General features: G+C 64.0%; 107 protein-coding genes, 2 tRNA genes and 1 pseudogene (1 of these 110 cut by a window edge). 47 read left to right on the top strand and 63 right to left on the bottom strand.

The window, feature by feature from the left end:
• A protein-coding gene (locus tag K0P03_RS00540) for a GcrA family cell cycle regulator (RefSeq protein WP_023511853.1) crosses the window boundary here: on the top strand, positions 1-210 show its 3' end. 327 nt of this gene lie to the left of the window's left edge; only the last 210 of its 537 coding nucleotides appear in the window; the start codon falls outside the window, past its left edge; its stop codon occupies positions 208-210.
• Between the two features lie 138 nt (positions 211-348).
• Here K0P03_RS00540 and phoB read toward each other — a convergent pair whose 3' ends face one another.
• The 7 genes from phoB to phoR all read right to left on the bottom strand — a co-directional run bounded on the left by phoB (position 349) and on the right by phoR (position 8,106).
• Complete coding sequence (gene phoB / locus K0P03_RS00535) at positions 349-1,032, bottom strand: phosphate regulon transcriptional regulator PhoB (protein ID WP_023511852.1); 684 nt, start codon at positions 1,030-1,032, stop codon at positions 349-351.
• 18 nt (positions 1,033-1,050) lie between these two features.
• Complete coding sequence (gene phoU / locus K0P03_RS00530; RefSeq protein WP_024270208.1) at positions 1,051-1,779, bottom strand: phosphate signaling complex protein PhoU; 729 nt, start codon at positions 1,777-1,779, stop codon at positions 1,051-1,053.
• Between the two features lie 51 nt (positions 1,780-1,830).
• Positions 1,831-2,646, bottom strand: a complete 816-nt coding sequence (pstB, locus tag K0P03_RS00525) for a phosphate ABC transporter ATP-binding protein PstB (protein ID WP_024270209.1) — start codon at positions 2,644-2,646, stop codon at positions 1,831-1,833.
• A gap of 13 nt (positions 2,647-2,659) precedes the next feature.
• Positions 2,660-3,988, bottom strand: coding sequence for a phosphate ABC transporter permease PstA (gene pstA / locus K0P03_RS00520; RefSeq protein ID WP_023512170.1), 1,329 nt, complete (start codon positions 3,986-3,988; stop codon positions 2,660-2,662).
• Positions 3,985-5,469 carry a phosphate ABC transporter permease subunit PstC gene (gene pstC, locus K0P03_RS00515; RefSeq protein WP_023512171.1) on the bottom strand — a complete coding sequence of 495 codons (1,485 nt, stop codon included), beginning with the start codon at positions 5,467-5,469 and terminating at the stop codon, positions 3,985-3,987. Before pstC ends, pstA begins: the two co-directional genes overlap by 4 nt.
• Before the next feature lie 120 nt (positions 5,470-5,589).
• Complete coding sequence (locus tag K0P03_RS00510; protein ID WP_023512172.1) at positions 5,590-6,624, bottom strand: substrate-binding domain-containing protein; 1,035 nt, start codon at positions 6,622-6,624, stop codon at positions 5,590-5,592.
• Between the two features lie 186 nt (positions 6,625-6,810).
• Positions 6,811-8,106 carry a phosphate regulon sensor histidine kinase PhoR gene (gene phoR, locus K0P03_RS00505; RefSeq protein WP_130516462.1) on the bottom strand — a complete coding sequence of 432 codons (1,296 nt, stop codon included), beginning with the start codon at positions 8,104-8,106 and terminating at the stop codon, positions 6,811-6,813.
• 144 nt (positions 8,107-8,250) lie between these two features.
• Here phoR and ppk2 point away from each other — a divergent pair, with 144 nt between their 5' ends.
• A complete protein-coding gene (gene ppk2 / locus K0P03_RS00500; RefSeq protein ID WP_023512174.1) occupies positions 8,251-9,132 on the top strand; it encodes a polyphosphate kinase 2 in 882 nt (293 codons plus the stop codon).
• A gap of 12 nt (positions 9,133-9,144) precedes the next feature.
• On the opposite strand, the gene K0P03_RS00495 is transcribed toward ppk2, so the two are convergent.
• Complete coding sequence (locus K0P03_RS00495) at positions 9,145-10,305, bottom strand: hypothetical protein (protein WP_050742606.1); 1,161 nt, start codon at positions 10,303-10,305, stop codon at positions 9,145-9,147.
• 367 nt (positions 10,306-10,672) lie between these two features.
• Here K0P03_RS00495 and K0P03_RS00490 point away from each other — a divergent pair, with 367 nt between their 5' ends.
• From K0P03_RS00490 to K0P03_RS00480, 3 genes are all read left to right on the top strand, one after another.
• Positions 10,673-11,644 carry an NAD(P)H-dependent flavin oxidoreductase gene (locus K0P03_RS00490; RefSeq protein ID WP_272788606.1) on the top strand — a complete coding sequence of 324 codons (972 nt, stop codon included), beginning with the start codon at positions 10,673-10,675 and terminating at the stop codon, positions 11,642-11,644.
• Positions 11,645-11,760: 116 nt separating this feature from the next.
• Positions 11,761-11,836, top strand: a tRNA-Thr gene (locus K0P03_RS00485).
• A gap of 265 nt (positions 11,837-12,101) precedes the next feature.
• A complete protein-coding gene (locus tag K0P03_RS00480; RefSeq protein ID WP_272788605.1) occupies positions 12,102-13,652 on the top strand; it encodes a putative Ig domain-containing protein in 1,551 nt (516 codons plus the stop codon).
• 101 nt (positions 13,653-13,753) lie between these two features.
• Here the strand turns inward: K0P03_RS00480 and K0P03_RS00475 are convergent, their stop codons facing one another.
• From K0P03_RS00475 to K0P03_RS00465, 3 genes are all read right to left on the bottom strand, one after another.
• Positions 13,754-14,932 carry a DUF3095 domain-containing protein gene (locus K0P03_RS00475; RefSeq protein WP_050742609.1) on the bottom strand — a complete coding sequence of 393 codons (1,179 nt, stop codon included), beginning with the start codon at positions 14,930-14,932 and terminating at the stop codon, positions 13,754-13,756.
• Between the two features lie 132 nt (positions 14,933-15,064).
• Entirely contained in the window at positions 15,065-15,301 is a 237-nt protein-coding gene (locus K0P03_RS00470; RefSeq protein WP_023512275.1) for a DUF4189 domain-containing protein, read from the bottom strand.
• 161 nt (positions 15,302-15,462) lie between these two features.
• A complete protein-coding gene (locus tag K0P03_RS00465; RefSeq protein WP_245290354.1) occupies positions 15,463-16,581 on the bottom strand; it encodes an AI-2E family transporter in 1,119 nt (372 codons plus the stop codon).
• Positions 16,582-16,954: 373 nt separating this feature from the next.
• Here K0P03_RS00465 and K0P03_RS00460 point away from each other — a divergent pair, with 373 nt between their 5' ends.
• Complete coding sequence (locus K0P03_RS00460) at positions 16,955-18,655, top strand: long-chain-fatty-acid--CoA ligase (protein ID WP_272788604.1); 1,701 nt, start codon at positions 16,955-16,957, stop codon at positions 18,653-18,655.
• Positions 18,656-18,769: 114 nt separating this feature from the next.
• The gene (pgi, locus tag K0P03_RS00455; protein ID WP_272788603.1) at positions 18,770-20,395 is read left to right on the top strand and encodes a glucose-6-phosphate isomerase; all 1,626 of its coding nucleotides are present in this window, start codon (positions 18,770-18,772) and stop codon (positions 20,393-20,395) included.
• Here the strand turns inward: pgi and K0P03_RS00450 are convergent.
• The 4 genes from K0P03_RS00450 to K0P03_RS00435 form a co-directional block, all read right to left on the bottom strand.
• A complete protein-coding gene (locus tag K0P03_RS00450; RefSeq protein WP_272788602.1) occupies positions 20,392-21,477 on the bottom strand; it encodes a glycosyltransferase family 4 protein in 1,086 nt (361 codons plus the stop codon). The two genes, pgi and K0P03_RS00450, sit on opposite strands and share 4 nt — an antisense overlap.
• Before the next feature lie 40 nt (positions 21,478-21,517).
• Entirely contained in the window at positions 21,518-22,447 is a 930-nt protein-coding gene (locus K0P03_RS00445; RefSeq protein WP_272788601.1) for a carbohydrate kinase family protein, read from the bottom strand.
• Between the two features lie 63 nt (positions 22,448-22,510).
• Positions 22,511-23,209: an orotate phosphoribosyltransferase gene (locus K0P03_RS00440; protein ID WP_024270214.1), complete on the bottom strand. Its 699-nt coding sequence runs from the start codon at positions 23,207-23,209 to the stop codon at positions 22,511-22,513.
• A gap of 147 nt (positions 23,210-23,356) precedes the next feature.
• A complete protein-coding gene (locus K0P03_RS00435) occupies positions 23,357-23,800 on the bottom strand; it encodes a DoxX family protein (protein WP_024270215.1) in 444 nt (147 codons plus the stop codon).
• Positions 23,801-23,993: 193 nt separating this feature from the next.
• Here K0P03_RS00435 and K0P03_RS00430 point away from each other — a divergent pair, with 193 nt between their 5' ends.
• The 3 genes from K0P03_RS00430 to K0P03_RS00420 all read left to right on the top strand — a co-directional run bounded on the left by K0P03_RS00430 (position 23,994) and on the right by K0P03_RS00420 (position 26,887).
• Positions 23,994-24,182, top strand: coding sequence for a hypothetical protein (locus K0P03_RS00430; protein WP_272788600.1), 189 nt, complete (start codon positions 23,994-23,996; stop codon positions 24,180-24,182).
• Positions 24,183-24,317: 135 nt separating this feature from the next.
• Positions 24,318-25,022 carry a Crp/Fnr family transcriptional regulator gene (locus tag K0P03_RS00425; protein WP_023516358.1) on the top strand — a complete coding sequence of 235 codons (705 nt, stop codon included), beginning with the start codon at positions 24,318-24,320 and terminating at the stop codon, positions 25,020-25,022.
• Positions 25,023-25,045: 23 nt separating this feature from the next.
• Positions 25,046-26,887 carry a CHASE2 domain-containing protein gene (locus K0P03_RS00420; protein WP_443020568.1) on the top strand — a complete coding sequence of 614 codons (1,842 nt, stop codon included), beginning with the start codon at positions 25,046-25,048 and terminating at the stop codon, positions 26,885-26,887.
• A 200-nt stretch (positions 26,888-27,087) separates the two neighbouring features.
• Here the strand turns inward: K0P03_RS00420 and K0P03_RS00415 are convergent, their stop codons facing one another.
• The gene (locus tag K0P03_RS00415) at positions 27,088-27,726 is read right to left on the bottom strand and encodes a FecR family protein (protein WP_272788598.1); all 639 of its coding nucleotides are present in this window, start codon (positions 27,724-27,726) and stop codon (positions 27,088-27,090) included.
• A gap of 272 nt (positions 27,727-27,998) precedes the next feature.
• Here K0P03_RS00415 and K0P03_RS00410 point away from each other — a divergent pair, with 272 nt between their 5' ends.
• On the top strand, positions 27,999-29,027 hold the full coding sequence (locus K0P03_RS00410) for a tetratricopeptide repeat protein (RefSeq protein WP_272788597.1): 1,029 nt from the start codon (positions 27,999-28,001) through the stop codon (positions 29,025-29,027).
• 9 nt (positions 29,028-29,036) lie between these two features.
• Here K0P03_RS00410 and K0P03_RS00405 read toward each other — a convergent pair whose 3' ends face one another.
• Positions 29,037-30,071 (bottom strand): proline racemase family protein, encoded by a 1,035-nt coding sequence (locus K0P03_RS00405; RefSeq protein ID WP_023516362.1) that lies wholly within the window; start codon positions 30,069-30,071, stop codon positions 29,037-29,039.
• Positions 30,072-30,226: 155 nt separating this feature from the next.
• On the opposite strand from K0P03_RS00405, the gene spdA reads away from it, so the two are divergent.
• Together spdA and K0P03_RS00395 are read left to right on the top strand one after the other, a co-directional pair.
• Positions 30,227-31,033 carry a 2', 3'cyclic nucleotide phosphodiesterase SpdA gene (spdA, locus tag K0P03_RS00400; protein ID WP_050742616.1) on the top strand — a complete coding sequence of 269 codons (807 nt, stop codon included), beginning with the start codon at positions 30,227-30,229 and terminating at the stop codon, positions 31,031-31,033.
• Positions 31,034-31,154: 121 nt separating this feature from the next.
• Positions 31,155-31,790, top strand: coding sequence for a DUF1236 domain-containing protein (locus K0P03_RS00395; protein WP_050742617.1), 636 nt, complete (start codon positions 31,155-31,157; stop codon positions 31,788-31,790).
• 48 nt (positions 31,791-31,838) lie between these two features.
• Here the strand turns inward: K0P03_RS00395 and K0P03_RS00390 are convergent, their stop codons facing one another.
• The gene (locus tag K0P03_RS00390) at positions 31,839-33,086 is read right to left on the bottom strand and encodes an alpha/beta hydrolase (protein ID WP_023516031.1); all 1,248 of its coding nucleotides are present in this window, start codon (positions 33,084-33,086) and stop codon (positions 31,839-31,841) included.
• A gap of 334 nt (positions 33,087-33,420) precedes the next feature.
• Between K0P03_RS00390 and K0P03_RS35660 the strand changes: the two are divergent.
• Together K0P03_RS35660 and K0P03_RS35655 are read left to right on the top strand one after the other, a co-directional pair.
• Positions 33,421-33,837, top strand: a pseudogene (locus K0P03_RS35660) (calcium-binding protein); the annotation flags it as partial.
• A 17-nt stretch (positions 33,838-33,854) separates the two neighbouring features.
• Entirely contained in the window at positions 33,855-34,226 is a 372-nt protein-coding gene (locus K0P03_RS35655; RefSeq protein ID WP_443020525.1) for a type I secretion C-terminal target domain-containing protein, read from the top strand.
• A gap of 325 nt (positions 34,227-34,551) precedes the next feature.
• On the opposite strand, the gene K0P03_RS00385 is transcribed toward K0P03_RS35655, so the two are convergent.
• Positions 34,552-34,968 (bottom strand): hypothetical protein, encoded by a 417-nt coding sequence (locus K0P03_RS00385; protein WP_272788596.1) that lies wholly within the window; start codon positions 34,966-34,968, stop codon positions 34,552-34,554.
• Between the two features lie 343 nt (positions 34,969-35,311).
• Here K0P03_RS00385 and K0P03_RS00380 point away from each other — a divergent pair, with 343 nt between their 5' ends.
• Positions 35,312-36,952, top strand: a complete 1,641-nt coding sequence (locus K0P03_RS00380; RefSeq protein WP_272788595.1) for a winged helix-turn-helix domain-containing protein — start codon at positions 35,312-35,314, stop codon at positions 36,950-36,952.
• A 142-nt stretch (positions 36,953-37,094) separates the two neighbouring features.
• Here K0P03_RS00380 and K0P03_RS00375 read toward each other — a convergent pair.
• The 3 genes from K0P03_RS00375 to K0P03_RS00365 all read right to left on the bottom strand — a co-directional run bounded on the left by K0P03_RS00375 (position 37,095) and on the right by K0P03_RS00365 (position 40,993).
• Positions 37,095-37,171 (bottom strand) — tRNA-Arg (locus K0P03_RS00375).
• Positions 37,172-37,304: 133 nt separating this feature from the next.
• Positions 37,305-38,777: a sensor histidine kinase gene (locus K0P03_RS00370; RefSeq protein ID WP_272788594.1), complete on the bottom strand. Its 1,473-nt coding sequence runs from the start codon at positions 38,775-38,777 to the stop codon at positions 37,305-37,307.
• A gap of 209 nt (positions 38,778-38,986) precedes the next feature.
• Complete coding sequence (locus K0P03_RS00365) at positions 38,987-40,993, bottom strand: methyl-accepting chemotaxis protein (RefSeq protein ID WP_272788593.1); 2,007 nt, start codon at positions 40,991-40,993, stop codon at positions 38,987-38,989.
• A gap of 422 nt (positions 40,994-41,415) precedes the next feature.
• On the opposite strand from K0P03_RS00365, the gene rpmH reads away from it, so the two are divergent.
• The 5 genes from rpmH to yihA all read left to right on the top strand — a co-directional run bounded on the left by rpmH (position 41,416) and on the right by yihA (position 45,612).
• A complete protein-coding gene (rpmH, locus tag K0P03_RS00360) occupies positions 41,416-41,553 on the top strand; it encodes a 50S ribosomal protein L34 (protein ID WP_037405882.1) in 138 nt (45 codons plus the stop codon).
• A gap of 33 nt (positions 41,554-41,586) precedes the next feature.
• Entirely contained in the window at positions 41,587-41,979 is a 393-nt protein-coding gene (rnpA, locus tag K0P03_RS00355) for a ribonuclease P protein component (protein ID WP_023515341.1), read from the top strand.
• Complete coding sequence (gene yidC / locus K0P03_RS00350) at positions 41,979-43,772, top strand: membrane protein insertase YidC (protein WP_024270218.1); 1,794 nt, start codon at positions 41,979-41,981, stop codon at positions 43,770-43,772. Before rnpA ends, yidC begins: the two co-directional genes overlap by 1 nt.
• 222 nt (positions 43,773-43,994) lie before the next feature.
• Positions 43,995-44,906: a DMT family transporter gene (locus tag K0P03_RS00345; RefSeq protein ID WP_272788592.1), complete on the top strand. Its 912-nt coding sequence runs from the start codon at positions 43,995-43,997 to the stop codon at positions 44,904-44,906.
• A 52-nt stretch (positions 44,907-44,958) separates the two neighbouring features.
• Complete coding sequence (yihA, locus tag K0P03_RS00340; RefSeq protein ID WP_023513934.1) at positions 44,959-45,612, top strand: ribosome biogenesis GTP-binding protein YihA/YsxC; 654 nt, start codon at positions 44,959-44,961, stop codon at positions 45,610-45,612.
• A gap of 81 nt (positions 45,613-45,693) precedes the next feature.
• Here yihA and K0P03_RS00335 read toward each other — a convergent pair whose 3' ends face one another.
• The 3 genes from K0P03_RS00335 to K0P03_RS00325 form a co-directional block, all read right to left on the bottom strand.
• Entirely contained in the window at positions 45,694-46,251 is a 558-nt protein-coding gene (locus tag K0P03_RS00335) for a fasciclin domain-containing protein (RefSeq protein ID WP_023513933.1), read from the bottom strand.
• A 188-nt stretch (positions 46,252-46,439) separates the two neighbouring features.
• A complete protein-coding gene (locus K0P03_RS00330; protein WP_050742624.1) occupies positions 46,440-47,174 on the bottom strand; it encodes an anti-sigma factor in 735 nt (244 codons plus the stop codon).
• Positions 47,171-47,710: a sigma-70 family RNA polymerase sigma factor gene (locus K0P03_RS00325; RefSeq protein ID WP_024270219.1), complete on the bottom strand. Its 540-nt coding sequence runs from the start codon at positions 47,708-47,710 to the stop codon at positions 47,171-47,173. The genes K0P03_RS00330 and K0P03_RS00325 overlap by 4 nt, the downstream gene beginning before the upstream one ends.
• A 130-nt stretch (positions 47,711-47,840) precedes the next feature.
• Between K0P03_RS00325 and argB the strand changes: the two genes are divergently transcribed.
• Entirely contained in the window at positions 47,841-48,728 is an 888-nt protein-coding gene (gene argB, locus K0P03_RS00320) for an acetylglutamate kinase (protein ID WP_023515234.1), read from the top strand.
• A gap of 18 nt (positions 48,729-48,746) precedes the next feature.
• Here argB and K0P03_RS00315 read toward each other — a convergent pair whose 3' ends face one another.
• Positions 48,747-49,664, bottom strand: coding sequence for a DMT family transporter (locus K0P03_RS00315; protein ID WP_023515235.1), 918 nt, complete (start codon positions 49,662-49,664; stop codon positions 48,747-48,749).
• Positions 49,665-49,765: 101 nt separating this feature from the next.
• On the opposite strand from K0P03_RS00315, the gene K0P03_RS00310 reads away from it, so the two are divergent.
• Both K0P03_RS00310 and K0P03_RS00305 read left to right on the top strand, forming a co-directional pair.
• Complete coding sequence (locus tag K0P03_RS00310; protein WP_037405961.1) at positions 49,766-50,461, top strand: pyrimidine 5'-nucleotidase; 696 nt, start codon at positions 49,766-49,768, stop codon at positions 50,459-50,461.
• Between the two features lie 133 nt (positions 50,462-50,594).
• The gene (locus K0P03_RS00305) at positions 50,595-51,563 is read left to right on the top strand and encodes an EF-hand domain-containing protein (RefSeq protein ID WP_272788591.1); all 969 of its coding nucleotides are present in this window, start codon (positions 50,595-50,597) and stop codon (positions 51,561-51,563) included.
• Between the two features lie 113 nt (positions 51,564-51,676).
• Here K0P03_RS00305 and K0P03_RS00300 read toward each other — a convergent pair whose 3' ends face one another.
• Positions 51,677-52,570: an LOG family protein gene (locus tag K0P03_RS00300; protein WP_272788590.1), complete on the bottom strand. Its 894-nt coding sequence runs from the start codon at positions 52,568-52,570 to the stop codon at positions 51,677-51,679.
• 187 nt (positions 52,571-52,757) lie between these two features.
• Here K0P03_RS00300 and dapD point away from each other — a divergent pair, with 187 nt between their 5' ends.
• The 4 genes from dapD to K0P03_RS00280 all read left to right on the top strand — a co-directional run bounded on the left by dapD (position 52,758) and on the right by K0P03_RS00280 (position 55,872).
• A complete protein-coding gene (dapD, locus tag K0P03_RS00295; protein ID WP_130516504.1) occupies positions 52,758-53,615 on the top strand; it encodes a 2,3,4,5-tetrahydropyridine-2,6-dicarboxylate N-succinyltransferase in 858 nt (285 codons plus the stop codon).
• Positions 53,616-53,618: 3 nt separating this feature from the next.
• Entirely contained in the window at positions 53,619-54,005 is a 387-nt protein-coding gene (locus K0P03_RS00290) for a DUF805 domain-containing protein (protein ID WP_050742629.1), read from the top strand.
• 90 nt (positions 54,006-54,095) lie between these two features.
• Positions 54,096-55,289, top strand: a complete 1,194-nt coding sequence (dapE, locus tag K0P03_RS00285; RefSeq protein WP_272790428.1) for a succinyl-diaminopimelate desuccinylase — start codon at positions 54,096-54,098, stop codon at positions 55,287-55,289.
• Positions 55,276-55,872 (top strand): hypothetical protein, encoded by a 597-nt coding sequence (locus tag K0P03_RS00280; RefSeq protein WP_272788589.1) that lies wholly within the window; start codon positions 55,276-55,278, stop codon positions 55,870-55,872. The genes dapE and K0P03_RS00280 overlap by 14 nt, the downstream gene beginning before the upstream one ends.
• 25 nt (positions 55,873-55,897) lie before the next feature.
• Here the strand turns inward: K0P03_RS00280 and truA are convergent, their stop codons facing one another.
• From truA to def, 3 genes are all read right to left on the bottom strand, one after another.
• A complete protein-coding gene (gene truA / locus K0P03_RS00275; protein WP_023512910.1) occupies positions 55,898-56,641 on the bottom strand; it encodes a tRNA pseudouridine(38-40) synthase TruA in 744 nt (247 codons plus the stop codon).
• A complete protein-coding gene (gene fmt / locus K0P03_RS00270) occupies positions 56,641-57,585 on the bottom strand; it encodes a methionyl-tRNA formyltransferase (RefSeq protein ID WP_023512911.1) in 945 nt (314 codons plus the stop codon). The genes truA and fmt overlap by 1 nt, the downstream gene beginning before the upstream one ends.
• A 91-nt stretch (positions 57,586-57,676) precedes the next feature.
• The gene (gene def, locus K0P03_RS00265) at positions 57,677-58,201 is read right to left on the bottom strand and encodes a peptide deformylase (protein ID WP_023512912.1); all 525 of its coding nucleotides are present in this window, start codon (positions 58,199-58,201) and stop codon (positions 57,677-57,679) included.
• Positions 58,202-58,346: 145 nt separating this feature from the next.
• Here def and K0P03_RS00260 point away from each other — a divergent pair, with 145 nt between their 5' ends.
• From K0P03_RS00260 to K0P03_RS00250, 3 genes are all read left to right on the top strand, one after another.
• Complete coding sequence (locus tag K0P03_RS00260; protein WP_272790427.1) at positions 58,347-59,519, top strand: DNA recombination protein RmuC; 1,173 nt, start codon at positions 58,347-58,349, stop codon at positions 59,517-59,519.
• 44 nt (positions 59,520-59,563) lie between these two features.
• Complete coding sequence (locus K0P03_RS00255) at positions 59,564-60,463, top strand: ribokinase (RefSeq protein WP_023512914.1); 900 nt, start codon at positions 59,564-59,566, stop codon at positions 60,461-60,463.
• Positions 60,464-60,742: 279 nt separating this feature from the next.
• Positions 60,743-63,076 (top strand): methyl-accepting chemotaxis protein, encoded by a 2,334-nt coding sequence (locus K0P03_RS00250; RefSeq protein ID WP_272788588.1) that lies wholly within the window; start codon positions 60,743-60,745, stop codon positions 63,074-63,076.
• 59 nt (positions 63,077-63,135) lie between these two features.
• Here K0P03_RS00250 and K0P03_RS00245 read toward each other — a convergent pair whose 3' ends face one another.
• On the bottom strand, positions 63,136-63,495 hold the full coding sequence (locus K0P03_RS00245; protein ID WP_272788587.1) for a hypothetical protein: 360 nt from the start codon (positions 63,493-63,495) through the stop codon (positions 63,136-63,138).
• A complete protein-coding gene (locus K0P03_RS00240; RefSeq protein ID WP_272788586.1) occupies positions 63,495-64,436 on the bottom strand; it encodes a nucleoside hydrolase in 942 nt (313 codons plus the stop codon). Before K0P03_RS00240 ends, K0P03_RS00245 begins: the two co-directional genes overlap by 1 nt.
• A gap of 186 nt (positions 64,437-64,622) precedes the next feature.
• On the opposite strand from K0P03_RS00240, the gene K0P03_RS00235 reads away from it, so the two are divergent.
• The gene (locus K0P03_RS00235; protein WP_272788585.1) at positions 64,623-65,054 is read left to right on the top strand and encodes an Hsp20 family protein; all 432 of its coding nucleotides are present in this window, start codon (positions 64,623-64,625) and stop codon (positions 65,052-65,054) included.
• 132 nt (positions 65,055-65,186) lie between these two features.
• A complete protein-coding gene (locus K0P03_RS00230) occupies positions 65,187-65,444 on the top strand; it encodes a DUF1150 family protein (RefSeq protein ID WP_024270222.1) in 258 nt (85 codons plus the stop codon).
• An 18-nt stretch (positions 65,445-65,462) separates the two neighbouring features.
• Here the strand turns inward: K0P03_RS00230 and trmB are convergent, their stop codons facing one another.
• From trmB to trpS, 15 genes are all read right to left on the bottom strand, one after another.
• Positions 65,463-66,164, bottom strand: a complete 702-nt coding sequence (gene trmB, locus K0P03_RS00225) for a tRNA (guanosine(46)-N7)-methyltransferase TrmB (protein WP_024270223.1) — start codon at positions 66,162-66,164, stop codon at positions 65,463-65,465.
• Positions 66,165-66,171: 7 nt separating this feature from the next.
• Positions 66,172-67,410: a methionine adenosyltransferase gene (gene metK / locus K0P03_RS00220; RefSeq protein ID WP_023516952.1), complete on the bottom strand. Its 1,239-nt coding sequence runs from the start codon at positions 67,408-67,410 to the stop codon at positions 66,172-66,174.
• Positions 67,411-67,615: 205 nt separating this feature from the next.
• Positions 67,616-68,035: a helix-turn-helix domain-containing protein gene (locus tag K0P03_RS00215; protein ID WP_024270224.1), complete on the bottom strand. Its 420-nt coding sequence runs from the start codon at positions 68,033-68,035 to the stop codon at positions 67,616-67,618.
• 147 nt (positions 68,036-68,182) lie between these two features.
• Positions 68,183-69,766, bottom strand: coding sequence for an apolipoprotein N-acyltransferase (gene lnt / locus K0P03_RS00210; RefSeq protein ID WP_272788584.1), 1,584 nt, complete (start codon positions 69,764-69,766; stop codon positions 68,183-68,185).
• Positions 69,767-69,880: 114 nt separating this feature from the next.
• Positions 69,881-71,032, bottom strand: a complete 1,152-nt coding sequence (locus K0P03_RS00205; protein ID WP_272788583.1) for a hemolysin family protein — start codon at positions 71,030-71,032, stop codon at positions 69,881-69,883.
• 9 nt (positions 71,033-71,041) lie between these two features.
• A complete protein-coding gene (gene ybeY, locus K0P03_RS00200) occupies positions 71,042-71,551 on the bottom strand; it encodes an rRNA maturation RNase YbeY (RefSeq protein WP_024270227.1) in 510 nt (169 codons plus the stop codon).
• A 17-nt stretch (positions 71,552-71,568) separates the two neighbouring features.
• Positions 71,569-72,621, bottom strand: coding sequence for a PhoH family protein (locus K0P03_RS00195; RefSeq protein ID WP_023515888.1), 1,053 nt, complete (start codon positions 72,619-72,621; stop codon positions 71,569-71,571).
• Positions 72,622-72,648: 27 nt separating this feature from the next.
• Positions 72,649-74,049 carry a tRNA (N6-isopentenyl adenosine(37)-C2)-methylthiotransferase MiaB gene (gene miaB / locus K0P03_RS00190; RefSeq protein ID WP_272788582.1) on the bottom strand — a complete coding sequence of 467 codons (1,401 nt, stop codon included), beginning with the start codon at positions 74,047-74,049 and terminating at the stop codon, positions 72,649-72,651.
• 56 nt (positions 74,050-74,105) lie between these two features.
• The gene (locus K0P03_RS00185; protein ID WP_443020567.1) at positions 74,106-74,837 is read right to left on the bottom strand and encodes a lysophospholipid acyltransferase family protein; all 732 of its coding nucleotides are present in this window, start codon (positions 74,835-74,837) and stop codon (positions 74,106-74,108) included.
• 96 nt (positions 74,838-74,933) lie between these two features.
• On the bottom strand, positions 74,934-75,359 hold the full coding sequence (locus tag K0P03_RS00180; protein ID WP_023515885.1) for a Fur family transcriptional regulator: 426 nt from the start codon (positions 75,357-75,359) through the stop codon (positions 74,934-74,936).
• Positions 75,360-75,398: 39 nt separating this feature from the next.
• A complete protein-coding gene (locus K0P03_RS00175) occupies positions 75,399-75,893 on the bottom strand; it encodes a GNAT family N-acetyltransferase (RefSeq protein ID WP_272788580.1) in 495 nt (164 codons plus the stop codon).
• Between the two features lie 4 nt (positions 75,894-75,897).
• The gene (tsaB, locus tag K0P03_RS00170) at positions 75,898-76,545 is read right to left on the bottom strand and encodes a tRNA (adenosine(37)-N6)-threonylcarbamoyltransferase complex dimerization subunit type 1 TsaB (RefSeq protein ID WP_272788579.1); all 648 of its coding nucleotides are present in this window, start codon (positions 76,543-76,545) and stop codon (positions 75,898-75,900) included.
• Between the two features lie 30 nt (positions 76,546-76,575).
• The gene (locus tag K0P03_RS00165; protein WP_023515882.1) at positions 76,576-77,145 is read right to left on the bottom strand and encodes a NifU family protein; all 570 of its coding nucleotides are present in this window, start codon (positions 77,143-77,145) and stop codon (positions 76,576-76,578) included.
• Between the two features lie 99 nt (positions 77,146-77,244).
• A complete protein-coding gene (locus tag K0P03_RS00160; RefSeq protein WP_050742641.1) occupies positions 77,245-77,736 on the bottom strand; it encodes a universal stress protein in 492 nt (163 codons plus the stop codon).
• 36 nt (positions 77,737-77,772) lie between these two features.
• Positions 77,773-78,840: a tryptophan--tRNA ligase gene (trpS, locus tag K0P03_RS00155; protein WP_272788578.1), complete on the bottom strand. Its 1,068-nt coding sequence runs from the start codon at positions 78,838-78,840 to the stop codon at positions 77,773-77,775.
• Between the two features lie 278 nt (positions 78,841-79,118).
• Between trpS and K0P03_RS00150 the strand changes: the two genes are divergently transcribed.
• Positions 79,119-79,592 (top strand): YcbK family protein, encoded by a 474-nt coding sequence (locus K0P03_RS00150; protein ID WP_272788577.1) that lies wholly within the window; start codon positions 79,119-79,121, stop codon positions 79,590-79,592.
• A gap of 5 nt (positions 79,593-79,597) precedes the next feature.
• On the opposite strand, the gene murJ is transcribed toward K0P03_RS00150, so the two are convergent.
• The 3 genes from murJ to mutS all read right to left on the bottom strand — a co-directional run bounded on the left by murJ (position 79,598) and on the right by mutS (position 86,864).
• On the bottom strand, positions 79,598-81,190 hold the full coding sequence (gene murJ / locus K0P03_RS00145; RefSeq protein ID WP_272788576.1) for a murein biosynthesis integral membrane protein MurJ: 1,593 nt from the start codon (positions 81,188-81,190) through the stop codon (positions 79,598-79,600).
• Positions 81,187-84,030, bottom strand: a complete 2,844-nt coding sequence (locus K0P03_RS00140) for a [protein-PII] uridylyltransferase (protein WP_272790426.1) — start codon at positions 84,028-84,030, stop codon at positions 81,187-81,189. Before K0P03_RS00140 ends, murJ begins: the two co-directional genes overlap by 4 nt.
• 95 nt (positions 84,031-84,125) lie before the next feature.
• On the bottom strand, positions 84,126-86,864 hold the full coding sequence (gene mutS, locus K0P03_RS00135; RefSeq protein WP_272788575.1) for a DNA mismatch repair protein MutS: 2,739 nt from the start codon (positions 86,862-86,864) through the stop codon (positions 84,126-84,128).
• Between the two features lie 114 nt (positions 86,865-86,978).
• Here mutS and K0P03_RS00130 point away from each other — a divergent pair, with 114 nt between their 5' ends.
• Entirely contained in the window at positions 86,979-89,264 is a 2,286-nt protein-coding gene (locus K0P03_RS00130; protein WP_272788574.1) for an NADP-dependent malic enzyme, read from the top strand.
• Positions 89,265-89,398: 134 nt separating this feature from the next.
• Here K0P03_RS00130 and K0P03_RS00125 read toward each other — a convergent pair whose 3' ends face one another.
• The 5 genes from K0P03_RS00125 to K0P03_RS00105 all read right to left on the bottom strand — a co-directional run bounded on the left by K0P03_RS00125 (position 89,399) and on the right by K0P03_RS00105 (position 95,141).
• Positions 89,399-90,277: a GNAT family N-acetyltransferase gene (locus K0P03_RS00125; protein ID WP_050742645.1), complete on the bottom strand. Its 879-nt coding sequence runs from the start codon at positions 90,275-90,277 to the stop codon at positions 89,399-89,401.
• A gap of 106 nt (positions 90,278-90,383) precedes the next feature.
• Positions 90,384-92,678 carry a hybrid sensor histidine kinase/response regulator gene (locus K0P03_RS00120; protein WP_272788573.1) on the bottom strand — a complete coding sequence of 765 codons (2,295 nt, stop codon included), beginning with the start codon at positions 92,676-92,678 and terminating at the stop codon, positions 90,384-90,386.
• A 56-nt stretch (positions 92,679-92,734) separates the two neighbouring features.
• The gene (gene lspA / locus K0P03_RS00115; RefSeq protein ID WP_050742646.1) at positions 92,735-93,226 is read right to left on the bottom strand and encodes a signal peptidase II; all 492 of its coding nucleotides are present in this window, start codon (positions 93,224-93,226) and stop codon (positions 92,735-92,737) included.
• Positions 93,223-94,077, bottom strand: coding sequence for a TrmH family RNA methyltransferase (locus K0P03_RS00110; RefSeq protein ID WP_272788572.1), 855 nt, complete (start codon positions 94,075-94,077; stop codon positions 93,223-93,225). The genes lspA and K0P03_RS00110 overlap by 4 nt, the downstream gene beginning before the upstream one ends.
• Positions 94,074-95,141, bottom strand: a complete 1,068-nt coding sequence (locus K0P03_RS00105; protein ID WP_443020524.1) for a class I SAM-dependent methyltransferase — start codon at positions 95,139-95,141, stop codon at positions 94,074-94,076. The genes K0P03_RS00110 and K0P03_RS00105 overlap by 4 nt, the downstream gene beginning before the upstream one ends.
• 134 nt (positions 95,142-95,275) lie before the next feature.
• Between K0P03_RS00105 and K0P03_RS00100 the strand changes: the two genes are divergently transcribed.
• On the top strand, positions 95,276-95,725 hold the full coding sequence (locus K0P03_RS00100; RefSeq protein WP_023513225.1) for an SRPBCC family protein: 450 nt from the start codon (positions 95,276-95,278) through the stop codon (positions 95,723-95,725).
• Positions 95,726-95,737: 12 nt separating this feature from the next.
• On the opposite strand, the gene K0P03_RS00095 is transcribed toward K0P03_RS00100, so the two are convergent.
• From K0P03_RS00095 to sppA, 3 genes are read right to left on the bottom strand one after another with little or no spacing between them, the layout of a single operon-like run.
• Positions 95,738-96,082 carry a LapA family protein gene (locus tag K0P03_RS00095; protein WP_023513226.1) on the bottom strand — a complete coding sequence of 115 codons (345 nt, stop codon included), beginning with the start codon at positions 96,080-96,082 and terminating at the stop codon, positions 95,738-95,740.
• A gap of 44 nt (positions 96,083-96,126) precedes the next feature.
• Complete coding sequence (locus tag K0P03_RS00090; protein WP_160858077.1) at positions 96,127-96,444, bottom strand: integration host factor subunit beta; 318 nt, start codon at positions 96,442-96,444, stop codon at positions 96,127-96,129.
• Positions 96,445-96,453: 9 nt separating this feature from the next.
• Positions 96,454-97,404 carry a signal peptide peptidase SppA gene (gene sppA / locus K0P03_RS00085; protein ID WP_272788570.1) on the bottom strand — a complete coding sequence of 317 codons (951 nt, stop codon included), beginning with the start codon at positions 97,402-97,404 and terminating at the stop codon, positions 96,454-96,456.
• 212 nt (positions 97,405-97,616) lie between these two features.
• Here sppA and lptC point away from each other — a divergent pair, with 212 nt between their 5' ends.
• The 6 genes from lptC to ptsN all read left to right on the top strand — a co-directional run bounded on the left by lptC (position 97,617) and on the right by ptsN (position 102,762).
• Positions 97,617-98,285, top strand: a complete 669-nt coding sequence (gene lptC / locus K0P03_RS00080; protein ID WP_037405977.1) for an LPS export ABC transporter periplasmic protein LptC — start codon at positions 97,617-97,619, stop codon at positions 98,283-98,285.
• A 7-nt stretch (positions 98,286-98,292) separates the two neighbouring features.
• Positions 98,293-98,856, top strand: a complete 564-nt coding sequence (locus K0P03_RS00075; RefSeq protein WP_023515898.1) for an LptA/OstA family protein — start codon at positions 98,293-98,295, stop codon at positions 98,854-98,856.
• Between the two features lie 27 nt (positions 98,857-98,883).
• Positions 98,884-99,681: an LPS export ABC transporter ATP-binding protein gene (gene lptB / locus K0P03_RS00070; protein ID WP_371260032.1), complete on the top strand. Its 798-nt coding sequence runs from the start codon at positions 98,884-98,886 to the stop codon at positions 99,679-99,681.
• 152 nt (positions 99,682-99,833) lie between these two features.
• A complete protein-coding gene (rpoN, locus tag K0P03_RS00065; protein ID WP_272788569.1) occupies positions 99,834-101,399 on the top strand; it encodes an RNA polymerase factor sigma-54 in 1,566 nt (521 codons plus the stop codon).
• 250 nt (positions 101,400-101,649) lie between these two features.
• Positions 101,650-102,225: a ribosome hibernation-promoting factor, HPF/YfiA family gene (gene hpf, locus K0P03_RS00060; protein ID WP_024270231.1), complete on the top strand. Its 576-nt coding sequence runs from the start codon at positions 101,650-101,652 to the stop codon at positions 102,223-102,225.
• A gap of 72 nt (positions 102,226-102,297) precedes the next feature.
• Positions 102,298-102,762: a PTS IIA-like nitrogen regulatory protein PtsN gene (gene ptsN / locus K0P03_RS00055; protein WP_023516844.1), complete on the top strand. Its 465-nt coding sequence runs from the start codon at positions 102,298-102,300 to the stop codon at positions 102,760-102,762.
• A gap of 73 nt (positions 102,763-102,835) precedes the next feature.
• Here ptsN and grpE read toward each other — a convergent pair whose 3' ends face one another.
• Positions 102,836-103,447: a nucleotide exchange factor GrpE gene (grpE, locus tag K0P03_RS00050; protein WP_272788568.1), complete on the bottom strand. Its 612-nt coding sequence runs from the start codon at positions 103,445-103,447 to the stop codon at positions 102,836-102,838.
• Positions 103,448-103,539: 92 nt separating this feature from the next.
• Positions 103,540-104,616, bottom strand: a complete 1,077-nt coding sequence (hrcA, locus tag K0P03_RS00045; RefSeq protein WP_245290111.1) for a heat-inducible transcriptional repressor HrcA — start codon at positions 104,614-104,616, stop codon at positions 103,540-103,542.
• A gap of 193 nt (positions 104,617-104,809) precedes the next feature.
• Between hrcA and rph the strand changes: the two genes are divergently transcribed.
• From rph to hemW, 4 genes are read left to right on the top strand one after another with little or no spacing between them, the layout of a single operon-like run.
• On the top strand, positions 104,810-105,526 hold the full coding sequence (gene rph, locus K0P03_RS00040; protein WP_023512387.1) for a ribonuclease PH: 717 nt from the start codon (positions 104,810-104,812) through the stop codon (positions 105,524-105,526).
• A gap of 13 nt (positions 105,527-105,539) precedes the next feature.
• A complete protein-coding gene (locus K0P03_RS00035; protein ID WP_050742650.1) occupies positions 105,540-105,956 on the top strand; it encodes a VOC family protein in 417 nt (138 codons plus the stop codon).
• Positions 105,957-105,964: 8 nt separating this feature from the next.
• On the top strand, positions 105,965-106,609 hold the full coding sequence (gene rdgB, locus K0P03_RS00030; RefSeq protein ID WP_023512385.1) for an RdgB/HAM1 family non-canonical purine NTP pyrophosphatase: 645 nt from the start codon (positions 105,965-105,967) through the stop codon (positions 106,607-106,609).
• 6 nt (positions 106,610-106,615) lie between these two features.
• Positions 106,616-107,809 carry a radical SAM family heme chaperone HemW gene (gene hemW / locus K0P03_RS00025; protein ID WP_023512384.1) on the top strand — a complete coding sequence of 398 codons (1,194 nt, stop codon included), beginning with the start codon at positions 106,616-106,618 and terminating at the stop codon, positions 107,807-107,809.
• Positions 107,810-107,934: 125 nt separating this feature from the next.
• Here hemW and K0P03_RS00020 read toward each other — a convergent pair whose 3' ends face one another.
• Positions 107,935-108,870 (bottom strand): DMT family transporter, encoded by a 936-nt coding sequence (locus K0P03_RS00020; RefSeq protein ID WP_272788567.1) that lies wholly within the window; start codon positions 108,868-108,870, stop codon positions 107,935-107,937.
• Between the two features lie 136 nt (positions 108,871-109,006).
• Between K0P03_RS00020 and gcvA the strand changes: the two genes are divergently transcribed.
• The gene (gcvA, locus tag K0P03_RS00015) at positions 109,007-109,903 is read left to right on the top strand and encodes a transcriptional regulator GcvA (protein ID WP_272788566.1); all 897 of its coding nucleotides are present in this window, start codon (positions 109,007-109,009) and stop codon (positions 109,901-109,903) included.
• Positions 109,904-109,914: 11 nt separating this feature from the next.
• On the opposite strand, the gene K0P03_RS00010 is transcribed toward gcvA, so the two are convergent.
• Together K0P03_RS00010 and dnaA are read right to left on the bottom strand one after the other, a co-directional pair.
• Positions 109,915-110,412 carry a GNAT family N-acetyltransferase gene (locus K0P03_RS00010; protein WP_272788565.1) on the bottom strand — a complete coding sequence of 166 codons (498 nt, stop codon included), beginning with the start codon at positions 110,410-110,412 and terminating at the stop codon, positions 109,915-109,917.
• Positions 110,413-110,488: 76 nt separating this feature from the next.
• A partial coding sequence (dnaA, locus tag K0P03_RS00005) for a chromosomal replication initiator protein DnaA (protein WP_023512380.1) occupies positions 110,489-112,045 on the bottom strand: 1,557 nt, incomplete at its 5' end.

Here is a 112,045-nt window from a genome sequence, read left to right as displayed (position 1 = left end):
CCGGCCAACCGCAACAACGTGGTCGTACCGATGTCGCGTCGTCTCGAGCTGACCCAGCTCACCGAGCGCACCTGCAAGTGGCCGATCGGAGACCCGCTCAACGACGACTTCCACTTCTGCGGCAACGAGTCCCCCGACAATTCGCCCTACTGCACCTACCACCAGCGCCTCGCCTACCAGCCCTCGGCCGAGCGCCGCCGGATGCGATAACATCTACCACGGCAGAAAATGCGATGCGGACCCGAAAGGGTCCGTTTTCGTTTGAGATGGTGGTGCCTCTACTATTCCCCCAAAACGCAAACAGGCCCCTGAGGGCCCATTTCCGTCCTTGGGAGGAATTCCGTTCGCTCAGGTTTCCAGCGAATAGCCGGCGCCGCGGACCGTGCGGATGACGTCCTGCATGTTGGCGAAGTTGAGCGCCTTCCGCAGACGCCCGACATGCACGTCGACGGTGCGCTCGTCGACATAAATGTCATGGCCCCAGACCCCGTCGAGAAGTTGCGAGCGCGAGAAGACGCGGCCGGGCGAGGTCATCAGGAACTCCAGAAGGCGGAACTCCGTCGGGCCAAGGCGGACCTCGCGGGTGCGACGATGGACGCGGTGCGTCTCGCGGTCGAGCTCGATGTCGCCGCAGCGCAGCACCGTCGAGACAACCTCGGGCTTGGCACGGCGCAGCATCGCCCGCACGCGGGCAACCAGTTCCGGCGTCGAGAAGGGCTTGACGACATAGTCGTCCGCACCGGTGGCAAGCCCGCGCACGCGCTCGCTCTCCTCGCCGCGCGCCGTCAGCATGATGATCGGCAGACGTTCGGTTTCCGGGCGCTGGCGCAGGCGTCGGCACAGCTCGATGCCGGAAACGCCCGGAAGCATCCAGTCGAGGATGAGGAGATCCGGCATGCGCTCCTGCAAGCGCATCTCGGCCTCGTCACCGTTCAGGATCGTATCGACCTCGAAACCTTCCGCTTCCAGATTGTAACGGAGGAGAACGCTCAGGGCCTCCTCGTCTTCCACGACGGCAATTCTGGGCACCATGGAGTTGAACCTTGCTCTTTACTCGGACGCGTCGGCGACATCGGCCGCGACGACGGAGGTCGAGGTATCGTCCTTCGGACGCTCACCTTCCGGCTGCGAGCCTGTTGCCATGTAGTAGATGGTTTCGGCGATGTTGGTCGCGTGGTCGCCGATGCGCTCGATGTTCTTGGCGCAGAACAGGAGATGCGTGCAGGGCGTGATGTTGCGCGGGTCTTCCATCATGTAGGTCAGGAGTTCGCGGAACAGCGAGGTATAGATCGCATCGATCTCGTCGTCGCGCTCGCGGATCGCCTTGGCCTTCTCGATCGAGCGGGTGGCATAGACGTCGAGCACTTCCTTGAGCTGCATCAGCGCGAGCTCGGCGAGATGCTCCAAGCCGCGGGCCAGCTTGCGGGGCATGCCCGAGCTCTGGACGGCGATGACGCGCTTGGCGGTGTTCTTTCCGAGATCGCCGACGCGCTCCAGTTCGGCCGCGATACGGATCGCGCCCATGATTTCGCGCAGGTCCGCCGCCATCGGCTGGCGCTTGGCGATGGTGACGATCGCCTTGTCGTTGATCTGGCGCTCTGCCGTATCAAGGATGACGTCCTCGGAGATCACCTTCTGGGCCAGCGCCGCGTCGGTCGTGACGAGAGCGCGGACGGAATCGGCGACCATCTGCTCGGCGGTGCCGCCCATTTCGGAGATGCGGCGGGAGAGGTATTTCAGTTCTTCGTCGTAGATGGAGACGATGTGGCTCGATGACATGGCTCAGTCCTTAATGCGCTCGGGTTCCAGGGATGCTCGGCGACGAAGGCGTCAGCCGAAGCGGCCCATGATGTAGTCCTGCGTGCGCTGGTCATCCGGGTTGGTGAACATCTTGTCGGTGTCGTTCTCCTCGACGAGGTTGCCGAGGTGGAACATGGCGGTGCGCTGCGAGACGCGGGCCGCCTGCTGCATCGAGTGCGTCACGATGACGATGGTGAAGTTCGCGCGCAGTTCATGGATCAGTTCCTCGACCTTGGCGGTCGCGATCGGGTCGAGCGCCGAGCAGGGCTCGTCCATGAGGATGACTTCCGGGCTGACGGCGACGGCGCGGGCGATGCAGAGGCGCTGCTGCTGGCCGCCGGAAAGGCCCGTGCCGCCTTCATGCAGGCGATCCTTCACCTCGTTCCACAGGCCGGCCTTCTGAAGGCTCTGCTCGACGATGGCGTCCATGTCGGCCTTCCCCTTGGCGAGACCGTGGATACGCGGGCCATAAGCGACGTTCTCGTAGATCGACTTCGGGAACGGGTTCGGCTTCTGGAAGACCATGCCGACGCGGGCACGCAGCTCCACGACGTCGATGTTCGGATCGTAGATATCGTCCGTATCGAGCGTGATGCGACCGGTGACGCGGCAACCGTCGATCGTGTCGTTCATGCGGTTCAGCGTGCGCAGGAAGGTCGACTTGCCGCAGCCCGACGGGCCGATAAGGGCGGTCACCGTGTTTTCGCGAACATTGAGGTTCACATCGTAGAGGGCGCGCTTCTCGCCGTAATAGACCGAGACGTCCTTGCCGATCATCTTGTAGGAAATGTCATTCATTTTCTTGTCCAGCGCTTTCTCGACTGCTGCTTCTGACATCATGTTCATATGACCGGTCCTTCTACCAGCGCCGTTCGAAACGGCGGCGCAACAGGATGGCGCCAACATTCATGAGGATGAGGAAGATGAGGAGCACGATGATGGCTCCGGAGGTGCGCTCGACGAAGGCGCGTTCCGCCTCGTTGGCCCACATGTAGATCTGCACCGGAAGCGCCGTCGCAGGGTCCATCGGCGTTGCCGGAACATCGGCGACGAAGGCGACCATGCCGATGAGAAGCAGCGGGGCAGTTTCACCGAGTGCGTGAGCAAGACCGATGATCGTGCCCGTCAGGATGCCGGGCATCGCAAGCGGCAGGACATGGTGGAACACGGTCTGCATCTTCGAGGCACCGAGGCCAAGCGCAGCCGAGCGGATCGATGGCGGCACGGCTTTCAGCGCGGCACGGGTCGCGATGATGATCGTCGGCAGCGTCATGAGGGTCAGCACCAGGCCGCCGACGAGGGCCGCCGAGCGCGGGAAGCCCGCGAAGTTGACGAAGACAGCAAGGCCGAGAAGACCGTAGACGATGGACGGTACGGCGGCGAGGTTGTTGATGTTCACCTCGATAAGGTCCGTGAACCGGTTCTTCGGAGCGAACTCCTCCAGATAGATCGAGGCAGCGACACCGATCGGCAGGGAGAGCACGAGCACGATCAGCATCATGTAGAGCGAGCCGATCGCTGCGACGCCAACGCCGGCAGCCTCCGGACGGCTCGATGCGCCATTGGTGAAGAGGCCGGTGTTGAAATGTTTGGCGAGCGCGCCGCTTTCGGCGAGCGTGTTCATCCAGCCGACCTGCTTGTCGGAGACCTTGCGGTTCGTTTCCGGCACAGCGAGATCGATCTGGCCCTTGAAGGCGGAGTCGAGGTCACCATGGGCAAGGAACGTCACGGTCTTCGTCGTGCCGATGATCGCGGGATCGGCGGTGACGAGATCGCGCAACTGCACGCGGACGCTGTCCGAAATCATGCCGTTGACCGCCTTCAGGCCGGCCCGGTCCTTTTCGTCGACGCCCAGCACCTTGGCGAGCGCATTGCGGGCAACGATCGGGTAGTTCGCCGTAACCAGCTTCTGCGGGTTGGTGGCACGCTCGTTGTTCTTGTCGATGACCTGTTCGGAGAACTCGACCGGAATGGTGATCATCGTCTGCTGGAACGCGGTGTAGCCCTTGGAGACGACCGAAAACAGCAGGAGGAACAGGAAGAGCAGACCGAAGGCGATCGCAGCCATGCCGTAGAGGCGGAAGCGGCGTTCGGCGGCATAGCGGCGACCAAGGCCGATATCGCGGCGTTCGGGTTTGGCGGCAACGCCGAGGGCGGCCATCGAAGGGCTCGTGGAGACCTGGCTCATTCGTACTGCTCCCGGTATTTGCGCACGATGTAGAGGGCGTAGATGTTAAGGCAGAGCGTGATGACGAAGAGCGTGATGCCGAGCGCGAAGGCCACCAGCGTCTGAGGCGAGGTGAATTCGAGGTCGCCCGTCAGCTGATTGACGATCTTGACCGTCACCGTCGTCATCGGTTCGAAGGGGTTGAGCTGCATGCGGGCGGCAACACCGGCGGCAAGCACCACGATCATGGTTTCGCCGACGGCACGCGAGGCGGTCATCAGCAGCGCACCGACGATGCCCGGCAGGGCGGCCGGCAGGATGACGCGCTTGATGGTCTCCGACCGCGTCGCGCCGAGGCCGAGCGAACCATCACGCAGGGCGCGCGGAACGGCGGTGATGATATCGTCCGACAGCGAGGAGACATAGGGGATCAGCATGATGCCCATGACGATGCCGGCGGTCAGCACACTCTGCGCCTGGATGAAGTTGGCATAGTTGCCGGTGACGAGGCCGTTCAGCTGGGCGGAGATGTCGCGCAGGAACGGGCCGACCGTGATGAGGGCAAAGAAGCCGTACACGATGGTCGGGATGCCGGCGAGCACTTCGAGCAGTGGCTTGGCGATCGAGCGGACCGTGCGCGAGGCGTATTCCGACATGTAGATGGCGGCGAAGAGACCGACCGGCACAGCGACGAGCATGGCGACGAAGCCGATGTAAAGCGTGCCGGCAAGCAGCGGGATCAGGCCGAACTGACCGGAGGAATCCGTGGCACCGGCAGCAGCGAAACGCGGATCCCAGGTCGTGCCGAAGAAGAATTCCCAGGCCGGAACCATGTTGAAGAAGCTGATCGCCTCCGTCGCCATCGAGGCAACGATGCCGACTGTCGTCAGGATCGCGATCGACGAAGCAACGATGAGGCCGACCAGCATGACGCCTTCGACGCGGTTGCGGGCGCGGAACTTCGGCGCGATCGCGCGGTAGGCGAAGGCGCCGCCGGCAAGTGCGGCAACCACGACCAGGATCGACAGGAAGGTGCTGCTTGCCGTCGTCATGCGGTTGAGATCGTCGGCAGCCGTCAGCATGTAGGGCGCAGGATCCGCGGCGAGCGGCACGCCCTTGCTGCCGAGCACCTGGCGGGCGGCGGCACCGTCCTTGAACAGCGCATCGCGCTCCTCGGCGGAGAGCAGCTTGAAGCCGCGGGCGATGGCGCCGATCATGTTGTAGTTGAGGTTCTGCGTCGCCTGCGGCTCGGCCTTCACCTCATCGGGAAAGCCGGCGCGAACCGTCGAGCCGATATAGATCGGGCTCGCAATGATCCAGACCAACAGGAGGGCGATGGCCGGAAGCATGGACCAGATGGCGACGAAGGAGCCGTAGTAACCCGGCCGGGAATGAAGATTGGAAAGCTTGCCGCCGGCAAGCGCGTTGGCGCGCCAGCTGCCAATAAGATAGCCCACCACGCCGATCACGGCGACGACGAGCAGAAGAAGGGAAATACTCATTGAGGAAATTCTCCCGGCGAGACCACCCGCCCCGACCTTTCGACAGACGCGGGCAAAACCGCCCGAAAGAGAGCGGCCGGCGCGGCCTCTCCTGAGAGAAACCGCGCCGGCCGAAGCCAGTTACATGATCTTGCCGTCGACGAAGGCCTTGCGGATCTCTTCGCGCTCGGCATCCGGAGCGGCGACGAGGCCGTATTCAGCCAGCGGGGAGTCCGGGCCGATCATGTCGTCGCTCGTGAAGAACTCGACATATTCCTTCAGGCCCGGGATGACGCCGAGATGCGCCTTCTTGACGTAGAAGAACAGCGGACGGGAAACCGGGTATTCGCCGGAAGCGATCGTCTCGGTCGACGGAACGATGCCGCTGACGGTGGCAACCTTCAGCTTGTCGGCGTTGTTTTCGTAGAAGGACAGGCCGAACACGCCGATACCGGACTTGTTGGCGGCGATACGGGCGAGCGTTTCCGTGTAGTCGCCGTCGATGTCGACAGCGAGACCGTCCTTGCGAACGGCGACGCACTTGGAATGCTGTTCCTTTTCATCGGCAACGGCAGCCTTGATGACGTCCTGGGCGCCCGAGTCCTTGCAGCCCTTGGCGAGGATCTTCTCTTCGAAGACTTCGCGGGTGCCGTGCTTTTCGCCCGGGATGTAGGCGGCGATTTCGGCGTCCGGCAGGTCCTTGTTGACTTCCGACCACTTCTTGTAGGGGTTTGCAACAAGCTTGCCGTCGACGACGACTTCGGCGGCGAGCGCCTGGTAAAGGTCCTTCGGCTCGAGCTTCAGGTCGGCATTGCCGCTGTCGGTGGCGAAGACGATGCCGTCATAGCCGATCTTGACTTCCTGGATCTCGGTCACGCCGGCCGCCTTGCAGGCCTCAACTTCGCTGTCCTTGATCGGGCGCGAGGAGTTGGCGATGTCGATGGTGTTCGGGCCGACGCCCTTGCAGAATTCCTTCAGACCGCCCGAGGAGCCGCCGGATTCGACGATCGGGGTCTTGAAGTCGGGGAAGGTCTCGCCGAACGTCTCGGCGACAATCTTGGCATAGGGAAGAACGGTGGAGGAGCCGGCGATCTGGACCTGGTCGCGCGCAACGGCAACGCCTGCGAATGCGGCGGAGGCAACGAGCGCCGCAACAGTGAGCTTAAGAGATTTCATCTGGGTTCTCCCGAAGAGGACATGTGTGGTGCGCTGTTCTGCGCTCTCTGCCGTTGACCGGCGGCTCTTCTCTAGCCCCCGTTCGCCCTCTCTTTTATGTCAGTTTGACGAAACATTTGTGACACATCAAGCAATTGAAATTGCTTGTCTATTTTTATCGACACGACGAAAGCGTCGCCCTTTGTGTCAGAACTTGACGGTAAAGACCGTGCCCTTGCCCACCTCGGACTTCACCACGAGACGTGCCCGGTGGCGGGTGAGGATGTGCTTGACGATGGCCAGACCGAGGCCTGTGCCCTTCTTGGACCGGCTCGCTTCCACGTTAACCCGGTAGAAACGTTCGGTGATGCGCGGCACGTGTTCCGGGGGTATGCCGGGGCCGAAATCGGTGACGGAGAGCTCGACCGGGACATCGCCGCCACCGGACAGAACCACGTCGACCCGCTTGCCTTCCTGGCCGTACTTGCAGGCATTCTCGATGAGGTTTTCAAAGACCTCGACCAGCTCGTCGCGCTCACCCGGCACGGTTACGGGATGTTTGGGCAGGTCCAGCACGACCTCCACGCCGAGGTCGGAGGCGAGCGGCTGCAGGCTGTCGCGCACATGGCCGAGCAGCGGCACGAGATCGACGGTCTGGTCCGGCGTCAGGTTCGAGCGCAGTTCAAGGCGGGAGAGCGACAGCAGATCGTCGACAAGGCGGCTCATGCGCGTCGCCTGTTCGTGCATGATGCCGAGGAAGCGTTCATGCGCCTTCACGTCGTTCTTGGCCGGCCCCTGCAGGGTCTCGATGAAGCCGCGCAGCGAGGCGAGCGGCGTGCGCAACTCGTGGCTGGCATTGGCGACGAAATCGGAACGCATGCGATCGATGCGACGCGCCTGCGAGACATCCCGAAAGGTCAGCAGCCAGAGGGGTTCGTTCATCCGTTCGGCAAGCGGCGCAATGCGCACGACATAGACGGTCTCCGACGGCAGGCGCTCGGCGTGCTCGGTCTCGCGCGGCTGGCCGCTGGCGATCGCGTCACGCACCATGTCGAGAATACCGGGGGCGCGGATGCGGCCGGCGAGGTCGCTACCCAGCGGAATGGCGCCGAAGATCGCCTCAGCCGCGCGGTTCTGCAGCTTGACTGTCTCCCGACCCGAAAGCAGCAGGGCGGGCGCATCGAGCGCGCCAAGGACCGCTGCGATGGCGGAAAGATCGTCCGCGGGCGGTACGACGACCTGAACCTCCGGCACCGGTACCGTGGAGGCCGCCATGGTCCGGCCACCGGTCTCCACCATGCGCCGCTCCGTGCGCAGCAGGCCGGCGATGACGAGCAGGAGCACGGCGAAGGACACCCAGCCGAGATGCAGGCCCGCAAGCCACATCATGAAGCCGACGAAGACGGCCGAGGCGATCAGCACCCGTTCGCCCCACAGTTGCGCCGCCAGCCAGCCGAGACCCGTCCGCTGATCCGTCACCGCCACCCATTCCCTCGCAAGCATCCTATCCTCCGCGGCCTCCATCGATTCTCCATGGATAGCGCGGCTTCATGACATGTTTTTCACGGTGCGCTTGAATTCGCAATCCGGTTGTGACCACCTTCTGCGACGCGGCATGCGCCGCACCCCGATTTGAAGGAGTGGACGATGGCGGAAAATGCCGAAAGCCGGGCCGTGGAACTGGATATCGACGGCAAGAAGCGGATCTTCGATATCGACGACCCGAACCTTCCTGACTGGATCGACAAAAAGGCCTTCGGCTCCGACGACTACCCTTACGAAAAGAAGCTCGACGACGACGAATACGAGGAAACACTCGAACAGCTCCAGATCGAGCTGGTCAAGGTACAGTTCTGGCAGCAGAAGACCGGCAAACGCATCATGGCGGTCTTCGAGGGACGCGACGCGGCGGGCAAGGGCGGCGCAATCCATGCCACCATGTCCAACATGAACCCGCGTTCGGCCCGCATCGTCGCGCTGACCAAGCCGACCGAAACCGAGCGTGGCCAATGGTATTTCCAGCGCTATGTCGCGACCTTCCCGACGGCGGGCGAGTTCGTGCTGTTCGACCGCTCCTGGTACAACCGCGCCGGCGTCGAGCCGGTCATGGGCTTCTGCACGCCGGAGCAGTACGAAAAATTCCTCAAGGCGACACCGCGCTTCGAGAAGATGATCGTCTCCGACGATATCCAGCTCTTCAAGTTCTGGCTCAATATCGGCCGAGAAATGCAGCTGAAGCGCTTCCACGACCGCCGGCACGATCCGCTCAAGGTCTGGAAGCTCTCGCCGATGGACATCGCCGCGCTCAACAAGTGGGATGACTACACCGAAAAGCGCGACCGTATGCTGAAGGAAACCCATACGGACCAGGCACCCTGGACGGTGGTGCGCGGCAACGACAAGCGCCGGGCTCGCCTCAACCTCATCCGCCACATCCTCACAACGCTCGATTACGAGGGCAAGGACGAGAAGGCGATCGGCGAGATCGACAAGAAGATCGTCGGCGCGGGGCCGGGCTTCGTCAAATAGACAGCAGCCGGCTCATTCGCCCGGCAGGATGCGGACGGCATAGAGGTTCACGCTCGCATCCCCGCCGGTAATGTCGCTGTTGAGCAGCAGCTGGCCTGGCTCGCTCGGCGAGAGCGAGCCTTCGAACTCCACCTGAAACAGGACGTCGGTACGCTCCGACACCGTGAAACGGTGACGTCCGCAGCCCCCCATCGTGCCGAAGTCGCATTCGACGGTCACCTGGACCGGCTTGTCACCGACCGCCTGCAGCGTCATGGCGATCGTCGATGTCTTGCCGCCCATTTCACCGAGAACATCCGGCGACACCGCGATCTCGACCGCGCCGTCACGCTCGGGATTGGTGGACGTGACACGCACCGCCGGACCTTCGCTCGTGCTCACCGCCTCGAAACGGCCGGCCGGCCCCGCCGAGAGCTTTTCCGTCTCGGCCGGCGCGAAGACCGCGCGCCAGTCGGCGGTAAAGCGGCTCTGCGTGTCGAGCGCCTTCTTGATCGGGTCCTCCCCGGCAAAATCCTCGCCCGAGACCGTCGCCGGCGGCGTGGAATTGTCCGCGCCGTTCTGCAACTCCTCGAGCAGACCGCTCGTCTGCACCCACCACGCCAGGGCGCCGAAGGCGGCAATCAGTGTGGCGACCACCAGCAGGAAGGAGAACAGCCGACCGCGGCGCTTGCGCGGCTTGGCGGCGCGTTCAGGCTTGAAGTCCGTGGCTTCCGCCGCAGCCGCAACGTCGCCGGCGCTCGCCGCCTTGCCGCCCTTGCCAAAGCCATCCGCACGTTCCGGCCGGATGGCACCGATATCGCTGGTCGCGGGCCGTTCGGCCTCCACGCGCCGTTCCGTCTCGACACGCGGCCCGGTATCGAGCACCGGCTCAGGCCTTATCTCACGTTCGACGCGCATCACCGGCTCCGGCCGCGTCTCGACGACCGGATCCACGCGAACGTCATGATTGGGAATGGCGGCGAGCCCGGCGCGTTCTTCCGCCTCGATCTGGTGAATGGTCGCTTCCAGCCGGTGGCGCTGGGCGGTGATCGTCTCGGGATCACTGATCTCCTGCTTGCGCAGGCCCGCCTCAAGCGCATTGCGCGCCGACTGGTAGATGCGCGCCCGAACCTCGGCATTGGCGCGCTCGGAGCGCGCCAGCGCGTTTCTGATTGCCGTTTCCAGTCCGCTCACATCCGACCCTTCTGCGGGAACCGCCCAACACGCGGCGAAGATACACCTGTGGAAAGAGCCCTACTTTCCGGCTTTCGTTAGCTTTTGCGTAACGTTTGCCGGGAATTTGCGCAAGCCTTCCCGCGGAAACTGCCCGCCCTTCACCGGGGAAAAGCGATGGCGGGACGCCGCGCACTCCGCCGAGCCGGACCTTTACGCCGTCCCGGCCGCAGACCCCGCCCCCTTTTTCTTTCCGGGGGATTCCGGCACCCTTCCGCACATGTGTGTCGCCGCCGGCAGGGAGGCAGCCATCGCCCCTTTTCAGAACACCATCCCGCTGCTATGGTTTTGACGTTTCCGTAAACGTCAAAAATACAGGACATCCCTCATGGCCCTGCCCGCGATTCTCAAGGACAAGCTGCGCCTGCCCGTCGTCGGCGCACCGCTCTTCATCGTCTCGCATCCCGCGCTGACCCTCGCACAATGCAAGGCCGGTGTCATCGGCGCCTTTCCGGCCTTGAATGCCCGCCCGGAATCCCAGCTCGACGAGTGGCTTGCAGAGATCACGGAAGGCCTTGCCGCGCACGACGCGAAGAACCCCGATCGCCCCGCCGCCCCCTTTGCCGTCAACCAGATCGTCCATCGCTCCAACACGCGGCTCGAGCATGACCTTGCCATGTGCGTCAAATACAAGGTGCCTGTCGTCATTTCCTCGCTCGGCGCCGTGCCGGAGGTGAATGCAGCGATCCATTCCTATGGCGGCATCGTGCTGCACGACGTCATCAACAACCGCCATGCCCAATCGGCGATCCGAAAAGGTGCGGACGGGCTCATCGCGGTTGCCGCCGGCGCCGGCGGCCATGCCGGCACGCTCTCGCCCTTCGCCCTGGTCCAGGAAATCCGCGAATGGTTCGACGGCCCTCTCCTGCTGTCCGGCGCGATCGCGACGGGTGGCGCGATCCTCGCGGCCGAAGCGATGGGCGCCGACATGGCCTATATCGGTTCGCCCTTCATCGCGACGAGCGAGGCCCGCGCCAGTGAAGCCTACAAGCAGATGATCGTCGACAGCGCCGCCGCCGACATCGTCTATTCCAACTATTTCACCGGCATCCACGGCAACTACCTGAAACCTTCGATCATCGCGGCAGGTCTCGACCCCGACCATCTGCCCGAAGCCGACCCCTCCAAGATGGATTTCGACAAGGCAACGACGGGCGCAAAGGCCTGGAAAGACATCTGGGGCTGCGGCCAGGGAATCAGCGCCGTCAAGGCGGTCGCCCCCGTCGAGGATCTCGTCACGCGGCTGGAACACGAGTACCGCACCGCCAAAAACCGCATCCTTGCGGCCTCAGCCCCCTGATTTTGCTATATTGCACGGGAAAAATGCGGAAGTTGAAACTCCCCGCTTGAAATCTCGTCCCATTGCGGTTATCAGCGCACCCATTCCGGTCCCGACACGCTTCGGGACCCGGCAAGGCCGCTTTAGCTCAGTTGGTAGAGCACGTCATTCGTAATGACGGGGTCACGTGTTCGAGTCACGTAAGCGGCACCACTTCCTTCTCCCCCCGATCTTTCCGTCACAACACGGGCACGTATTAATCGACGCTCTGCGGTCGGAAGGCCGTTCATCTGCATTGCGCCGCGAGCAGCCTCCTCTCGGGGCATCACCCGGCATCTGCGTGCCATAGCCCGCTGCAAGTGAAGGGCCGATCCGCCCGTCCAGATCAAAAATGGACGGAGACGCCTTCAGCGTGCCCTCGTAACCTCTGCCGCCAGAACAGACGCATCAGGTCCGGGCGAGCCGAGAGGGACACGCTATGATCATTTCAAGCAGCGCGGAAACACAGGTCAACACCTACACTTTTAGAACGCAGGATTGCCAGCAGGCGGTCGCGCTGTCAGATGGCGGCTGGGTTGTCACCTGGAGGTCCGATAGGCAGGACGGTTCCCTTTCAGGCATCTACCAGCAGGCTTACAATGCCGATGGCACGACACGCGGCGCTGAAAGCCGCGTCAATACGGAAACCGTCGGCGAACAGGACCACGCCCAGATTTCGGCATTGGCGGACGGCGGCTGGGTCGTCACATGGGTGGCCTCTCAGCAGAACACCAGCAGCGCCGAGATCCACCAGCGGGCGTTCTGGATCAATGAAGCGCCCATAGTGCAGACCATAGCCGCCCAAACGGCGACGGAAGCCCGGCCGTTCAAATTCACCTATGCGGCGAACACGTTTGTCGATCCCAATGCCATGGACAAGATCACCATCACCGCGACGCTCGCAAACGGCGACCCGCTGCCGTCCTGGCTGGTCTTCAATGCGGCGACCCGCACGTTTTCCGGCACGCCTGGCTACACCAATATCGGCGCGATCGGCATTCGCGTGACGGCAACGGATATGGAGGGCGAGACCGCTGTTTCCAGCTTCACCCTCACTGTCGAGAAGGAGACCCCGCCGGCCAAGACGATCAAGGGAACCTCCGACAATGACACGCTTGTCGGCGGCAGCCAGAAAGACGCGCTCTACGGCTACGGCGGCGACGATATCTACATCGCCGACAATGCCGATGACTATGTGGAGGAAAAGAGCGGGGAAGGCATGGATCTCGTCAAGGCCTCCGTCGATTCCACGCTCGGCGCCCATGTCGAGAACCTGAAGCTCACCGGCACGGCATCGATCGACGGAACCGGCAACGAGCTTGCCAACACGATCACCGGCAATGCCGCAAGCAATACGCTCTCCGGCGGCGCGGGCGACGACAAGCTCCTTGGCAACGATGGCGACGATGCGCTTTTCGGCGGCAGCGGCAACGACGTGCTGGCCGGTGGCAATGGGGGCGATGCGCTCTATGGCGGCACGGGCAAGGACGCGGTCTATGCCGGCGACGGCGGTGACAAGGCCCATGGCGGCAGCGGGGACGACCGCCTCTATGGCGGGGCCGGCAACGATGCGCTTTCCGGCGGAAGCGGCAGGGACGCACTGTACGGCGGCGCGGGCAGGGACAAGCTGAGCGGCGGGGCTGGGGCCGACAAGCTCCACGGCGGCGGTGGGGCCGACATGTTCATCTTCACGCCCCTCAAGGACAGCACCGTCGCCGCAGCCGGCCGTGACACGATCTTCGATTTCAGCCGCAAGGAAGGCGACAGGATCGACCTGAAGGGCATCGACGCCAGCACGACAGCCGGCGGCAACCAGGCCTTCAGCTTCATCGGCGCGGATACGTTCAGCAAGACGGCTGGAGAACTGCGCTACGAGAGGAAGGACGGCGGCACCTATGTCTATGGCGACGTGAACGGCGATGGAAAGGCGGATTTCTCGATCCGTATCGACAGCGCCATCGACTTCACCAAGGCCGATTTCCTCCTTTGATCGCGGCGGGGGCCGGCTGGCTCCAGGAAGGGGTTGCTGGCCTTTCCGGGGCCGGCCGGCGTTGCAGACGAAGTCGGCGGCGCTGCGCCGGCATCGTGCGCTCACATCTCGGCCTGCGTCAGCGTCGTGCCGCTTCCCTGCTTCTTCAGGCGGCTGGCGGCCATGGCATAACCGCCGGCCGCGCCGTCGATGAAATGCATATGGTCGCGCCGCATCGCCGTCGGCACGAAACAGGTCATCAGCGCGGAATCCTGGCGATGCAGGCCGAACCGGCAGATGCCGGCATCTGCGGCTTGCTCCAGCCGCGTTTCGATCTGGCGAAGCCGGTCCAGATCAACGTCAATGGTCATCTTGAGGCCGTCGTCGAACTTGCGGAAATCAGCGTTGCGGGCAATGTCCTGCTTGTAGATTTTCGGGTCGAAGCGGCCGAGCGTCAGGCCGAGGCGAAACAGACCGACCGTGAGAAAATATTGCCCGAGGATGAAAAGCCGGTGCCGGATGCGCCGATCCTTCGGCGCGGTTTTCGTCTCCACCGACAGGCCCACCGCCGACAGGCCGATCTCCGGGCCCTCCGGCGGCACGGGATGGCCCTCCCTTTCCTCACCGGATGCGAGCGCGACGATGTCGAGCACCATCGCCTGAAAGGCCGGCACGCTGGCCGAGCCGACGGGAACGGCGATGATCGAGACGATGGAACCGTGCCGGGAGCGGATCGGATTCCAGCGGCAGGAGAGCCCCGCGAGGTCCGGACGGGCGCCAGGCGAGGCCGGGGGAACGGCATAAAGGCCCTCCCTCATGCGGGCCTCGGCCCAGCTCGATCCGCCACCGGCAAACATCGCATAGGAGAGGTCGGGCGTGACCTGGAAACGGGCGACGCGGGCTTCGACACCCGCCGCCGCGATATCGGCAACGGGAACGAGCGCAGCACGCAGCGTCAGCTGCAGTTCTTCGCCGACCCAGCTCTGCACCGCCGAGAGGGCGCTGCGGGCCCTCTCCACGCCCGAAGGCGGAACGGCGACGACCGCGCCGTCTCCGCCGAAGACGAAGGGGAGGTCATTGCTGCCCACCGCATTGAGAATGGCCGAGATGACGCTGGCGCCGGCCATGTTGACCGCCTTGTAGCGCCCCGCCTCGATGGCACCGGTGGAATCGACGATATCGGCCGTCGCAAGCGCCCAGTCGGATGGCAACGCCCGATAGTTCCTGCCATCCGCCACGCCGGCGAAATCGACAAAGACGGGAAGCGTATTGAAGAACGTTTCGCTGGAAGGTTTGTTCATGTGGCGAGGCTAGCATATTCCCGCACGGCAGACGACGGCCCGGGCTTTGACCGCATCCGCAAACCCATCGGCACGGTGGGTTTGCGGGCGGAAGAAAGGCGGAACTGCAGAACTGCACCCCGATGCAGACCTTCAGTCGCTCTCGTTGCATTCGGTGATTTCGCAGACGGATTCCTCCGTCGTGCGGTTCGCGCATTCGTTCAAGGCCCGTTCGCGCGCGGCGCCCTCGTTGTCGTAGTCGTAGCTGTAGCCGTAGGTCCCCTCTTCGGATACGGCAATGCAGCCCCAGGCCAGTGCCGAGCTGTGGGATACGGCAAGAGCCGTCGCAAGGACCAGGGCCGCAAGCCCTGTCCGCTTCATGGATGTCATGTGGAAGTCCCCCAAGTTGCGCGATATGCGCGGAGGAAGACTATGGCCGCGGCGGGGAAACTTGCAAGCGAATACGCGGCAAGCGTCCCGTCATTTCACGCCGGCGTTTCTAATCCCAAAACAAATCTGGCGGCGTTGGCGCGCAGGGCTCCTTGCCCGCATCAGCCGACATTGCGCTCCGGGTCGGACCGTGGCGGCACCTCCGCATGGGGGTCGAGGATGATCGCGGAGGGCGGCTCCGTCGCGTCGACCTCGCGAATCCACTCGCGCCAGATGGCGACGAGGAGAGCCATGAGGACCGGGCCGATGAAGAGGCCGAGGAAGCCCATGGTCTTCACCCCGCCGATGAGGCCGAAGAAGGTGGGCAGGAACGGCAGCTTGATCGGGCCGCCGACAAGGCGAGGACGCAGCGTCTTGTCGACGATGAAGAGTTCGACCGACCCCCAGACGAAGAGCGCAAGGCCCGCGACAGGCGAGCCGCTGGAGACGAGATAGACCGAGACCAGCGTGAAGGAGAGCGGCGCGCCGCCGGGAAAGAGCGCCATGATGCCGGTCAGGACGCCGAGCGTGACGGCCGAAGGCACGCCGGCAACCCAATAGGCGATGCCGAGCACGATGCCCTCGCCGATGGCGATCAGCGTCATGCCTGTCACGGTGGAGCTGATCGTCGCCGGCACGATGCGGGAGATGCGCTCCCAGCGCATCGGCAGGATACGCTCGCCGAGGCGATCCACCTGGCCGGCGAAGGACTGGCCATCGCGATATATGAAGAAGAGTGCGATCAGCATGAAGAGCATGGCGAGCAGCAGGCCGAAGGCCTTGCCGCCGGCGGCAAGTGCCACCCGGTAGATATTGCCGATATTGGCGCCGCTGACGATCTGCGTCAGTTCGCCGATCGCGCCGGGATGATCGAGGAAACGTGTCCACTGCATGTCGAGCCAGCCGCCGACGACCGGCAGCGCGCGAATCCAGTCCGGCGTCGGCGCGCCGGTGCTGTTCGTCTCGACGGCCCAGCCGATCCACTCGCGAACCTCGTGGAAAGCGTAAGTCGCAGCGAACATGATCGGCCCGACGATGAAGGCGAGGATCAGGAGGATGGCGATGGAAGCGGCGAGCGTGCGGTTGCCGTTCACCTGGGCGAGCAGGCGCGAATAGAGCGGCCAGCTCGCAAAGGCGATGACGAGGGCTGCGAGCACCGGCACCACAAAGCCGTGGAAGAAATAGATGCCGGCGAAGACGATGAGCACGAGGAGCCAGCGCGCCGCCGAGATGGGCGATATGAGCGCGACGCTGCTCGGGCGCGCCGCGCCGAGAAACCGAGGCTCACTTCTGCGATGTTCCTGATGCAGCAAACGCGTCTACTCCCATGAGGCCCACGCTTGGGGCCGGGCAACCTAGATAATGTGTAGCCCAAGAATGTTAAACATATACGCGGTTTTTTCGGCGAAGGCGCGCTGAGACGCCGCAGGCATAGCAGAATCGTGGGGAGCACAGCAGGAAGCGCCTGCATTTATTGACGTTTACGTTAATGTAAGATAGCGATGTCTCTTGATGGCGCCTTTCAAAAGCATCATCTTGTCCCTACGAATGGTTGGAGGACCGTTCGCGCCGACGGGACGGATGACGCCCTGCGCGCAACGAGGAGGAGCATGCATGACCGCCACGATCGAAGCCCCTTCTACTGAGCCCTCCGGCCGGTTCTGGCTGGCCTCCTATCCGGAGGGCATGGCAGGGCAGATCGCGCCGCTCGGCCACACCTCCATCGGCGCGCTTGTCGAAAGCTGCTGCGCGCAATACGCCGACCGCCCGGCCTTCACCAGCATGGGCAAGACACTGACCTTCCGGGACTTCGAACTGGCCTCGGCGAAGATCGCCGTCTGGCTGCAGGCACGAGGGCTGGAAAAAGGCGACCGGGTCGCGGTGATGATGCCCAACATCCTGCAAAATCCCGTCATCATCTTCGGCATTCTGCGCGCCGGCCTCGTGGTGGTGAACGTCAATCCGCTCTATACGCCACGCGAGCTCGAGCACCAGCTCAAGGATGCCGGCGCCAAAGCACTGTTCGTGCTGGAGAATTTCGCAAGCACCGTCGCACAGGTCGTCGCGCGGACGGCGGTCAAACACGTCGTCGTCACCACGATGGGCGACATGCTCGGGCTGAAGGGACTGATCGTCAACCTCGTTGTGCGCCGGGTGAAGAAGCTGGTGCCGGCCTGGTCGCTGCCGGGACATATCCCCTTTGCCCAGGTGATAGCGGAAGGTGCGCGTGGCCGCATCAAACCGGTCAGCATCGGGCCTGACGATACCGCCTTCCTGCAATATACCGGCGGCACGACAGGCGTCTCCAAGGGGGCGACGCTGACCCACTCCAACCTGCTCTCCAATATGGAGCAGATCAAAGTGTGGATCGAGCCGACCTTCCGCACCAAGAAGCGGCCGGACCAGCTCGTCTTCATCTGCGCGCTGCCGCTCTACCACATCTTCGCGCTGACGGTGAACGGGCTGATGGGCATCGCGCTCGGCGGCCACAACGTGCTGATCGCCAATCCACGCGACATCCCGGCCTTCATCAAGGAGCTGGCCAAGATCCGGGTGCACATTTTCCCGGGCCTCAATACGCTGTTCAACGCGCTGATGAACAATCCGGATTTTTCGAAGGCCGACTTTTCCGAACTGGTGCTGACGCTCGGCGGCGGCATGGCGGTGCAACGGCCGGTCGCCGAACGCTGGCAGGCGATGACGGGCTGCGCGATCACCGAGGGTTACGGCCTTTCGGAAACCTCGCCTGTCGCGACCGCCAACCGCTTCGACAAGCCGGAATTCACTGGAACGATCGGCCTGCCCCTCCCCTCCACCGACATCGAGATCCGCGACGACGATGGCAGGACACTCGGCCTCGGAGAGGTCGGTGAAATCTGCATTCGCGGCCCGCAGGTCATGGCCGGCTACTGGCAGCGGCCGGACGAGACGGCCAAGGTGATGACGCCGGATGGTTTCTTCCGTTCCGGCGATATCGGCTTCATGACGCCGGAAGGCTTCACCAAGATCGTCGACCGCAAGAAGGACATGATCCTCGTCTCCGGTTTCAACGTCTTCCCCAACGAGGTGGAGGAAGTCGCAATGTCGCTTCCGGGCATCCTCGAATGCGCAGCGATCGGCGTGCCGGACGAGCACTCTGGCGAAGCGGTGAAACTCTTCGTCGTGAAGAGGGACCCGGCACTGACGGCGGCAGACGTGAAGGCCCATTGCGCGGCGAACCTTACCAATTACAAGCGACCGAAGTTCATCGAGTTCCGCACCGAACTGCCGAAATCCAATGTTGGCAAGATATTGCGCAAGGATTTGCGGGGCTGAACGAGCGAGAGTTAAACCGATTTAATTTTTTCGGTAGAGTGACCTTTGCGGTCTTGATTTGGATAGGACAAAGCGACTAGCTAGCGGCATCGTCAAAAGCCAAGGACCACGCCGATGAACGCGCTTGTCGAAAAGCTGAAATCCATCGTCCGCGACACCAACGCCACAGACATCCGCGCCGCCTTCGCGGCCGACCCGCAGCGCTTCTCGCGCTACAGCACCACGCTCGGCGACTTCCTCTTCGACTATTCCAAATGCGCGGTGAACGACGCCGTGCTCGACGCGCTGGAGGCGCTGGCGAAGGATGCCGGCGTCGAAAAGAAGCGCGACGCCATGTTCTCCGGTGAGATCATCAACATCACGGAAGAGCGCGCCGTGCTGCACACCGCGCTGCGCAACCGTTCGAACACACCCGTCCTCGTCGACGGCACGGACGTCATGCCGGACGTCAACGCCGTGCTCGACGCCATGGGCGCTTTCGCCGACGGCATCCGTTCCGGCGCGCTGAAGGGTGCGACGGGCAAGACGATCACCGACGTCGTCAATATCGGCATCGGCGGCTCGGACCTCGGCCCCGTCATGGCGACGCTGGCGCTGGCGCCCTACCACGACGGCCCGCGGCTGCACTTCGTTTCCAACATCGACGGCGCGCATATCGCCGATACGCTGAAGCTTCTGGACGCGGAAACGACGCTGTTCATCGTCGCCTCCAAGACGTTCACGACGATCGAGACGATGACCAATGCCGCAACGGCCCGCAAATTCATCGCCGATGCGCTCGGCGACGCCGCTGTCGGCCACCATTTCTGCGCGGTCTCCACGGCGCTCGACAAGGTCTCGGCCTTCGGCATCGGCGCCGATCGCGTCTTTGGCTTCTGGGACTGGGTCGGCGGGCGCTATTCGATCTGGTCGGCCATCGGCCTGCCGCTGATGATCGCCATCGGCAAGGAGAACTTTGCCGAATTCCTCGCCGGCGCCCATGTCATCGACACGCATTTCCGCGAGGCGCCGATCCGCGAGAACATTCCGATGCTGCTCGGGCTCATCGGCTTCTACAACCGCAATGTGCTGAACTATCCCTCGCGCGCCATCCTGCCCTATGACCAGCGCCTGTCGCGCTTCCCGGCCTATCTCCAGCAGCTCGACATGGAATCGAACGGCAAGTCCGTGACCCTCGACAGCGAACCGGTCAAGTACAAGACCGGTCCGGTCGTCTGGGGCGAACCCGGCACCAATGGCCAGCACGCCTTCTACCAGCTCATCCATCAGGGCACCTCGATCATCCCGGCCGAATTCATGATCGCCGCCAACGGCCATGAAAAGAACCTGCGCCACCAGCACCAGCTCCTCATCGCCAATTGCCTGGCGCAGTCCGAAGCGCTGATGAAAGGCCGCACGCTCGAGGAAGCCAAGGCGCAGCTCACCTCCAAGGGCATGGAGGAGGCCAAGGCGGACAGGATCGCGCCGCATCGTGTCTTCGATGGCAACCGGCCGTCGATCACGATGGTCCATGACAGCCTGACGCCCTTCGCTCTCGGCCGCCTGATCGCGCTCTACGAGCACCGCGTCTTCGTCGAAGGCGCGCTCTTCAACATCAACTCCTTCGACCAGTGGGGCGTGGAGCTCGGCAAGGAACTGGCGACCGGGCTGCTGCCGGTCGTGGAGGGCAAGGAAAGTGCTGCCGGCCACGATTCGTCGACGGCTGGCCTCGTCGCCGCGCTCCTGAAAGCGGCGAACTAACGAAGGCTGAGACGGCGTGCCGCGAATGCATCGCGCGGCACGCGGATGAGATTGCTGAAAAATTCGCGGCCGCAGGCGCGCCAGCTGTAGGTCATGGCGCGGCCGCGCGCGGCGTCCTTCGGGACATCGAGGGCGGCGAGTGCGGCTTCGCGAAGATTTTCCGACAGGGCGCCGCCCTCGCCCAGAACGTCGCGCGGCGCCGTCACCGGGAAGGCGGCGACGGGAACGCCGCTTGCCAGCGCCTCCAGCATGACGTTGCCGAACGTATCGGTGCGACTCGGGAAGACGAAGACGTCGGCCGAGGCATAGACCGATGCCAGGTCCTCGCCGGTCTTGCGGCCGAGGAAATGCACATCCGGATAGCGCTGGCGCAGCGTTGCGAGATCCGGCCCGTCGCCGACGACGACCTTGCTGCCCGGCAGGTCGAGACCGAGGAAGGCCGGCAGGTTCTTCTCCACCGCAACCCGCCCGACATTCAGGAAGATCGGCCGCGGCAGGCCGAGGTCGCGGCGCTTGGCCGGATCGAACAGTTTCGTATCCACACCGCGCGACCAGCGCTTGATGCGCACGAAGCCGCGTGCGGCCATTTCCGCGGCGAGCGATTTGGTCGCCACCATCATGCCGTCACCGGCATTGTGGAAGCGGCGCAGCCACCAGTAGCTGACGCTTTCGGGAATGGGCAGGCGTGCACTGATGAACTCGGGAAAACGCGTGTGATAGGCCGTGGTGAAGGGTAGCTGACGTTCGAGGCAGGCGGCGCGCGCCGCCATGCCGAGCGGCCCCTCAGTGGCGATGTGGATATAGTCGGGCGCAACCTTCTCCATCTCGGCGAGCACGCGGCGCCTGGAGGTGATCGCCAGCCGGATCTCCGGATAGGACGGCAACGGCACCGTCGTGAATTCCTGCGGGGTCAGGAAGACGACATCGACGCCCTCTTCCGCCATCGAGCGGGCCAGCTCTTCGAGCGTGTGCACGACGCCGTTCAATTGCGGCCGCCAGGCATCCGTAACGACGAGGATGGTCGGAGCCCGTCCATCGGAGCGGGCAAGAGGGAGAGAATCTGGAGCGGTATGGTCGAGCATGGCCCCTTTGACCATGCTATGGTGACAGATGAATGAAGGCTCAGGCGAGCCCGATTTCCTTCGCCCAGGGCGGGTTCGCGCCGGCGCGCGACACCGTGACAGCCGCCGCCTTGGCGCCGAGCGCCAGCACCTTGGCGATCTGGTCTTCGGAAAGCTTCGCCACCTGATCCTTGGTGAGGAGGTTCTGCATCTTCAGCGAGGCCAGCACGCCGGCATCGAACGTATCGCCCGCACCGACCGTATCGACCACCGTGACGCGCTCGCTCGGCACGGCGACCTTGTGGTCGGCGGTGTAGCCGACCGCGCCTTCCGCGCCACGCGTCACAACGACCAGCTTTGCACCGTGGTGCAGCCAATGGCGGGCCAGCGCATCCTCGTCCCCCTCAAGCCCGAACCAGGCAAGATCTTCGTCGGAGAACTTTACGATGTCGGCCATACCAGCCATGCGGCGGATACGCCCCATATGGGCGTCCTTGTCCTTGATGAAGCCGGGGCGGATGTTCGGATCGAGCGAGATGACGCGCTTTTCGTGCTCACGGGCAAGCAGTGCCTCGTAGGTCGAGCCGCAAGGTTCCGGGATCAGGCTGATCGCGCCGAAATGCAGGGCCTCGCAATCGTCGCCAAGCGCCGGCAGCTCGGCCTCGGTGATCATGCGACCGGCAGTGCCCTCGTCGTAGAAGGCATAGGTCGCGTGGCCATGCACGAGCTTGACGAAGGCGACCGTGGTCGGGCGCGACAGCGTTGCGCAATAGCTGTCGTCCACGCCGCTTTCCGCCAGCGTCTTGCGCAGGATGTCGCCCATCATGTCGTCGGAAAGGCCGGTGAAGAAGCCCGTCGGCACGCCGAGACGGCCGAGCGCGATCGCCGTGTTGAAGATCGCCCCGCCGGCATAGGGCGCATAGGCGTCCTCGCCCAGCGTCGTCGTCCGCGGCAGCATGTCGATCAGCGCTTCACCACAACACAGGATCATACCGGTCCTCCCAGGAGATTTTCAATCGATTTAAACGATCCCGGCGAAAAGCGCCAGAGGCTTTTACGACGTCGGCAGTTCCGCGACACCGCCATGGGCGGCGGACCAGGCGAGCGGCGCATCGAAAAATGCGGCGACGGAGGCGAGCGTTGCGTCGTCGAAGAGTTTTTCCGCGCGCGCCACGGCGAGTACATCCTGCCAGGTGGCGATGCGGTGCAGCTTGACGCCGCCATTGGCGTAGCGCGCTTCGGCTTCCTTGAAGATGCCGTAGTAGAACAGCGACATGCCGTGATCGACCACGCCGCCGGCGGCACGGATCGCATCGATGAAGGTGAACATGGAGCCGCCGACAGTCACCAGGTCCTCGATGACGAGCACGCGCGCGCCCTCCGGCATCACGCCTTCGATCTGTGCATTGCGGCCGTGGCCCTTCGGCTTCTTGCGCACATAGACCATCGGCAGAGCGAGGCGATCGGCGAGCAGCGCGGCGAAGGGAATACCTGCCGTCTCACCGCCGGCAATCACGTCGATCCGCTCGAAGCCGACCTCGCGCGTGAGGGTGGCGGCGGCGAAATCCATGATCGCGGAGCGGATGCGCGGATAGGAGAGCAGTTTGCGGCAATCCATATAGACCGGCGAGGCCATGCCGGAAGCGAGCTTGTAGGGCTCCTCCGGGCGAAAATGCACCGCCTTGATCTCCCACAGCATGCGGGCCATCAGCTCCGCCATCACGCTCTTGTCCGGATAGGAATTGGAAAACATCGGCATCTCCCCACATGGCTGTTCGCCCGTGCGCATAGCAGCAAGAGCCTCCGCTTTCCAGCGGTTCGGGATTTTTCCCCGTAGCCCGGCAACAAAAAACCCTCCCCGGAAACCGGAGAGGGCTTTTGGAGGATCGGTGTATTCCGCTTAAGCAGCGACGGTCCTGGCAGCGCCGGAGCGGGCGTCGATCGAGTAGGCGCCCGGGCCGAAGGCGGCGAGCACGAGGAAGCCGCCGGCGATCGTGATGTTCTTCCACATCATCAGGCCGTTGAAGAGGGTCAGAAGACCGTTTGCGCCTTCCGGAAAGTCCGGAACGTTGATCGCGCCGCTGTGGAACACGAGTGCCGTGAACACGCTGAAGGCGGCGAGAAGATAGGCAGAGATCCGCGTCTGGAAGCCGACGAGAATGAAGAGGCCGGCGACAAGCTCGAAGAGGCCGGCGAGATAGGCGAGCGCGGTCGCGGCCGGCAGGCCGGCGCCGGCGATCATGCCCGCGGTGCCCGAGGGATCGATCAGCTTGGGATAGCCCGCCGTGATGAACATGAGGGCGAGAAGGATACGTCCGACGAGGACGACGACGTTCTGTTGCATGGTAAGCTCCTGAGGCTTGGCGTTTGCGTTGGCAAAGAGATATCAGCTTTCGGTCGTCAAACTAGTCAGGCGATCAGACTACAGATCGTTCTCTTTTTGTGAACGATGTGCCTGTTCCCGGCGAAACAGAGAGGCGGCGCCCGCCATGCGACAAGGGGGCGTCACATCCTGCCTCTCTCCTTCCGGAGCCTTCATGCGCCCCAATCTTGCCGCCCTCGCCATCGCCGCCGCCTCTTTCGTTTTCACCGCCCCCGGCCATGCCGGCACGTCCTATGGTGAGGGCTACTACGGGCACTATCAGCAGACCTGCATCACCAAGCGCATCCGCATGGAAAACCCATATGGCAAGACCATCACCAAACGCGTCCGTATCTGCCAGTAGGCGCTCTCCCAGCAATCCCAAGGACCTGCCCGGAACTCTCCGTTCTTTTCTGTTGCAAGCGTCCGGCGGCTGGGCGAAGATTTCGGCAAGGCGGCGCGTTTCGTTTTGCATCAGCGCGGTCGGGGGCATCAGGATATGAACGAGATCAACAAAAGCGCCGCGTTCTGGCGTTCCTTTGCGATTTTCGAAGGGTTCAGCAAGGAAACGCTCGGCGAGATCGCCGGCATCGCCACCTATCGCAAATGGTCGGCCGGCACGGTGATCTTCCAGCGGGGCGATGAAGGCACCTATCTCATCGTGCTCGTCACCGGCCGCATCAAGCTTTCGCTGATCACCCCGCAGGGCAAGGAACTGTCGCTGCGCCAGCTTGAACCGGGCTCGGTGCTCGGCGAAATGGCGATCCTCGACGGCCAGCCGCGCTCGGCCGATGCCACCGCCGTCGTCGCGACGGAAGGCTACGTCATTTCCAAGCGGGATTTCCTGGAAATCCTGATGCGCAACCCGACGGCAGCGCAGGCGATCATCCACTATCTCTGCACCAAGCTGCGCGAGACGACGGAGCAGCTCGAGACCATTGCGCTCTACGATCTCGACGCCCGCGTCGCACGTTTCTTCCTGGCGACGCTGCGCAACATCCATGGCGAGGAGCTGCCGGAAAGCGCAAATCTCCAGATTTCGCTGAGCCAGACGGAGATCGCCAGCATCGTCGGCGCCAGCCGGCCGAAGATCAACCGTTCGATCCTCGCGCTCCAGGAGGCCGGCGCCATCCGCCGCAACGACGGCATCATCCATTGCCATATCGGCCGGCTGCAAAACATCGCCGAGCCGGATGACGATTAAGCAGCCGGGAACGGCCGATCATGATCGCCAAGCGATACCGCCCCCTTCTCGCCGGCCTCATCGCGAGCCTTGCCGGAGCGCTGGCGCTGTTTTCGCTCGGCGAGACGGCGCTGGAGCGGCAGCGTGAATTCTATTTCGACGCGCTGACGCAAGGCGTGCCCCCCGAGGGGAGCGACCGGATCGTCGTCGTCGACATCGACCGAAAGGCGTTTCAGTCCGCGCCGAACCGCGACTGGACGCGCACCGAGACGGCCGATCTCATCGACCGCCTCGCCGCCGCCAAACCCGCCGCCATCGCTTTCGACTTCATCTTCAGCACCGATTGCGCCCCGGAAGAACCGGCAAATGCCGCGCTCGCCAGCGCAATCGCCAAGGCGCCGACCATCCTCGGCTTCCTCATCGGCGAGACGCCCGACGGGGCGCCGCATCCCGTGCCGGCGCTTGCGCTGCAACGGCCTGTCGCGGTGCCCGACCTCTGGTTCATCGACGGCACGGAAAGCTCCTGCGCCTTCCTGCAGGACAAGTCGTCAGCGGCGGCAGCGGCCTTCCTCGTCGGCGACGAGGACGCCGTGGTGCGTCGCGTGCAGGCCTACGCGATCGTCGGCAATGCCGCCTATCCGGCACTCGGCGTGGAGGCAGCGCGGCTTGCGGCCGGTGCGCGCACGCCGGTTCTCGGCGGCAATCCCGTCTGGCTGCGGCACGATGCCCGTATCCTGCGGCTCGACGAGGACGGCAGCCTGCGTTTTGTGGCGAGCGATGCGGAGACGATCCGCGCGCGCACCTTTTCCGCCGGTGATGTCGTGGCCGGTGCGGTGCCGGCAGACAAGATCGCCGGCAGGGTCGTTCTGATCGGCAGCAGCCTGCCCAATCTCGGGGGGCTGAGGACCAGCGCCTCCATGCCGCTCGAGCCGTCCGTGCAGATCCATGCGGATGTCGCGAACGCCATCCTCACCGACCACATTCCGACGCGCGATCTCGGGCTCCTGCCGTTCGAGGCGGGCGTCGCCTTCCTCGCCGGTGCGGCGGCAGCCTTCGCGGCGGCACGGCTCCGCCCGCTCTTCGCCGCTCTTGCCGGTGTCGCGCTGGTCGGCCTGGTCTTCACGGCCTCGGTTCTGCTTTATGCCCGCACGGCGCTGCTCTCCGATGCGATCGGGGTTGCGCTTGTCGTCGCTACTGCGGCGCTGGTCACCGGCCTTCTGCAATTTGCCCATGTGCGCCGCGCCGAAGCAACGGCACGGCAGCGCTTTGCGCAATACCTGCCGCAATCCGTCGTGGCGCGCTACATCGACAATCCCGACCTCGGCCGCGTTGCCGGTGAGGAACGGCAGGTGACGGCACTCTTCACCGATATCGAAGGGTTTTCAACGCTGGCGCAAAAAATCGGCCCGCACGACCTCGTCAAACTGCTCGACATCTACTTTTCCGAGGTGAACGCGCTCGTCGCGCAGCATGGCGGCATGGTGGACAAGGTGGTGGGCGACGCGGTGCACGCGCTCTTCAACGCACCCGATGATCTTGACCGGCACGTCGACAAGGCGCTCGCCTGCGCCGACGAGATCCGCGCCCTGACCGAAGAGATGCGCCGCCGCCCCCTCTTTATCGAACGGGAGTTCGGGCGCACGCGCATCGGTGTCGAGACGGGCATGGCTGTGCTGGGCGAGGTCGGCGCCGGCGGCAAGCTCGACTATACCGCCCATGGCGATGCGGTGAACCTTGCCGCGCGGCTTCAGGACGCCAACAAGTTCCTGGGAACGCAGATCTGCGTCGGCCCGCGCGCGGCCGGGGAAACCAACCGCACGCTACGTGCCATCGGCGAACACGAGATCCGCGGCTTCGGCACGATGGCGCTGTTTACATTGGATTAGCGCAGAAGGGATGGCACGCCGTTACCGCTTAGCCCCTTCTCCCCTTAGGGAGAAGGGGCTGGCAGGCGGAGGAGGGGGATGCCGGAGGCTAGAGAAGTCGAGGTTTCCAGCTGCATCGCCCCCTCACCCGACCTTCGGGCCACCTTTTCCCCGGGAAGAGAAGGGAAGATGCGGCAGCCCTCTCATTCCCCGATACCCGATCAACGGACGCCGGCGCTCGCATAGGCCTCGCGGATGCGGGCCTCGCCCCATTGCGTAACCTCGCCGGGAGCTGCGCCCGGCGCAGCGATCTCGACGCCCTGGCCGGGGCCGACCTCCTTGGTGACGCCGCCGCCGGAGACCTCGACGAGCCCGTGTTCGACGAACACGGCGAAGGGACCGCGGCTGGGGCCGGCGAAAAATTTCGTGCCGCGTACGCCGATCATCCCGAAGGCGGTGCGCACGGTAAGGTCGATCTTGGCGAGGCCCTCCGGCCGGTCGAAAATCATCTGCCCCGTGCCGAGCTCGATCGTGCCGCCCTGCCCGGCGATAAAGGTGTCGATCAGGAGCTCCGTCTCGCTGCCGAGCAGAAGATTGGTATCCTCGCCGAGCTCCAGCGCGGCAAAGCTCTTCTTGCCGGTCGTCACGAAATCATGATCTATCAGGCTCGCGCCAGCCTTCAGACCCTCCAGCAGGTTTGCCTGCTTGCGGTTGACCTCGCCGGTGATTTCCACCGCCTTGCCGATCACGGCGTTCGCCTGGGTAGAGCGGATACCGATGCCCGTCAGCGCGAGCGCCCCCCCGGTCATGAAGAGCCGGCGGCTGAGACGGACCGGACGAAAAACCTTGAGCGCTTCCATTGACGTGCCTTTCACGCGCAGCCGAACCCGGCGGCATGGAATTGAACCTGAGCATCCGCTGCGCCTTCCGGCTGCGAAAATGCTCTCCCTCTTCTCTATACGCAGTTTCCAAGGCAAATCCGCAAGGTGTCCTACCGGAATTTTGCGGGCACGGTGGATGTACCTCGCCTGCAATTCTTATGCTCCGCTCACTTCCAGCTTTCTGTTCCCGCGGAAACAGCCTTGGTTTGCCAGACCTCTATGGTGCGGTCATCAACGAAGGGAGACGGATCATGTTCATGCGATCCAATGGAATGAAGACGGCTGGCCGCGCCCTTTTCTTCGCGGTCCTTCTGTCCGGCGTCGCCGGCGGCGCGGCGGCCAGCACGATCGAAGCCCAGTGCGACGCGGCGGCCGGCAGCCAGTACGATATGACGCGCAACACGGCCTTCGCGCCGGTTGCCCGTGAGGACATCCGGATCGGCACGGCGCTCTCGGCCTGCCGCGAAGCCTATAATGCCGGCGGCGGCGCGCGCATGGCCTTCCAGCTCGGCCGCGCGCTGGAGCGCGCCGGCCAGGATCTCGACGCCATGAAGCTCTATGCCGAGGCCGCCGCGCTCGGCCATACCGTGGCGATGGTCAATTACGGCGCGATGCTCGGCAAGCGCGGCGATCCCGTTGCCGAGTTCAACCACTACAAGAAGGCCGCCGAAATGGGCGACATGCTCGGCGCCTACAATCTCGGCGTCGCCTATCGCGACGGCATCGGCACCGACATCAACGGCGAGGAAGCCGCGCGCTGGTTCGACAAGGCGGCGGCAAATGGCGACGAGACCGCCGCCTTCAATCTCGGCGTGCTCTTCGACGACGGCAGCCTGATTGCCGAAGACAACGCACGCGCTGCAGCCTTCTATCGCCTCGCCGCCGAAAAAGGCGTCGTCGACGCCATGATCAATCTCGGCCTGATGCTGGAATCCGGCGAAGGCGTTTCGCAGGATCTTGCATCCGCCGCCGGCTATTTCAAGCAGGCCGCCGACCTTGGCGACAGCTACGGCAACTTGAAATTCGGCCTGATGCAGCAAAGCGGCAAGGGCATCGTCAAGAATGTCGAGCAGGCGGTGAACAGCCTCGTCGCGGCCTTCGAGATGCGCGACGTCGATCTGGAGGTCATCCTGCGCGATACACCAGAGCAGCTCAGCGCCGACGCCCGCCTCGCCATCAAGCAGGTGCTCGCCAAGCGCAAGCTGATCGCCGGCGCCGAGAATGCCGAGATCGACCCAATCACCCTCGGCGCCATCGAAAAACACTACGCCGCGAAGTAAACGGCGAGGTCAGACGATCTCGCCGGCCTGCGGACCCCAGGTGTCCGTCATGGCAAAACCGTTGGCGAGCGGATCGGTCGGATCGAGCGCGATCTGGTGCAGGCCAAAGGTCCAGCCGCGGCCGGTGATGGTGGGGATGATCGCCGTGCGGCCGGCAACGACGGTTTCGGCCGCCAGCCCCACCTCGAACTCGGAGCCGATGATCGAGCGCGAGCGGAACGTATCGCCGACCTTGGCGAGACCGCGGGCATGCAGCACCGCAAGATTGGCGGAATTGCCCGTGCCGCATGGCGAGCGATCGACACGGCCGGGCCACATGGTTGTCGCGGTGCGCACCAGGCCATCGGGATCACGATCGCGGAACATGACATAGGCGACGCCGTTGATCTCGGGGATCTCGGGATGCACGACCGTCATCGATTTGTTGATCAGATCCTTCAGCGCCATGCCGGCATCGACCAGTGCGCGGGCATTGCCCTTCTCGATCTTGGTGCCGATCTGGTCGACATCGACCAGCGCATAGAAAATGCCGCCATAGGAGATGTCGAAGCGCACGCGGCCCCAGTGCGGCGTGTCGATCTCCACGTCCAGCGCCTCGACGAAGGACGGCACCATGGTGAGCTTGACCTTCTCGCAGCGCCCGTCGCGGCAAGTCGCCGTGGCCTTGACGAGACCGGCGGCCGTATCGAGCACCACCACCGTCTCCGGCTCCTTCATCTCGACAATGCCGGATTCCAGAAGCGCCGTGGTGACACAGATCGAGTTGGAGCCCGAGGAGGCATGCGCCTGGTCGGCCTGGAGGATGATGAAGCCTGCATCTGCCTCCGGACGCTTGGCGGGAACCAGAAGGTTTACTGAGCCGGTCGCCGCCGCGCGCGGTTCCAGGCAGAGGAAACGACGCAGGCTGTCGTCAACCGTGTTGATGTGGTTCAGCTGCTCGGCGATCGTGTTGCCGGGGATTTTCGGCACGCCGCCGATCGCCACCTTGCCGATTTCGCCTTCGCAATGAACATCCAGCAACTGGATCGTGCGCTTCCATCTCATGTCGGTCTGCTCCGTCTCGGCCAGGCTCGGCCCTTTTTTACTCTCTGATATATCAGATTGCCGTGCATTCCAACAGCTTTTCACGCGACAGGTTCACACGCTACGAAAGGGCATCCGGCAATCGCCGGATATCATCCCTGCTGCGAGACCTCTTCATGACCAAGCTCATCGTCTTTACCGACCTGCATATGGTGCCCGAGGGGTCGACCATTATCGGCCTCGATCCCTACAAGCGCCTGCTCACCGGCATCGAACACGTCAACCGCTACCATGCCGATGCCGACCGGGTTATCTTTACCGGCGATTTGACGCACCGCGCGGACACGCAATCCTACGAGCGCCTGCGCGATCTCCTGTCACTGCTCGTGCCGCCGGCCGCCATCACCATCGGCAACCACGATTATCGCGAGCGCTTTCTCGAAAGCTTCTCCTATGTGAAGCCGGACGAGAATGGCTTTGTGCAGCAGGTGATCGATTTCGACGACTGCCGCGTGGTGCTGCTCGATACGCTTTTCGCCCCACCCTACGATTATCCGCGCAGCCATGCCGGCTATCTCTGCGAAACGCGCCTGACCTGGCTCGACAATACGCTTTCCGGTGCCGGCGGACGTCCCGTCCTCCTCTTCATGCACCACCCGCCGCACAAGACCGGCTTTACCGGGATGGACGCAATCCGGCTTTCCAACGAGGGCGCCTTCTACGAAATCGTGCTGAAACACGGCAATGTGCGCCACATCTTCGCCGGCCACGTGCACCGTACGATCGGTGGCTCGCACCGCGGCATTCCTTTTTCAATCCTCAAGAGCCCCGTGCACCAGCAGCCGATGCCCTTTGACGCGCCGAACGCGTCGCTCTCGGTCGACGAGCCCGCGGCCTATGGCATCGTCGTCGTCACGGAAGATGGCCTGCAGGTACACAACGAGGACTACGAAATCGCACGGCGCGATTCGGAAATTGCCTGAGGGAGAGGTTAACGCGCGTTACACATCGTGATGCGCCGCCGCGTCCTGCACGGAACCGAAGACAGAAAGTGACGTTGTCTCTGCCGAAGGGGTGGGAAAACCACATTCGAAGGAGAATGACATGCGTAAGTTTCTGATGGCCGGCGCCGCACTGGCGCTCATCGGCGCCACCGCGGCCCATGCAGATGACGGCGACAAGGAAGTCCTCGGCGGTGCGGCCGGCGGCGCAGCGGGCGCGGCCGCCGGCGCCGTCGTCGGCGGCCCGGTTGGCGCCATTGTCGGTGGTGCCGTGGGCGTTGCCATCGGCGCGGAAGCCGCCGTACCGGACGATGCCCGTGTCTACGTGCTGGAAAACCCGACACCGCCCGTCATTCTGGAAGGTCAGGTGACGTCGGACACGCGTTTTGACGACACCGTCACGCTGACGCCGATCCCCGAGCACCCGGACCTTGCCTATGTCTATATCGACAATCGCCCGGTGATCGTGCGAACCGATAGCCGCCAGGTGATCTATGCACCGGAGGTCGAAACGACAGCCAGCATCTCCGCCGACATTCCGGAAGCGGCGATCACCTATGTCGAGCGCCATCCGCTGGAGCCCGTCGTGCTGGAAGGCCCGGTGGAGGCCGGTGCGCTCATCCCGGATACGGTTGAGATCGTCGAGGTGCCTGAGAGCCCGAGCTACGGTTACATCTATATCGATCAGCGTCCGGTTCTGGTCGACCGCAATACCCGTGAGGTCATCTGGGTCCGCTGACCCCACGGGATTTGCGAAGCGAGGGCGGCTCCTGCGAGAGCCGCCTTTTCATTGCCCGGTCGCCGTCACCGCAGTGTCTTCCACGGATTGGCCGAAGCGCAGCCACTGGTCGTTGTAGTTCTTGCGCGTCACCGGATCGAAGACCGCGATGGGCGTGGAGACGGCGATGCTGGCGACGCTGCCCACCGTCTGGGCAGTGCCGAGCGCCACCGCACCGAGCCGGTCGCCGAGACCGACCTCGGAATCCGTGACGGTCTGGCCGGCGATCAAGCGGTTGCCGATCAGCCGCACCACTTCCGGGCTTTCGGCAAATTTTCCGTGGTTGAGGCTGTCACCCGATTTCAGCGCCGTCAGGTCGAGCACGATGATGCCCTGCTTTTCCAGCATGCTGCGATAGGGTTCCTGCGAGGGGTCGATCTGGCCGAGCCGGTCGACATTGCCGGAAATGCGCCGCGAGAGCGTCAGTGCCCGATCATCTTGCGAGACGAACAGCGTGAATTGCGGACGCTCCTTGCCGATGGCGCGCAACTGCTGGCCGAAGACGTCCACATCAAGATCGGGCGAGGCAAGGATCACCTGCTGGATCTTTTTCGGAACGCGACCGTCGCGGATCGCCATCTGGCGCAGCGTCTCCACCGCAAGCCAGGTGCCCATGGAATGCGCCATGATGGTGATCTCGCCGACCTCGGGCGAGTTGACCGCAGCGCGCAGCAGTTCCTCCAGCGCGTCACGTGAGTAGTTGGTGCTTTCCTTGTCGTAGGAATAATCGAAAATGCTGGCGCGCGAGGGCCAGGTGAAGATCACGGGCGCGGCATCGGTCTTCGAATCGTGCACGATCTGCGCGAAGCGATAAACGGCATCCTCATAGCGATTGTTGAAGCCGTGTACGAAGACGAGCACGCGCCGGCTCTTCGGCAGGTGCCCGTCAAGCCAGGCACGGCTCTTCTGGGCACTGTCGACCGGCGTCACGCTGACAGTCGAAAAATCCTTTTGCGGATTGGCCGGCAGCTTTTCCGGCCATTGCACCTGGCCGACCTTGCGCTTGTCATCCGGAGGAATGGAAACCCTGATGTCGCGCATCACGAGTTCGGAGCCGCGCTCGCCGGAGAACAGCACGCCCGGCTGGTGCGAGGGCGCGCGCGTGGTGGCGACGAGGAGATCGACCGTCGAGACACCCGCCGGCGCTTCGCCACTCGGCACGAGCACACCTTCCGGCCGGCCGGCGCAGCCCGCAAGGGCAAGCAGTCCGGCGAAGATCACGCGACGCAATACGCGCGGCATTTCGCGGTTCATCATGCCCCGCTTCCTTCCGCTTTCTGGTTTCGCCGGTGCAGGCAGCACCGCTTTCCCCTGCTTAGCCGAGCGGCGCGCGGTTTTGAAGAGCGGCAAGCACCCAGCAGGGCGTACGGCGGCAAGGCGTGGCATATCGGTCACGTCGCCTGCCGGTGACCGAGGATGGACTTGCTGGCGACAATCGATCGTACCCAGATCAAAAATGGACGGAGACCACGGGAGATCCGTGCCCTAGCCTACCCGGGATGAGCGGCCATTCGGCCGCCGGACGACGGGGCCCGAGACCACGATACGGACAGGGACCTTGTTCAAAAATTGACAGGCAAGGAGCGCTTTCATGGCAATGGTCGGAGGCACGATCACGCGTGTAAACACGCAGTTGGATTTTCCGGAGAGGGCCTCATCTGTTACCGGCCTCAGCGACGGCGGCAGGGTCGTTACCTGGGAGTCCGAGAACACGCCCACTGGGCGGACTGATGTTTACCAGCAGGCCTTCAATGCAACCGGAACGCGCAATGGCGGTGAAACCTGGATCGACGGATCGATGAACGGCAATGATACGATGTGTGGCGGCGAGGGCAATGACAGCCTGAGCGGCGGCGATGAAAACGACCAGGCCTATGACGGCAAGGGTTCCGACAGCCTCTCCGGCGGCAGGGGCCGTGACACGATGGGCGGTGGAGAGGGGACGGACAGGCTGTTCGGCGGCCAGGGCGCCGATATCCTTGCCGGCGCGGGCCGCGATGTGCTGGCCGGCGGCAAGGGGCGGATGTGTTCCTGTTCACCGCCAAGAGCGATTCCGGCACCAATGCCAGGATACGGGACACGATCACCGACTTCAGCCAGAAGGGAGGCGACAAGATCGACCTCGGCAGGATCGGTCTCGACAACGGCAACGGGGAAGACCCGTTCTTCACCTTCCTCGGAAAGGGGGCTTCACCGGCAAGGCCGGGGAACTGCGCTACGAGATCAAGGACGGCAAGACGACGGTCCTCAGCGATCTCGACGGCGATGGGGATGGGGATGGGGATGGGGATGGGGATGTCTCGATCCTGCTCGACGGAACAATCAACCTCAAGGCAACCGACTTCATTCTGTTACGGCGGGAGGCGGCCGCCATGCGAGAGCGGGTCGAAACGCTAGCGATCTCCTGCCGGCTGGTATGGGCACGCGAAAGACCGAAGGCTTCCGCGAGGGAAGAGATGGTGCTCACGTCCGTCAGCATGTTTCCCGCCTCCGGAACCACCCCCTCTTCGAGGCCGGCGATGAACCGGTCCATCAGCAACCCTCCCGCATCGGCCCACGTGAAGATGGTGTAGAACGGGCCGGGCCTGTAGAGATCAGCATCCGAAACCAGGGGCCATCCCGACGCGTGGCGCAAGATGCGTCAACAGCCGCTCGGGTTCGGCCAGGAAGCGCGCGCTCCGGCATCGGCCATCGATAAGATCGAAGACATGAAGATGCAGGCCTACCACTGCGTCAGGATCGACAGGGTCAGGGCGGACGGGACGACCTCTTCTCCCATGCCCACCGGGAGAACAACTTCGTATTTCAGCGCCTCATCGAAAAAGGCGTAGGCGGTGTTGCGGCTGGCAATGCCGTGCTGGCGCGCCAGGAGGCCGAGGCCACGCCGCGTGAGCCCCGCACCGCCGCACCGGGCCGCCAGGAAATACTGCGCCAGGCCCGCATGGCAGAGCAGCCACCGTTGCTGGGTGGCGAAGAGCGCGGCCGTACGCGGCGCAGCCTCGTGCGCGGCAAGGAACCACCGCGCCATGAAGCGGAGAGCCAGCGGGAACGCCCGCTCCGCGATCAGCCTATCTGCGGAACCCGCTTGCTGCACTGCTGGCGGCAGGCAGATATCAGATACCTCCAGGGGGATCGGCATGGTGGACCGTCTTCCCGCTCGAGCAGACCGGAGGGGGCCTGCCGCCGGGACAGCCGGCCGCTCATCGTTTTCTCTCATCAACGGCTTGGCATCACGTCTCCCCGGGCCCCCGCATGGCGCTTCGGTTTCCGGCCTTCACGGTGTGATAGGTCTCAAGCCGCGCGAATGTCCTGACGGCGCGGGGCGCAGTTCTGAAATTTTCTGATTTTTTCTGAAACGGGGCCGATGGCGCCACGCATGCAAATCCCAGGCAAGCAGACAGGCGGAGGCATCCACCGGTTGACGGCGGCACCGGCGCTTCTCTATTTTGCGCCGGACCGCGACTGGGGATCGTGAGGAGCCGGTGTTGTTTTTTTCGGGATTCGCTCTGGATCCGGACCGCGCCGAGTTGCGTGGTCCAGACGGCGCTGTCATCCGGCTGCGCCCGAAGGCCTTCGAGCTCCTGCGGCTGCTCGTGGCCCACAGCCACCAGCTTCTTCCCAAGCGGGTCCTGCTGGACACGGTCTGGCCCGGCGTTCATGTCGGGGAAGACAGCCTCTTCCAATGCATTCGCGAAATTCGCGCTGCGCTTGGCGATCACGAGCGGCAGATGGTCAAGCTCGTGTCGGGCCGCGGGTATCTGTTCGCGGTCGATGTCTCCACCGCGACCGACGCCAAGCCGGCCATCCAGGCCTTGCCGATCGAGGCCTCCGGCGTATCCTCCCGGTTTCTCCGGACACGCAGGACCACGGCACGCATGATTGCAGGGGGCGCCACCGCCGCCCTGCTGCTCGGGGCTTTTGCCATCGTGAAATCCGGCCTTTTTTCCGATCGACCAGCCCCGGTGGTCGAGGTCATGTCGTTCGTCGATACAACGGCCGAGCCGCGCGAGGCAGCCCTCGCGCGCGGTGTGTCGGCGCAGCTGATCGCCGGCCTCTCCCGCATCGACGGCCTCCAGCTCATTGCCTCGGCGGGACAGGCAACAGCAGCCAGGACCGCCCCGACCCATCTGGTCCAGGGCGAGCTGCGCAAGAGCGCCCAATCCTGGATTCTTCAGACCCGCTTGATCGATACGGCGAGCCGCGAGGTCCTGTCGGTTGTCGAGGCCAAGGTCGATGCACAGCAACCCGATGCGCAACGGGTGCAATCCCGGCTTGCCGCCGGCGTGGGATATACGCTGGCCCTGAAGCTGGGAAGGCTGCGTGAGGACAGCCCTACACCCGGGAGCAGCACGGCCGATATCGCGATCCAGCAGGCCGCCGCATCGATCAACCAGACGACGAAGGAGCGCTTTGCAACGGCGCGCACGATTCTCGAGACGTATCTCGCCGGCGATCCGGACAATGTCGACCTGCAGGTTGCACTGGCGACGCTGCATCTGCGCGGCATCCAGATGACCTGGTACAGCCCTGCGCAGATCAACGCAGCGGAGAATGACGCACGCAAGCTGCTTGAAGAGGCCGTGGCGGCGCAGCCGCTTTCCGGATCGGCCATGGGCGCCTATTGCCGGTTCCTGACGGCGACGAACCAGTTCGCCGAAAGCCTTGTCGCCTGCACGAAGACCCTCTCGCTCAATCCCTGGGATGGCGCCGCCCTTTTTCAGCTCGGCCTGACGCAACTTCAGCTCGGCCGTTTCGAGGATGCGTTCGCGACCTTCCTGGAGGCAGACGGCTTCGACACGCCGGATGTTTCCCGCTGGACGTGGCTTCTGGGCGCGGGCCTCGTCTGCATCGTCCAGGACCGCAACGAGGAGGCGCTCGGCTGGCTGCAGCGTTCGATCGCAATCACGCCCGCCTCGGGGCGAGCCCACATGCTTCTCGCCGTCGCCTACCACCGTCTTGGCCGGGATTCCGAGGCCAAGGAAGCGCTCGCGAAGGGACTGGCGCTACGACCGGGAACGACGGCCACCAACATCGCCCTGCGCAAGGACAATGCAAGCGACGCTTATCTCCGCGCTGCCGGGAAAATCAGCAGCAACCTGGTCGAAATCGGCCTGCCGCCGTAACGCGATCACAGTGCCATGGATGATGTCGGACGTTCGGCCGCGGCGCGACAAAACCTCGTTCGCCGTGCCAGTTTACAGCAGCAAGCCACATGCCCCTGCAAACCGAGGAGACTTCGTCTTAATCTAGATCTTTGGAAAAGAATGGCGCACCCGAAGAGATTCGAACTCCTGACCCCCAGATTCGTAGTCTGGTGCTCTATCCAGCTGAGCTACGGGTGCGCTGGCAGTTGCGGGTGTGTTGCCCGGCTGCGAGGCGGTCTCTAAAGGGTCCTCCGGCCTATTGCAAGCGTCTTTCGCAGAAAAAATGTACTTTTTTCATCGGCTCGTCACACAGCACCGGCAAAACCCCGGATTATGAGGCGCGGTGGCGGAACGCATCGAGGGGGACGGGACGATCCGGCAGTTCGATGCGGAACAGCGTGCCGGGCGTCTGCTTTTCGACCAGCGTGATCGTCCCCCCATGGGCGAGCACCAGCTCGCGGGCGATCGCAAGGCCAAGACCCGTGCCCCCTGAACGCACGGAGCCGCGGAAGGCGGCAAAGAGGTTGTCTCGGGCCTTTGCGGGCATGCCGGGGCCGTTGTCGTCGATGGCGATGGACACGACGCTTCCGGTGCGCAGACCTGTGACAAGCACGGTGCGCCGCTCTGCGCCGCTGTCCTGCGACAGCGCCTCGACGGCGTTGCGGCACAGATTGTGGATGACGCGGAAGAGCTGCTCGCTGTCGGCGTCGACCTGGAGGCCCGGCTCGACCTGCGCCACGAAATCGATGTCACTGCGCGAATCGAGCGCCAGCACTTCGGAAACCTCCTGCACCAGCGGGCGCAGCGCGACGAAGCGGCGGCGCGGCTCCGGCTCGCGCATGCGGCCGTAGGAGAGCACCTCGTTGGTATAGCCCACCGCCCGGTCGATGCTGCGCAGAAGCTTCGGCGCCACGCGCTTGACCACAGGGTCGTCGACATCGGACAGGCGGTCGGACATCAGCTGGGCCGAGGAGAGGATGTTGCGCATGTCGTGGTTGATCTTCGACACGGCGAGACCGAGATCGGCGAGGTTCTTCTGCTCCTTCAGCGTGCGTTGCAGCGTCTGCTGCATGGCCGCGAGATGGATGCCCGCAACGGCGATCTCGTCGCGACCGCCGGAGGGTTCCAGCACACGCGCCGGGTTCGAGGGATCGGCGGCGAACTCCTGGATGTTCGCGGTCATGCGGCGGATCGGGCGGATCAGCAGCCGATTGAGCGCGAAGAAGATGGGGCTTGCGGTAACCAGCGAGATGATCATCGACAGGGTCAGGACATTGCGGGCATGCCCGAGCATGGCGCGGCGCAATGCCCGCTCGTCAAGCAGGAGTTCGATACGCGTGCTGGTTTCCCCAACCGGACCGAAAACGCGGATGACGCGCTCGCCGCCGAAAAGCAGCGTCTCAAAGGCATCATAGACGGATGCGAGCGTCGAGACGTCGGAGAGGTCGTATTGCGCGTCGATGCTCGGCGGCATATCGACGGCGGCAACCATGCGTGAGGCATCCTGGCGCCTCAGGATGATCGCCTTGGTGCCGGTCGCCATCAGCGCCTCTTCCTGCACGGGGCGCGGCAGCTCGTGATCCGGCAGGCCCTCGATGACGACGCTCGCGGCGGCGGCCGTATTCAGGCGGTCGCGCAGCCATTGAAGACGCATGTTGGCGACCGACGGCACGAAGATCAGCACTTCCGCGATCAGGACGAAGATGGCCGTGACCAGGAGGAGCCGCCCGGACAGACCGGACAGAAAGCCGACCGCCGGCACCGGCTTCTCGGTCAAGGACGGTGTCCCGTCTCTGTCCACCATGTTTCAACTCCCAGGCAGGCCGCGGCGCGGCAAACGCATCGTGACCGAAGGTCGACGACGTATTTCAGCCAATCATAGGAGATTGCGGCAAATTTTCCAACGCTGCCGCGGAAACGACAAAAACGCGGCGATCCTGCGATCGCCGCGTTGAAAGGCTGAATCCGGCTACGAAATGCCGCAGCGCTCCCGAACGCGCCGGGAATGACCGATCAGAATTCCTCCCAGTTCTCCTGTGCGACCGCTGCCGTTGCGCCGCCGCGATTGCCACCGAAGGCGCGGGCGACATTACCCATCATGCGACGGGCGGGCGATTCGACCGGTCGGGTCTCGGCGCGCACGGCCGCGACACGCTGCACGGCATCCCCCGTGCGGAAGCGGGCGACGAGGTCGGCCAGGCCGTCGGCTTCGCCCTTCAGCTTGTGCGTCGCAGCCGAGGTTTCCTCGACCATTGCGGCATTGTGCTGAGTGACCTGATCCATCTGGTTGATGGCAGTGCTGATTTCCTGGAGGCCCGTCGCCTGCTCGCGGGCGGCGGTGGCGATCGCGTGGATGCGGTCGTTGATGGTGACGACGCGGCTTTCGATGTCTGAGAGGGCCGCCCCCGTCTCCTGCACATACTTGACGCCAACGGACACTTCGTCGCCCGACTTGGTGATGAGGCCCTTGATGTCCTTGGCGGCGCTCGCGGCGCGCTGGGCAAGCTCGCGCACCTCCTGCGCGACGACGGCGAAGCCCTTGCCCGCCTCGCCGGCACGCGCAGCCTCGACGCCGGCATTCAGCGCGAGAAGGTTGGTCTGGAAGGCGATCTCGTCGATGACGGAAATGATCTGGCTGATCTCGTTCGAGGCCTGCTCGATGCGGCTCATCGCGCCGATGGCATTGCGCACGATATCGCCCGACTGCTTGGCGCTCTGCGTCGCCTCGCCAACCATCGATGTCGCCTCGTTCGCCCGTTCCGTCGAATTCTTGACGGCAGCAGTGATCTCTTCGAGGGCAGCGGAGGTTTCCTCGAGCGCGGCGGCCTGCTGCTCGGTGCGCTTGGAAAGATCGTCGGAAGCCGTGCGCAGCTCGCCGGAATTGGCGTTGATCGCATCCGTCGAGGCACGCACCTCGCGCATGGTGCGCTGCAGGGTGGCCAGCGTGGCGTTGACGTTCTGCTGCAACTCGGCAAAGGCGCCGCGGAAGGAACCGTCCATGGTCTGCGTCAGGTCACCCTCGGCGAGCGCGCCGATGACGCGGCGGGTTTCGGCAATTCCCTCCTCCACGCCGGCGACCAGCTCGTTGACGCTGCGGGCAAAGCGGTTGAGATCGTCGTTCTGGTAGTCCTTGCTGATGCGCGAGGAGAAATCGCCCGCCGCTGCGGCATGCACGACGGTGGCGATCGAGGACTGCAGGTCGGCGCTCTTCTCGCGCAGGATCTCTTCCTGGGCGTTGAGGTCGCGCACGGTGATGGCGTTCTGGCGGAAGATGGCGACGGCTGCGGCCATTTCGCCGATCTCGTCCTTGCGGCCGGCATAGGGCACTTCCGTGTCGAGATCGCCGCCGGCAAGGCGGTTCATCGTCTCCGTCACCTTCTGGATCGGACGGCTGAGTTCGTTGGTCGCGATATAGAAGGCAACACCGCCACCGAGAGCAAGACCGACGCCGACAGCGCCGAGCACCAGAGTCAGCATGAGAGTTTCAAAGGCAGCGATCTCAGCCTTGATGGCGGTGAGGTTCTCGTTGTCCGTCTGGACGACGGCGTCGATCTCCTTCTGGAAGGCCTTGCGGTTCGCACGGTTGAGCTCGTTGTTGCCCTGTTCATTGGCGGCAACGATCGAGACCGTTGTGCCGAGGCTCGCCGTTTCCATGCGGAAGGTGCGGAATTCGGCTGCACGCGCCACGACGGCGTCAAAGGCGGCCTTCTGCGTCTCCGGCACGATCGGGCGCCATTCGTTCAGCGTCTTGTCGATGCCGTCGAGTTCCTTGGCGATGCCTTCGGCAAATTTCTTGGCGCCGTCGGTGTCCTTGGAGGCATAGATGCCGCGAGCTTCCATGACGACGGCAGTGACCTGCCGGTTCAGGTGCTCGCCGAGGAAGGCGCGGTCTGCGGCATTCTCGTATTCATGGAGCTTGTTGCTGTATTCCGAGACCACATGGACGGCAATGCCGCCGATGAGGACGGAGATGAGGCCCATCAAGCCCACAATGAGATAGATCTTGCCGCGTATCTTCACGTTCGCACTCCAAAGAACGGTGGGTGGCAAGAGGGCACGACCCACCTCACCTTCGCGAAGGACGGTAAACGCTAAAGGTTAATTAGACTTTGATACAACCGCCCAAATATTGAGCGTATTCACAACCGCTAATGCATTGATGCAAGAGAGGAAACCGGGAAATCCGGGGGGAATTACCTCACGTAACGTGACAAAAACATGACAAAGCACAATTTACATGCAACTTTTGAGTGCTATTCCGTTAACGATTGTGACAGCCGCGCGCACCAGCGACTGCGCAATTGACTTTCGACCGTTTTTGCCCCTATAAGCCGCGCACGTCCGGAAAGCATGGCTTCCCGCGAGGGCAATCCTATGCCGGACTTCAACGCTCCTTGCGTAACGCAAACCCAAGAAGGGCCGCACACCGCGGTATTAAATAAATGTCGAAGCGTACCTACCAACCCTCCAAGCTTGTTCGCAAGCGTCGTCACGGTTTCCGCGCCCGCATGGCAACGAAGGGCGGCCGCAAGGTCCTGTCCGCACGTCGCGCCCGCGGCCGCGCACGTCTCTCGGCCTAAGGCCGTGCCTGCCCGAACAGAGGCGACGGGCATATGACGAAAACTGTTGAGAAATCTGCTGTCGGGCGGCTGAAAAGCCGTCCGCAGTTTCTTTTTGTGCGCGAGGGCGAGAAACGCAAGGGACCACTGTTCCTTCTCGAAGTGCGCGACCGGCAGATGCCGGACGAAGCGCCCCGCGTCGGCTTCACCGTCACCAAGAAGCACGGCAACGCCGTGGAACGCAATCGCATGCGCCGGCGCCTGAAAGAGGCGGTGCGGCTATCGGCCGGGTTTGCAATGGAGCCCGGACACGACTATGTGGTTGTCGCCAGACGGGACGTGTTGAGCGCACCCTTCAAAACCCTTGAAGCCCGTCTGAACGACAGGATCGCGACGGTCAAGAAACAGAAGCAGCAGCAGCGCCCTGCTGCTCCCGGGAAAGAGTGATGGAAAAAAACCGCAATTACTTCGTGGCGATCGCGCTGTCCGTGCTGATCCTCGTTGCCTGGCAGTTCCTTTATGTGAACCCCAAGCTGGAGAAGGACCGCGCCGCGCTCGAGGCGCAGCAGGCCGCCCAGAGCCAGCAGACCACCACCTCCGGCGGCACGACGACCGCGACCGGCACAAGCGGCACGCTGCCCGGCGGCACGGCGGCCACCACCGCGACCGAGACGCGCGAGACGGCACTGGCCCGATCCGCCCGCGTCGTGATCGACACGCCCTCGCTTTCCGGCTCCATCAGCCTGACGGGCGCCCGCTTCGACGACCTGAAGCTGAAGGATTTCCACGAGACCGTCGACAAGACGAGCCCGATCATCACGCTGCTCAGCCCCGCCGAGACCGAACACGGCTACTTTGCCGAGATCGGCTATGTCGGCAGCGAGGCGACCGGCCAGGTCCCCGGCCCGCAGACCGTCTGGACGCAGGACGGCACCGGCAAGCTGACGCAGACCACCCCGGTCAAGCTCACCTATACCAACGACAAGAACGTCACCTTCACCCGCACCATCTCGGTCGATGAACACTACATGTTCACGATCTCGGACAGCATCGAGAACCGGACGGATGCGGCAATCGCGCTTTCGCCCTACGGCCGCTCGACGCGCTTCTTCAAGCCGACGGACCCGTCCGTCTACGTGCTGCACGAAGGCTTTATCGGCGTGCTCGGCGAACTCGGCCTGCATGAGGTGAAGTACACCGAGACCGAGGACGACACGACCGTTTCGCCCGGCAAGGCGACCGGCGGCTGGCTCGGCATCACGGACAAGTACTGGGCGACCGCGCTCGTGCCGCCGCAGACGACGCCCTACGAGACGCGCTTCTCCTATTTCAAGGACGGCCGTCCGCGCTACCAGGCGGATTATCGCCAGGACGACATCTCGATTGCGCCGGGCCAATCCGTGGAAGTCAAGAACCTGTTCTTCGGCGGCGCCAAGGAAGTGCCGATCATCGACCAGTACGAGACGTCCTACTCCATTCCGCAATTCGACCTGATGATCGACTGGGGCTGGTTCTGGTTCTTCACCAAGCCGATGTTCCAGCTGATGGACTTCTTCTTCCGCTACTTCGGCAATTTCGGCATCGCGATCCTCATCACGACGATCGTCGTCAAGGGCCTGTTCTTCCCGCTTGCCAACAAGCAGTACGCCTCCATGGCGAACATGAAGAAGATGCAGCCGAAGATGGAGGAGTTGAAGGCCAAGCACGGCGACGACCGCATGGCGCTGCAGCAGGCGATGATGCAGCTCTACAAGGAGGAGAAGATCAATCCGCTCGCGGGTTGCTGGCCGATCCTCCTGCAGATCCCGGTGTTCTTTGCGCTTTACAAGGTGATCTACGTCACCATCGAAATGCGCCATGCACCGTTCTTCGGCTGGATCCAGGACCTTTCGGCGCCGGATCCGACCTCGCTGTTCAACCTGTTCGGCCTTCTGCCCTACGACGTGCCGCACTTCCTGATGATCGGCGTCTGGCCCATCATCATGGGCATCACGATGTTCCTGCAGATGCGCATGAACCCGACGCCGCCCGACCCGACCCAGGCGATGATCTTCACCTGGATGCCGCTGATCTTCACTTTCATGCTGGCAACCTTCCCGGCCGGGCTCGTCATCTACTGGGCCTGGAACAACACGCTCTCGATCATCCAGCAGGCGATCATCATGAAGCGCCAGGGCGTGAAGATCGAGCTCTTCGACAATCTCAAGGGATTGTTCGGAAAGAAGGCCGGATCGTCCTGACGACCGAACAACGAAACTCCAGGAAACCCCGGCCCTCGCGCCGGGGTTTTCTTTTGCCGTTTTTTCTGCAAGGCCCGCTTGCGACATCGCGCCGTCGCTGGCATGGAAGCAGTGCGGGCGGATCCCTGTCATGCTCGCGACGATCCCTTTGTCCCGACACCGTTCCGAACGCAGAACCGCTTTCCGCCCTTTTGCCGGACTTGTCCTTGCGAGCGCATCATCATGTCTGCCTCCACGCTTCCGGTCACTCCCACGCTTCCGGACAGAAGGGGGCAAGGCTATGGCGCCGCCCTCGTGCTCGGCTCGGCCGTCGTCTGGAGCTTCGGCGGCACACTGGCGCGCTTTCTCGCCATTGAGGACGGCTGGACTGTCGTCTTCTGGCGCTCACTCTTTGCCGCCCTCTTCCTGCTCGGTTTCATGCTGCTGCGCGACGGCCCACGCGGCACTGTGCAACTGTTCCGGGGCATGGGCCTTGCCGGCATCGCGGTCGGCCTCTGCTTTGCCACCGCCTCCACGTCCTTCATCCTCGCGCTCGCCTATACGACCGTCGCCAATGTCGTGCTGATCCAGGCCGGCGTGCCGCTGATCGCGGCGCTGATGGCCTGGCTGCTGTTTCGCGAGAGGATCGCGGTCCACACCTGGGTCGCCATCGCGGCGGTGATCGGCGGCGTTGCCATCATGGTCTCGGAATCGCTCGGCGGCAGCGTTTCCATGATGGGCGATGCGCTCGCCCTGCTGATCGCCTTCGCCTTCGCCACCGCAACGATCATCACCCGGCGCTTTGCCCATGTGCGCATGACGCCCGCCGTCTTCTTCGGCACGCTCGTCGCCTGCGCGGTGGCGGCAAGCCAGGCTTCCGGCTTTGCCGTGAGCGGCCGGGAACTCGTCGTTCTCATCGTTTTTGGCGCGCTCAATTTCGGCCTCGGCCTTGCGCTCTTCGTCACCGGCGCCCGCCTGGTTCCCTCGGCGCTCGCCGCCCTGCTCGGCACGGCCGAGACGGTGCTGGCGCCGCTCTGGGTGGCGATCATCCACGGAGAAGTGCCCGGTGCGCGCACGATCGTCGGCGGCATCATCGTGCTGGCGGCACTCCTGTGTTATCTCGGCCTCGAACTCTGGCGGCAGCGGCGCGCTTGACTTTCGCAGCCAAAACCCGGAAGCCGGGGGCCGGACAACAAGGGCACGATTTATGACCGAGACGACGTCGCAGGACGACAAGCCGCTGTTCGGCAGGCCGTGGATCTTCATCCGCGGCGTGCCGGCGATGAAATTCCTGCCGCCCGAGGGGCCGCCGGAGATCGCTTTCGCCGGTCGCTCGAATGTTGGTAAATCCTCGCTGATCAACGCACTGGTCGGCCACAAGGGCTTGGCACGCACATCCAACACGCCCGGCCGAACGCAGGAACTCAACTACTTCGTCCCGGATGGCTTTTCCGGCGCGGAGGACGACCTGCCGCCGATGGCACTCGTCGATATGCCCGGCTACGGCTATGCCCAAGCGCCGAAGGAACAGGTCGACGCCTGGACCAAGCTCGTCTTCGACTACCTGCGCGGTCGCTCGACGCTGAAGCGCGTCTATGTGCTGATCGACAGCCGCCACGGTATCAAGAAGAACGACGAGGAGGTTTTCGCCCTGCTCGACAAGGCGGCCGTCTCCTACCAGATCGTGCTGACCAAGACCGACAAGATCAAGGATGCCGGCGTGCCGCGCCTCGTTGAAGAAACGCTGCAGAAGATCGCCAAGCGTCCGGCCGCCTATCCGGAGGTGCTGGCCACCTCCTCGGAAAAGGGTCGAGGGCTGGACGAATTGCGCAGCGCCATCATCACGGCCATCACGCGATAAAAGAGCCGCCGGCAGAACCGGCGGCCCAGGGCTGACGAAGGCTGATCCGAGCCGAAAGAACGCGGGCCCGGATTTTCGAGGTCAGGCCTTCGGCAGCAGAACCTTGTCGATGACGTGGATGACGCCGTTCGACTGCTTGACGTCGGCGATGGTCACGGACGCCGTGCCGCCTGTCTCATCCGTCAACGTGATCTTGTCGCCGTCCATCTTGGCGGAAAGCATGCAACCGCCGACGGTCTTCACGGGGTGATTGCCGCCATCATCGGCGATCATCTTGCCGATTGCTTCCGACAGCGCATTTGCCGCCACCACATGGCAGGTCAACACCTTGACCAGCTGATCCTTGTTTTCCGGCTTCAGCAGCGTGTCGACCGTACCGGCCGGCAACGCCGCGAAGGCCTCGTTGGTCGGCGCGAAGACGGTGAAGGGGCCGGCACCCGACAGTGTCTCGACGAGCCCGGCGGCTTTCACGGCAGCCACCAGCGTCGTATGGTCCTTCGAATTGACGGCGTTTTCGACGATGGTCTTGTTGTCGTACATCGGCGCGCCGCCAACCATCGGGTTTTCCGCGCGAGCCGCAAAGGCACCAAGCGCGAAAACCGTGACGAGGGCAGCGGTGCGAAGCGTGAAACGGGTCATGGATAGGGTCCTTTTTTCCGGCCCCGCGGCATGCGGGTCCTCCCGGTTGTGATGCCCGAGGGGCGATCACTGGGAGCAACGGGCGCCTTGAAAAAAGAGTTTCAGGACAGGCGAACTTTCTTACAAACCATTGTCCGGAAAACGAAAAAGCCGCGAAACGCGCGGCCCTCTTCGTTTTCTTCGTTCCATCAATCGAAGCGGGCTGCACCTGATGCGATGACCGGACCAGTCACGCTACCGCTCATCGATCCGCCAAAGGGCTCGACGCTGACAGCAAGGACCGAACCCTGCACGATGCGGCTACGCATGACCGCCGGCACAGCCAGCTCACCTTCGCCGGTTTGCGGCAGGACGCCAAGCGAGACCGGCGATTTTCCGTCCTCGACGAGCCAAAGCTCCAGCGATTTTTCCTTTTCCTTTCCGGCTGCGACGGGCGTGACGCGCAACGCACCGTTCGCCTCGTCGTAGCGCGCAACGAGATTGATCGCAGCTCCCTCGCCGGCAAGATCAGCGACCAGCCGGCCGCCGCTCTGCGGGCGGGGCGCCAGAAGCGTGCTCATCGAGAAGGCAAGCCCGGCAGCAACGGCAAGCGAGGCGAGTGCAAGCGAACGCCAGAGGGCCAGCGAATTCCAGAAGCCGCCGGAGACCTTGCCGGAAAAGGCGGCGTCCGGCGGTGAGGTGCCAAGGATGCGCTGCTCGATGGCGGAGAAGGTGCGGGGCGGTGGTTGCAGCACCTCGTAATCGTCATTGAAGGTGGAGAGGTTTTCTTCCCAACGGTTCACCATGGCGGCGAACTGGCGATCCTCGGCAAGCCGCTCCTCCACCTTGCGGCGGTCTTCGGCGGAAAGCACCCCGAGCACGTATTCGCCCGCGATCACCTCGTCGCGGCGGGGGTCTCTCATGTCTTTGTCGGGCGCCGTCATCGGCTCATGCACTCTCTCAGTTTCAGAAGGCTTCGGCGAAGCCAGGTTCTCATCGTGTTCAGTGGCACATTGTGGATTTCGGCAAGCTCTTCATAGCTCAGACCCTCTATATAGGCACGCCGGACGGCCGATGCCCGTCCGGGCTCCAGCTCCTCCATGCATGTATCGATCCGACGGCCCTCCGACTGCAACACGACGGCCTCCTCCGGCGTCATGAGCGGGTCGGCAATATCATAGGCCTCATCGATGTCCGTTGCCACCGGTCTTCGCGCACGAATGACGTCAATGGCGTGGTTGCGTGCGATCGCGGCGAGCCAGGCCATCGGGTGCACATTGCCGGCCACGTAGCGATCGGCACGCTGCCAGATCTTGACATAGACCTCCTGCAACGCCTCCTCCGCTTCGCTCCTGTCGCGCAGGATACGGAGGCAGATGGCAAAAAGTTTCGGGGCACTCGCCTCGTAGAGCACGGCGAAGGCCTTGCGGTCCTTCAGTGAAACGCGGCCGATGAGGTAGGAGATGTCATTGCCGGTCACGCGCCGCTCCCTGCCTGTCGCGCCGCAACCCTAGTCTTTTTCCCCGACCATACGCAATCTCGTATCCAAATCATTCCATCGTCACGAAACATGCGTTAAACAGGCGCCCACCCGTTCCCAAGAGGCCGCCATGTCCCTATCCGAAAGCGAAACCCAAGCCCGCCTTCTCGCGCAAGCCCTGCCCTTCATGCAGCGCTACGAGAACAAGACCATCGTGGTGAAATATGGCGGCCACGCCATGGGCAATGCGGAACTGGGCAAGGCTTTCGCCAGCGACATCGCACTGCTCAAGCAGTCGGGCGTCAACCCGATCGTCGTGCATGGCGGCGGCCCGCAGATCGGCGCGATGCTGAGCAAGATGGGCATCGAATCGAAATTCGAAGGGGGCCTGCGCGTCACCGACCAGAAGACGGTCGAGATCGTCGAGATGGTGCTCGCCGGCTCGATCAACAAGGAGATCGTCGCGCTGATCAACCAGACCGGCGAATGGGCGATCGGCCTTTGCGGCAAGGATGGCAACATGGTCTTCGCCGAAAAGGCCAAGAAGACCGTCATCGATCCGGACAGCAATATCGAGCGTATTCTCGATCTCGGCTTCGTCGGCGAGGTGGTGGAGGTCGACCGCACCCTGATCGACCTGCTTGCGAAATCCGAGATGATCCCGGTCATCGCTCCCGTCGCGCCAGGCCGCGACGGCCATACCTACAACATCAATGCCGACACCTTCGCCGGCGCCATCGCGGGCGCACTGAACGCGACGCGCCTGCTCTTCCTGACGGACGTACCCGGCGTGCTCGACAAGAACGGCCAGCTCATCAAGGAACTTTCCGTGGCCGAAGCCCGCGCCCTCATCAAGGACGGCACGATTTCCGGCGGCATGATCCCGAAGGTAGAAACCTGTATCGACGCCATCAAGGCCGGCGTGCAGGGCGTCGTCATTCTGAACGGCAAGACCGCCCATTCCGTGCTGCTCGAAATCTTCACCGAGCATGGCGCCGGCACGCTCCTCGTGCCCTGATCCGGCTTCGGCGCTGCTTCAGCCGTAGGCGAGCAGCGCCAGCACCCCGACGACGATGAGCGCGCAACCGGCGATTTCCAGACGGTTGATGCGCTCCTTGAAGATGAAGACTGTGGAGGCGAAGGTGAACAGCATCTCCACCTGCGCGAGCGCCTTCACGACGGCAGCCTGCTGCAACGTCATCGCCATGAACCAGCCGAACGAGGCGGTGGCGCCGACGAACCCGACGAGAAGCGCCGGGCGCCACGCGGCCGCGATGCGCGGCAGTTCGTTCCTTTCACGCAGCAGGATCCAGCCGAGCATCAGCACGGTCTGCAACACGATCACAAAGACCAGCGTATAGCTTGCCTGCATCATGTAGTCCGGCACCGGCAGTGTCGGTGCAAGCGCCAGCGAGGCGGAGCGGTAGGCGACGGCGGAGATGCCGAAGAACGTGCCCGACAACAGACCGATCGCAGCCGTCCGCGAAAAGACCGACGTCACGAGCGTGCGCAGCGACACCACGCTGCGGGCCACCGAGATGATCATCACGCCGGCAACGGAGATGGCGATGGCGACGAGTGTTCCGGCCGAAGCCCGTTCGCCGAGGAAGACCAGCGCGAAGACGGCCGCTTGCGCCGGCTCCGTGCGCGAATAGGCCGTCCCGACCGCGAAATTGCGGAACGAGAAGAGGTGGACGAGGAGGAAGGTCGCTGCGATCTGGCCGATCCCGCCGAGAACGGCCCAGAGGAAGAAGGCCGCACCCGGCACCGGCAGCGGCCTTGCCAGCACGACGGCGAGGATGCCCATGTAGAGGAGCGCAAAGGGCACGCCGAAGCCGAAGCGCACAAAAGTCGCACCCGTCGTCCCCATTCTGCCTTTGAGATGTTTCTGCATGGCGGAACGGACGTTCTGGAGGAAGGCCGCCGCGACTGTGATGAGAACCCAGATTTCCATATCCTGCCGCTAACACGCGGGCCTTGCCGAATCCATCACCGGATCCGAAAGGCATGGAAAATTCCATTTCCCTCGGCGCGGGCCCATGCCATAAGACGCCCATGAGCGATCTTCCGAACAAAGCCGATTTCAGCCATGTGCGTGACTGGGTCTTCGACCTCGACAACACGCTGTACCCGCATCATGTCGATCTCTTCGCCCAGATCGACAAGAACATGACGGCTTACGTCTCGGCCCTGCTCGGCCTGTCGCGCGAGGACGCGCGCACCCTGCAGAAGCAGTATTATTTCGATCATGGCACGACGCTGAAGGGCCTGATGATCCATCACGCCATCGATCCGGCGGACTTCCTCGAAAAGGCGCATGCGATCAATTACGACGTGCTGTCGCCCGACCTGCCGCTCGGTGAGGCGATCCAGGCGCTGCCGGGCCGCAAGTTCATCTTCACGAACGGCAGCGTCAAGCATGCCGAGATGGCGGCAAGGGCCCTCGGCATCTTCCACCATTTCGACGACGTCTTCGATATCGTGGCTGCGGAGTACGTGCCGAAGCCGGCGGGCGCGACCTACGACAAGTTCATGGCACTGCACCGGGTCGACACGAAACAGGCGGTGATGTTCGAGGATCTGCCGCGCAATCTCATCGTGCCGAAGACGCTCGGCATGAAAACCGTTCTGCTGACCCCGCGCGACGAGAATCATGAATTCGTCGATGCCTGGGAGAAGCGGACGGACGGCGACAAGCATATCGACTATGCGACGTCAAACCTGACGGCCTTCCTCAACGCGCTGCTCTAGGCAAGAGCCCGACATATTACCGACACGGAAAAAACCCTTTTCCGTCAAAAGCTTGAATTACCAATTTGTAACTGGTGCCGGCCGGCATTCCCCCTATCCTGCCTTCCCAAGGGACTTTGATGGATGGAAAGGAATGACCATGACCAAAAAGGAACTTCTTCTCGGCGCCGTCGCCGCCGGCCTTCTTCTTTCGGGCGCCGCCGCCCCCGCATTTGCCGCCAAGGGCGAGGGCCGGCACGGACCGCGCCATGCCGCGATGGTCGAGCGTCTCGACACCAACAAGGACGGCAAGGTCTCGCTCGACGAGTTCAAGGCCAACATCTCCGCCACTTTCAAGACCTTCGATGCCGACGGCAACGGCCAAGTGACGAAGGACGAGATCAAGACCCGCCACGACGCGTTCCGCGAGGCCCGCAAGGTCGTGCGCGATGCTGCCGATGCCGACAAGGACAAGGCCCGCGAGGCGCTGCGGGCTGCCGGTCCCTTCATGCTGCCCGGTGCCGGCCGCATGTTCGACCGCGCCGACACCGACAAGAACGGCACGCTCTCCGAAGCCGAGGTGCTCGCCTCTGCCGAGACGATCTTCGAACGCCGCGACAGCAACAAGGACGGCGCGATCGACACAGCGGATGCTCGCCCCCACAAGGGTAAAAGCTGGGGCAAGGGCAACCACGGCAAGGGCGGCGAAGAGCGTGCCGAGCACATGCTGAAGCGCCTCGATGCCAACAGCGACGGCAAGGTCTCGCAGGACGAATTGCTGCAGCGCGCCGTAGAAACCTTCCAGCGTTTCGACGCCGACAAGAACGGCGAGGTGACGAAGGCCGAGGTCGATGCCAAGCGCGAAGCCTTCCGTGATGCCCGCAAGGCCTACCGCGCGGTGAAGGCGACCGATGGGGAGGCCAAGGAAGCCGCGCTCAAGGCGCTGAGTGAAGCCCGGTTCGACCGCATGGGTGGCCGCATGTTCGAACGTGCCGATGCTGACAAGAACGGCGCGCTGACCAACACGGAGATGGAAACCGCCGCAGCGGCGATGTTCAAGCAGCGCGACCGCAACGGCGACGGCTTCATCACCGCCGACGAGATGGGCAAGCGCCACAAGTAATCAGCCCGTCGGATACAAAACGCCCCGGTCGATGCCGGGGCGTTTCTGTCGGTGAAGCCACTCCCTCGCCTCGATACGGGGCGGGAAAGACAGAGGAGCAGCCTCGCGGCGTGTCAGCCTTGAGCGGCAACCGCCTGCTCGGCTTCCAGATTCTCGGAAAACTTCACGATGATGTCCCAGGCCTCGTCGGCCGTCTCGACGAACTGCATCAGCTCCACATCACCCGGCGCGATCGTGCCAAAGGCCGCGAGCGCTTCGAAATCGATGATCTTGTGCCAGAACGCCTTGCCGAACAGGATGAGCGGCACCAGCGCCATGCGGCCCGTCTGCATCAGCGTCACCGTCTCGAACAGTTCGTCCAGCGTGCCGAAGCCGCCCGGAAACACCGTCACGGCCTTGGCGCGCAGCAGGAAGTGCATCTTGCGGATCGCGAAATAGTGGAAGTTGAAGCTGAGCTCCGGCGTGACATAGGGGTTCGGCGCCTGCTCGTGCGGCAGCACGATGTTGAGGCCGATCGACGGCGCGCCGATATCGGCCGCCCCGCGATTGCCCGCCTCCATGACGCCAGGCCCACCACCGGTGACGACGACATACTCCTTGAAGTCGAGCTCGGCCGATTTTTCCGAGCACATGCGCGCGAACTTGCGCGCCTCCTCGTAATAGACCGAAGCGGCTTCGAGGTTGATACGCTGGGTCTCGTTGCGCGCTGCCCAGGCCTCCTGGCCGGGCGCGGGAATACGCGCGCCGCCGAACATCACGACCGTCGACTTGATGCCGCGTTCGGCAAGCATCATCTCGACCTTCAGGAGTTCCAGCTGGAGGCGGACCGGGCGTAGCTCCTCGCGGCAGAGGAAATCGTCATCCACATAGGCAAGCCGATAGGCCGGATGGGCCGACTGCGGCGTCTGCGGCACCACCGCGGCGCGGTGCTTGTCCTGCGCGCTGTCGGCCAACGGATCCCACACGCCATCCTTGCGACGCAGATTCTTCTTCTTCAGTCTTGCCATGTCACTTTCCTGCTTGCTGGCCTGCTTTCCGGCCCCACGGGATTACCATTGCGCCCGTGCGACAGTATCTGCCGGAAAGGGGCTTCATCTTTTCCGGCACTTGCTCTAGAGCATTTTGCAGATCGATGAAATCAACCTTCCGGCATCCCGACAATCGAAAATAAGCCTCGAAGTTTAAGGAATTCCGATGAGCCTGTCCGACCTCGCCACCCTTTCCGCCACCATCGAGCGCGCCTTCGAGGAACGCGACGGCATAAACACCGGCACGCGCGGTGAAGTGCGCGATGCCGTGGAGACGTCCCTCAACCTTCTCGACGCCGGCAAGGTGCGCGTTGCCCAGCGCGGCGAGGATGGCACCTGGACCGTCAACCAGTGGCTCAAGAAGGCCGTTCTGCTCTCCTTCCGCCTCAACCCGATGGAGATCGTCAAGGGTGGCCCGGGCGATTCGTCCTGGTGGGACAAGGTGCCCTCCAAGTTCGACGGCTGGAGCGTCAACGAATTCGAGAAGGCCGGCTTCCGTGCCGTGCCGAACTGCGTGGTGCGCCGCTCGGCCTATATCGCGCCGAACGCCATCCTGATGCCTTCCTTCGTCAATCTCGGCGCCTATGTCGGCGAGGGCACGATGGTCGATACCTGGGCGACGGTGGGATCCTGCGCGCAGATCGGCAAGCATGTGCACCTCTCGGGCGGCGTCGGCATCGGCGGCGTTCTGGAGCCGATGCAGGCCGGCCCGACGATCATCGAGGACAATTGCTTCATCGGCGCCCGTTCGGAAGTCGTCGAGGGCTGCATCGTGCGCGAGGGCTCCGTGCTCGGCATGGGCGTCTTCATCGGCAAGTCGACCAAGATCGTCGACCGCGCGACGGGCGAAGTGACCTATGGCGAGGTGCCGCCCTATTCCGTCGTCGTCGCCGGTTCCATGCCGTCAGACAAGACCATGCCGAACGGCCTGCCCGCGCCAAGCCTCTACTGCGCCGTCATCGTCAAGCGTGTCGATGCGCAGACCCGCTCGAAGACCGGCATCAACGAACTGCTCCGGGACTAAGTCATGGCGGTCGTGGAAGAGCAGAGGCCGAGCCTCGCCTGGCTCTTCTTCGGCTGGTCCGGCCGGGTCAGCCGGGTGCCCTTCGCGCTCGGCTGGGCGTTCTGGCTCATGCTGCTTTCGGCGGCGCTCGCCCGCATCATCATCGTGCCGAAGGAGGATCCGTCTTTCCTCCTCTGGTCCTTCGTCTTTGTCGGTATGGCGCTCGTCTCCACAGTCTCCTCCGTTCTCCTGACGGTCAAGCGGCTGCACGACATGAACCTGCCGCTGCCGCTGATCATCTGCCTGTTCATCCCGGCCATCTCCTTCTTCGCGCTCTTCGCCTTCATGGTCTGGCCGGGAACGAACGGGCCGAACGACTATGGCAGCCTGCCCAATCGGCCGAAAGACTGACAGGCCCTCTTCTGGCGCGCGTGACAGCGCACGGGCGATCGGCTAAATCTCGATTCTCACTCCTCCCTTTCGTGCCGTGACCGCATGTCCATGACCCCCGCCGATCCGATCGCCAATCTCGCAACGCTCATCCGCTGCCCCTCCGTCACCCCTGCCGAAGGCGGAGCGCTGTCGGCGCTCGCCGCCATGCTGGAGCCGCTCGGCTTCACGGTGGAGCGCATGACGGCGCGCGAGCCCGGCATGCCCGACATCGAGAACCTCTATGCCCGCATCGGCACCGAGGGACCGCACCTGATGTTCGCCGGCCACACGGATGTCGTACCCGTCGGCAACGCGGCAGCCTGGACGCATGCGCCCTTCGGCGCCGAGATCGCCGACGGCGAGATGTTCGGCCGCGGTGCGGTGGACATGAAGGGCGGCATCGCCTGCTTCGTCGCCGCCGTCGCGCGCCAGATCGCAAAGAACGGCCCGCCGAAGGGTTCGCTCTCCTTCCTCATCACCGGTGACGAGGAAGGCCCGGCCGTCAACGGCACGATCAAGCTGCTGCAATGGGCCGCGGAGCGTGGCGAACGCTGGGATGCCTGCCTCGTCGGCGAGCCGACGAATCCGGACCAGCTCGGCGACATGATCAAGATCGGCCGGCGTGGCTCCGTCTCCGGCACGATCACGGTGCATGGCGTGCAGGGCCATGCCGCCTATCCGCATCTTGCCGACAACGCCGTGCGCGGCGTGATCGCGCTCACCGACGCCCTGATGCACCCGCCCTTCGACGCCGGCACGGAGAACTTCCAGCCGTCGAACCTCGAGGTGACGACGATCGACGTCGGCAACCCCGCGACCAATGTCGTACCGGCACAGGCGATCGCCCGCTTCAACATCCGCTTCAACGACAGCTGGACAGCCGAGACCGTGATGGCCGAGATCGTGCGCCGGCTCGATGCCGCAGCGCGCGACGAAAGGCTGCGGCCGGGCCGCCCGCCACTCCGCTACGACATCGCCTGGGCCGAACGCCCGAGCCACGTCTTCCTCACCCGCAACGACCGGCTGATCGCCTCGCTGTCGGGTGCCGTGGAGACCGTGGTCGGCCGTGCGCCGAAACTGTCGACGACGGGGGGCACCTCCGATGCCCGCTTCATCAAGGACTATTGCCCGGTCGTGGAGTTCGGCCTCGTCGGACAGACCATGCACATGGTCGACGAGCACGTGGCCGTCGCCGATCTCGAGACACTGACCGTGATCTACGAGACCTTCATCCAGCGCTGGTTCGGCGATGCCCAGGCTTGACGAGGTCCTGTATTATCTCACCGGCGTCTTCCTGCTCGTGCGGCAGAAGCAGGAAGGCTTCGGCTGGCTGGACCTGACAGCGCGCGGGCTTGCCCGTTCCTTCTGGGCCTTCGCCTGGTGCCTTCCCGCCTTTGCCGTCATCTGGGCATCCTGGCGGCTCTATTTTCTCGGCAGCATGCCGGCGGGAACACCTGCCGGCCTCCCCTTCTTCGTCAAGCTCCTGGTGATCGACGTGGCGGGCTGGCTGCTGCCGCTGGTGCTGCTTCTGGCGCTTGCGCGCCCGCTCGGCTACGGCAGGCATCTGGCAACCGTCGTGACGGCGAGCAACTGGATCGCCGTGCCCTTCGCCTATGCGGCGGCGATCCCCTTCGCGCTGACGCTGGTTCTGCCGGGGAGCGCGCCCTTTGCCGGCCTGCTGCTCTATGCGGTCTTCGGCGCCAGCGTCGTGCTGCAATTCCGCCTCGTCTGGATGTGTGTCGGCAAGCAGACGCTGCTCGCCTCCGCCATCACGGCGATCTACGTGCTGCCGCCGATGATTGCCGGGCAGCAATTGCAACAGGCTCTCGGCACGCTGCCGGGCTGACCGGCATTCCTGCGTCCGGAAACGGTTAGTAGTCGACGGCCATGAAGTAGAGCCCGTCCGGCGGCGCAACGGGGCCGCAGGCCTTGCGGTCGCGTGCCTCAAGCGCGCTGCGCACATCCTCCGGCGTCCACTTGCCCTCCCCCGCCAGCTTCAGCGTGCCGGCGAAGGAGCGGATCTGGTTGTGCAGGAAGCTCTGCGCCGAAACGCGCATCTCGATCAGGTCGCCGCTGCGCGTCACGTCCAGCCGGTCGATGGTGCGCACCGGGCTGTTCGCCTGGCATTGGGCAGCCCGGAAGGTCGTGAAATCATGCCTGCCGACCAGCAACTGCCCGGCGGCATGCATCATCTGGTGGTCGAGCGTCCTGGTGACAAACCATGCCCGGTTCGCCTCCAGCGCCAACGGCGCCGGGCGTGAGATGATGCGATAGAGATAGTGCCGCTTCACCGCCGAGAAGCGGGCGTCGAAATCATCGGGCACCTCAGCGGCATCGAGGATCACGACCCGCTCGCGGGCCATGCCGAGATGGGCGTTGAGCGCGTTGCGCAGCGTGTGGTCCTTCCACACCCGTGAAAGATCCGCATGGGCCACCTGTCCCATGGCATGCACGCCGGAATCCGTGCGCCCCGCGCCGCGGATCGAGACGGTCTCGCCCGTCAGCGACAGGATGGCCGCCTCGATGGCCCCCTGCACGGAGTGCCCGTTGTCCTGCCTCTGCCAGCCGACATAGGGCGTGCCATCATACTCGATGCGGAGGCGGTAGCGCGGCATCAGCCGATGACCTGGCCGGCCGCGACCGGCGTGCCGCGAAGGAAATCCGCTGCGTCGAGCGGCTTGCCGCCCGCCTTCTGCAGGCGCACGAGCCGCACGGCTTCGCCATCACCGCAGGCGACCGTGAGCCGGTCGTCGAGAACCGTGCCGGCAGCCTTCGCCGTGGTTTCACTCGCCCGCGCACTCGCCAGCACCTTCACCCGCTCCGGCTTGCCGCCGACCGGCAGCTCGAACCAGGCGCCGGGGAAGGGCGAGAGACCGCGGATATGGTTGTGCACATCGCCAGCCGGGCGGGAAAAATCGATGCGGGTCTCGGCCTTGTCGATCTTGGCGGCGTAGAGCACGCCCGTCTCGGCTTGCGGGGTCAACGGCAGGTCGCCGGCCTCCAGCTTTGCCATGGCCTCCGTCATCAGGGCGCCACCTGCCTGCATCAGGGCGTCATGCAGCTCGCCGGCCGTCATGCCGTCGCCGATCGCCACCCGACGGGTGAGCGCGACCGGGCCGGTATCAAGCCCCTTTTCCATCTGCATGACCATCATGCCGGTTTCCGCATCACCCGCCATGATCGCCCGCTGGATGGGCGCCGCGCCGCGCCAGCGGGGCAGCAGCGAGGCATGGCCGTTGTAGCAGCCGAGCCGGGTACCGGTCAGGATCGCCTCCGGCAGCAGGAGACCATAGGCGACGACGACGGCGACGTCCGCCTTCAGCGCGTGAAAGGCCGCGCGATCGGCCTCCTCGCGGAAATTGAGCGGCGTGAAGACCGGAAGCCCAAGCTTTTCCGCCGCCTGGTGCACCGGCGACTTCACCAGTTCGAGGCCACGGCGGCCGGCCGGGCGGGGCGGCTGCGAATAGACGGCGACGATCTCGTGGCCGGCTTTCACCAACGCCTCCAGCGTCGGCACGGAGAAATCCGGCGTGCCCATGAAGATGATGCGAAGGGCCATCGGTCAGCCTCCATGAAAGCAATACCGGCAAAGGCGCGAAGCGTTTTGCCTCCGGCATTGCGGGAAAACGGAAACCTGGGCGGTTGTCGCCTCAGAGCGCCTTGCTGCCACGCAGCTTCGCCGCCTTGGTGAATTTGCGGATCACCATCTCGCGCTTCAGCTTTGAAATATGGTCGATGAACAGCACGCCGTTGAGGTGATCGATCTCGTGCTGAAGACAGGTCGCCAGCAGCCCGTCGGCCTCCGTCAGCTGCTCCTTGCCGTCCCGGTCGAGGTGCTTGACGGTGATGACGGCAGGACGCTCGACCTCTGCATAATAGTCCGGGATCGACAGGCAACCCTCCTCGTAGACCGAGCGGGTATCCGAAGCGGAGACGACTTCCGGATTGATGAAGACGAGCGGCTTCTTGTCCTCGCCCTCCTTGGAAACGTCGAGCACCAGCATGCGGCGCGCCACACCGATCTGGATGGCGGCAAGGCCGATGCCCGGCGCATCGTACATGGTTTCCAGCATGTCGTCGGCGAGCTTCTTCACCTCGCTGTCGATGGTCTCGATGGGCTTCGAAACCTGGCGGAGGATCGGATCGGGAAGGATAATCAGCGGCTTGATGGTCATGCGCCTCCTTAGCGCGGTTTTTTGACGCTTTCAATCGGCTTCGACTGCCGCCGGCGCTGCAGTGCGCGCATCTATGTTCACGTTATGATCTAGTTTCCGCCGCAATCCGTGTTATGGTCGCGGCATGATCGATCCGACCTTTGACATGTTGCTTGCCTCCTTCCTCACTCGACTTGGCGGCCCCGGCCCGGCACTCATGCTGCTCGCAGCCGCGCTGATCGCCGTTTTCGGCCTCCTTTCGGCCCGCCGCAGCCAGGCGCGCCAGCGCGAGGCTGCGGGCATGGCGGAGTTGCGCTTTGCCGAACTCCTGAAAGCGCAGACGGAAATGCAGGGACGCGTCGCCACCATGGCCGAGGTCTTCGGCTCCAAGCAGTCGGAAACAAACCAGGCGATCAATGCCCGGCTCGACGGCCTGACGCAGCGGCTCGGCCAGTCGATCTCAGAACAGACCCGCTCGACGCACGAAAACCTGCGCCGCCTGCAGGAACGGCTTGCCGTCATCGACAATGCGCAGAGCAACATCCAGTCCCTGGCGAAAGACGTGGTCGGCCTCCAGGCGATCCTGTCGAACAAGCAGACGCGCGGCGCCTTCGGCCAGTCGCGCATGGAGACGATCATCGCCGATGCCATGCCATCGGGCGCCTACCAGTTCCAGGCGCAGCTTTCCAACGGCGTCAGACCGGATTGCACGATCCGCATGCCGAACGGCCAGCCACCCCTGGTCGTCGATGCGAAATTTCCGCTCGAGGCATGGAATGCCCTGTCGGACGGACGTTCTCCCGAGGCCGCCAAGCTCGCCGCGCAACAATTCCGCCGCGACATGGAGACCCATATCCGCGATATCGCCGAAAAGTACCTGCTGGCCGGCGAGACGCAGGACACCGCCTTCCTCTTCGTGCCCTCGGAATCGATCTTCGCCAGCATCCACGAGAATTTCGAGGCTATCGTGCAGCGGGCACACCGGGCACGCATCGTCATCGTCTCGCCATCGCTGCTGATGCTCTCCGTGCAGGTATTGCAGGCGCTTCTGAAGGATCAGCGCATGCGCGAGCAGGCCCATGTCATCCAGGGCGAGGTCGCCAGGCTGATGGACGATTTGACGCGGCTCGACGACCGGGTGCGCAAGCTTTCCGGTCATTTCACCGCAGCCCAGAAGGATGTCGACCTCATCCTGACCTCCACAGAGAAGCTCACGCGGCGCGGCGCGCGCATCGGGGACATGGATTTCGAGGCAACCGCACCGCTTTCTCCACCGGCGGAGGCGGCTGTCGAGACCCGAACGGGACAGCTTCGCCTGAGGGTGGTTGACGAAGACTGACCGCCTCGGGCAGTGTCCGGCGGAAACCATAAGGGGCACCTCTCATGATCACCGTCTTCGGCTCCATCAACATGGACCTCATCGCCACGCCAGAACGCCTGCCGAAGCCGGGTGAGACGGTGATGGGCAGCAGCTTCACCACCGCCGCTGGCGGCAAGGGCGCCAACCAGGCGCTCGCCGCCCGTCGCGCCGGCGCGATCGTACGCATGGCCGGCGCCGTGGGCGACGACCGGCTCGGCAGCCAGGCGCTGGCCCTGCTCGCCGACGCCGCCGTGGACCTCAACGGCGTACGCTCCGCCGCCGAGGCGACCGGGACGGCCCATATCCTTGTGGACGACGAGGGTGAGAACGTCATCGTCGTCGTACCGGGCGCCAACGGCACCGTCAGCGAGGAGGACGCCAAGCGCACCGTCGGCGGCATGACGCGTGGCGACTATCTGATGCTGCAGTTCGAAATTCCCAATGCCGCCATCGAAGCCGCGCTCGTCAGCGCCAAGCAGAAGGGCGCCATCTCGGTCGTCAACATCGCGCCGTTCAGCGCCGATGCCCGCCGCCTCGGCGCGATGGCCGATATCCTCGTCGCCAATGAAACGGAATTCGACCTCTTCGTCGGCAAGGGCGAGCTCTCCGACGAGGCGCGCGAGACGACGATGCGCGCACTGCATGCCGACAGCGGCCAGACGATCATCGTCACGCTTGGCGCCGATGGCGTCGTCGCGATCCGCAAGAACGAGATCTTCCGCGCCGCCGGCCTCAAGATCGAGCCTATCGATACGGTGGGGGCGGGCGATACGTTCTGCGGCTATCTTGCCGCCTCGCTCGATGCCGGCCTCGGCTTCAAGGAGGCGCTGCGCCGTGCAGCCGTCGCCGGATCGCTCGCCTGCCTGAAGCCCGGCGCCCAGCCCTCCATCCCCTTCGCTCCCGCCGTCGACGCCGAAATCTGACGTCGATGCGGCGGCTCCGCCCGCCGGATTTCGCAATTGGCACATCGGGCGTCGCATTGGCTGCGGCGCCTGAAAAATCAGCTGGTTGCGCCGAGAAGTGGTGGCGATATTTGGCTATTTATTAATATTTTATAGGTTACTGAAGTCCTCAGGCGCGGCCCTTCCGGTCGGCTGCCGTCGGCGCTGGTCGCGCGCCCCGACCTCCATGATGGAGACCCCCTGCAAACGAATGTGCTCCTCCGCGGTGCCGCCGCGGACGTCTCTCATCGTGAGGATTTTATGTTCAAGTTCCAGGCCAAGTCGCTCGCGACGAAGCTCATCGCGGTTACCGGCGGCACGATCGCCCTGGTGATGCTCGCCTCCAATACCGTACTCATCGGCCAGACGCAGAGCCGCGTCGCCGATCTCGTCTATTCCGAAGCCGACACCGAGGCGAAGGCGATCGCCGCCGACATCGCGACCGATATCGGCCAGCTGGCCAGCGCCGCGCGCTCCATGGCGGGCGTGATCGAGCAAGGCCAGGCCGGCGGGCATTTCGACCGCAAGGAAGTGGTCGACCTCATCAAGGCGAATGCGGAAAAGAACAGTTTCGCGCTCGGCAGCTGGTTTGCGGAAGAGCCGAACGCCTTCGACGGCAAATCGCGCGAGACGGCCGAACAGCTGGAAACCGGCACGTTCAAGGACGGCTCGTTCAACCCTTACTGGACGAAGCGCAAGGACGGCTCCATCGCGCTTTCCACCTTTGAATCCGACTACAAGGCCGAGTGGTATTCGCTGGCTGCCGGCAGCGGCAAGGGTGCGATGAGCCAGCCCTACAAGGAAAGCTCGACCGGCGAAGGCTTCACCATGGCCTCCATCGCCTTTCCGGTCGCTCCGGGCGGCAAGCTGATCGGCGTCACCGGCGTCGATGTCTCGCTGAAGACGCTCAACGAAAAACTCAGCCAGCTGAAGCCCTTCGGTGAGGGCCGCGTCATGCTGCTGTCGCAGACCGGCAAGTGGATCGTTGCGCCGAACGCCGACCTCCTGATGACGGATTATGACGGCCAGGGTGCCGAGATCGTCAAGGAAGCCCTTGCCACAGGCAAGACCGGCCGCATCGAGAACCTCTCCTTCGACGAGCTGGCCGCCTTCGACCGCGTCGTCTACCCCTTTGCGCTGCCGGACATCAACACGACCTGGATCGTGCTGGTCGACGTGCCGCGCGCGGCAATCGCCGCACCGATCAACGACCAGACCCGCATGATGATCCTCGGTGGCCTGATCGTTCTCGGCGCCGTGCTTGCCGGCCTCTACATCGCCATTCGCGTCTTCGTACAGAAGCCGCTTGCCGGCCTCGTTTCCGGCGTGGCAACGCTCAGCAGCGGCGTCTATACCCAGCCGATCGCCGGCCAGGAGCGCTCGGACGAAACCGGCTCGGTCGCCAAGGCTCTGGAAGGGTTCCGCCACCAGCTTGCAGACACCAAGCGCCTGGAAGCCGAAGCCGACAACCAGCGCCAGCTGACCGAGACCGAGCGCAACCGATCGGAAGCCGAGCGCGCCGAATCGAGTGCCCTCCAGCGCGACATCGTCGCCCGCCTCGGCGACGGCCTTGCCCAGCTTTCCTCCGGCAACCTGACCTTCCGCCTCTCCGGTGATTTCCCGGGCGAATACGGCAAGCTCAAGAACGATTTCAACTCGGCGATCGCCAGCCTCGAGGAAACGATCCAGACGGTCAATGCCTCGGTCGGGAACATCGGCGGTGGCACCGGCGAGATTTCCAAGGGCGCGGCCGATCTCTCGCACCGCACCGAACAGCAGGCGGCAAGCCTGGAAGAGACGGCGGCCGCCCTCGACCAGATCACCTCGCAGGTCAACTCCAGCGCGGACAATGCCCGCGTCGCTGCCAAATCGGTGGAAACGGCCAGCAACGACGCCAGCAAGTCCGGCGAAGTGGTGCAGAAGGCGATCGACGCCATGCGCGGTATCGAGCACTCCTCGCACGAGATCTCCAACATCATCGGGGTCATCGACGACATCGCCTTCCAGACAAACCTTCTGGCGCTCAATGCCGGCGTGGAAGCGGCGCGCGCGGGCGAAGCCGGCAAGGGCTTTGCGGTCGTCGCCCAGGAAGTACGCGAGCTCGCCCAGCGCTCGGCCAACGCCGCCAAGGAGATCAAGACGCTGATCAACACCTCCGAGGTGCAGGTCCGCGAGGGCGTCGATCTCGTCGGCAAGGCCGGCAGCGCGTTGGAAAACATTGCCGACCAGGTCATCCAGATCAACAGCCTCATCCGCCAGATCTCCTCGTCCGCCTCCGAACAGGCCGTCGGCCTCAAGGAGATCAACGCGGCCGTCAACCAGATGGACCAGGTGACCCAGCAGAACGCCGCGATGGTCGAGGAGACCACCGCCGCCTCCATGGCGCTCAACGACGAGGCCCAGACGCTGAAGTCGCTCGTCGCCCGCTTCCGCGCCGGCGCGGCCACCATGGCCGCCCAGCCGGTACAGCAGGCAACCCGCCGCGACGTCCAGCCGCAGCGCACCGCCTATCAGGCGCCGCGCACGACGGCCCGCGCCATGCCGCAGGTCGCGGGCAACACGGCGCTTGCTCAGGATGATTGGGAAGAGTTCTGAGGCGGACCGAATGACGAAAAAAGGGCCGGCGGAGACGCCGGCCTTTTTGTTTATGGGACTTACTTCCGCTCCGTCGGCTGCGCCTGGAGCCGGCCGCGGGAGCGCGATCGGCTGGCGCTCGCAAGGCGTTGCGTGGCCTCCTTCAGCTCCAGTTCGGAAAAGAGGTCCCGGTATTCAGGCCGCAGCATCATCGCCTCCATGGAGAGCTCCGGCTTGCCCGCGTCGAGCAGCCGCTCCAGCCCGGTCGTGCCGGGTTTGAACACGAGTTCTTTCGCGGCCCCCACGCCGCCATTGAGCAGCACGAAGCGGCGCAGCAGGACCGGGCGGAAGCCAAGCGTCGCGAAGCGATCGTAGAGCGCCATCATCTCCTTGTGGAAACGGCCTTCGGCACCCGGTCCGGCGCTGCGGGGGCCACGCATCAGAGACGGCCGACGCGCTCGGCGAGGAGAGCGAAGAAACCGTCGGCATCGACATCCTTCATCACCCGCGCATTGTGCTTTCGGTCGGTAACCTGCCACCAGTCGACGACGGTCATGCCAACGGTGAGCGGCGAAGCGGTCTCGATCTCCACGTTGCAGTTACGGCCGGAGAACAATTCCGGCTTCAGGAGATAGGCGATGACGGTCGGATCATGCAGCGGGCCGCCGTCGGAGCCGTATTTTTCAACGTCGAAACGCTCGAAGAAATCCAGCATCTCGACCAGGGCCTTGGCGGGGCGGCTGCCGATCGCACGAAGCCCGGCGACGCGGCTCTTCAGCGTCAGAACCTTGTGCGTGACGTCGAGCGGCATCATGACGATCGGAATGCCGGACTTGAAGACGGCAGCGGCTGCTTCCGGATCGACATAGATGTTGAATTCGGCGGCCGGCGTGATGTTGCCGCCCTCGAAGAAGCCACCGCCCATCATGACCAGTTCGCGCACACGGCCGGCGATGTCGGGCGCCTTTTCCAGCGCCGTCGCGATGTTCGTCAGCGGACCGAGCGTGCAGAGCGTCACCGTGCCCGCCGGTTCGTGCCGGAGTGTCTCGATGATGAAGTCCACGGCGTGCTGGGCCTCCAGCGGCATCTGGGGCTCGTGCAGCTCCGGGCCATCGAGGCCGGTCTTGCCATGGACATGCTCGGCGGTGATCAGCGGACGGGCGATCGGCTTGTCTGCGCCGGCATAGACCTTCACATCGGTGCGGGAGCAGAATTCCAGGATGATGCGGGCGTTGCAGGACGTACGCGCCAGCGGCACGTTGCCGGCGACGGTGGTGATACCGAGGATATCGAGTTCTGGGCTGCCGAGCGCCAGCATGATTGCGGCGGCATCGTCCTGGCCGGGATCCGTGTCGATGATGATTTTCCGTGGCTCAGACATGCCGTCTCCGTTTCCTCACTGGTTCTGTTCTTGGCCCGCGCTGCGCAGACGAAGCGGCGACTATATTTGCGAAATCGCCGTTCGCAAGCGTCTTGCGCCCTGCATCGGCAATCCCCATATTGCAACCATCGGGATGCCGAGGTCGGGTCCCGCCACAAAGTCGCTTGAAAGCCAAGGACTAGACGCATGTCACGCATGACCCCTTTCACGAGCCCGCTGCTCCTGGGCTTCGACGCCATGGAAAAGACCCTTGAGCGCATCGCCAAGGGCAATGATGGCTATCCCCCGTACAATATCGAGCGGCTTCAGCCGAACGGCGAGACGGGCGCACCGGAACGGCTGCGCATCACCCTAGCCGTCGCAGGTTTTTCCGACGAGGAGCTCGATGTGACGACGGAGGAAAACCAGCTCGTCATCCGCGGCCGCCAGGTCGACAGCGGCGAGCGGGATTATCTCTACCGCGGCATTGCGGCCCGTCAGTTCCAACGCACCTTCGTGCTTGCCGACGGCATGCGCGTTTCGGGAGCGGAGCTGAAGAACGGCCTGCTCTCGGTTGACCTCATCCGGCCCGAGCCTGTGCGAATGGTAAAGAAAATTAACATTTCCGTATCAGACTAGATCATGAGCCGTTCCTGCGGGAACACCCGCCGGAACGTTTCAAGCGTAACCTGATCGCCTGACGTACCGATGGGCCATGGTGGCCATGGACGTCCGGTGGCCGGCCCTGCCGGCATTGCCATGGAGGCAAAGATGGGACTGAAGAGCGTAACCCCCACCGTTTCAAAGGCAGACCTCGCGCATCTTGGCGCCGGTGAAGTCGGCTACATCAGGAAGATGAAGGCCGATGAAGTCTCGCGCGTCTTCCCGGAAGCGCCGGAAATCGACCCGAGCCTGGATCTCTGGGCCCTGTTCGGCGCCGATGGCACGCCGATCCTCCTGACGGACAACCGCTCGAGCACCTTCTACAAGGCGGCCGAGGACGACCTGCGCACCGTCAGCCTGCACTGATGTCCCGAAAACCTTCCGTCAGAGACGGCGGAAGGTGAGATAGGCCGACTTTCGGCCCTCGCGCTTGGCCTTGGCCTCGTAGCGCGTGCCCGGCCAGCCGGCAAACGGCGTCAGCCAGTCGACCGCGTTTTCGGCGGTCCACACGAAAGCGGGATGAGAACCGCAGTGCATAAGCGTCCAGTTGACATAGGTGTCGATGTCGGACGCGAAGCAGAAGAGCCCGCCGGGCTTCAGCACCCGGGCAAAGCGGTCGAGATTGACCTTCGAGACAAAGCGTCTCTTCCAGTGCTTCTTTTTCGGCCATGGGTCCGGATAGAGCAGATCGATCTGATCGATCGAAGCTGCCGGAAGCCAGTCCAGCAACTCCGTCGCATCGTCATCATAAAGCCGGATGTTCTTCGCGCCCGTCTCCTCGATGCTGCCGATCAGCTTCGCCATCGAATTGACGAAGGGCTCGACGCCGATGAAGGCGGTATCGGGCGTTTCCTGCGCGCGGTGGATGAGATGTTCCCCGCCGCCGAATCCGATTTCGAGGCGCATCCGGTTCGGGGAGAAATCGTAAAGCGTGGTGATATCCGCCGGTGCCGGGGTCGAAAGGTCGACCTTCAGCACCGGCAGCACGGTTTCAAGATGCTGCGCCTGCCGCTCCCGCAGCGGTTTTCCCTTGCGGCGACCGAAGAAGGCTTCGCTCGCGCGGCTGCGGCGCTCTGCATCCGTCATGTCGGCCTCAGTTCTTCAGGGCTTCCTTGAGAGCCTTGACGAGGTCGAGGCGCTCCCAGGCGAACGAACCGTCACGGCCGGCCTTGCGGCCGAAATGGCCATAGGCGGCCGTCTTGGCGTAGATCGGCTTGTTGAGGTCGAGGTGGCGGCGAATGCCCGACGGGGAAAGGTCCATGACCTTGCGGATCGCCTCCTCGACAGCATCTTCGCTGACCTTGCCGGTGCCGTGCAGGTCGACATAAACCGAGAGCGGCTGGGCGACGCCGATGGCGTAGGAGAGCTGGATCGTGCAGCGGTCGGCAAGGCCGGCTGCAACAACGTTCTTGGCGAGGTAGCGTGCGGCATAGGCGGCGGAGCGGTCGACCTTGGTGGTGTCCTTGCCGGAGAAGGCGCCGCCGCCATGCGGGGCTGCACCGCCATAGGTGTCGACGATGATCTTGCGGCCGGTGAGGCCGGCGTCGCCGTCCGGTCCGCCGATGACGAACTTGCCGGTCGGGTTGATGTACCAGGAGCAATCGTCGGCGATCTCGATATCGTGCAGCGCCTCGCGGATATAGGGCTCGACGACCTCACGGACCTTCTTGGAATCCCAGCTGTCATCCAGATGCTGCGTGGAAAGCACGATCGAGGCGACATCGGCGGGCTTGCCGTCGACATAGCGCACGGTCACCTGGCTCTTGGCGTCCGGGCCGAGCTTGCCCGCATCGCCCTCGCCCTTCTTGCGCGCGTCGGCGAGAAGCTGGAGGATGCGGTGCGAGTAATAGAGCGGCGCCGGCATCAACTCCGAGGTTTCGCGGCAGGCGTAGCCGAACATGATGCCCTGGTCGCCGGCACCCTCGTCGCCCTGCTTGTCGGCGGCATTGTCGACGCCCTGGGCGATATCTGCGGACTGCGAGTGCAGGAGCACGTCGATCTTCGCCGTCTTCCAGTGGAAGCCATCCTGCTCGTAGCCGATATCGCGGATCGCCTTGCGGGCGGCGGACTTGAACTTGGAGGGGTTGATGACGTCGTTGCCGTCCTTGTCCTTCTTCAGAAGGCTTGGCGGCAGGCGCACTTCACCAGCAATGACGACGCGGTTGGTCGTCGCAAGCGTTTCGCAGGCAATACGGACCGACCAAGGATCGACCTTCGACTTCACGGCTTCGCGGTAGACCAGATCGACGATTTCGTCGGAGATGCGGTCGCACACCTTGTCCGGGTGGCCCTCGGCGACGGACTCGCTGGTGAAGAGATAACTGCTGCGCATGCGGGAATTCCCCTCAAAGAAAATGGACTTCGACGTTGTTATTCAGTTCGCAGGGGAAAGACAAGCACAGAAGGACATAAGAATATGTTTATGTCCCGGCATTCCAGGTGTTGCCGCACGCCTGTCACGCCCACGTGGCAGGCTCCCGTACAAACGAAAAGCGGCCCCGAAGGACCGCCTTTTCTTTGCCAATCTCACCGGGAGGTCACTCGAGTTCGGCCTCGGCAGCGAGCGCCTTCACGAGGTCCACGAGCTTGCGGCGCACCTTGGGGTCGCCGATCTTGACGAAGGCCCGGTTGAGCTGGAGACCCTCGGAGGACGACAGGAAGTCGACCACATAGTTTGAACTCGATGCTTCGGCAAAGCCCGTCTGGGCATCCGCCTGCTCGCCCGGCGCATCCTCGAAGAAGAAGGAGACGGGCACGTTGAGAATGCTCGAAATGTTCTGCAGACGGCTGGCGCCGACGCGGTTCGTGCCCTTCTCGTATTTCTGGATCTGCTGGAAGGTGATACCGAGGCTTTCGCCGAGCTTCTCCTGACTCATGCCGAGCATGGTCCTGCGAAGCCGGATCCGGCTGCCGACGTGAATATCAATCGGATTCGGCTTCTTTTTGTTTTCCATCATCAATGTGTCCTAACGCGCGGAAATGGCCCCACCCTGCCGACGGCCCTCAGGAGACTTAACGTCACGTTGTATGCGCAAACCCTGAAGGTCGCCACAATACAAGAAAACCGCCGACGGCGTGCACTATGCTATTTTAGGGGTTTTCGGTCAATTCGTCCTGTTTCCAAAACCAATGCGAGAAATGCCTGCTGCCACGAATAGAACGGCAAGCACAATCAGAAACGACCAATTCCGCCACTTTGCCAACTCACCGGGCGCAAACCTTCCCGGAACGGTTGCATCAACAAAGCCCGGAACGTCATGAGCAAGACCCGCAACCACCCTGCCCTTGGCATCCACCACGGCAGAAATGCCGTTGTTGGCGGCGCGAATCAGCGGGAGACCGCGCTCGACAGCGCGCAGCTGCGCCTGCTGGAAATGCTGGTAGGGGCCGGGCGTCCTTCCGAACCAGGCATCGTTGGTGACGTTCAGAAGAGCAGCGGCCGTATCGGCCGACCCGGTAATCTCCGAGGGGAAAATCGCCTCGTAGCAGATCAGCGGATAAAACCCCTTGCCGAGCGCGCTCAGCAGCTGCGGCTCGCGGGCGGCAGAAAAGCCGCCCGGCATTGCGACGGCGTCGACGCCGAGACCTTCGAACATCTCCGCAAAGGGCATGTATTCGCCGAAGGGTACGAGATGCACCTTGTCGGCTGCGCCGGTTATCTGTCCCTTGCCGTCAATGGAATAGATGGAGTTGTAGTAGCGCGGGGCCTTGCCGGAGCCGGCGCTTTCGGTGCGCACGGCACCGGCGATCAGCATCTGGTCATCCTCCAACACGGCTGCGATACGCACCAGCGCGTCGGGATTGTCCGTCAGGATGAAGGGAATGGACGTCTCCGGCCAGACGATGATGTCAGGTCGCTTGCCACCCTCCGCCGGCTTGGCGACACTCAGGGCGAGATGCCGCTCGAAGATTTCCGCGCGCGCGCTGTCGTCGAGCTTCATCGCCTGATCGATGACCGGCTGGACGAGGCGGATGACGGCCGTCTCGTCTTCGCGCGCCGGCACGAGGTAAAGGGCATAATAGCCATAACCGAGCTGAGCAGCGAACAGCAGACCGGCGAGCGACAGGCCGATCCCGCGGCCGCGCCGCGTACCGATCAGTGCCGGCGCAGCGAAGACGAAGACGGCAAGCGCGTTCATACCGGCTATGCCGACGACGCCCGCCGACTGCATGAGCAACGGCACGGGCATCGCTCCATAGCCGACGGCATTCCAGGGGAACCCGGTGAACAGCGTGCCGCGCAGCCATTCCGCAATGCCGAAAGCAAAGCCGAGCGCCGCGATGCGCCCCATGCCGTCCGACCAGAGGAGGCGGGCGAGCGCCGCCGCAAAGCCGTAATAGAGAGCAAGGAAGGCCGGCAGACCAAATACGGCGAGCGGCAACGCCCACGCGAAGGCGTCCGCCTCGACGAGCAGCGCGTTGCCGAGCCACCAGAGCCCACCAACGAAATAACCGAAACCGAAGAGCCAGCCGATACGGAAGGCGGGCGCGAGGCGCCGCAGCAAGCCTGCCTCCGGCGCGGCGCTCGCACCGTCGAGCAACCAGACGAGCAAGGTGAAGGAGACGAACAGCGCCGCAAAGAAGCCGAAGGGTGGCAGTGCCAGCACCCCGATCAAGCCCGCAAGAAATGCCAAAAGCGCCCGTCTTGTCCCAGACAGGAGCATGACCCTGCCCGCAAGCCGCTCCATGCTGTCCCCTTTTTATGTCCCCGAATCAGCCGCGCCAGTTTCCCAAAAAACCAGCGCCTTGTCCCGCGTCACGGCGGCACAAGGCGCAGATCGTTTTTCGAAGGTGCCGCCCGACTATTCGGCGTTCGCCCCATCGTTCTGCTGTTCCGGCAATTTTTTCCGCTCGCCGGCAAGGGACAGTCCCTCACCCTCGGGCTTGCGCTCGCGGCGGCGAACGGAGCCGGCGCGCTTGCGGGTGACACGCACCCGTTTGACGCGACGCGGGTCGGCGTCGAGGATATGGAATTCGAAACCGGGCACCGCCTGCACCACCTCGCCGCGCACCGGAATGCGACCAAGCGAAGCGAAGATCAGGCCGCCGAGCGTATCGGCGTCTTCCAGTTGTTCGCGGATGTCGAAGTCCGGGCCGATCGCCTCGGCCAGTTCCTCGAGTTCGACACGGGCATCGGCGATGAAGACGTCGTCGCTCACGCGCTGGATCATGGCTTCGTCGTCGTCGTGCTCATCCTCGATATCGCCGACGACCATCTCGACGATGTCTTCCAGCGAGGCAAGGCCGTCCGTGCCGCCGTATTCGTCGATGACGAGGGCCATCTGCGTGCGGTCGGCCTGCATGCGTGCCATGAGGTCGGCGGCAAGCATGGAAGGCGGCACGAAAAGAACCTGACGGATGATACCGGCTTCGGCGACGGTCTTCGACAGATCGACGCGGCCAAGGTCGAACTCGGCCTTTGGCGTGCGGGCCGGCTTCTCGCCACTGGCGGGTGCGGCCCTTGCACCGGTACGCCGCTTGTTGCGAGCCTGCTTGGTGACATAGGCGAGCAGGTCGCGGATATGGACCATGCCTCGCGGATCATCGAGGCTTTCGTTGTAGACCGGCATGCGCGAACGGCCGGAATCCTCAAAGATCACCATCAGTTCGGCAATCGTGATGTCCTGATCGACGGCCTCGATATCGGCCCGCGGCACCATGACATCCTCGACCCGCACCTCGCGGAAACGAAGAATGTTGTGCAGCATCGCCCGCTCTTCGGGCAGGAAGGTCGGCTCGCCGCCGCTCTCTTCCGTCATCAGGGCCTCGGCAAGGTCCTTGCGCAGACTGGAGGCACCTGTCATGCGCCAAAGCCGTGCTGCACGGGACCAGAAGGATGTCCGGCCCCCGCTTTCCGGCTTCGGCGCGCTGCTACTACTGCCCGCCTCGTCCTGACTTGAGGCGTCCGCCTCGCTCTTTTCCGTCGCTACGGACTGGTTTCTAAAGTCGCTCATTGGTCCAAACTATTCATCGGGGTCATCCCCGTAGGGGTCAGATAGGCCAAGCTCGGCAAGAATGCGAGTCTCCAGCCCCTCCATTTTTTCCGCTTCTTCATCGTCCATATGATCATAGCCGAAGAGATGCAGAAATCCATGCACCATCAGATGCGTGAGATGATCGTCGAAGGACTTGCCGAGATCGGCCGCCTCGCGGGTCAGGGTTTCCTCGGCGAAGATGATGTCGCCGAGCATCGGGCCCGGCACTTTTCCAGGCGTCAGCGGAAAGGCCGGGAAGGACAGGACATTGGTCGGCTTGTCCTGGCTGCGCCATTCCGCATTGATGCCGCGGATGGCTTCGTCGTTGGTGAAAACGAGCGAGACTTCCGGTGCGCCGGTCTTCGGGAAGGGTTGTTTTTCCTCCCGCCGAAGGAATTTTGCGGCCGCACCAAGGACCCGCCCGCTGATGTCGAGCAAGCGTTCTTCGGAGGGCCATGCGCCCTCTTCGATGGAAATCTGGATGTCGAGTTCGCTCATGAGGATCGAGGACCGCCTCAGCGGTCCAGCTGCTCGCTTTCGTCCTGCACTGCCGTCTGGGCTTCATAGGCCCGCACGATGCGGGCGACCATCGGGTGGCGGACCACGTCGACATCCTTGAAGCGCACGACCGACACGCCCTCGACGCCCTTGAGGATCTGCAGGGCTTCGACGAGGCCGGATTTGACGCCGCGCGGCAGGTCGACCTGGCTTGGATCACCCGTGACGATCATGCGGCCGTTTTCGCCGAGACGCGTCAGGAACATCTTCATCTGCATCGAAGTCGTGTTCTGCGCCTCGTCGAGGATGACAGCGGCATTGGCGAGCGTACGGCCGCGCATAAAGGCGAGCGGCGCGATTTCGATGACGCCGGCCGTGATGGCGCGTTCGACCTTGTCGCCCGGCATCATGTCATAGAGCGCGTCATAGAGCGGGCGCAGATAGGGATCGACCTTCTCCTTCATGTCGCCCGGCAGGAAGCCTAGGCGCTCACCGGCCTCGACGGCTGGACGCGACAGGATGATGCGGTCGACCGCGCCGCGCTCCAGAAGCTGGGCGGCATAGGCGACGGCGAGATAGGTCTTGCCCGTGCCGGCCGGGCCGACACCGAAGACGAGCTCGGAGCGCTCCAGCGCGCGGATATAGGTATCCTGCGTCGGCGTGCGGGCGGCGATGGTCTTCTTGCGGGTGGAGATCTGCGACATGGTGAGTTTGGCCTTGCGCTCCATTGTCGGCAGCGAAAGCTGGTCGTCCGCGGCGATCGCCATGCGGATCGCGCCTTCCACGTCGGAAAGCTCGATCGAGCCGCCCTTCTGGAGACGATCATAGAGATAATCCAGCGCCCGGCGGGCCTGGTTTGTGGCCACCACGTCGCCGGAGATGGAAACGGAATTGCCGCGCGCCCGCGCATCGATGTTGAGGCGCTGCTCCAGGAGCTTCAGGTTCTGGTCGAACTGACCGAAGAGCTCGCTCGCGTATCGATTGTTCTCGAAGGTCAGCACGAACTGGTTGGCGTCGGTCTGGCTTTTCGACTGGCGCGGCGATGACGTCGTCAATTCGTGTCCGTTCAAGCGGTCAGGCTCCTTGCGATCCGCCCGTCAACCGATCGCTTCCGCGAAAAGGCTGTTGGGCCCGGTATCGGTGATTCGTACCCGGATAATGTCACCGATTTCCGACAGTTTTGCATCAACATTCACAGGCTGCAGCCAGGGCGAGCGGCCGACGAGCTGGCCGGGCATGCGGCCGGGCTTCTCCAGAAGCAGGTCGATCTCCTTGCCGACACAGCCGCGGGCGAATTCGCGCTGCTGTTGAAACAGCAAAGCCTGCAATCTTTCAAGGCGTTCCGACTTAACGTCTTCCGCGACATGGCCATCCATGTCGGCGCCGGGCGTACCGGGGCGGATGGAATACTTGAACGAAAATGCCTGTGCATAACCGACCGCCTCGATGAGGCGCATCGTGTCCTCGAAGTCCTGATCGGTCTCGCCGGGGAAGCCGACGATGAAGTCGCCGGAAATCGCCAGCTCCGGCTGGACGGCGCGAATGCGCTCGATAAGGGCGATATACTCGGCCGCAGTGTGGCGCCGGTTCATCGCCTTCAGGATGCGGTCGGAGCCGGACTGGACGGGCAGATGCAGGTAAGGCATCAGCGCCGGCAGGTCGCGGTGGGCCTCGATCAGACGATCGTCCATGTCACGCGGATGGCTGGTCGTATACCGCAGGCGCGCAAGGCCCTTGATCTCGGCCAGCCGGTAAAGCAGGTCGCCAAGGCCCCATTCGCCACCATCCGGGCCGAGGCCGTGCCAGGCATTGACGTTCTGGCCGAGCAGCGTGATCTCCCGCACGCCCCCTTCGACGAGACGCTCGGCCTCCGAGACGATCTGTGAAACCGGACGGGAGACTTCCGAACCACGCGTATAGGGCACCACGCAGAAGGTACAGAACTTGTCGCAGCCTTCCTGCACCGTCAGAAAGGCGGTGACGCCACGGGCGCGGGTCCTTGCCTTTTCCGGCGCAGGAAGGTGCTCGAACTTGTCCTCGATGGCATAGTCCGTCTCGACGACGCGTTCGCCACCCTTGGCGCGGCGCAGCGCCTCCGGCAGGCGATGGTAGGTCTGCGGTCCGATCACCAGGTCCACCGCCGGCGCGCGGCGCAGGATTTCCTTGCCTTCGGCCTGGGCGACACAGCCGGTGACGCCAATCACCATTTCGCGGCCGTCCTTGGCGCGCGCCTTCTTCATCTCGCGCAGGCGCCCGAGTTCGGAATAGACCTTTTCCGCCGCCTTCTCGCGGATGTGACAGGTGTTGAGAAGGACGAGATCGGCCTCTTCCAGCACGTCCGTCGCCTGGTAGCCGTCCTTTGACAGCGCATCCGTCATGCGGTCGCTGTCATAGACGTTCATCTGACAGCCATAGGTCTTCACGAAGACCTTGCGGGTGTTCGGGCGCACGCTCGGCGTGGCGCTGGCTTCGGGCGGGAGGACGGATTGTTCGCTCATGGCCGCTTCCATAGTGGAAAAGCCCCGGAAAATGAAGCCCCGTTGCGCCCGCCGTTCTACCGCCCGCGCAGGCGCGCGCCCAGCATGGCGCGAATGCGCGCCTCGACCGTGCGACTCACCTCTTTGCGATTGCTGCTGCGGGAATAGTCAACCCGCTCGCCGAAATCGACATCCACATCCACCGCCCCTTCCCGCGCAATGCCGAGGAGATGCGGCAGAAGCTCGATATCGCCCGGCCAGGCGGCAAGCGGGCGGTGGAAGCGGCCCATGGCCATGCCGTGCACGCCGGTATAGGCGATCGAGACCGGCTGGATGAACACGACACCCTCAGGCGCATGAGGCACGGCGGACGCGGCAGCGCCGAAGAGCGACGTCTTGATCTCCAGCAGGCGGTTGCCGTCCGACGTGGTTCCTTCCGGGAAAAGCACGACGATCTCGCCATCCGCCATGCGCCGCGCGATCTCGTCCACCTGGTCGCCGGTCTTCTGGCGCTGCTCGCGCTCGACGAAGATCGTTGCCTGGAGACGGGCGAGAATGCCGAAGACCGGCCAGCCGCGCACCTCGGATTTGGCGATGTAGACGACGTCGGCCACCGAGCCGAGCACCATGATGTCCTTCCAGGAGACATGGTTGGAGGCAAGCAGCAAGGGCCGCTTCGTTTCCAGCGTGCCATGCACCCGCACCCTGAGGCCGAGCCCCCAGCAAGCGACGCGATGCCAGAGGCGCGGCACGTGACGGCGGATCTTCAGATTGAAGCGCAGGCCGACAAGCTGGATGGGCAGCAGGATGACTGTCGCCGCGACGAGAACAAGAAAAGCGAAGGCAAGACGCAGCCAGACGATCAAGAGATCACCGGCCGAGGGTCAAGGGAAACGGGATCCGCCTCACTCGCCCTCCTTGAGCGGAATGCCATAGAGCTCGAGGCGGTGATCGACCAGCTTGAAGCCGTGTTCGCGGGCAATACGCTCCTGCAAGGCTTCGATCTCCGGCGAGTGGAACTCGATGACTTCGCCGCTCTTCAGGTCGATGAGATGGTCGTGATGCTCGTCCGGCACGGTCTCATAGCGCGAACGCCCGTCGCGGAAATCGTGGCGCTCGATAATGCCGGCGTCCTCGAAGAGCTTGACCGTGCGATAGACGGTGGAGATGGAAATGCGCGCATCGACCGCCGACGAGCGGCGATAAAGCTCTTCCACATCCGGGTGATCGGCCGAAGCCTCGAGCACGCGCGCGATCACGCGGCGCTGCTCGGTCATGCGCATGCCGCGCTCGACACAAAGCTCTTCCAGCGATTTCTCGACATCCGACATGCGATCCTGCCCTCTTTCGTTCGGCCCCCCGATAGGGGACTAGCGAAGATCGCGCCGCAAGACAAGCGCCGTGGATCTGTAACCATCGGCGGCGACATAATAGGCCTTGCGCTCGCCAACCTTGGCAAAGCCGAGCTTGGCATAGAGCCCGCGGGCCGCGACATTGCCTTCGTCGACCTCCAGAAAAATGTCTTCGGCACCGCGCATCTTCGCCTCGCGCAGGGCCGCCTGCATCAGCCGCCAGCCAAGGCCCGCACGGGAAAACCGCCCATCGACGCCGATCGTCAGGATCTCCGCCTCCCCCGCTGCGGCACGGGCCAGCACGAAGCCGCCGGCCATGCGGCCGAGCGCACCTTCCTTCAGCGCCAGGAAACCATAGACCGGCTCCTGCAGCAGCAGCGAGTGGAATTCGCCATCGTTCCAAGGCTGGGGAAAACGTGCGCGATGCAGCGCCGCAGCAATGCTGGCATCAGCGGTTTCCAGGGGGAAGATGTCAAAGGCCGGTTTGCGGGTGAAGTAATCGCTCAAGGACATGCCGTCATGCCCTCTTGATCGCGAAACCCGCCTGCGGCTTGGCATCGGGACCGCGCAGATAGAGCGGCTTCGGAGGGTGATCCGCAGGGTCCAGGCCGGCACCGAGACGGGCGACGGTGGCGATGGCGACACTGTCGCTGCCCGGCTGCGCGCCGTCACGCAGCAGCGAGGAAGCCGAGCCGGCGATCACACCGTCATGGCCTGCCGCAAACGTGCGCGCCTCTTCGAGGGCGGCGATTGTCGGTGATGACAGCGCGGTACCATCGGCGGCAAAACGCTGCCAGTAGACCTCGCCCCGTTTGGCATCCATCGCAACAAGCAGTGGTGAGGTGGCCCGATAGTCGGCCGCAAGCGCCGACAGGGTGGAAACACCGACGGCGGGGACGCCGAGCGCCAGCGCAAGGCCGCGCGCCGCCGCCACGCCGACACGGATGCCGGTAAAGGAGCCGGGGCCGATGGCGACCGCGATCCGGCCGATATCCTTGAAGGTGAGGCCGGCGGCATCAAACGCCGCATCGACGAATTCCATAAGCCGCTCGGCGTGGCCGCGGCCGATATCGGCGCCAGCGGCGCCGAGGATCCGGTCTTCATCAGGGTCATAGAGCGCCGCATGGCAACCCGTACCCGCCGTGTCGATCGCAAGAACGATCATGGCGGGCACCGGCGCGTTGCGGGGCAGGCCTTACATGACGGCTTCAACTTCCTGCACTTCCGGTACGAAATGACGAAGAAGGTTCTGCACGCCGTGCTTCAGCGTCGCCGTCGAGGACGGGCAACCCGAACAGGCTCCCTTCATGTTGAGATAGACGACGCCGTCACGGAACCCCTTGAAGGTGATGTCGCCGCCGTCCTGGGCCACGGCCGGGCGCACGCGGCTGTCGAGCAGCTCCTTGATGGTGGCGACGATCGTTTCGTCGCCGTCGTCGAAGAATTCGTCCTCATCGCCTTCATTGCCGCCGAGCGCGCCGCTTGCCATGACCGGCTGGCCGGACATGAAGTGTTCCATGATATTGCCGAGGATCGCCGGCTTCATGTGCTGCCAGTCGGCGTTGTCCTTGGTGACGGTAATGAAGTCATAGCCGAGGAACACGCTCTTGACGCCGGGAACGGCAAACAGGCGGGCGGCCAGCGGCGAGGCGGCGCGTGCTTCCGTCTCGTCGCGGAATTCGGCGGTGCCGGTTTCCAGCACCACCTTGCCCGGCAGGAATTTCAGGGTCGCCGGGTTCGGCGTCGCTTCGGTCTGGATGAACATCTTTCTCTCCGTGCGGCCGGGCGCTCGCCGACCGGCCAGAATATTTAGAATTATTCAAAAGAAGATAGGCGTTTCCGTACCGCTCTTCAAGGCTGGAGATCAGCTCAGCGCGTCCAGTTCCTCGTCCGAAAGCGAATCCGGAATGACCGTCACCGGAATCGGGAAGGCCTGGCCGCGGCTGGCGAGCGAGGAGACCAGCGGCCCCGGCCCTTCCTTGGCGGAGCCGGCGGCGAGCACGAGGATGGCGACATCCCTGTCTTCCTCGATCAGCCCGTTGATCTGCTCGCTGGCAACACCTTCCCGGATCACTGTTTCCGACTCGATGCCGACCGATTCGCGCAGGGCCTGTGCCGCCTTGGCCAGCACGGATTCGGCCTCTTCGCGCGCTTCGGCCCGCATGATCTCCTCGACGCCCAGCCATTGCTGGAAATCACCGTTGGCGATCACATAGAGCAGAACGACGCCGCCGTTGGAGTTCTTCGCCCGCATTCCCGCATAGTGGACGGCGCGCTGGCATTCCGGCGTGTCGTCGATGACCGCCAGGAATTTCCGGCGGTGGCCTTCAAGGCGGGAAAGTCGTCGAGAAACCATACGGCCCCCTTCTCTCAAGGACGTTTCGAGGCGACCTTACTGCACAAAACCGATGATGTCGCGAACTTCCTTCATGGTTTTTTCGGCCCGCGCCCGCGCTCTTTCGCCACCGTCACGCAGGATGCCGTCGATATGGCTGGTATCGTCCATCAGGCGGCGCATTTCGTCCGTGATGGGCGAGAGAACATTGACCGCGAGGTCGATAAGCGCCGGCTTGAAGACAGAAAACTGCTGGCCGCCGAACTCGGCGAGAATCTCCGCCTTGGACTTGTCGGAGAGCGCGGCATAGATGCCGACGAGGTTCTCCGCTTCCGGACGACCCTTCAGGCCCTCGGTTTCACTCGGCAAGGCATCCGGATCCGTCTTGGCCTTGCGGATCTTCTTGGAGATCGTGTCGGCATCATCGGTGAGGTTGATGCGCGAGAGATCGGATGCATCCGACTTCGACATCTTCTTGGTGCCGTCGCGCAGGCTCATGACGCGCGGTGCCGGGCCGCCGATCAGCGGCTCGACCATCGGGAAATAGGCATGCACGGGTTCCTCGCCGACGACGATATCGACACCGGTACCGGCCTTGCGGATATGGCTGCCGAAATCGATGTTGAACTTCTGCGCGATATCGCGGGTCAGCTCCAGGTGCTGCTTCTGATCGTCGCCGACCGGCACATGGGTGGCACGGTAGACGAGAATGTCGGCGGCCATCAGACTCGGATAGGCGAGCAGCCCGAGCGAGACCTGTTCGGCATTCTTGCCACCCGTCTTGTCCTTGAACTGGGTCATGCGCTCCATCCAGCCGATGCGCGCCACGCAATTGAAGATCCAGGCCAACTCGGCGTGCTGCGGCACGGCCGACTGGTTGAAGACGATGTGCTTCTTCGGGTCGATGCCGGAGGCGATGAAGGCCGCGGCAATCGAGCGGATCTGGCCGCGCATATCCTCATGCACGAGCTGCGCGGTGATCGCGTGCAGGTCGACCACGCAATAGATGCAGTCGTTGTCTTCCTGCAGGGCGACGAACTTGCGGATCGCGCCGAGATAGTTGCCGAGATGGAGGTTTCCTGTCGGCTGCACGCCGGAGAAGACGAGGGGCTTGAATGCGCTCATGGCGATATCCTTCAGGCGGGTGGAAGGCCTGGTTCCGTTGGTGAAGCAATTCCGGGAAACGGCGAAGCGGCTTTCCGGCCGGAACTGCATAAAAAAATACGCGCCGCTTATGCACGGCAGAGCGACCGCGATCAAGACCGCCCCTGCGCGGCCGGGGAAACGGCCCATCAGAGGCTCCTCATAAATGACACTTTCCGGGCCTTCTCTCCCCGCGGGGATCAGGGACACAGGTTTTGACAAGCCGCGTTTCGACGCAAAGGCGCAAACCGGAGTGTGCCATGCTAAAAAGCTGTTCGACCCTGCTTGCCTGCATGATGGCGCTGACTTCGTTCTTCGCGAGCGAAGCCACGGCAAGTGGCAAGCACAAACATGCCGCAAGAACCGAGAGGGGCGCGGCGAAGATCTACACCGTCCAGACGCCGCGCGTGCGGCACCGATGTTTCCCCGGTAAGCTGCGGGGCATCCTGTCCCACATCGCCCGGCAGGTCGGTCGAAGACCGCTCGTCACGTCCGGCCATCGCTCTGCCGGGCGCAAGGGATCGCTGCATCGCAAATGCCTCGCCGCCGATATCCGCGTGCCGGGCGTATCGGTGAAGCGGATCGTCGCGGCCGCAAGATCCGCGCCGGCCATCGGCGGCATCGGCACCTACTGCAACGGGATCGTGCATGTCGATGTCGGGCCGAGACGCAGCTGGCACTATTGCCGCGGGTTGGCACGCCTTGCCAGGCGTGCCCGGTTCGCAACACGCTGAGGCGTCTATTCCGCGCTTTCCTCGCTCTGCGTGGCCTTGGCCTTGCGCTTGAGATTGCGCCGGATCATGCCGAGATCCGCGCCGCCGATGAGGAAGGCAACGGAGAAATAGACCACCATGGCAAGGGCGATCAGCAGGCCGAGCGCCATCAGCTGCTCGTAGAGCGGTGCGGCGGATGAAAGGCGATCAGCGAAATGGAGGGAAGCGTAGTCGAGCACGACGGCCATGACGACGGTCGCGGCAAGCAGGCGCGCGACGCGCCAGAGCAGTGCCTTTTCCAGCGGCCAGTGACCGCGCCGCACCAGCGTGACGAAGAGAAGCACCGCCGTCAGCCAGCCGGAGACCGCCTCGGCCGTGGCGATGCCGCGCTCGTAGAACAGCGGAAAGAGCGACACTGCCAGGATGCAGTTGACGACCACCGACAGCAGCGTGATGCGCATCGGCGTCTTGGTATCCTCGCGGGCGAAGAAGCCGGGATTGAGCGCCTTGATCATCACGAAACCCGGCAGGCCGAGCCCGTAGATGGCGAGCGTTCCCGCCACGATGGAGGTGGTTTCCGGGCTGAAGGCACCGCGCTCGTAGAGCACGCGCACGATCTCGTCGGAGATGACCCAGATGGCGCCGGCGGCCGGCAGCGTCAGGAAGAGCACGAATTCCAGCGAACGGTTCTGCAGGTTGCCCGCCTCCCGCTCCTGCCCGCCCTTCAGCGCGCGGGCCAGTTCCGGCAGCAGCACGACGCCGACGGCGATGCCGACGACGCCGAGCGGAAGCTGGTAGACGCGGTCGGCATATTGCAACGCGGCGATGGCACCGTCTTTGGTGGAGGCGATCATCTGGCCGATCAGCTGGTTGATCTGGGTGATGCCGCCCGTCACGGCCGCCGGGAAGGCAAGCCAGAGCAGGCGCTTGACGTTCGGCGTCATGCGCGGCCGGCGAAAGCCGATCTTCATGCCGGCATGGCGCACACCCGCATAGAGCACGGCCATCTGCAGGAGACCGGCGGCCAGCACGCCCCAGGAGAGATACCAGGCCGTTTCCAGCGGCGAGGCGCCCTGCCAGAGCCCATAGCCAAGCGCGCCGATCAGCACCACGTTGAGGAAGACCGGCGCGACGGCGGCGGCGAAATAGTGATGCAGCGAATTCAGCATGCCCGACAGCATCGCCGTCAGCGACATGCACATGAGATAGGGGAACATGACGACGGCGAGCTTCACCGTCACGTCAAACTTTTCCGCGTCCCCCACGAAACCCGGCGCGATGATCCAGGCAACGATGAGCGGCATCAGCAGCTCCATCGCAATGGTCAGCATCAGGAGAATGGAGAAGAGGACACCGAAGACCTCCTCGGAAAAACGCTTCGCGCCGTCGATGCCGCCGGCCTCGATCTCCTTGGCGAAGAGCGGCACGAAGGCGGCGTTGAAGGCGCCTTCGGCGAAGAGGCGCCGGAAGAGGTTCGGGAAGCGGAAGGCGGCATAGAAGGCGTCGGCCATCGGCCCGGTGCCGAGCGCGGCCGCCATCAGGGTTTCGCGCGCAAAGCCGAGCACGCGGCTGCCCAGCGTCGCGCCGCCCACGGTCGCGAATTTCTTCACCAGACTCATTGTTCCGTCCTGATCCTCTTCGGCGTGGCGGCAACGGGTGCGATCATGCCGGGCGGCATGCGGTCGCGCAGCTCGTCCGCCTCGTCCGCCATGACGGCCTTCAGCCGCGCGGCGATGTTGGCCTGCCGGTTGTCGTTGGTGACCTTCTGGCCGACGAGGTCGGTGACGTAGAAGGTGTCGATGACCTTCTCGCCGAAGGTGGTGATATGGGCCGAGGCGATGTCGAGCGAGAGGTCCGACAGCACCGCCGTCACCTCGGACAGGAGGCCGGGACGGTCAAGGCACTCGATCTCGATAACCGTGAACTTGTTCGACAGCGTGTTGGAGATCGTCACCGCCGGAGAGACGGTGAAGGTCCGGTTGCGCTTGCGGCTCTTCGTGCGGGTGGCGATCACCTCGGGCAGGCGCTTGCGGCCGGAGAGCACATCCTCGATCATCCGGCCGATCGTGCCGGCCCGGCGCATCTCGTCGGCATCGTTCGGGAACTCGCGGTTGACGAGGATCGTGTCGAGCGCCCGGCCATCGGAGGTGGTGAAGATCTGCGCATCGACGATGTTGGCCCCCGCCGCCGCGCAGGCTCCGGCGATCACCGTCAGGAGGCGCGGATGGTCGGGCGAGAGCACGGTAATTTCCGTGATGGCGTGGAAGGAGTGGGTGCGCACCGTCGTCGCCAGTGGCTGCTCCGCCTTGTCCGCCTCGCGGATGAAGGCGGCATGGCGCACCTGATCTTCGAGCGAGACCGTCAGCAGGTAGGGATCGTAGTGCAGGCGCGTATAGGTCTTGCGGTCCTTCTGGCTCCAGTCGGCCGGAAGCGCGCCGGAGAGGATTTCGCGCGCGGCATGGGCGCGTTCCTTGCGCGACAACTCGGAAAAGCCGCCGGAGATCAGGAGTTCGGTCTCGTAATAGAGCGTGCGCAGCAGCTGGCCCTTCCAGCCGTTCCACACGCCCGGGCCGACGGCGCGGATGTCGCAGACCGTCAGCACGAGTAGCATCTTCAGCCGTTCCAGCGATTGCACCTTCTCGGCGAAGTCGACGATGGTCTTGCGGTCGTTGAGGTCGCGGGTCTGCGCGACCATCGACATGGTCAGGTGCTCCTCGATCAGCCAGACGACGAGTTCCGTCTGCTTCGGCGAGAGCCCGAAGCGCGGGCAGAGCTTGCGCGCAACCTTGGCGCCCGCCTCGGAATGGTCCTCCGGCCGGCCCTTGGCGATGTCGTGCAGCAGCACGGCGACATAGAGCGAGATGCGGTCCTCGATGCTGGGCATCAGCTGGTAGCTCAGCGGATGGGCATCCTTCTCGCGCCCCTGGTCGATATCCGCCAGTACGCCGACGGCACGGATCAGGTGCTCGTCGACCGTGTAGTGATGATACATGTTGAACTGCATCATCGCGACGATCTTGCCGAAATCCGGAATGAACCGGCCGAGCACGCCCGCCTCGTTCATGCGGCGCAGGATGAGCGCGGGATCGCGCGGCGAGGTGAGGATAGACAGGAAGAGGCGGTTGGCCTCCTCGTTCTCCCGTAGCGCCGCATTGACGAGTTTCAGCGAGCGCGTGACCTGCTTCAGCGCATCGGGGTGGAACTCCAGCCCGTTGATGTCGGCGATGTGGAAGAGCCGGATCAGGTTGACGGGATCGCGCTTGAAAACGTCAGGGTCGGCGATGGTGATGCGCCCGCGATCCTCAAGGAAATCCAGCGTGCCGGCGATCTTGCGCGTGCGGCGGGTGAAACGGCTGATGACGGCGGTGATGCCGGGTGCTTCCTTGGCCTGCTGGTCCTCCAGCGTGGCGCAGAAGATGCGCGTCAGGTCGCCGACGTCCTTCGCAACCAGAAAATAGTGTTTCATGAAGCGCTCGACCGCCGAAAGGCCGGGATGTGGCTGGTAGCCGAGGCATTCGGCAATTTCGCGCTGGATATCGAAGGAAAGCCGCTCCTCCGCCTTTCCCGTCAGGAAATGCATGTGGCAGCGAACCGCCCAGAGAAAGTCGTCGGCCTTCTGGAAGAGCTTGTATTCCTGGCGCGAGAGGACACCGAGCTTCACCAGCTCGGCGGGGTCGCGGATATGATAGAAATACTTGGCGATCCAGAACAGCGTGTGCAGGTCGCGCAGCCCGCCCTTGCCTTCCTTGACGTTCGGTTCGACGAGGTAGCGCGTATCGCCGGCCTTGCGATGGCGCTCGTCGCGCTCTGCAAGCTTGGCGGCGATGAATTCCGGGCCGGTGCCCCGCACGATCTCGCGGTCGAAACGAACGGCAAGATCTTCGAACAGGGCCACCGAGCCGCAGATGTAGCGCGCCTCGAGGATCGCTGTTCGGATCGTCATGTCACCCTTGGAAAGCTGGATGCATTCCTCCAGGTTGCGCGTCGCATGACCGACCTTGAAACCGAGATCCCAAAGGATGTAGAGCATGAACTCGATGGCGGGCTCGCTCCAGGCGGCCGGTTTTGCGGGCAGCAAAAAGAGCAGGTCGATGTCCGAGCCCGGCGCCAGTGTGCCACGGCCGTAGCCGCCGACGGCCGTCACCGTGATACGCGCGGCGGGCGATGCCTGGCCGGCGCTGAAGACGTGGTTGAGCGCAAAATCGTGCAGGACGGCGATCAGCTGGTCCTGCAGCCAGGAAATGCGTGCGGCGCATTGCAGGCCGCTGCCATCGGCAAAGAGCAGTTCGCGCGCCCGTTCGCGGCCGACAGTGTTCACCTTCTTGAACTCGGCGAGCAACTCGCGGCGCATGCGGTCGCGGTAGTCGGCATTGGTGCTGGCGATGAATTCGCATCTGGCGCGCAGCGCGGGCACGTCGATCAGTCCGGAATCGGCCGGCGCCAGGAGCTTCTTTTCCATCGGATGCCGGCCTGCGTCCCGCTTCTCGTCGATCGCCCGTTCGGTTCGCATGCGCTATAGACCCTTTCCGCAGGCGAGGACAATGACCTCAGGCGCTAGCGATTGCCAAGTTCTTTCTTCAGCGCATAGAGGGCATCGAGCGCCTCGCGCGGCGTCATGTCGTCCGGGTTGAGGTCCTTCACCAGCGTCTCCACCTTCGACGGGCCGGAGCTGCGCTGGATCTCCTCGCGGCGCACCGCGACCTGGAACAGCGGCAGATCGTCGATGAGCTGGCTTGCCGGATTCTTGCGGTCCGCATCCTCCAGCTTGGCCAGCACATCCTTGGCGCGCGAGACCACCGATGGCGGCAGGCCTGCAAGGCGTGCCACCTGGATGCCGTAGGAGCGGTCCGCCGCGCCCGGGCCGACCTCGTGCAGGAAGATCACGTCGCCGTCCCATTCCTTGACGCGCATTGTGGCGTTGGAAAGACGGCCGAGCTTTTCCGACAGCACCGTCAGCTCGTGGAAATGCGTGGCGAAGAGACCACGGCAGCGATTGGCTTCATGCAGGTGCTCGACGGCGGCCCAGGCGATCGAAAGACCGTCGAAGGTCGCCGTGCCGCGGCCGATCTCATCAAGGATGACAAGCGAGCGGTCGGTCGCCTGGTTGAGGATTGCCGCCGTCTCAACCATTTCCACCATGAAGGTAGAGCGGCCGCGGGCAAGGTCGTCCGACGCGCCGACGCGCGAGAAGAGCCGGTCGACGACGCCGATATGGGCGCTTTCGGCCGGCACATAGGCCCCCATTTGGGCAAGGATGGCGATGAGCGCGTTCTGGCGCAGGAAGGTCGACTTACCGCCCATGTTCGGGCCGGTGAGCAGCCAGATCGCGCCGTGGCCCTTGCCATCAGAGGGCGAGAGATCACAGGAATTGGCGACGAAGGCGGCGGCCTGCTGGCGGCGCAACGCCTGCTCGACCACCGGATGCCGCCCGCCGACAATGGCGAACATCGTGGAGCGATCCACGATGGGCCGGCAATAGGCCTGCTCCTCGGCGAGTGCCGCAAGCGCGGCAGAGACATCGACGACGGCGAGCGCCCGCGCGGCCGCCTTGATGGCCTCGGCTTCCGCCACCACCGCATCGACGAGGTCGTTGAACGCAGCAAGCTCGATGGCAAGCGCCCGGTCGGCGGCGTTGGCGATCTTCGTTTCCAGCTCGGACAGCACCGTCGTGGTGAAACGCATGGCGCCCGCCATGGTCTGGCGGTGGATGAAGCGCGCTTTCGCCTCGTCGCCGTCGGTCAGCGCCGAGGCATTGCCGGCGGAGACCTCGATGAAGTAGCCGAGCACGTTGTTGTGCTTGATCTTCAGCGACTTGACGCCCGTTTCCTCGGCATATTGCAGCTGCAGCCCGGCAATGACGCGGCGCGACTGGTCGCGCAGTGCCCGCATCTCGTCGAGTTCACCATCCGCCCCCTCGCGAATGAACCCGCCGTCGCGCTTGAGGAGCGGCAGCTCGTCCGCGAGCATCACCGCCAGCCTGTGTGAGAGGTCGAGCGGCAGGGCACCCACAGCGTGCGCTGCCTCGGCGAGCTCGCCGTCCAGCTGCTCGCCCCCCATCAACCGGGCGACGTCGCCGGAGATCGAAAGGCCCTGCAGGATCGCGCCGAGATCGCGCGGCCCGCCCCGGCCGAGCGCAATGCGCGACAGGGCGCGCGGCATGTCGGGCAGCCGCTTCAGCACCGCGCGCAGATCCTCCGAGAAGGAGGGCCTGTCACCAAGTGCCCCAATCGAATCGAGCCGCGCGTTGACCGTGTCCGGATCGGTCAGCGGCGACATCAACCGCTCGGCGAGAAGGCGCGCACCGCCACTTGTCGCCGTGCGGTCGATCGCTTTCAGGAGCGTGCCGGAACGCTCGCCGGACAGGGTGCGCACCAGTTCGAGATTGGCGCGCGTCGCCGGATCGATGAAGAGCGTGGAGGCGGAGCTTTCCCGCTCCGGCCGGCCGAGCGGCGGGCGCTCGGCGATCTGTGTCTTTTCCACATAGGCGACGGCCGCCGACGCCGCGGCGAGTTCCGCGCGAGAGAAGGTCCCGAAACCGTCGAGCGTAGAGACGCCGAAATAGCGGGCGATGCGGCCTTCCGCCGTCGCGCTGTCGAAGAGCACGGCCGGCTGCGGCACGGCCACGCGGCCGAGCACGTCGAGTGCCGGGCGGAATTCCGGATCGTAGAACACGGTGTCCGGCACGATCAGTTCGCGCGGCTCGATGCGCAGGATATCGGCAAGAAGCTGGCTCTGGCTGGTTTCCGAAAGCCGGAAAATGCCGGTCGAAATATCGATCCAGGCAAGAGCCATCGAGGGCTCAGCCCCACCGCGAATGCGGGCGACGGCCATCAGGTAATTGGCGTCGGAAGGCGAGAGCAGCTTCTCCTCGGTCAGCGTGCCCGGCGTGACGAGGCGCACGACATCGCGCCGCACGACGGATTTCGAACCGCGCTTCTTCGCCTCCGCCGGGTCTTCGACCTGCTCGCACACGGCGACACGGAAGCCGAGCGAAATCAGTCTCTGCAGATAGTCGTCCGCGGCGTGGACGGGCACGCCGCACATGGGGATATCGAGCCCCATATGCTGGCCGCGCTTCGTCAGTGTGATACCGAGCGCGCGGGCGGCGTCCACGGCGTCCTGGAAGAACAGCTCGTAGAAATCACCCATGCGGTAGAACAGCATGCTGTCCGGGTTGGCCGCCTTGATTTCGATATACTGCTCCATCATCGGCGTTGCCGATGCGCGGCTTTCGTCAGTGGCAAGGTCTGCCGTCGACAGTATATCGTTCGGACGCACGATCTGATCGTTCACGGAGAGTCAGTTCTTCCTAAAAAAGAGGTGTCACCCTAGCCACGGGGCGCTATAGAAAACAACACCTGCGAGGAGTTATGGGCCTATCGCCCACAGGAGTGTGAAGGGGGAAGCATGCCGGGAACCGACAAATCCGACCGCCAGAGGGCAACAGTCACCGACACGGAGGCACTGGATTTCCACTCGTCCGGGCGCCCCGGAAAGCTCGAGATCACGCCGACCAAGCCGATGGCGACACAGCGCGACCTTTCGCTGGCCTATTCGCCGGGCGTCGCGGTACCGGTGAAGGCCATCGCTGCGGATCCGGCGACCGCCTACGACTATACGACACGCGGCAACATGGTCGCTGTCATCTCCAACGGCACCGCCATCCTCGGCCTCGGCAATCTCGGCGCTCTCGCCTCCAAGCCGGTCATGGAAGGCAAGTCGGTGCTCTTCAAGCGCTTTGCCGATGTCGATTCGATCGACCTCGAGGTCGATACCGAAAATGTCGACGAATTCATCAACTGCGTGCGCTACCTCGGCCCCTCCTTCGGCGGTATCAACCTCGAGGACATCAAGGCACCCGACTGCTTCATCATCGAGCAGCGCCTGCGCGAACTGATGGACATCCCGGTCTTCCACGACGACCAGCACGGCACCGCCATCATCGCTGCCGCCGGCCTTATCAACGCGCTGGCGCTGACCGGCCGCGACTTCAAGACGACGAAGCTCGTCTGCAACGGCGCGGGCGCAGCCGCCATCGCCTGTATCGAACTCATCAAGGCAATGGGCTTTTCGCCCGAAAACGTCATTCTCTGCGACACCAAGGGCGTCATCTACCAGGGCCGCGAAGACGGCATGAACCAGTGGAAGTCCGCCCACGCGGTCAAGACCGACCGCCGTACGCTCACCGAAGCCATGGAAGGCGCCGACGTTGTCTTCGGCCTTTCGGCCAAGGGCGCGCTTTCGGAGGAGATGATCCGCTCCATGGCGCCGCGGCCGATCATCTTTGCCATGGCCAATCCCGACCCGGAAATCACCCCGGAAGAGGTCGCCCGCATCCGCGATGACGCGATCGTGGCGACCGGCCGCTCGGACTACCCGAACCAGGTCAACAACGTCCTCGGCTTCCCCTACATCTTCCGCGGCGCGCTCGACGTGCGCGCCTCCACGATCAACGACGCGATGAAGATCGCTGCGGCCGAGGCGCTTGCCCATCTCGCCAAGGAAGACGTGCCAGATGACGTCGCCGCCGCCTATCAGGGCGTGCGCCCGCGTTTCGGCGCGCAGTACATCATTCCCGTGCCCTTCGATCCGCGCCTCATCTCGGCGATCCCCGTCGCCGTCGCCAAGGCCGCGATGGAAACCGGCGTCGCGCGCAAGAACATCTCCGACCTCGACGCCTACGCTCGTGACCTCAGGGCACGCCGCGACCCGATCGCCTCGACGCTCCAGCAGATCTATGCCCGCGTGCGCCGCCAGCCGAAGCGTGTCGTCTTTGCGGAGGGTGAGGAAGAGCAGATGATGCGCGCCGCCGTGTCCTATGCCAACCAGCAGCTCGGCACCGCCATCCTGCTTGGCCGCGAGGAACACATCCGCGAGACGGCGGAACGTGCCGGCATCGATCTCGACCGGCCCGGCATCGAGCTGGTCAATGCCCGCATCTCCAAGCGCAACAACGTCTATATCGACTATCTCTATGCCCGCCTGCAGCGCAAGGGCTTCCTCTATCGCGACGCCCAGCGCCTGATCCACAACGACCGCAACCATTTCGCGGCCTGCATGGTGGCGCTCGGCGATGCGGACGGCATGGTGACGGGCCTCACCCGCAACTATTCCACCGCGCTGGAAGACGTGCGCCGCTGCATCGACGCCAAGCCCGGCCACCGGGTCATCGGTGCATCGCTCGCGCTCTGCCGCGGCCGTGCCGTGCTGGTCGCCGACACCGCGGTGCACGACATGCCCTCCTCGGAGGAGCTGGCCGACATCGCGGAGGAAGCGGCCGGTCTCGCCCGCCGCCTCGGTTACGAGCCGCGCGTCGCCATGCTTGCCTACTCCACCTTCGGCCACCCCTCTGGCGAGCGCTCTGAACGGGTGCGTGAAGCGGTGAAGATCCTCGACCGCCGCCGCGTCGATTTCGAGTATGACGGCGAGATGGCGGCCGATGTGGCGCTCAACCCGCGCATCATGGAGCAGTATCCGTTCTGCCGCCTCTCCGCCCCGGGCAACGTGCTCGTCATGCCGGCGTTCCACTCGGCATCGATCTCGACGAAGATGCTGCAGGAACTCGGCGGCTCGACGGTGATCGGCCCGCTGCTCGTCGGTCTCGACAAGTCGGTGCAGATCGTCTCGATGGGCGCAAAGGACAGCGACATCGTCAACATGGCGGCGCTGGCGGCCTATAATTCCGGCGTCTGACACGCCGGAGCGTTCCCGCACGCCGCTGCGGGAACGCCTTGCCTTCGCCCCTGCCGCGAACGCAAAAAAGCCGCCCGTCCCGGAGATCGGGAACGGGCGACAAATCAGACTATGCTGACCTTCAATGAAACTGTTTAGCTGGCGAAACGCCCGGCATCCGCGCCGTAGTAGTTGAGGTAGCGGCCCGAGATCTTGCCGATCGGCAGCACGATCAGAACGTCCGTCGTGTTGAAGCCGTGATCGACGACGGCACCGCTGCCGACAGTCGCGCCAAGGCGCAGATAGCCCTTGATAAGCGGCGGCAATGCCGACAGCGCCTTGCGCGTGTCGATACCTTCCGACGGCATCAGGTCCATGGTGCGGAAGAGTTCCGGCCGGGCCGAAACGGTCCATTCGTCCTTCGCCAGCACGTTGTGGTGCAGGAAGGATAGCGCCAGCGCATGCTCCTCCGGCACGATGCCGTGGAAGGAGGCGCAGCCGAACATCACGTCGATGCCGTGCTTCAGCGAATAGGCCCAGTTGCCCTGCCAGAGCAGTTCCACCGTACGTTTGGTGCGGTAGGCCGGCAGCACGCAGGACCGGCCGAGCTCCATGAAGCGCTTTTCCGGATGACGCGCGATCAGCGCGTCGACGTCGAATTCCGACTGGGAATAGAAACCGCCGGAGACCGCGGCGACGTCCTGGCGCAGCAGGCGGTAGGTGCCGACGATCTGCTCTTCCGCATCGCCCTCGATCGAGGTGTCGAGCACGAGGAGATGGTCGCAGACCATGTCCCAGGCATCGATATCGCGCTTGCGGCGAACGGCGTCCGGCGAAAGCTTCGCCTGCATCTCCTCGGCGAAAACGCGGTAGCGCACGGCCTGGGCTGCGTCGATTTCCGTGACCGAACGGGCGATGCGTGTTTCGAGATTGCCGATGCGGCCGAGCACATCCGTACCCGAGCGGCCCGCGGCCGGGGCCGTCTTCTGGAGAATCTCTGCCGGTGCGATGGTCTGGGCGAGGTCGAGCGTCATGGCAGTGTACCCGTCAAACGAAACTTCGCGGTTTTAACCACGATTCTGCAACAAGATAATGACGCAAGGCCTGCTTGGATAGCGAAAACCCGTAAGCCGGCGAAGATCAGGCGGATGCGCGCCGGGCGAGGCGGGCGATTTCCGCAATCAACTGAACGGGATCGGCGGGCTTGGCCAGCACGGCATCGGCGCCTGTCGCCAGAAGCTCCTCGCGCAGCCCCGTCCGGCTGTCCGCCGTCAGCACGACAACCGGCAGGCGGGCATTGCCGTAATCGCACCGCACGATGCGGGTGATCATCTCCTTGCCCTCGCCGCCCGGCATGCCGAGATCGGTGAGGATGAGATCGGCGGCAAAGGGTCCTGCATCCGTCGCCCCCGCAAGCGCGGAGACAAGGGCCGGATAGTCCGGCACATGGCGTACGATATGGCCGGCCCGCTCCAGCACCGAGCGCACCAGCATGGCATTGACCGGATCGTCTTCGGCGAGAAGGATGCGCGCACCCGTCGGGACTGCCTCTACCGGCTCGGCGGCGGCGGGCGGCAGATCCTTCAGGATCGGGCGATTGTCGTTGATCGCATCGCGCACCTCGATGCCCTTCATGCGGCCGCGCAGCACCTCGACCAGCGAGCGTTCGCGCAGAGGCCGGATGAGCCAGGAATCGTAGCCTTCGCCATTGCCGATCGCGCGGCCGCTGCGCTCCTCCGGATTAACGAGATAGATCCGGCGCGCACGGCTGTCGCGGAACATCGCAATGTCGGCAAGCTCCCGGCGGAAGACGCCGGCAAGGCGGTTGTCGACGATGATGTCGGTCAGCTCGACCCGCTTGCCGGCAAGGCCTTGGGCAAGGTCGAGCGCCTCGTCGAGACCTGTCGCCAGATGGCAAGTGCCGCCGAGCGCAGCGATGGTACGCACCAGCGCCCTGGAGGCCGGGCCGGCGGGCGCCAGAAGGAAGACCACGCTGCCCTTCAGAACGCCCTTGCGCGCACCGCCCGCACCCGCGACCTTGTGCGGACGATCGACCGGCATGCGGATGGTGAAGGTACTGCCCTTGCCGGGCGTGCTTTCAAGCGTCAGCGCACCACCGGCCTCACTGAGGATGCGGGCGGAAATGGCAAGGCCAAGGCCGGTGCCGCCACTGCGCTGGGCGGCGCTTCCGGTCTGCTCGAACTCATGGAAGATACGTGCCTGTTCCTCGGCATTCATGCCGGGCCCGCTGTCGGTGACGCGGATGATAACGGCGCCGCGATCGAGCGTGGTTTCCAGAAGGACACCACCCGTGTGGGTGAATTTCACCGCATTGCCGACGACGTTGTAGAGCACCTGGCGCAGGCGCGGCGCATCATAGAGGAGAAGGCCCGGCACGTCGGGCGAGACGTAGGAGCCGATCTCGATACCCTTTTCATGGGCACGATGGGAGAGCATTTCCACGACGCTTTCCAGCATCGGCCGGACCGGCTCTTCCGAGGGGCGCAGCTGGAAGCGGCCAGCCTCGATGGTGGAAAAGTCGAGAAGATCATCGACGAGCTGGACGAGCGCGTGGCCGGACTGGCGCATGCCGGCAAGGTAGTTCTTCTGCTCGGCCGTCAGCCGTGTCTGGCCGATGAGATGCGACATGCCGAGGATGCCCGACAACGGCGTGCGGATCTCATGGCTGACGGTGGCGAGCAGGCGGGACTTTGCCGCGCTCGCCTCCTCGGCGCGCTGGCGGGCGCGCTCGCGCTCACCCTCGGCACGGCGCTCTTCGGTGACATCACGGGCAATGGAATGCACGACGAGATCGCCGGATACGGGATCGCGCACCGTGACATCGTGCCAGGAATAGATGCGCTTGCCCGCCGGGCCCTCGACATCGACGTCGTAGCGATGGGCGATGGCCTGTGAGCGGAAGGTGAGGCCGAGCCCCTCGCAGGTTCGCCCGACGACCTCGCTTGCACCCGTCAGGTCGCTGAGAACGGCATTGGCACTGAGAATGCGGCCATCGAGCGCGCGCATGACGACGATGTCGCCGAGCACGTCATGGATGGCGGAGAGGATTTCAGAGGTCTCGCTACGCTCCCAGGAGCGGTCATGTGTCGTCTCGATGCCGGATGCCGGTCGATGCGCGCGCAAGAGGAAGACCCCACCGGCAATACCGGCCAGGCCGAGCACGACAGCGGCGATGTAGAACCCGGCGGCAATGCCGGTGGCCAGCACGAGCGCACCGAACAGCAGGCCGACGCCGGCGACCATGCTGCGGACCATCGCATGGCTTTCCGGCTCGGACTTGGGGGCGGGCACCGTCGCCGCAACGGCTTGCGGATCGGCCGCCGCATCCGTCTGTGTGCGTGTACGGCCGGAAGGGCGCGGCGCTTCGACAAATTCGGCCTTGAGCCGGTCTTGTAGCTTCACAGGTTCGCTCATGACCGTCCGCATAACACGCGGACCGTTCAAATCGGCTTCAGCAAGTCGTTCGAATTTTAACGATCGCGCCGGCGCAGCAGGAGGAGTTCATCGAGGATGACCAGTGCGGCGCCGATGGTGATGAACGTGTCGGCGAGATTGAACACCGCGAAGGACCAGGTTTCCGTATAGAAAAGCACGTAGTCGATGACGTAGCCGAAGATGACCTTGTCGATGATGTTGCCGAAGGCGCCTGCGATGATGAAGGCATAACCGGCATGGGCGACGCCGCGCGCCTTCGGCGTCTGGCGCCAGAGCCACACGACGAAGCCGACGACGAAGAGCCGCAGCGCGATGATGAACCAGGTCTCCATGCCCGAAAGCATCGAGAAGGCGACGCCGTAGTTGTAGGTGCGGTAGAGCGCCAGCATCGGCATCACATGCACCGCTTCCTGGAAGGGAAGCCACATCTCGACGGCGAACTTCACCACCTGGTCGACGGCGAGCGCCAGGAGGATGACGACGACGACAGGTATCGGCCGGGACATCAGCGGAATGCGTTCGCTCATGCGCGGGCTTCCAGCGTCAGCAGGTGACGGCGGGCTTCGAAGAGCATGATGCCGGTGGCGATGGCAAGATTGAGCGAATCGGCGCGGCCAGCCTGCGGGATGCGGGCAAGCGCATCCGCTGCCCGGGCCAGCTCGTCCGGCAGGCCGGATTGCTCGTTGCCCATCAGGAGAACGACGGGTTTCTTCCTGTAATCGATGCTGCGGTAATCGACGGCGCCGGCAAGGTGCGTCGCGACGACCTCGACACCCGCCGCCTTCTTCCAGGCGAGGAAATCGGCAACGTTCGTCTTGACCAGCGGCACAGCGAAGACCGAGCCCATCGTAGCGCGCACGGTCTCCATCGAGAACGGATCGGTCGCCTCGCCAACGAGGATGACGCCGCTCGCGCCCGCCGCATCTGCCGTGCGGATGATCGTGCCGAGGTTGCCGGGATCGCGCACCCGGTCGAGCGCGACATAGGTTTCGCCGGTCTGCGGCTTCAGGTCCCGGAGAGGCGTCCAGCGCTGGGTGAAGATGCCGACGACCATCTGCGGGTTGTCTCGTCTGGTGATCGAGGCCAACACCTTCTCGCTGACTTCCAGCACCAGTCCGCCGCGCGCCACCGTCTTCGTCGCGCACTGCACGACCTGGGGCTTTTCCTTGACGTTCTTGGCATAGACCAGCGTCCGGATCTCGAAGCCGAGCTCCAGCGCGTCGATGACCAGCTTCAGGCCTTCCGCCATGAAGCTCTTCGTTTCGTCGCGGTCCTTCTTGTTGGCGAGCGCCTTGATGTCCTTGACGATCGGGTTCGAAAGGCTCGTCACCTCCTTCACCTGGCCGACACGGCGCGTGGGAGAATGATCGTGGCTCATGCGCTGACCCATCGGCTGAAGAGGGAGGTGGAGAGCGCACGTCCGGCATCCCTGCCGTCAGGGCCGCTCTCGCGGATGACGAGTTCGCCCGATTCCACCGTGCCGCCGGCACCGCGCATGGTCTCGCGCATCAGTTCGTGGATGGAGTAGAAGCTCGCGCGGATCGAATAGGCCGTCAGCACGAGGCCGATCGCCTTGGGCGACAGGATTTCCCGGCAGACGTCCAGCATCAGCGGCAGATGGTCGAAGAGGTGCCAGACCTCGCCGTTCGGGCCGCGGCCGAATTTCGGCGGATCGGTCAGGATGATGTCGTATTTGCTGCCGCGGCGCTCCTCGCGCTGGATGAACTTCATCGCATCCTCGCAGATCCAGCGGATCGGCAGCTTTTCCATGCGGCCGAGCGTCTGATTCTCGCGCGCCCAGCCGATCGCCTTCTTCGAGGCATCGACATGGGTGACTTCCGCACCGGCGCTGGCGGCGACCAGCGAGGCGACGCCGGTATAGCCGAAGAGGTTGAGTACCTTGACGGGCCGGCCGGCCGTTTCGACCTTCTCCTTCATCCAGCTCCAGTGGGCGAGCTGTTCCGGGAAGACGCCGACATGGCGGAAGGCGGTGAAGCGGCCGTGGAAATCGACGCCGAGCAAGTGCATCGGCCAGGTCTCGCCGAGCGCGGCCTTGGGGAATTTCCAGCGCCCCATGCCGTCCTCGTCCGTATCGCCGGTGAAAAGCGCGTCCGCCTTGTCCCAGATGCCCGGGAGGCTACGTTGCCAGAGCGCCTGCGCTTCCGGCCGCACGATGCGGTAAGGGCCGTATTGTTCGAGCTTTTCTCCGGCGCCGCTGTCGATCAGGCGATACTGGTCGGACCCTGCGGTTTCCAGGATGACCGGCACGCGTTCGGCCGGCTTTTCGCCTTCGCGGCGCATCAACGGGCGTGCAGGCGCCTCGGGAGCCGGGCGGAGCTCCTTCTTCGGCGGGGCGGAGGCCTTTGCGGCCGGGGCCCTCTCGGCGCGCGCCCTGGCGGGCGCGGCGGGGCCGCTCTTCGGCCGGCGGTGTCTGTCCTTCACGATCGATCGTCCGTCGTCGGTTGAATTTCTTGCCGGCAATGCCGGAAAACAAGCGGTCCCCATACCATCCCTCCCCCACTTGGCAAAGCGCTTTCCGATTGCGATAGTTTTGCTTCAATGAAGGAGGATCGATCATGGACATGTCCGGCGAAGAACGCATTGCTGCCCCGCGCGAGGCCGTCTGGGCGGCACTCAACGATCCGGATGTACTGAGGGCCTGTATCCCGGGCTGTCAGTCGCTCACCATGAAATCACCGAACGAGCTGGAAGCCACCGTGAAGATCAAGATCGGCCCCGTCTCTGCCAGCTTCAGCGGCGAAGTGACGCTGTCGAACCTTAACCCGCCCGAGAGCTACACAATCTCCGGCGAAGGCAAGGGCGGCATTGCGGGTTTTGCCAAGGGCGGCGCGGATGTGCGGCTCACCGAGGACGGCGACGGCACGATTCTCGCCTATGACGTCAAGGCACAGATCGGCGGTAAGCTCGCGCAGCTCGGCTCACGTCTCATCGATTCGACGTCGAAGAAGCTCGCGACACAATTCTTTGCCGATCTCGGCACAAAGCTGAACGGGGGCGCGGCCTGACGCGGGAAGCGCCTACTTCCCGGAAACCGGCAGCATTGCCTGCGAGGCGATGGCCTCGGCGCGCGTCTTGTGCTTTTCCGCCTCGCCGTGCCACTTGACGGCTTCGCTCGCCTCGATGCGGGCACGCTTGCGGTATTTGCCCTGGGTGAACCAGGTGGCGAGCGAGCCGATCACCAGGCCGAAGATCACCGCGAGGAAGAGATAGACGAAGAACGGCGCGGTGACGGAGAGCACGCTGTCTTCCGGCCGGAACGGATTGAGCGCCAGCGTCACCGATTGCCGGTTCGCCACCGACAGCACGATCAGCACGATGCCGATCGGGATGAGCACGAGGATGTTGACTACTCTCTTGATCATGGCGTCACCTTTCTGGCGCAAGGCGCCGGTCGGGCGCCCGCGCTTTAGTCGTCCTGGTCGGCCTGGCCGGGGTTCAGCCGCTCGCGCAGCTCCTTGCCGGTCTTGAAGAAGGGAACCCACTTCTCCTCGACGAAGACCGCATCGCCCGTGCGCGGGTTGCGCCCCGAGCGAGAAGGGCGGTTCTTGACGGAGAAGGCGCCGAAGCCGCGCAGCTCCACCCGGTTTCCGCCGGCGAGCGCATCGGTGATCTCATCGAGCACCGCGTTGACGATGTTCTCGACGTCGCGGTGGTAAAGGTGGGGATTGCGCGCGGCGACAATCTGAACCAGTTCCGACTTGATCACAGTATCCCCCTCAAAAATTCTTGTTTTTCAATCGCGATCAACCTGCCAAACCGAGACCAGACCGTCAAGAAACAACTTTTCGCCGGTCAGCTTTTCGATCGTCGGTTGAAGGTCGAGCGGCAGGCCGAGAATGGAGCGAGCAAAGTCGCGCAGACTGGCGCCCATGAAGGAGAAGCCCGAGCGGTTCGTCGATCGATACTCCACGAAGGGAAGATCGGCCGATACCTTGCGCTCTTCGAGATAGGCGCGAATCTCTTCAGGACCGCCGAGCTGGTCGACGAGCTTGGCGGCAAGCGCCTGGCGACCCGTGAATATGCTGCCGTCGGCAAGGCGCAGCACCTCGGCGCGCGGCAAATTGCGGCGCTCGACGACGAGGTCGACGAACCAGTCGTAGCTGTCCATCACCATGGCGCGGATCATCGTCTTGGCCTCCTCGCTGGCCGGATGGAACGGCGAGGGTTCGGCCTTCAGAGGTGCGGATTTGATCTCCTCGAGCGAGACCCCGATCTTGTCCATCAGTTCCTTCATCTGCGGATACTGGAAGAGCACGCCGATCGAGCCGGTGATCGAGCTTTCGCCCGCGATGATCGTGTCGCCGGCCGTCGCGATCATGTAACCGGCGGAAGCAGCGAGCGTGCGCACGTCGGAGACGACGGGCTTCTTTTCCGCCACCTTGCGCAGCGCCTTGAAGATCACCTCGCCGCCATAGGTGGTGCCGCCGGGCGAGGAGATCGTCACGACCAGCGCCTTCGCCCGGTCGTTGCGGGCGATACGGTCGAGGCGTTCCAGGAGTTCGGCATCGTCCTGGATGATGCCGGTGATGCTGACACGGGCGATATGGTCGCGTGCGCCGCTATCCGGCCAGCGCCACGCAGCCGCGGCGAAAACGGCGAGAAGCGCAATCCCAATGGCGGCGATGCGCCAGAAGGTCAGCTTGCGGCGGAGCTGCCGGCGGTCGGCGATGGCGGAGTGATCCATTCCCTGTCCCTAATTCTGGTGGCCGCCCGGTTGCGGGGTGGCTTGCCGAAGGCCCTATCGATATGGCATTCCAGACGCAAATGGCAATTCGTCGCTGAACTTTCCTGGGCAGACATTGTTTGTTGAGGAATAATCGCCATATGGGGGCCGTTATCGACAGGACCCCTCGTTTCGCAGCGAAGGCCATATCGGCACTCTATCTTGCAGGCACAATGCTGGACACCGTGACAGAAGCACCGTCGGGTGCACAGGGCATAGGCGCTTCTGCCGAGGCTTACCGCCTCGCGACGCGGCATTCTGCCCGCGTGCGCTTCCTGAAGGTCGCCCTGCCGGTCGCCGCCATCGTCATCGGCGTCATCTTCGTCATCGTCTCCATCGTGCGCACCTATGTTCCGTCCAACCTGCAGGTGGAAAGCGCCACCATCGAGGACGGCAAGATCGTGATGCGCAATCCGGCGATTTCCGGCCGCAACAAGGATGGCGTCAGCTACTCCATGAAAGCCGAGCGCGCACTTCAGGACATGAAGCAGCCGGACGTGCTGACGCTGGAAAACATCAAGGCGAAGGTGCCGGTCAACGAAAGCACGATTGCCGAAGTCGTCGCCGCCACCGGGGTCTACGACCGTGGCAAGAACCTGCTCGACATGATCGCCCCCTTCACCATCAGCCTCAGCACCGGCCTCGAAGCCGCCTTCCGCTCCGCCCATCTCGATATCGACGGCGGCAACATGTCGACGCAGGAGCCGGTTTCCATCCGCTCGCGCGAAGCATCCATTGTTGCGCAGTCGCTGAGAATGACGGATAAAGGCCGGATCGTCGTCTTCGAGGGCAAGGTCGTCGTCGACGTCGACCCCGCCGCCATCCGCAACCGAGAAAAGTAAGAGCGCCATGTTCGCCACTCTCTCCGCCCCGCTCCGGGCCGCCAGCATCTCCGTTCTTGCCGCAAGCCTCGCGCTGATCTCGGTTCCCGCGGGCGCCCAGCAGACGTCGAGCCGCATGAAGGGCATGCAGCTGTCGAACGACAAGCCGATCCAGATCCAGAGCGACAAGCTCGAGATCCGCGACCAGGAGAACAAGGCCGAGTTTTCCGGCAATGTGAAGGTCGTGCAGGGTACGACCACGCTGCAGGCGGGCAAGATGGTCGTTTACTACGCTGCCGGCGGTGGCGGTTCGGTGGCCAGCGGCGATGCGGACATCGAGAAGATCGACGTTTCGGAAAAGGTCTACCTGAAATCCGGCACGCAGGAAGCGACAGCCGACACCGGCACGTTCAACCTCGTCAACGAGACCCTGCTTCTCAAGGGCGAGAAGGTCGTTCTGTCGGAGGGCAAGAACGTCTTCGTCGGCTGCCAGCTGACCGTGACCATGCGCACGGGCGAGGCCAAGCTCGACGCCTGCGGCGGCCGTGTCATGATCCAGCTCGACCCCAAGTCCCGCAAGACCACGAACTGATATAGCGCCCGAACCGTGTCCTCCTCTTTGCTCTCCCGTCTGACGCGCCGCCCAAGGAAGGTTGCGCCGGAGCCCCAGCGCAGCGCCGATCTTTCGCGCTACGACGGGACCCTCATTGCCCGCGGGCTGACCAAGAGCTATCGCGACCGCTGTGTCGTCAACGGCGTGTCGCTCGTCGTGCGCCGCGGCGAGGCCGTCGGCCTGCTCGGCCCGAACGGCGCAGGCAAGACGACCTGTTTCTACATGATCACCGGTCTCGTGCCTGTCGATGTGGGCTCGATCGAGATCAACGGCAACGACGTCACGACCATGCCGATGTATCGGCGCGCGCGTCTCGGAGTCGGCTATCTGCCGCAGGAAGCCTCGATCTTTCGCGGGCTGACGGTGGAGGAGAACATCCGGGCGGTTCTGGAAGTGCACGACAAGGACAAGGCCCGGCGCGAGCAGAAGCTCGACAGCCTGCTTGCCGAATTCTCGATCTCGCACCTGCGCAAGTCGCCGGCCATCGCGCTGTCGGGCGGCGAGCGGCGACGTCTCGAAATTGCCCGGGCTCTTGCGACCGACCCGACCTTCATGTTGCTCGACGAACCCTTTGCCGGTGTCGATCCAATTTCCGTCGCCGACATCCAGGCGCTGGTGCGCCATCTCACCTCGCGCGGCATCGGCGTCCTCATCACCGACCACAATGTGCGCGAGACGCTGGGCCTCATCGACCGCGCCTATATCATCCATGCCGGCGAAGTGCTGACCCATGGCCGGGCGAACGATATCGTCGCCAATCCGGATGTGCGCCGCCTCTATCTTGGCGATAATTTCAGCCTCTGACGCAAACTCCATGCGTGATCGCTGCGATTTTCACCAAGTTCGCGGCTGGCGCTTGACCAAACCCATCAAAAAAGCAATTTTTGGGCCAGTTGGATTTCGCCTCCTGGATCCTGTCGGTCGGAGGCTGCTTTTCCGGGGAGTAGAGCGTCCGCATGGCACTCGCAGCCAGCCTTTTCCTGCGCCAGAACCAGTCGCTGGTGATGACCCCCCAGCTCATGCAGTCCATCCAGCTTCTGCAGATGACTCATGTCGAGCTCAACCAGTTTATCGCGCAGGAAGTCGAAAAGAATCCGCTCCTGGAGATCGCCTCCGGTGAGGAGGGCGCGCGGGAAAACGAACGCGGCAGCGAGGATTATGCCCTGCCGAGCGAAGATCGCGGCCATGCAGAAGGCAGCAGCGGCGAAGAAGGCTTCCAGCCGGATCTTTATGACAACGCGACCAGCGGCAGCGCCGGCAGCGCGCCCGAAACGCTTGACGGCGGCCTTGAAAACGTCTTTCCCGACGATACCGGTCCCCGCGCCGCCGACGCGCCGGAGCTCATCGGCCAGTGGAAATCCATGCCTGGCGGCGGCGAGGACAGCGAAGGTTACGACCTCGATGACTTCGTGGCGACTCGCAAGACGCTGCGCGATGTGCTGAACGAGCAGATTCCCTTCATCCTTCCCGATGCAGTCGATCGACTGGTCGCCCAGCATCTCGTCGACCAGCTCGACGAGGCCGGCTATCTCCAGGGCAGCACGGCCGAGACGGCGTTGCGCCTCGGCAAGCCGGTGGCTGACGTCGATCGCGTGCTCTACCGCCTGCAGGAACTCGATCCGCCCGGCGTCTTTGCCCGCTCGCTCAGCGAATGCCTCGCCATCCAGCTGAAGGCGAAGGACCGGCTCGATCCGGCCATGGCCGCGCTCGTCGATAACCTCGAACTGCTCGCCCGACGCGATTTCGCAACACTGAAGAAACTCTGCGGCGTCGGCGAGGAGGACCTCATCGACATGCTGGCGGAAATCCGCAAGCTCGATCCCAAACCCGGCACGCGCTACGAGAACAGCGCCTCGGAGGCCGTGGTGCCTGATATCGTCGTGCGCGCTGCACCGGACGGAACCTGGCATGTCGAGCTCAATGCCGACACACTGCCGCGCGTGCTCGTCAACCGCGACTACTACGCCTCCGTCTCCAGCCGTACGCGCCGCGACAGCGCGGATTCCGGCTTCCTCAACGAATGCCTGCAGACAGCCAACTGGCTGACGCGCAGCCTCGACCAGCGCGCCCGCACCATCATGAAGGTGGCGACCGAGATCGTGCGCCAGCAGGATGCCTTCCTGATGTACGGGGTCGACCACCTGCGCCCGCTGAACCTGAAGACGGTCGCCGAGGCGATCAAGATGCACGAATCGACGGTGAGCCGCGTCACCTCGAACAAGTACATGCTGACGCCGCGCGGTCTCTTCGAGCTGAAATATTTCTTCACGGTCTCGATCGGCTCGGCGGAAGGCGGTCATTCCCATTCGGCCGAAAGCGTGCGCCACCGCATCCGCACCATGATCGCCCAGGAGCAGCCCGACGCGGTGCTCTCGGACGACGATATCGTCGATGTCCTGCGTCAGGGCGGCGTCGACCTTGCCCGCCGCACCGTGGCAAAATACCGCGAGGCGATGAACATCCCCTCCTCCGTGCAGCGGCGGCGGGAAAAGCGGGCGCTGGCCAAAGCCGCCGCGTCGTGAAGCAAAGCCGGGATATCAGGCCTTTGCGTATGACAGACGTTAAGATTGCGTGAACTCGGGAATTGACTTCGTTAACGGGACGGGCTAATGCGCGCCCCACTTCCGAAGGGAAGGCAGACCGGAATTCCAGATATATCCCCGCTTTTCTGGAGTGTGCGATGCAAAAAACAGCGCATGCGTGAAACGCTTGGAACGTGGATAAGGTTGGAATAGACTGTTGCACGCAAATCACGAAAGAGAGGAAACCTCCATGAGTGTGCGTGTATCCGGTAAACATATGGAAATCGGCGAAACTTTCCGTCAGCGCATTGAAGAGCAGGTCGGAGAGGCCGTAACCAAATATTTCGACGGAGGATATTCGAGCCAGGTTACCGTGGAAAAAGCGGGGTCGCGGTACAGTGCCGATTGCAAGGTACACCTCGATACCGGCATGGCCTTGCAGGCAAACGGCGAAGCGAACGATCCCCTGGCGGCCTTCCAATCGGCCTCGGAACGGATCGAGAAGCGCCTGCGTCGGTACAAGCGCAAGCTCAAGGATCACCACAACGGCAATGGTCACGATGCCTTTGCAGAAGTGGCATACACGGTGATGGATTCGGTCCCCGAGGAAGACGACGAGCTTCCCGAGGACTACGCGCCGACCATCGTTGCGGAAAGCACGAAGAAACTGCGGACCATGTCCGTCGCCAGCGCCGTCATGGCGCTCGACTTGACGGACGATCCGGTTCTTCTTTTCCGCAGCGCAGGCTCGGAGCAGCTCAATATCGTCTACCGACGCAACGACGGCAATATTGGCTGGATCGACCCAGCCAATATCAAAGGCTGAGTGACGGGAGCGTGGCGCCGGGACGGGCGCCACGCCTCTTCAAACCTTCACCCAGCGCACGAGGACAAAAGCATGGCATTGGCAGGTTTGCTGCAGCAGAGTGCGATTATTCCGGCGATGAAGGCCAACTCCAAGAAGCAGCTGCTTCAGGAACTGGCGACAAAAGCGGCAAAGATCACCGGGCTTCCGGAACGCGAGATTTTTGACGTCATCCTTCAGCGCGAGCGGCTCGGTTCGACCGGCGTGGGCAATGGCATCGCCATCCCGCACGGCAAGCTGAAGGAGCTTTCGCAGATCACCGGCCTCTTCGCGAGGCTCGAAACCCCCGTCGACTTCGAGGCATTGGACGACCAGCCGGTCGACCTCGTCTTCCTGCTTCTGGCCCCGGAAGGTGCCGGCGCGGATCACCTCAAGGCCCTCTCGCGCATCGCCCGCGTGCTGCGCGATCCGGCCATGGTTGCCAAATTGCGCGCCTCCGACAGCGAGAGCGCCATCTATGCCTGCCTCAGCGAGGAGCAGGCATCGAACGCGGCCTGACATTTTCTAGAATGGGCACGAAAAAACCGGCGGTTTTGCGACCGCCGGTTTTTCTTTGTCCTGTCGGTCCTGATCAGGCCTGTGCGGTGCTTGCATCACCGGCGGGTGCCTTCGGGCCGCCCTTGGAAACGCCGACCATGGCCGGGCGCAGCACGCGTTCGCCGATGACGTAACCGTCCTGCACGACCTGCACGACCGTGTTGTTGGCGACATCAGCGTTCGGCACTTCGAACATGGCCTGGTGGAAGTTCGGGTCGAACTTCTCGCCGATCGGGTCGAGCTTGCGCACGCCGTGGCGTTCGAGGGCGGCGAGCATGGAACGCTCGGTCATCTCCACGCCCTCGGCCAGTGCCTTCAGACCGGCATCTTCCGTGGTCTGGGCATCGGCTGGAATGGCGTCCAGCGCGCGGCGCAGATTGTCCGACACGGCCAGCATGTCGCGGGCAAAGCCGGCGACGGAGTAGGACTTGGCATCCTTCACGTCGCGTTCGGTGCGGCGACGCAGGTTGTCCATCTCGGCGGCGAGACGCAGGTACTTGTCCCTGAGATCGGCATTTTCCGCGCGCAGCGCATCGACCGGATCCGGCTCCGCCGGATCACCCGCCTCTTCCGGCGCATACGTGTCGGCGGCAAGAATGTTCTCTACCGCTTCGTCAGGTCCATGGTTCTTGTTCTCGTCGGTCATGACGTACTCCGAATTCCATCTTGTAAGGGTTTGGGCCCGATATCGAGCTTTGATCCCGAAAAATCAAGGGCTGATGCCCGGTTTGCAGGCCGTCAGCGTGAAAGCCGCGAGATCAGCTGGGCGGTGTAGTCCACCATGGGCACGATCCGGGAATAGTTGAGCCGCGTCGGCCCGATAACGCCGACGGCGCCGACGATCTTGTCGTCACCGTCGCGATAGGGGGCGACGATCAGCGAGGAACCGGACAACGAGAAGAGCTTGTTTTCCGAGCCGATGAAGATACGCACGCCCGGCCCCGTCTCGGCCAGGTTCAGGAGCTCGATCAGGCTGTCCTTGCGCTCGAGGTCGTCGAAGAGCATGCGCAGGCGATCGATATCCTCGGCGCCGGCGAGCCCCTCCAGGAGGTTCGCCCGGCCGCGCACGATGAGCCGCGTCGGCTTGCCCTCATCGAAACCACCGGACCAGACCATCAGCCCGCGCTCGACGAGGTCCTGCGACAGCTTGTCCAGCTCGCCGCTGATTTCTCCGCGCAACCGCTCCAGCTGGGCGCGCGCCTCCAGCAGCGTGTTACCGGCAAGGTGGGCGTTGAGAAAATTGGCGGCCTCGGTGAGCTGCGAACTCGTGACGCCCGCCGGAAGCTCTATGATGCGGTTCTCCACCAGGTCGTGATCGCCCACCAGCACGACGAGCGCCTTGGTCGGCTCCAGCCGGATGAACTCGACATGTTTCAGGATGGCGTCGTTCTTCGTGGTGATGACGAGGCCGGCCCCGCGCGACATGCCCGACAGCGCCTGGCTCGCCTCGTTCATCATGGTCTCGACGGCGGTGTGCTTCTGGCCGTGCGGGCGCACATGGCGCTCGATCGAGGCGCGGTCCTCCGACGAAATGTTGCCCACCTGCATGAAGGCATCGACGAAGAAGCGCAGGCCAAGCTGCGTCGGAAGACGTCCGGCGCTGATATGCGGCGAATAGATGAGGCCGAGTTCCTCAAGATCGCTCATCACATTGCGCACGGAGGCCGGCGAGAGCGACATGGGCAGAATGCGCGACAGGTTGCGCGAGCCGAGAGGCTCGCCGCTTTCCAGATAGCTTTCGACGATACGGCGGAAGATTTCGCCCGAACGCTCGTCGAGCGCTGCCTGACTGTCAGGACCCGGAGATTTCTTCAAAACCATCTTTCCGCTGCAAACCCTGTTATCCGACAGGAATATAGTGATTTCGCAAGAGAGCGCAAAACGGATTTTCCCGCCGCGATTTTCCGCCGCAAGGCGCCAAAACACAAGCCTTGCCCCGCGCTGCCATTCCCTCGCCCGGCGATCTGGTCTAAAGCAGCTTCCCAGATAATTCAGACAGGAGTTCGCAATGCGGCCGTCCGGCAGAAAAACCGACCAGATGCGCAAGGTTTCCTTCGAGCGCAATATTTCCAAACATGCCGAAGGCTCCTGTCTCGTCAAGTTCGGCGACACGCATGTGCTCGTCACGGCCAGCCTTGAAGACAAGACGCCGCCATGGCTGCGCAACAGCGGCAAGGGCTGGGTCACCGCCGAATACGGCATGCTGCCCCGCGCCACCGGCGACCGCATGAGGCGTGAAGCCGCTGCCGGCAAACAGGGCGGCCGCACGCAGGAAATCCAGCGCCTCATCGGCCGCTCGCTGCGCGCCGTCGTCGATCTCGAAGCGCTCGGCGAGCGCCAGATCACCGTCGACTGCGACGTCATCCAGGCTGACGGCGGCACGCGTACGGCGTCCATTACCGGTGCCTGGATCGCCCTTCACGACTGCCTGAAGTGGATGGAAGCCCGCAACATGATCAAGGTGGAGAAGGTCCTGAAGGACCATGTCGCCGCGATCTCCTGTGGCATCTTCGCCGCCCAGTCGGTCATCGACCTCGACTATCTCGAGGATTCCGCCGCGGAGACCGACGCCAATTTCGTCATGACCGGTTCGGGCGGTATCGTCGAAATCCAGGGCACCGCCGAGGGCAAGCCGTTCACGGAGGAGGAGTTTTCCAGCCTGATGGCGCTTGCCCGCGCCGGCATCGCCGATCTCGTCACCCTGCAGAAGCAGGCTGTCGCCTGAGACAGGTTTCGTCATGACCGCCGCGATCGAAGGCATTCTCGAAACCGCGCTCTACGCGGACGACCTCGACGCGGCGGAAGCCTTCTATGGCGGCATCCTGGGATTGGAAACAATCACGCGGCAGGCGAACCGCCACGTCTTCTTCCGCTGCGGCGCCGGTGTGCTCCTGATCTTCAATCCTGCCGAAACCGTGCATCCGCCGCCGCCCCACGCCTTTCCGGTGCCGGTGCATGGCGCGAAGGGCCCGGGCCATGCCTGTTTCCGCGTGCCCGGCCCGGCGCTTGATTTCTGGGTAAAAAAGCTCGAAGAAGCCGGCATCGCCATCGAAGCGGACTTCTGCTGGCCGAACGGCGCCCGCTCCATCTATTTCCGCGACCCTGCCGGCAACAGCCTCGAATGTGCCGAACCGGGCCTCTGGAACATCGCTTGAGGATTTTCATGCGCAAGCTCGACACCAAGACGATCGTCGTCGCCAGCCACAATGCCGGAAAGATCCGCGAGATCGAAGACCTGATCGGCCCGTTCGGCTTTTCTGCCAAATCCGCCGCCGAACTGAAATTCGAGGAGCCGGACGAAACCGGCACGACCTTCGAGGAGAACGCGACGATCAAGGCGCTTGCCTCGGCAAAGGCCTCGGGCCTTCCCGCCCTGTCGGACGATTCCGGTCTCGTCATCGACGCACTCGACGGCGCGCCGGGCGTCTACACGGCAAACTGGGCGGAAAAGGAAGACGGCACGCGTGACTTCGCCATGGCTATGGAGAAGGTGGAGAAGGCGCTTGCCGACAAGGGCATCACCGAAACCAGGGGCCGCACGGCACGCTTCGTTTCCGTGCTGTGCCTTGCCTGGCCCGATGGCCATACCGAACTCTTTCGCGGCGAAGTGGAAGGCCACGTCGTCTGGCCGCCACGCGGAACGCAAGGCTTCGGCTACGATCCGGTCTTCCGGCCGGACGGCTATGAGACGACCTTCGGCGAGATGAGCGCAGAAGAAAAGCACGGCTGGAAGCCGGGGGATGCGGCCGCACTGTCGCACCGCGCCCGTGCCTTCAAGCGTTTCGTCGAAACCTGCCTGAAGGCTTGAGGCGCGATGACGGCGGTGCCCTTCGATATCCGGCCGAGCATGGGAGCGGACCTTTCCGACCCCGGCTTCGGCATTTATGTGCACTGGCCGTTCTGTGCCGCCAAATGCCCCTATTGCGACTTTAACAGCCATGTACGCCACCAGCCGGTCGATCAGCCGCGCTTCGTGCAGGCCTTCCTGAAGGAGATGGCGACGATGCGCCGCCTCACCGGCTCGCGCAGCGTCACCAGCATCTTCATGGGCGGCGGCACGCCCTCGCTGATGGCACCGGAGACGGTGGATGCGATCCTCAACGGCATCGCCCGCCACTGGCATGTGCCTGATGGCATTGAGATCACCATGGAGGCAAACCCCTCCAGCGTCGAAGCCGATCGGTTCCGCGGCTACCGCGCGGCCGGCGTCAACCGCGTCTCGCTCGGCGTTCAGGCGCTGAACGACCGGGACCTGAAGTTTCTCGGCCGGCTGCATGACGTTGCCGATGCGCTGAAGGCGATCCGGCTGGCACGCGACATCTTTCCGCGCATGTCCTTCGACCTCATCTACGCCCGCCCCAACCAGAGCGTCGAGGACTGGGACCGGGAGCTGAAGGAGGCCGTCTCCTACGCCGTCGATCATCTCTCGCTCTACCAGCTCACCATCGAGGAAGGCACACCCTTCTATGGCCTGCACAAGGCCGGCAAGCTGGTCGTCCCCGACGGCGAGCAGTCCGCCGTGCTCTACGAGGCGACGCAGGAGATCACCGAGCGCGAGGGCATGCCGGCCTACGAGGTCTCCAACCATGCCCGTCCCGGTTCGGAGAGCCGCCACAACCTCACCTACTGGCGCTATGGAGACTATGTGGGCATCGGCCCCGGGGCACATGGTCGCCTTACGACAGGCGGCGCAAAAATCGCCACCGCGACGGAGCGGCGGCCGGAGGGCTGGCTGGAGCTTGTCGAGGCGGAGGGCCACGGCATGGTCGACCAGGAGCTTTTGGAGCGCGAGGCACAGGCGGACGAACTTTTGCTGATGGGGCTTCGCCTGAAGGAAGGCATCGACCTCGTCCGCTGGCAGGCGCTGTCCGGTCGCGATCCGGATCCGGATCGCGAACAGTTCCTCATCGAACACGGTTTCATCGAGCGGCTTGGCAATTCGCGGCTACGCTGCACGCCGGCCGGCATGCTGATTCTCGACGCCGTCGTGGCGGATCTCGCCTGCTGACCCTTCGGCCGTTCCAATGAAACTCCCTCACTGGAACGGCCTTTCTGGAATGTCTTTCCAACATTGTTCCGGAGGCCCGGTTCGGCACATGTCCGCCGAACTCGTACTCCCCGCCAAACCATGTGCTAAGCGTCAGAGCCGATCGGCCGGCGCTTTTCCGTGATCATGCGCAGGAGACGCCCGTCGATGGCCGCAAGGCCGACGGCGATCAGCGCCATGCCGGCAAAATGCTTCGACGCCAGCACCTCGCCGAGAACCAGCGCGCCGAGCAGGATGGCGCTGACGGGGATGAGGAAGGTCACGAGCATCAGGTTCGTCGCACCTGCCGTGGCAAGAATGCGGAAGAAGATGACGTAGGCGAGCGCGGTGGCAAGGAAGGCAAGGCCGAACAAGGCCATCCAGGTCCCTGCCGAGGGCATGGCGAGCGTCCATGGCTTGTCGACGATCAGCGCAACCGGCAGCATCAGCACGGCGGAAGCCGTCACCTGCCCTGCGGCCGGCAGCAGCGGCGGCAAGCCCATGCGGCGGAAGCGGCGACCGAAGATACCGGCAATCGAATAGGAGACGGCGCCGCCGAGCACGGCCAGCTGCGCCAGGAGATTGGCCCCGAGGTCGGAGAGCACCGAGGGGCCGATCATCAGCGCCACGCCGAGAAAGCCGACAATGACACCGACGAGGCGCCCGCCCGTCATCTTCTCGTCCGTCGTCAGGAGATGGGCGGCGATAACGGCAAAGAGCGGTGTGGTGGCGTTGAGGATGGAGGCAAGGCCACTCGCAATATGCGTCTGGCCCCAGACGATCAGCGAAAACGGAATGATATTGTTGAGCACGCCCATGCCGAGGAAGGCGAGCCACACCTCCCTGCTGCGCGGAATGGCATAGCCGGCGAGGCGCACGACCATCCAGAGCGCAAGGGCGGCAAGGCCGACGCGGGCAGTGACGATGGTGAGCGTCGGCAGCTCGCGCACGAGAATGCCGTTGAAGAGGAACGAGCCGCCCCAGAGAAGCGAGAGCGCGATGAGCAGGCCCCATTCGCCTGCGGTCATATTACGGTTGGTCATCGGAACATCCTTGCGAAATTTTCTAAATCGAACGTGATGCCCGGATGTCGAAATCCGGTTTTCACGTTATAATTCCGCGGATTTCCGTGCCGTACAAACGATCATATTTCGGCTTTTCAGCGAGGAAAACTAAATCATGAGCGGCCGCCTTCCCTCCCTCTCCGGCCTGCGCGCCTTCGAAGCGGCGGCACGGCATCTCAGCGTCACGCTCGCCGCCGGCGAGCTCAATGTCACGCCCGGTGCCGTGAGCCTGCAGATCCGCGAGCTGGAGCAATCGCTTGGCGTGCAACTCTTCGAGCGGCGGCCGCGGCAGATCCGGCTGACGGAGGAGGGCGAAGGATATTTCAAGGCGATGCGCTCGGCCTTCCGCATGATGCGCGAGGCGACCGACGAATTGCTGGTCCGGGCACGATCCCCGGCAACGCTGTCGATCAGCTGCACGCCGACCTTCGCCGCCCAGTGGCTCGTGCCGCGCCTGCCGAAATTCGAGGAACGCCTGCCTGGCGCGGACATCCGCATCAGCGCCTCGAACCGTCTCGTCGATTTTGCCCGCGACGGCGTCGATATCGCGATCCGCCACGGCTTCGGCCGCTACGAAGGCCTTGTCAGCGAAAGGTTGCTTGACGACGACCTGATGCCGGTCATCGCACCGGCTCTGAAGGACAAGACCCCGCTGGATACGCCGGCGGACCTCTCCGGCCACGTACTGATACATGACGTGCACCGGCAGGACTGGCGGCTCTGGCTGGAGGCAATGGGCGTTGCCGGCATAGACGTGCAGCGCGGCCCGGTCTTCACCGACAGCAATGGCGCAATCGAAGCCGCCAAGGCCGGCGACGGCGTGGCACTGGCTCGGCTGTCGCTGGTGGCGCGCGAAGTCCAGGAGCGCCGGCTCATCGCCCCCTTTTCACGCGGCGTGACGACGGGCCTTGCCTACTACATCGTCTATCCGCCCGGCGCGCTGGACCGGCCGGCTGTCGCAGCGCTGCGGCAATGGCTGACGGAGGAGGCCCGGGCGGTGCGCGGAAACTGAGACAAGGCCGTTCAGTCGTCGAAATCTTCCATCTGCTGCCTGTAGGCCTCAAAACCCGCCCGGGCGTAGGTCGCCTGCGCCTTCGGGTGATCATTCGTGTCCGTATGGAGCCAAACCCGCCGCGTCGTGCGCGCCCACACGGCGCGCAGGGCAGTGTCCAGCAGGAAGGGGCCGAGGCGCCGGCCATAGGCCGCCGGAACAAGACCGAAATGGGTGAGCTCGATATCGGGCGCGGCCACGGCATCGAATTCACAAAGACCGATCGGCCGCCCCTCCTCCCGCAGGACAAAGGTTTCCGTCGAGGCGGCAGACAGGAAGAGCGCCAGGTCCTCCCGGGTCATGTTCAGGCGGGAGTCCCAACCGAGCGGCGTGCCGATTGTCCGGTACAGGGCGAGGTAATCCGGCACGGACATGCGTTCCCGCCGAAGCTCCAGGCCCGCGACGGGCGCCGGCAGGGGCTGGCCCGCCGGCGCAACGCGCTGTTCCATGTAGGTGACAAGCAATCTCATGCCGGGCCCCTCAAAGGCAGAATGCCGTGCCAACCCAGCGGCAAGCACGGCATTGGCACGGCGAAGCGGAGCAGGTCTACTCGTTGATCAGCCGCTTGAGGAGTTCGATCTCGTGGCTGAGCTTCGTGTCCCCCGAAATCAGCTCCTCGATCTTGCGTACGGCGTGCAGCACGGTCGTGTGGTCGCGTCCGCCGAAGCGACGGCCGATCTCCGGGAAGGAGCGCGGCGTCAGCGTCTTCGACAGATACATGGCGATCTGCCGCGGCTTGACGATGACGCGCGTGCGGCGGTTCGAGACCAGTTCCTGGCGCGAGACGTTGTAGTGTTTCGCCACGACGCGCTGGATGTCCTCGATACGCACCCGGCGCGGCTCGCCGGCAGCGACGAGATGGCCGAGCAGCTCGTCGACGCGCTCGATCGTCAGGTTCGGCTCGAAGGAACGGCGGAAGAGCAGCTGGTTGAAGGCGCCTTCCAGTTCCCGGCCGCTTGCCGTGATGTTGCGCGCGACGTGGCTCAGGATCTCGACCGGAATGTCGAGCGAGCCATCTTCCTGCTGCGCGGCGGCGAGGCGGCGCTTGAGGATTTCGAGGCGCATTTCGTAGTCGGGCGCTTCCATTTCGATGGCGACGCCGCCCTGGAGACGGGAACGAACCCGCGGATCGAGCGATTCCAGCTCCCACGGCGCGCGGTCGGCAGCGACCACGACTTGCTTGGCGGAATCCAGCAGCATGTTGAGCAGGTGGCAGAACTCGTTCTGGATCGAATTGCCCTGCAGGAACTGCATGTCGTCGATGATCAGGAGATCGATATTGCGCAGCGTCTCCTTCAGGGAGAGCGCATCATTGTCGCGGATCGCGGTTGCGAAGCGCCACATGAAGTATTCGGCCGTCAGATAGACGACGCGCGGATTGCGGGCGCTCGACAGGGCGCCGAGCGCGATCGCCTGCAGGAGATGCGTCTTGCCGAGGCCGACGCTGGAATGGACGAAGAGCGGGTTGAAGCGCACGGCACCGGCACCGGCTTCCGCAATCGTGCGGGCAGCGGCAAGGGCAACGCGGTTCGAAGTGCCCTCGACGAAGACATCAAACGTATAACGCTGGTCGAGCGGCGAGCCGAAGAGCGGGCTGGACTGCTGCGCGCGCGGCTGGGCGGCTGCGGCAACAGAGACCGCAGCGCTGGCGACGGGCTGCGGGCCGCTTGCCGGGCGGCGCGGCTGCGCCTGCGGCGCGACGGGTTCGGTGACGGCCGTATCCTCGGCAAGTCCGGTGCGGGCGCCGCGGGTTGCAGTGCGCACCAGGATTTCGACCTTGAGGATCTCGGCATCTTCCTGCTGGAACAGGCTGGTGATGAGATCGAGATAACGATTGTTGATCCAGGATTTGAGGAACGTCGTCGGCACCGACAGGCGCACGACGCTCTTGGAAACGGAATGGACCTTCAACCGCCCGAACCAGCTCGCAAAGACGTCCGGACCAACCTGCGCCTTCAATCGCGCGCTGACCCGTTCGAAAATCGCGTCCTGCTTCATATCGGATGGAACCCCCGCCGCCTGCACCCCTTCTTGCGGGAGCGCCTTCAGTGCATTTTCCCCATTCGCGAATGCACCAGCCGTTCTGGCCGTATTCATCTGCAT

Origin of the sequence: Shinella sp. HY16 (assembly GCF_028534175.1) — a bacterium.
Classification (GTDB): domain Bacteria; phylum Pseudomonadota; class Alphaproteobacteria; order Rhizobiales; family Rhizobiaceae; genus Shinella.
The sequence above is the reverse complement of the archived record's forward strand: the minus strand, read 5'-3'. Positions and strand labels throughout refer to the sequence as shown.

Bases quoted from the DNA above. Each gene is read 5' to 3' on its own strand.
- K0P03_RS00280 (WP_272788589.1), top strand. From the start codon at position 55,276: ATGCCCAGGCTTGACGAGGTCCTGTATTATCTCACCGGCGTCTTCCTG.
- lnt (WP_272788584.1), bottom strand. From the start codon at position 69,766: ATGGAGCGGCTTGCGGGCAGGGTCATGCTCCTGTCTGGGACAAGACGG.
- K0P03_RS00440 (WP_024270214.1), bottom strand. From the start codon at position 23,209: ATGTTTTCCAATTCCTATCCGGACAAGAGCGTGATGGCGGAGCTGATG.
- K0P03_RS00315 (WP_023515235.1), bottom strand. From the start codon at position 49,664: ATGGAAATCTGGGTTCTCATCACAGTCGCGGCGGCCTTCCTCCAGAAC.
- grpE (WP_272788568.1), bottom strand. From the start codon at position 103,447: ATGACCGACGAGAACAAGAACCATGGACCTGACGAAGCGGTAGAGAAC.
- hpf (WP_024270231.1), top strand. From the start codon at position 101,650: ATGAGTGTGCGTGTATCCGGTAAACATATGGAAATCGGCGAAACTTTC.
- K0P03_RS00370 (WP_272788594.1), bottom strand. From the start codon at position 38,777: ATGGTGGACAGAGACGGGACACCGTCCTTGACCGAGAAGCCGGTGCCG.
- K0P03_RS00160 (WP_050742641.1), bottom strand. From the start codon at position 77,736: ATGGTTTCTCGACGACTTTCCCGCCTTGAAGGCCACCGCCGGAAATTC.
- K0P03_RS00240 (WP_272788586.1), bottom strand. From the start codon at position 64,436: ATGTCTGAGCCACGGAAAATCATCATCGACACGGATCCCGGCCAGGAC.
- K0P03_RS00165 (WP_023515882.1), bottom strand. From the start codon at position 77,145: ATGTTCATCCAGACCGAAGCGACGCCGAACCCGGCGACCCTGAAATTC.
- K0P03_RS00390 (WP_023516031.1), bottom strand. From the start codon at position 33,086: ATGATGAACCGCGAAATGCCGCGCGTATTGCGTCGCGTGATCTTCGCC.
- rdgB (WP_023512385.1), top strand. From the start codon at position 105,965: ATGCGCAAGCTCGACACCAAGACGATCGTCGTCGCCAGCCACAATGCC.
- ppk2 (WP_023512174.1), top strand. From the start codon at position 8,251: ATGGCGGAAAATGCCGAAAGCCGGGCCGTGGAACTGGATATCGACGGC.
- K0P03_RS00395 (WP_050742617.1), top strand. From the start codon at position 31,155: ATGCGTAAGTTTCTGATGGCCGGCGCCGCACTGGCGCTCATCGGCGCC.
- phoB (WP_023511852.1), bottom strand. From the start codon at position 1,032: ATGGTGCCCAGAATTGCCGTCGTGGAAGACGAGGAGGCCCTGAGCGTT.
- dapD (WP_130516504.1), top strand. From the start codon at position 52,758: ATGAGCCTGTCCGACCTCGCCACCCTTTCCGCCACCATCGAGCGCGCC.
- K0P03_RS00180 (WP_023515885.1), bottom strand. From the start codon at position 75,359: ATGTCGGATGTCGAGAAATCGCTGGAAGAGCTTTGTGTCGAGCGCGGC.
- K0P03_RS00405 (WP_023516362.1), bottom strand. From the start codon at position 30,071: ATGAGATGGAAGCGCACGATCCAGTTGCTGGATGTTCATTGCGAAGGC.
- pstA (WP_023512170.1), bottom strand. From the start codon at position 3,988: ATGAGCCAGGTCTCCACGAGCCCTTCGATGGCCGCCCTCGGCGTTGCC.
- lspA (WP_050742646.1), bottom strand. From the start codon at position 93,226: ATGAGCGAACGCATTCCGCTGATGTCCCGGCCGATACCTGTCGTCGTC.
- sppA (WP_272788570.1), bottom strand. From the start codon at position 97,404: ATGGATCACTCCGCCATCGCCGACCGCCGGCAGCTCCGCCGCAAGCTG.
- lptC (WP_037405977.1), top strand. From the start codon at position 97,617: ATGCTGGACACCGTGACAGAAGCACCGTCGGGTGCACAGGGCATAGGC.
- K0P03_RS00100 (WP_023513225.1), top strand. From the start codon at position 95,276: ATGGACATGTCCGGCGAAGAACGCATTGCTGCCCCGCGCGAGGCCGTC.
- hemW (WP_023512384.1), top strand. From the start codon at position 106,616: ATGACGGCGGTGCCCTTCGATATCCGGCCGAGCATGGGAGCGGACCTT.
- K0P03_RS00490 (WP_272788606.1), top strand. From the start codon at position 10,673: ATGGCCCTGCCCGCGATTCTCAAGGACAAGCTGCGCCTGCCCGTCGTC.
- trmB (WP_024270223.1), bottom strand. From the start codon at position 66,164: ATGACGGATGCAGAGCGCCGCAGCCGCGCGAGCGAAGCCTTCTTCGGT.
- K0P03_RS00255 (WP_023512914.1), top strand. From the start codon at position 59,564: ATGATCACCGTCTTCGGCTCCATCAACATGGACCTCATCGCCACGCCA.
- K0P03_RS00140 (WP_272790426.1), bottom strand. From the start codon at position 84,030: ATGGAAAAGAAGCTCCTGGCGCCGGCCGATTCCGGACTGATCGACGTG.
- rnpA (WP_023515341.1), top strand. From the start codon at position 41,587: ATGACGAAAACTGTTGAGAAATCTGCTGTCGGGCGGCTGAAAAGCCGT.
- K0P03_RS00435 (WP_024270215.1), bottom strand. From the start codon at position 23,800: ATGCAACAGAACGTCGTCGTCCTCGTCGGACGTATCCTTCTCGCCCTC.
- def (WP_023512912.1), bottom strand. From the start codon at position 58,201: ATGACCATCAAGCCGCTGATTATCCTTCCCGATCCGATCCTCCGCCAG.
- K0P03_RS00410 (WP_272788597.1), top strand. From the start codon at position 27,999: ATGTTCATGCGATCCAATGGAATGAAGACGGCTGGCCGCGCCCTTTTC.
- K0P03_RS00305 (WP_272788591.1), top strand. From the start codon at position 50,595: ATGACCATGACCAAAAAGGAACTTCTTCTCGGCGCCGTCGCCGCCGGC.
- K0P03_RS00480 (WP_272788605.1), top strand. From the start codon at position 12,102: ATGATCATTTCAAGCAGCGCGGAAACACAGGTCAACACCTACACTTTT.
- rpoN (WP_272788569.1), top strand. From the start codon at position 99,834: ATGGCACTCGCAGCCAGCCTTTTCCTGCGCCAGAACCAGTCGCTGGTG.
- K0P03_RS00460 (WP_272788604.1), top strand. From the start codon at position 16,955: ATGACCGCCACGATCGAAGCCCCTTCTACTGAGCCCTCCGGCCGGTTC.
- K0P03_RS00215 (WP_024270224.1), bottom strand. From the start codon at position 68,035: ATGATGGAAAACAAAAAGAAGCCGAATCCGATTGATATTCACGTCGGC.
- gcvA (WP_272788566.1), top strand. From the start codon at position 109,007: ATGAGCGGCCGCCTTCCCTCCCTCTCCGGCCTGCGCGCCTTCGAAGCG.
- K0P03_RS00330 (WP_050742624.1), bottom strand. From the start codon at position 47,174: ATGACGGCGCCCGACAAAGACATGAGAGACCCCCGCCGCGACGAGGTG.
- murJ (WP_272788576.1), bottom strand. From the start codon at position 81,190: ATGAGTCTGGTGAAGAAATTCGCGACCGTGGGCGGCGCGACGCTGGGC.
- K0P03_RS00120 (WP_272788573.1), bottom strand. From the start codon at position 92,678: ATGAGCGAACCTGTGAAGCTACAAGACCGGCTCAAGGCCGAATTTGTC.
- K0P03_RS00235 (WP_272788585.1), top strand. From the start codon at position 64,623: ATGTCACGCATGACCCCTTTCACGAGCCCGCTGCTCCTGGGCTTCGAC.
- K0P03_RS00345 (WP_272788592.1), top strand. From the start codon at position 43,995: ATGTCTGCCTCCACGCTTCCGGTCACTCCCACGCTTCCGGACAGAAGG.
- K0P03_RS00475 (WP_050742609.1), bottom strand. From the start codon at position 14,932: ATGAACAAACCTTCCAGCGAAACGTTCTTCAATACGCTTCCCGTCTTT.
- K0P03_RS00290 (WP_050742629.1), top strand. From the start codon at position 53,619: ATGGCGGTCGTGGAAGAGCAGAGGCCGAGCCTCGCCTGGCTCTTCTTC.
- K0P03_RS00335 (WP_023513933.1), bottom strand. From the start codon at position 46,251: ATGACCCGTTTCACGCTTCGCACCGCTGCCCTCGTCACGGTTTTCGCG.
- K0P03_RS00010 (WP_272788565.1), bottom strand. From the start codon at position 110,412: ATGAGATTGCTTGTCACCTACATGGAACAGCGCGTTGCGCCGGCGGGC.
- K0P03_RS00245 (WP_272788587.1), bottom strand. From the start codon at position 63,495: ATGCGTGGCCCCCGCAGCGCCGGACCGGGTGCCGAAGGCCGTTTCCAC.
- spdA (WP_050742616.1), top strand. From the start codon at position 30,227: ATGACCAAGCTCATCGTCTTTACCGACCTGCATATGGTGCCCGAGGGG.
- K0P03_RS00450 (WP_272788602.1), bottom strand. From the start codon at position 21,477: ATGCTCGACCATACCGCTCCAGATTCTCTCCCTCTTGCCCGCTCCGAT.
- metK (WP_023516952.1), bottom strand. From the start codon at position 67,410: ATGCGCAGCAGTTATCTCTTCACCAGCGAGTCCGTCGCCGAGGGCCAC.
- trpS (WP_272788578.1), bottom strand. From the start codon at position 78,840: ATGAGCGCATTCAAGCCCCTCGTCTTCTCCGGCGTGCAGCCGACAGGA.
- K0P03_RS00430 (WP_272788600.1), top strand. From the start codon at position 23,994: ATGCGCCCCAATCTTGCCGCCCTCGCCATCGCCGCCGCCTCTTTCGTT.
- argB (WP_023515234.1), top strand. From the start codon at position 47,841: ATGTCCCTATCCGAAAGCGAAACCCAAGCCCGCCTTCTCGCGCAAGCC.
- pstC (WP_023512171.1), bottom strand. From the start codon at position 5,469: ATGAGTATTTCCCTTCTTCTGCTCGTCGTCGCCGTGATCGGCGTGGTG.
- K0P03_RS00110 (WP_272788572.1), bottom strand. From the start codon at position 94,077: ATGAGCCACGATCATTCTCCCACGCGCCGTGTCGGCCAGGTGAAGGAG.
- rph (WP_023512387.1), top strand. From the start codon at position 104,810: ATGCGGCCGTCCGGCAGAAAAACCGACCAGATGCGCAAGGTTTCCTTC.
- K0P03_RS00415 (WP_272788598.1), bottom strand. From the start codon at position 27,726: ATGGAAGCGCTCAAGGTTTTTCGTCCGGTCCGTCTCAGCCGCCGGCTC.
- phoU (WP_024270208.1), bottom strand. From the start codon at position 1,779: ATGTCATCGAGCCACATCGTCTCCATCTACGACGAAGAACTGAAATAC.
- rpmH (WP_037405882.1), top strand. From the start codon at position 41,416: ATGTCGAAGCGTACCTACCAACCCTCCAAGCTTGTTCGCAAGCGTCGT.
- yidC (WP_024270218.1), top strand. From the start codon at position 41,979: ATGGAAAAAAACCGCAATTACTTCGTGGCGATCGCGCTGTCCGTGCTG.
- ybeY (WP_024270227.1), bottom strand. From the start codon at position 71,551: ATGAGCGAACTCGACATCCAGATTTCCATCGAAGAGGGCGCATGGCCC.
- yihA (WP_023513934.1), top strand. From the start codon at position 44,959: ATGACCGAGACGACGTCGCAGGACGACAAGCCGCTGTTCGGCAGGCCG.
- K0P03_RS00230 (WP_024270222.1), top strand. From the start codon at position 65,187: ATGGGACTGAAGAGCGTAACCCCCACCGTTTCAAAGGCAGACCTCGCG.
- K0P03_RS00385 (WP_272788596.1), bottom strand. From the start codon at position 34,968: ATGCCGATCCCCCTGGAGGTATCTGATATCTGCCTGCCGCCAGCAGTG.
- pstB (WP_024270209.1), bottom strand. From the start codon at position 2,646: ATGAACATGATGTCAGAAGCAGCAGTCGAGAAAGCGCTGGACAAGAAA.
- K0P03_RS00510 (WP_023512172.1), bottom strand. From the start codon at position 6,624: ATGAAATCTCTTAAGCTCACTGTTGCGGCGCTCGTTGCCTCCGCCGCA.
- phoR (WP_130516462.1), bottom strand. From the start codon at position 8,106: ATGCTTGCGAGGGAATGGGTGGCGGTGACGGATCAGCGGACGGGTCTC.
- pgi (WP_272788603.1), top strand. From the start codon at position 18,770: ATGAACGCGCTTGTCGAAAAGCTGAAATCCATCGTCCGCGACACCAAC.
- fmt (WP_023512911.1), bottom strand. From the start codon at position 57,585: ATGGCCCTTCGCATCATCTTCATGGGCACGCCGGATTTCTCCGTGCCG.
- dapE (WP_272790428.1), top strand. From the start codon at position 54,096: ATGACCCCCGCCGATCCGATCGCCAATCTCGCAACGCTCATCCGCTGC.
- K0P03_RS00470 (WP_023512275.1), bottom strand. From the start codon at position 15,301: ATGACATCCATGAAGCGGACAGGGCTTGCGGCCCTGGTCCTTGCGACG.
- K0P03_RS00035 (WP_050742650.1), top strand. From the start codon at position 105,540: ATGACCGCCGCGATCGAAGGCATTCTCGAAACCGCGCTCTACGCGGAC.
- K0P03_RS00125 (WP_050742645.1), bottom strand. From the start codon at position 90,277: ATGACGCTCGACCTCGCCCAGACCATCGCACCGGCAGAGATTCTCCAG.
- K0P03_RS00445 (WP_272788601.1), bottom strand. From the start codon at position 22,447: ATGATCCTGTGTTGTGGTGAAGCGCTGATCGACATGCTGCCGCGGACG.
- truA (WP_023512910.1), bottom strand. From the start codon at position 56,641: ATGCCGCGCTACCGCCTCCGCATCGAGTATGATGGCACGCCCTATGTC.
- miaB (WP_272788582.1), bottom strand. From the start codon at position 74,049: ATGAGCGAACAATCCGTCCTCCCGCCCGAAGCCAGCGCCACGCCGAGC.
- K0P03_RS00020 (WP_272788567.1), bottom strand. From the start codon at position 108,870: ATGACCAACCGTAATATGACCGCAGGCGAATGGGGCCTGCTCATCGCG.
- K0P03_RS00310 (WP_037405961.1), top strand. From the start codon at position 49,766: ATGAGCGATCTTCCGAACAAAGCCGATTTCAGCCATGTGCGTGACTGG.
- K0P03_RS00175 (WP_272788580.1), bottom strand. From the start codon at position 75,893: ATGTCCTTGAGCGATTACTTCACCCGCAAACCGGCCTTTGACATCTTC.
- K0P03_RS00250 (WP_272788588.1), top strand. From the start codon at position 60,743: ATGTTCAAGTTCCAGGCCAAGTCGCTCGCGACGAAGCTCATCGCGGTT.
- tsaB (WP_272788579.1), bottom strand. From the start codon at position 76,545: ATGATCGTTCTTGCGATCGACACGGCGGGTACGGGTTGCCATGCGGCG.
- K0P03_RS00205 (WP_272788583.1), bottom strand. From the start codon at position 71,032: ATGAGCGACTTTAGAAACCAGTCCGTAGCGACGGAAAAGAGCGAGGCG.
- K0P03_RS00300 (WP_272788590.1), bottom strand. From the start codon at position 52,570: ATGGCAAGACTGAAGAAGAAGAATCTGCGTCGCAAGGATGGCGTGTGG.
- K0P03_RS00260 (WP_272790427.1), top strand. From the start codon at position 58,347: ATGTTGCTTGCCTCCTTCCTCACTCGACTTGGCGGCCCCGGCCCGGCA.
- K0P03_RS00425 (WP_023516358.1), top strand. From the start codon at position 24,318: ATGAACGAGATCAACAAAAGCGCCGCGTTCTGGCGTTCCTTTGCGATT.
- K0P03_RS00150 (WP_272788577.1), top strand. From the start codon at position 79,119: ATGCTAAAAAGCTGTTCGACCCTGCTTGCCTGCATGATGGCGCTGACT.
- K0P03_RS00130 (WP_272788574.1), top strand. From the start codon at position 86,979: ATGCCGGGAACCGACAAATCCGACCGCCAGAGGGCAACAGTCACCGAC.
- K0P03_RS00075 (WP_023515898.1), top strand. From the start codon at position 98,293: ATGTTCGCCACTCTCTCCGCCCCGCTCCGGGCCGCCAGCATCTCCGTT.
- ptsN (WP_023516844.1), top strand. From the start codon at position 102,298: ATGGCATTGGCAGGTTTGCTGCAGCAGAGTGCGATTATTCCGGCGATG.
- K0P03_RS00095 (WP_023513226.1), bottom strand. From the start codon at position 96,082: ATGATCAAGAGAGTAGTCAACATCCTCGTGCTCATCCCGATCGGCATC.